Genomic DNA, 109,351 nt, shown 5'->3' on the forward strand with positions numbered 1-109,351 from the left:
GAGGATAGGACGTTGCCAGGCATTTAATTTATTCCGCAATAGCTCAGTGGTAGAGCAACCGGCTGTTAACCGGTAGGTCGTAGGTTCAAATCCTACTTGCGGAGCCAATGGCCCGTTGGTCAAGCGGTTAAGACACCGCCCTTTCACGGCGGTAACACGGGTTCGAATCCCGTACGGGTCACCATTATACTTTTTGTGCCGGTGTAGCTCAGCTGGTAGAGCAACTGACTTGTAATCAGTAGGTCGCGGGTTCGACTCCTGTTGCCGGCACTGTTTTTTCTCAATTGTATAAGTTTCCTAGACAAACTGGGGGGGTAGCGAAGTGGCTAAACGCGGCGGACTGTAAATCCGCTCCCTCGGGTTCGGCGGTTCGAATCCGCCCCCCCCCACCATGTCGAGCCATTAGCTCAGTTGGTAGAGCATCTGACTTTTAATCAGAGGGTCGCAGGTTCGAATCCTGCATGGCTCATTTCTTGCGGAAGTAGTTCAGTGGTAGAATACGACCTTGCCAAGGTCGGGGTCGCGGGTTCGAATCCCGTCTTCCGCTTTTTCTTTTGGGGCCTTAGCTCAGCTGGGAGAGCGCCTGCCTTGCACGCAGGAGGTCAGCGGTTCGATCCCGCTAGGCTCCACCAATTTTATTTAAAGATCTTAAGCGAGTTTCGTTCGTCTTAAGTTTTTTTTATATGAAATGCCAAGCATAACCAGAGTACGTACGCAAGAACACCGTGATTCCCTTCACGGTGTTTTTTTGTATATTCATGCGTTTTTTTGTTGAGTTGAACCACTTGTTTGTTACCGCTTACAATATATGTAGAAGTGACTATGACATAGGGGGAATATCGTATGAACATTGCGTATATCAGCGTACCGTACCGTTATGGACAAGGAAAGCCAGGCACTGAACACGGACCTGCTGCTGTCGAAAAAGCGGGTCTACTCGCGACACTCGAAGCACGGGGACAAGAAGCAGTACGCTACGGGGAAGCGGCTGTTTTATCCGAGGATGCGGTCCGAGAAGAAGATCCGAAGCTGAAACGTCTTGAAGGCGTCGTCCATACGACGAATGACTTGCATCTAATTGTACGTGATGCGTTATCGGAGCAACGTTTTCCGTTATTAGTCGGTGGTGATCACAGCATGGCGATCGGAACGATTGCAGGATTACGCCAGACTGTACCACGTCTTGGCGTCATCTGGTTCGATGCACACGGTGATTTGAATACACCGGAAACATCACCGTCTGGAAACATCCACGGTATGCCGCTCGCTGTAGCCCTTGGGGAAGGACATCAGCGTTTAACGGAAGTCGGAGGAACAGATGTCAAGCTGCAACCGGAACATCTCGTCTTCATCGGATTACGTGACGTTGATCCAGGCGAACAAGAGCTGATTGATCGTCTTGGTATTCGTGTCTATGATATGGAAGCGATCCGAACTCGGGGAATGGACGCGATCATGGAAGAAGCGATTGCCTATTTGAAGGAAACGACGGATGCGTTCTATCTTAGCTTTGATATGGATGGTCTCGATCCATCACTCGTCGTTGGTACAGGAACACGTGTCGCCGATGGCATTTTCTTAGACGATGCGAAGACGGTGCTCCAGCATTGCGCAACGGCAGAAGACTTCATTGCAGCTGAATTCGTTGAAGTGAATCCGTTGCTTGAAGAAGGAAACGGAACAGCAGAACTTGCGAATGAACTGATCGGAGATCTACTTTTGGCAATGGAAACACATCGCTTAGTAAAATAATGGTTGAACTACCTCCACCTGCGCTTTGCTTAGAGGTGGAGGATTCCTGGGTGATCCGACCTAACGGTCGAAACCTGATCAGGCTAACCCCGTCGTCCCGACGGTTGAAGAAGCTAAGAGGCGTTCGGCTTCTTGTTTGAGATTCAGTCCTGCATTCACATCACGGTCGTGGTGGATACCGCAACCCGGGCATGTCCATTCGCGCAAGCCAAGACGTTTCACGTCTTGGTGTTGATGACCGCAACTCGAGCACAGTTGGCTCGATGCGAAGGTCTTCCTGACCTTCACAATGGTCTTCCCGTACCAGTTTGCTTTGTACTCCAGCATGCGGAAGAACGCTGACCAGCTGACCTCGGAGATGGACTTGCTCAACCTGCGGTTCTTCTGCATGTTTTTCACCAGCAAGGTCTCGATGCCGATGACGTCGTGGTTTTTGACGATCTCGGCCGATACCTTGTGCAGGAAGTCGGTGCGTTTGTTGGCAATCTTTTCGTGGATGCGGGCGACCTTCCGCTTTTGCTTCTGATAGTTCCTCGCCTCGGACAGCTTGACTTTTTTATCCAAGGCCATGCGCTGACGTCGAGAGAGCTTGCGTTGCTCGCGCGCGAGCTTCTTCTCAAGCGTTCGGAAGTAACGGTCGTTTTGGTAGACGGTGCCGTCTGACAGGACGGCGAAGTGCTTCAACCCGACATCGACGCCGACCGATGAACCCGTCTTCGGCAGTTCGTGGATCTCCTGCTCGGCGAGCAGGGAGACGAAGTATTTGCCTGAAGCGGTACGTCGGATTGTCGCGTTCAAGATTCGTCCTGCTACCTGCCTCGAGTTCGCAAAACGTACCCACTTCAGCCTAGGCAGTTTGAGCTTGCTGCCGACGATTGACACTTCGGGAAGTTGGTTCTTTTTCTCGATATTGGTTTTGTAGGATTGGACGGGATGACGCTTCGATTTGAATCGGGGCCGTTCATTCTGCTTCTTGAAGAAGCGGTCAAACGCATCGGAAAGATGTTTGACACTCGATTGAAGCGAATGGCTATCGACTTCTCTCAGCCAGTCGAACTCTTGCTTCAGCATCGGGATTTCTTTTGAACAAGAACCGTATGACAGTCCTTTGCCTGTCGCTTTATACGTCTCCTCCCACTTCGCTAAGAAGTGGTTGAAGACGAAGCGCGAACAACCAATGGTCTTCGCAATCAGGATTTCCTGCTCTTTTGTCGGGTAGATCCTGAATTTGTAGGCCTTATGCTTCCACATATTTTTCACCTCCTAGAAAGGTTTATACCCGAAAGGGAGGGGCGATTCACCTCCCACTTTCACTTCGTTTAGAAGTGGGAGTGCTCTCGCCTAATTTAGATAGAACTTGAACTCTTTTCATCGGGGTTCAAGTTTTTTTGTTACAATTTAAAAGGAGATGAAACATTTATCGGTCGACTTCGTATAAGAGATTGACCGCATAGAGCGGGGGGTATTCAAAGTGGAAGAAACGACACTACGCTTAATTGAGCGAGTGAAACAGGGAGACCGTGATGCATTCGCGGCACTTGTTGATCTATATAAGGAAGGTGCCTTTCTTGTGGCTTTCCGCGTCTTGCGCGATCGAATGGAAGCGGAGGATGCGACACAGGAAGCCTTCATCCGTGTATTTACGAAGATTGATTCGTATAATGCACAATGGAAGTTCCGGACTTGGTTGTACCGAATCGTCACGAATGTATCGATTGACCGATTACGGAAAAAGAAACCTGACTATTCTCTTGATGCTGAGATGTCAGGTACTGAAGGACTGACATTGTATTCACAACTCGAGAGCAAGGACACCTTGCCGGAGGATCAAGTGGTCGATAACGAGCAACGAAACGAAGTCGGGGACGCGATTGCAGCTTTACCAGAAAAATACCGTGTCCCACTCGTCCTGAAATATGTAGAGGATCTTTCGCTAAAGGAAATCAGTGAAATGATCGAATTACCTGTCGCTACTGTCAAAACTAGAATTCATCGTGGACGAGAAGCGCTGAAGAAGCATTTTGCTAAACGATGAGAAGGAGGAACTCACCATGTCACGAGAGCATGTACATGAACGGATCCAGGATTATTTAGACCAAAACCAACCACCTGAGGAATTCGAGCGATTAGAAGCAGAGTTACGAGAAGTAGACGCGATGGACGAGTTCGAAGAGTATCGGCTCCTTGATGCTCGACTGCGTCAACTTCCAGCGCCTAAATTATCGGCAGATTTTACATCCCGCGTGCTGGCACAATTGCCTGAACAGGTGGAGACGCCAAGCGCTGCTTTGCTACACCAACCGCAACCGTCTCGTTTTGGAGGTAAGATGAAGCAGTACCCATTGCTCGCGGCAGCGGCTGTTTTCTTACTCTTGTCGGTCGGTAGCCTAGGTGGTTATATGGCACAAGAAGAACATGACTTATCCTATACGAATGCACCAGGCATCGTCGCTCAAAATGGCGAGGTCGTCGTCCCGAAAGGCGTCACGGTCGATCAAGATCTATATGTCGAAGGTGGGAACGTCCGAATCGAAGGGAAAGTCAATGGCGATGTCATGACCGTTGACGGGAAAGCTTACACGGCGAGTGCTGGTAGCGTGACCGGAGAAATCAAGGAAATTGATCAATTATTCGAACGCGTTTGGTACGGAATCAAGCGTCTATTTCAATAATCAGCTGGGACGAGTCGAACTCGTCCCTTTGTGCTATAATGGAAACTGTTTAAATCAGATGAGTTAGGGGGCACGGTTGGTGAATTACTTCAGCTGGCAACCACTTCAATTTCAATTGTTGAAACTGGGAGAAAACGTACATTGGTACGATTATATTAATGACGTGATTGATATTGCGGTCGTGACGTTCGTCATTTACCGTCTCATGATCATTGTCAAAGGAACAAAAGCAGTCCAGCTCATTAAAGGGATCTCGGTCATTTTGATCAGTTGGTTCTTGAGTGGCTTTTTTGGACTCAAAACATTGCAATTCTTATTGAATCAAATCATCACCTACGGGTTACTGGGGATCATCATCATCTTCCAACCTGAACTCCGACGTGGACTGGAACACTTAGGACGAACGAGTAAATTTTTCTCACGTAGTGCCATCAGTGATGAAGATGAACAAGTTCGAATCGTCGATGCACTCGTATCGTCTGCTCAGTACATGTCAAAACGGCGTATCGGAGCACTCGTGACGATTGAACGCGAGACAGGACTGAGTGAATACGTGGAGACGGGCATTCCGCTCGGTTCACAAATCACGAGTCAGTTGTTGATCAACTTGTTCATTCCGAATACACCCTTACATGATGGTGCCGTCATCGTCCAGCAAGGCAAGTTAGCAGCAGCCGCTTGTTACTTACCGCTGTCTGAGAGTGCACATATCTCAAAAGAGCTTGGAACACGTCACCGCGCTGCCATCGGTGTCAGTGAGGTGACGGATAGCGTCACGCTCGTCGTTTCGGAAGAAACGGGTGGTGTCTCACTCGCCATCAATGGACGTCTGTACCGGGAACTCGACGAAGAATCCTTACGGACGAAGTTACTTGAGACGATCGTCAAGGCTGAGCCGACGAATACTTCCTTCTTGAACTGGATGGGGGCGAAAAAATAATGTTCGAAAAGTGGTTCAATGAACGCTGGTTTTTACGCATCGTTGCCGTCGCCTTAGCCGTCATGTTGTATTTGATGGTCGCAGGTTCGAATACGACGGGAAAAAGTGATGCCGCTAGTCTATTACCGATCGCGGGACAAGGTTCGACGAAATTTGACGTGCCGGTCACGGTCCAGTATGATGAATCGCAGTGGGTCGCCTATAATATTCCAGATAGTATGGAAGTGACCGTCAAAGGTCCGTCGAGTAGCTTGACGATGCTCCGGCTCGTCCAAGATTTTGGATTATCGATTGATTTGAAAGGACTCGACCCTGGCTATCATCGTGTCCGTGTCACAGCAACTGGCTTCGGAAAAGATGTCGAGGTGACACCAAAACAGGAGACGATCGAAGTTTTCCTCGATAAGAAGATTACAAAGGAAGTACCGGTACAAGTCGCCTTACTCAATAAAAACAAAATCGCTGAAGGATATGTCGCTGGGGAAGCGCAGCCGAACCAACAAACTGTTGAAGTCACGGGAGGCGCAGAGAAGTTACAGGCGATTTCAGCGATCCAAGTACCGATCGATGTGACCGGTCGGGCAGAGACGTTCAAAGAGACGTTCAATGCTAAAGCGACTGATACGAACGGGAATACGATCAATGCATCTTATCAACCGGAACAATTAGAAATCACAGTACCGATCTATAAGGAAAGTAAGACGGTACCGATTAATGTGAAGACAAAAGACAACGTCAAAAAAGGGTATACCGTCGTCAAGATCGTTCCCGTCACGACGGAAGCTCGTCTATATGGAACAAAAGAAGAATTAGAGCGCATCGGTTCCGTCGATACGGAAGCGGTCTCGCTCAAAGGATTGACGAAGACGACGGAAAAAACCGTCAAACTCGTCGAACCGGAAAACGCGACGGCGATGGATCCGACACAGGTCACCGTCAATATCGTCGTCGAAAAAGAAAATGCCAATTCGACGACAGAAACCGTCGAGGATCGAGCGGAGAAAACGATTCCGGGTGTGACGGTCACGTTGAATGGATTCGATGAATCAAAGTATACGATTGATTATAATCAAACGATTGATGTCGTCGTCCGTGGGAAAGAATCTGATTTAGCATCGATTGATGCGACGGATATCAAAGCGGTCATCGACGTGACAGGATTAAAAGAAGGAACGCATGGATTGCCGATCTCGTATCAGACATCAAAAGCCTTTGATGTCCTGCGTCCGGATAATATGGATGTCACATTAAAAGCGATTCCCCGGACATCCATTCCGACCAATTAAAACAAATTAGTGAAATGAGGAAATAACACATGGGTAAGTATTTTGGAACTGACGGCGTACGCGGCGTCGCAAACGTAGAATTGACACCGGAACTTGCGTATCGCCTCGGTCGAACAGGTGGTTACGTGTTGACGAAACACGAAAGCACACGACCAAAAGTCTTGATTGGACGCGATACACGTGTATCTGGTCAAATGCTTGAGAATGCACTTATCGCGGGTCTGTTATCAATCGGTGCAGAAGTCATGCGTCTTGGTGTCATCTCGACACCAGGTGTCGCATACTTGACAAAAACGATGGATGCGACAGCCGGAGTCATGATCTCTGCATCGCACAATCCAGTGGAAGATAACGGGATCAAGTTCTTCGGTTCAGACGGCTTTAAGCTCGATGATGCAACAGAACTTGAAATTGAAGCATTACTCGATGAAGCAGAAGATACATTGCCACGTCCAGCCGGAAAAGAACTCGGCTTCGTTCATGATTACTATGAAGGGGCTCAGAAATATCTCCACATGCTTCGTCAGACATCGGATGAAGATTTCTCAGGCATCCATGTCGCGATCGACGGCGCACACGGGGCGACGTCAAGCCTCGCACCACGTCTATTCGGTGACTTGGAAGCAGAAGTATCGACGATCGGTACAACTCCGAACGGACTCAACATCAATGATGGTGTTGGTTCGACACACCCTGAACATCTCGCTGCCTTCGTTAAGGAAAAAGGCGCAGATGTTGGTTTATCGTTTGATGGAGACGGCGACCGCTTGATCGCAGTCGATGAGAACGGTGATATCGTCGATGGCGATAAAATCATGTTCATCTGCGGGAAATACTTGAACGAACTCGGTCGTCTGAAAGACAACACGATCGTTGCGACGGTCATGAGTAACCTCGGTTTCCATAAAACCGTCGAAGAAAACGGGATGACGGCGCTTCAAACAGCGGTCGGTGACCGTTATGTCGTCGAAGAGATGCGTAAGAACGACTATACACTCGGTGGCGAACAGTCTGGTCATATCATCTTCATGGATTACTCAACGACAGGGGACGGCATGTTGTCGGGCGTCCAGTTGTTGCAAATCATGAAAGCGACAGGGAAGAAGTTATCGGAACTCGCAGCTGAGATGCCGATCTTCCCACAACGTCTCGTAAACATCCGTGTTTCAGACAAAAATGGTGCAATGAGCGGTCCTGCCGTGCAAGCGATCATTGCTGAAGTCGAAGCAGAGATGGCGGGGAACGGACGGATCCTCGTTCGTGCGTCAGGAACAGAACCACTCGTTCGTGTCATGGCAGAAGCTCCGACACAAGAAGCATGTGATGCATACGTCGAGCGGATCGCGAACGTCGTTCGTGAGAACTACGCGTTACAAGAAAACTAAGCAGCCTGAAGCAGAGCGATTGCTCTGCTTCTTTTTTTACAATTATTTTAGAAAAACAGATTGAGATTTTTACAAAATATAGGGATTATACGTATTGATTAGAAAAATATCGGGAATAGTTACAAATACGTTACCTTTCTTGCTTTTTCAGATTAAAGTTCGTATGATGGTGAAGTCGGACAGAAACGGGGTCAGACGGAAACAAGAAGCGCCAGGGCTTTCTTCGTAGGATGAAAGCTGACGAGGTGGAGGTTTATCGAATCATTCGGCGGATGCCTCCCGGTACCAGATCCATACCGTAAATCGTTCTGAAATCGTTCAAGTGATTGGACGGACAAACAGACCGATCGGGATCCTCTCAACAAGAGCCGTTTCCTCTTTAGGGAAATACTTGTAAATGGAGAGATGTAACATGTGCGGAATCGTAGGTATGATCGGACAGGTCAACACGAAGGAAATTTTATTAAAAGGTCTCGAGAAGCTCGAGTACCGCGGCTATGACTCGGCAGGTCTTGCGTTCGTCAACGACGGCGTTCAAGTCCACAAAGAAGTAGGCCGGATTGCTGCGCTACGCGAAGTCGTTCCTGCTGAAGCAGACGGCACAGTCGGAATCGGACACACACGCTGGGCGACACACGGTGTCCCAAGCGTACCAAACGCGCACCCGCACCAAAGTGCGTCAGCACGTTTCACACTCGTTCACAACGGCGTCATCGAAAACGATGAGCAGCTAAAAGCAGAATTGAATGTCGATCTCCTCAGCGACACGGATACAGAAGTCATCGTTCAGATGATCGAAAAGAACTTCAACGAGACAGGTGACGTCGCGGAAGCATTCCGTCAAACACTCCGTGTCTTGCACGGTTCGTATGCCCTCGCATTGATCGATGCTGAAAATCCAGACGTCTTATACGTCGCAAAAAACAAATCACCACTTCTCGTTGGTCTCGGTGATGGTACGTTCAACGTCGTCGCATCAGACGCAATGGCAATGTTACAAGTAACGGATCAATTCATCGAGTTGCATGATGGCGAGATGATCATCTTGACGCGTGATAGCGTCACGATCCAAGATCTCGATGGGAACGTCCAAGAGCGTGAAGCGTACACGGCTGAAATCGATGCATCAGACATCGAAAAAGGAACGTACGCGCACTACATGCTCAAAGAGATGGATGAGCAACCAGCGGTCATCCGTAACATCGTTCAAAAATATCAAAACGAAGCAGGCGACATTACACTCGACCAATCGGTCCGTGATCTCGTACTCGGTCGTGACCGTGTCTATATCATCGGTTGTGGAACAAGCTACCATGCTGGTTTGATCGGAAAACAGTTGATCGAACAAATCGCAGGCATCCCGACAGAAGTGCACATCTCTTCTGAGTTCGGATACAACATGCCATTATTGACAGAGAAACCGCTCTTCCTCTTCCTTTCACAATCAGGTGAAACAGCGGATAGCCGTGCCGTTCTCGTCGAAGCGAAGAAACTCGGTCACCCGGCACTGACGATCACGAACGTTCCAGGATCAACATTGTCACGTGAAGCAAACGCAACATTGTTGCTCCACGCAGGTCCAGAAATCGCTGTTGCTTCAACAAAAGCGTATACAGCTCAAATCGCTGTTCTTGCTGTCCTTGCGTTTGACCTCGCTCAAGCGAAAGGGGTTGCCGTCAACTTCGATCTCATGAAGGAACTCGGTAAAATCTCAAGTGCGATGGAATCAGTCATGTCTCAAAAGGATCGTTTCCAAGAAATCGCGACAGAATACTTGTCTGAGTCACGTAACGCGTTCTTCATCGGTCGTGGACAAGATGCGTACGTCGGGATGGAAGGCGCATTGAAACTCAAAGAGATCTCGTATATCCAAGCAGAAGGATACGCGGGTGGAGAGCTCAAGCACGGTCCGATTGCTTTGATCGAAGACAACACACCAGTCATCGCGCTCGTGACACAACCACACGTTCACCTCAACAACCGTGGGAACGTCAAGGAAGTCGTCGCACGTGGGGCAAACGCGTGTGTCATCGCAGCAGAAGGTCTTGAATTGCCGACGGATGCATTCGTCATCCCAGCAGTCGAGCCACTCTTGTCACCGCTCTTGTCTGTCTTACCACTTCAATTGATCTCATACTACGCGGCACTCGGTCGCGACTGTGACGTCGATAAGCCACGTAACTTGGCGAAGTCGGTAACGGTTGAATAAGGAAACAAATCGACTCCAAATGACAGGCGTGTAAGCGTCTGCCGTTTGGAGTTTTTATATTAGGAGGAGAACGAGATGAACCGCTGGATCATCGCATTTCCTAAGAGATATGAACAGGACGTTCGGGTCGTTAAAGCATGTCTACCGTTTGGATGGACGCGTTTATCACCAGGGGCGATCGAAGTAAATGTAGAGCAGGAACAGATACAGATTCCGATGCGTGTATACGTGTCAGAAATCGACTCCGAGCGGATCAAGCAACTAACGCCGACTCAGCAGACGATGTTATTTTGTCTTTACACCCGTCACCATGATGGTCATGTTCGTGAGTATTATCTTCAGCAGTTACTTAAAAACCATTCACACGACGGATGGGTTCTCGCCTATCTCATCGAACTTGCTAGTGAATACGTCCGTGAAATCGTCGACATCATCGTACCCGCAATCGAGCAATGGGATCCGGAAGTGAAGCGGCGATTCGTTGAGGATGATCCGGCATACATGAAGCGAATTGAAGACCGGATGATCAGTTACTGGAATGCTTATTATCGGTCAAGTGGCGAACGACGATCCGAAGCGGACTACCCAGGCTTTCGGATTATAGAATCGTTACGGGAGGATGCTTCGGTAGAGGAAGTGTGAAGAGATGAAAAGGAGGGGCGCACTTGATTACGAAATCAAAGGATCTGTACTTAGAAGGACCTGGACCTGCTGTTTTGTTGTTACATAGTTTTACGGGAAGTGCGAATGAGGTGCGGGGACTCGCTCGTTTTTTACATACAGCCGGCTATACCTGTTACGCGCCCAATTACGCCGGGCACGGGGAATCGCCGGAGCGCTTGTTTGAGACGACAATCGAAGACGTCTGGCAATCCGCGCAAGCCGGACTCGCGTTTTTACGTGATCAAGGGTACAACGACATCTTTTTGATCGGACAATCACTCGGTGGAGTGATGGCACTTCGATTGGCAGAACAGTCAGGATGTGCCGGACTTGTCTTACTCTCAACGCCGATTCTTGAGCGGACGATTGCGGGACTCGAGCACCGCGTCCGTCGGTATACGGAACGGTATTTTCAATTTGACGATCGTTCGCCAGAGTGGATCTTAGATTTTGTCGACCGTCATTTTCCACGCCCGGAAAAAGACTTACGGGCACTGCAACAGTTCATTCTCGACACAGGAGTCGTCTTGCCGAAGATCACGCAGCCGATCGCTCTATTCCTTGGCGCCTTAGATGATGCCGTCTATCATGCGAGTCTCGAGCGAATCGAAACGACGGTGCCGAGCCGAGATCAGAAAAAGGTTCTTCTTCCGAACAGTAAACATTTACTGACGCTCGATCGGGATAAGCAACGTTTGTTCGAAGAAATCCTCATCTTCTTGAAGACGCATCCGGTAGAATCCTTGAAACCATCATCTGCTGTGCAGTAGGCTAGAGAAGTAAGCTAGACGTGAAAGGGGACGGGGTCATGCGAATTTTAGTAGTAGGAGCAAGCGGAACGATTGGGCAGGCAGTCGTCGAACGGCTGAGTGAGCGGCATGACATCATTCGTGCCGGACGAAGCGGAGCGGATGTACAAGTCGATATTACGTCAGAGGAAAGTATTCGGGCAATGTATGAAACAGTCGGTTCTGTTGATGCCGTCATTAGTGCGACAGGTGGCGCTCATTTTGGCCCATTGACGGACTTAACACCGGAACTTAATCAAATCGGGATTGACAGTAAACTAAAAGGTCAGGTCAATCTCATCTTGCTTGGTTTAGAGTCAGTACGAGACGGCGGAAGCTTTACGCTGACGACCGGCATCATGATGGACGATCCGATTCGACAAGGTGCATCCGCAGCGCTTGCGAACGGTGGGGTCAAAGCGTTCGTTCATGCAGCGGCGATCGAGATGCCACGAGGTATTCGGATCAACAGCGTCAGCCCGAACGTACTGATCGAGTCGCTTGAGAAGTACGGACCCTTCTTCCGTGGTTTTGAAGCTGTTCCGGCGTCACGTGTCGCGACGGCGTTCGAAAAGAGTGTCGAAGGGGCACAGACGGGGCAAAATTACGAAGTCTATTAACTAAAAAAGCAGGTAGCGAAAATCGCTATCTGCTTTTTTAGAATCCGGATATGACATAACGTTCGATTCCGAATAGTAATAGAGTGATCCCGAGACAAATGAGTAAGTTGCGTACGAACCAGCGACCTGTCATCGTCCGGTTCATGATTAGTTTCTCCAGTGTCAGATTGACGAGAAGCACACATAAGAAGATGACGCCAAACCAAATCATCCAGACACATCCTTTCCTTCTTCTTAACGAATCCAACAGCTAAAAGGTTTCGCGTCTGTCAGGAGCAGGAAATCATTCAGATGAACGGGAAGGAAACAAGCAGTCGATTTTACAAGGAGGAACATGACGATGAAACAAGCGGTGCTAGTGATTGATTTTCAACAGGAACTCGTTGACGGGAACACGGAAGAACGTCCGGTATACTTAAAAAAACAAGTCGCGCATGTCATCGAAGCAGTCGTACTTGAAGCAGACGAACGGAACATCCCGGTCGTTTTCATTCGGGATCTGGACGTCGCTGGCGGAACAGGACCTGGGTTTGCAGTCCATGACTCGATTCCCGTTCCAGCGTCGAGTGTCACGTTTGATAAAGCGGCGACGAATGCGTTTCATGGCACCCCCTTGCTTGATTATCTACGCCAAGCATCGATTGAACATCTGATCGTCTTAGGCTGTAAGACGGAACACTGCATCGATACTGCGGTGCGCAGTGCGACGGTGCATGGTTTTGATGTCACACTCGTCGCCGACGGGCATACGACGAACGGGTCCGATGTCCTGACGCCGGAGCAAATGATCGCCCACCACAATCAAGTCTTGCACGGTCATTATAACGTCGAGCACTTTGCGATTGTTCGTCCGTCGACGGAAGATGTCTTCACCCCAACCCACAATGATTACCGGACATGAAGAGGAGAATAAGATGATTGAATTACAAAAAATAACAGCGCCCGATTACGAACGCTACGCAACGCTCGTCCAAGACGAACGTGTCATGCGTTACATCACGGAACAGGCATTAACAGATGCGGAAACGAAACAGCGCTTTGACCGAATCCTTGAACAACAGCAGCACGACCGACTCGGATCGTATTTGATTTATGCCGAAGAGACATGGATTGGAATCGGACACATGACCCGGAGTCAAACGCAACCGTTCGAAGCAGAGCTCGGTTACATGCTGCTACCCGATCAGTGGGGACGCGGATACGGCACAGCGATTGCAGAGCGTCTCTTACAGTTAGCGATAGAAGAAGAGCTACAGGTCGTCACGGCAACGATTGATCCAGCGCATGAAGCATCGCGCCGTATTTTGATCGGATTAGGTTTTGAATCGACCTATGTTGGACCGATTGACGGTCTACCAGGTGAAACGCTACAGAAAATAGTGGGGACGACGGAATGACACGAGACGAATGGATTGAACATTTTCAACTCGACGTCGCAGCATGCGCGACTGTCGACGAATCGTATAGTTCTGAAGTCGATCGTCTCGTCCTAACGGATGGTCAGGTCGTTTTCTTGAAGCGCCCGTATACGGCTGAAAAGTGGTACCGGGAACGTGGCTGGATTCATGCACTAGAAGGATCTGTACCCGTGCCGCACATCTTAGCTGAAGCAGCTCCCGGGCAGACGACAGGGGCGTTCGTACTTGCTGCCTTAGCGGGACAGGCACCGATCACGATGACTAAAAAATTGGCGTACGAAATTGGTCGAACGCTCACAATGCTGCATACGTGTACAGGAGAAGCTTACGGCGAGTATACGGAGGATGGATTTTATGCCTATCCGGTTCAGGATTGGCGACGCTTCCGGAATGAAAAACTCGAGGGGTTCATGCCGTTCATCACATCCGAACTTGATCCCGTTTTTTTAGAGAACATCCAAACAGAGTTAGTCAGACGAGAACAGTCGTTACCGGAGCCTTCACGTCCCGTTGCCACACATTGTGACTTCCGCCTAGCAAATTTACTGACGGTAGGTGATCAAGTCACAGGGGTGATCGATTTCGAGACGACCCGCTACGGGGCCGTCGAGATGGACTTCACGAAGATCGTCCGTAATCTCAATACGTTCGGTTCCGCTTACGTCACGGCATTTCAAGAAGGATACGCGACGTTACACCCAGACGTGCCAATCGAGACGTATCTAGCATACTATCGTTTGTGGGAAGCACTCACGGCCGTCGGGTGGTGCATCAAACGTGGACTAGGAGAGCACCGGGTGTTCTTTGAGGAGAACATCATGCTCATCGAGCAGGAATTACAGATGACGAGCATATCGGACGGGTATTGATTCACCCATGTCTTGGAAGAAACCTCTATACTTAGGGAAATGAGGAATATGAGGGGGAAGCGAGATGACAGGGAAACGAATCGGAATCATCGGTGGTGGACTCGCCGGAATCTTTGCGGCACGTCAATTGCAGGCAGCAGGACATGCTGTTGAAATCATCGAAAAAAGCCAGAGCGTCGGGGGGCGAATGGCAACTCGTCGGATTGATCAAGGAACAGCGGATCATGGTGCCGTCTTCTTTACAGTTCGGACGGAAGAGTTGGAACGCGAAGTCGACGAATGGCTTGAGAAGGGATGGGTTCGTAAGTGGTTCGGAACGGATTTTCCACGCTATGTCGCAACGAATGGTATGAATCAACTCGTACAAGCGATTGGTCGAGGGATTCCCGTCCAGTTGAATGAACAGGTCACGCATATTACGGCAACAGAGGACGAACTCGTCACACAAGCTACGGATCATCAAGGTACGTATGATGCGTTACTCGTGACGGCGCCTGTGCCGCAAGCATATGAACTGTTGCAGTCTTCTGATCTGGCGCTTGGAGATGACGATCATGAGCAGTTGCGCCAAGTGACGTTCGAGCCGACATTCGTGGGTCTGTTTGAAATCAAAGAGCGACTGACGATCGGGGAAGTCGGCCTACAAGACGAACAACTCGTCGATGGGATGTTAAAACTCGTCAATAATGCCGAGAAGCAGATTTCGAAGACGACACTCTTGAGCGTCTATATGACAGCTCGCTTCAGTGAAGACTGGTACGAGCGTTCGGAAGAAGAGACACTCGCTGAAGTCGAGCGGCTGTTACAACAGCAACTCGGACCGGTGACGATTGTTTCGCGTCAGCTCAAACGTTGGCGTTACGCTCAGGCACGTGCGGTTTACCGGACACCGCATTTGAAACTAGCGGCACATCCGCTTTGGCTTGCCGGGGATGCGTTCCTTGAAGCCGATGATGCGTCAGGGCGGACGCGCGTCGAGAGTGCTGTCATCTCCGGATTACGCGTCGCAGAGGCGATTGATACCCACTTACGTCAGACGGTGACAGCGACGGAATGAACGACAACATGCACTTCTTTTCTGAATCGAGAAGAAGCGCATGTTTTTTTGTTACTCACGATCATCCCCCCTGGAAGTGTTGCTCACTCCAAGCTGCCATTTGGTCAAGAATCGGTAAAAAACTATGTCCGGCATCCGTCAGGGAATATTCAACTCGAGGAGGAACTTCGCCAAAGACGTGTCGTTGAATCAAACCGTCCGCCTCGAGCTCGCGAAGCTGACGCGTTAATGTTCCTTTAGAGATGCCTGTTAATTGTTGCAGTTCATGAAAACGATGCGTCCCGTGTGTCAGGTGCCAGAGCAAGATGATCTTCCATTTGCCAGCGACCATCTGTTGGACCCGAGTGACTGGACAAGCCGTCCGTTGATTAGTTGTTGAATCGAATACAGCCACGTTCATCCTCTCCCATTGGTTCGTTTTGAGGGACCTAGTTTCAGATAAGTGCCTACTTTTTTTAGTGTATCACCTGGCGTATCATGAAGAACAACATCAAACTTCAAAGGAGTGGTTTCATCATGAAATGGTTAATTACAGGAGCAACCGGAAAATTAGGTGCACGGATCGTGCAACATCTCAGTGAACAAGTCGGCATCGAACATGTAGCGGTTAGTGTCCGTGACGTTGAAAAAGCGGCAACCCTTACGACGCAAGGAATCGATGTCCGGCATGGTGATTTTGATCAGCCGGAAACACTCGGACACGCGTTTCAAGGCATCGATCGTCTGCTGATCATCTCGACGGACGGTGAAGAAGCAACACGGATCCGGCAACATCAAGCCGCTGTCACGGCAGCACAAGCGGCAGGCGTCAAGCTGATCGGCTATACGAGTATCGCCAATGCGGCACACAGTACGAACGGACTTGCGCGAACACATCGGGTCACAGAAGAAGCGATTCAAGCGACAGGTATCCCGTATGTCTTTTTCCGCAACAACTGGTATCTCGAAAATGAACTCGGAACGATTGATGCCGTTTCACAAGGCGCAGATTGGTTAACGGCTGCAGGTGAAGGAAAAGTCGGATGGGCGTTACAAGATGAGTATGCATTGGCGATTGCGACGGGGCTGACGCTTGAGCATCCAAAAGCGATCTATGAACTATCGGGACCGTTGCATACACAAGCAGAACTTGCGACTGCAGTCGGAACAGTGCTTAACCGACCGGTCGCTTTAGATGAAGTAGATGGCGCGACCTATGGCGAACGGATGCAAGCAGCTGGCTTACCTGACTTCTTGATTCCAATGTTAACTGGTATCCAGGCAGATATCGCAGCAGTGACCCTTGCAGTGGAAAGTACTGATTTTGAAGAATTACTCGGTCGTCCTGTGACGACGCTAGAAGAGGGAGTCCGTCTCCTTTTGAAAAGATAAGTTCATCTGAACGTTTTTAGGATGAACGAGTAGGGTAAACCCCTTTTAGAAGCAATTGAAGGAGGAACCCTACCATGAAACTGTCATCCTATCGTGTTAAGGAAGGCGAGCAAGTCTCGTTTTCGAATTACCCGACATCAGAAAAACATGAGATTTCGGAAGCGGAATTGCGAGAGAAGCGGATTCCCAAAAGTGTCGAGACGTTACAAGAGTTACACTGGCGTTTGCATGCTGAAGAAAAGAACGGCGTCCTCGTCATCCTGCAAGCGATTGATGCAGCGGGGAAGGATGAGGCGATCAGCTACATCTTTTCCAACTTGAACGCACAAGGACTTCGGACGATTTCCGTTAAAAAACCGTCGGATACGGAGCAAAAACATGATTATCTATGGCGGATCCACGAAGGACTACCGGAAAAAGGGGAAGTCGGCATCTTGAACCGTTCCTATTATGAGGAAGTCATTGCGCCACGAATCCATGATTTGCTCGAAGAGGAAGAAAAGCCGGATGACGGAGATGTGTGGCAGATGCGCTATCGCCAAATCAATGACTTTGAACGCTATCTCGTCGAGAACGGCTTCCGGGTCGTCAAGTTTTTATTCCATGTCTCAAAAGAGGAGCAACGGCAACGATTGTTGACTCGTCTGAAGGATCCAACGAAAAACTTCGAATTCTCGTTCAGTGATATTGAGGAGCGCAAGCACTGGGATGAATACCATGAGATTTTTGCTGAGCTTGTCTCGGCGACGTCGACATCGTATGCACCGTGGTACATCTTACCGGCAGATGACGAATGGTATTCCCGCTATATCGTCACCGAAGTCATGAATGACGTCCTGAAGGAAATTGATCCGCAATATCCGAAGTTGTCGGAAGAGGATCAGGAACAACTAGATGAAGCGATTAAACGATTGGAAGAAGAAGCATAAATCATTTACACCAAAAACGATTGCTCTCTTGCTGAGAACAATCGTTTTTTTTGATGCATTTGGCTTTGTATGAATTTTTTCAGTTATCATGAAGCATGAACTTATTCACATCTCAGGACAAATGTCCTGTTCAAATCAGAGTGACTCTCGTTAAATGAAAGTATCATGGAACAAGAGAGGAGTATGCACATGCGTGGTGTCTTATTTGCGATTGCGGGTGGCTTTTTCTTAACGCTCCAAAGTGTCGCCAATGCCCGGATCAGTCAAACGATCGGGACATGGCAAGCGGCGACGATCACCCAGATGACTGGGTTCATCGTTGCGATCCTCTTAGCGATCGTCTTACGGGATCGCAGTTTTTCAGCGATGCGACGTGTCAAACCGCTCTATCTGGCAGGGGGAGCCTTTGCGGCGATTATATTATTTAGCAACATGACAGCGGTCCACCGGATGGGCGTGACCTTGACGATTTCGCTCTTTTTATTGGCGCAATTAGCGCTGGCACTCTGGATTGACGGAAGAGGCTGGTTCGGCGTCATGAAACGTCGACTGCGGGGTCCGCAGATCATCGGCATCTTGATGATGGTCGCAGGCATCTTCATCTTAAAGAGCTAAGGAGGAGAAGAAGTGACGGACATTGTGAGCTATTTGGAGCGGTATCAGTTAACGCATGTTTTTGACGCATCGCTACGCAAGGCGATGCACATTCAGACGTTCGCACCGGGTGAGGCTTTATGCCGACAAGGTGATGTTGCGCATGAACTCTACCTGCTCGTCGAAGGGAAATTGAAGATCACGCATATGTCGGCAACGGGGAAACGTCTCGTGTTGTCCTTCAAGCATCCGTTTGATCTCGTCGGTGATATTGAGTTCGTCCGAAAGATTGATTTGATGAACACGGTCGAGGCAGTGACACCAGTGACCGTCTTACACATTGCCTATCCGGATTTGGAAGAAGCACGTGTCCATCATTCTGCCTTTTTATTATTTTTACTCGAGACGATCACGAAAAAGTTTGAATTAAAATCGCATACGCTCAGCTTCAATCTGTTGTACCCGGTTGAAGTTCGGCTCGCCAGTTATTTGTTGTCGATGACACCTAATACGGATGCTTTTGCGAGTAAGGAACTCGTCGATGCGGCAGATTTGATCGGGACGAGCTATCGTCATGTCAATCGTGTCTTACGCCAGTTCGTCGACGATGGGTTGATTCGCCGAACGCAACATACGATTGAGATCATTGATCGAGACGGATTGATGGAACGAGTCGGAGAAAGCATTTACGAATGAAGGAGGTGCGACATGGTTACGGGAATCATCCTTGCCCTTTGTGGGGGCATGCTCGTCTGTATTCAAAATACGTTTAACGCAAAAGTCAAAGAACACGTCGGCGCTTGGGCGACGACAACGCTAGTCCTTGGACTCGGGTTTCTCGCTTCATTGACGATTGGTCTGATCGTCGAAGGATCACAACTGTTTGCACTAAAAGAGGCACAAACCTGGTTTTGGTTCAGTGGAATCATTGGTGTCGGCGTCGTTCTCTGTGTGACGCAAGGCGTTCAACAACTCGGACCGAGTCGTGCGATTTCGATCGTCATGGTATCACAAATCCTGTTTGCCTTACTGTGGGATACGCTCGGTTGGTTCGGTTTACAGACCGTTCCGTTTACGTGGACGAAAGCACTCGGCGTGCTACTGATTGGTGGCGGCGTGCTGTTATTTCAACTGGGCGGGAAAACAACGACTGTACAACACGTACGAAAAGGAGCTTGAATATGTTTTACACGACGGTATTATTCGATATTGACCACACATTACTCGATTTTGAAGCGACGGAACGGACTGCCTTTCGCCGCCTGCTCGAGCAACAAGAGTTGCAGTGGACGCCGGAGCGAGAAATGCGCTATAAAACACTCAATCAAGCGCTTTGGAAAGCACTCGAACGAGGCGAGGTGACACGCGAGGAAGTCATTCACTCACGGTTCGTGACGTTCTTCGCGGAAGAAGGACGGACGGTCGACGGACGAGAAGTTGACGAAACGTATCGCGGCTATCTCGCACAAGGAACGGAATTGATTCCGGGTGCGACGGCGCTACTTGAGCAGCTAACAGGAAACGTTACGATGTATGTCGTTACGAACGGTATTTCGAAGACACAACGCGCACGGCTCGATGGCGCTGGATTAACAGATTTCTTTGAAGGGATTTTCGTTTCAGAAGAGACAAGTTTTCAAAAACCGATGGCAGGATTTTTCAATCATGTGTTTGCACGGATTCCACAATTCGACCCAGCGCGAACGATCATCGTCGGGGATTCCTTGTCAGCTGATATCGCAGGTGGAATTCAAGCTGGTATCGCAACATGTTGGTTTAATCCAGAAGGAAAATCAGCGACGGATATCAAGCCGACGTTTATGATTACTTCGTTAGCCGAACTACCTGCGGTGCTTAAAAACGCAGCAGCCCTTCAACAATGAATCAAACCAACCGATAGGAGAGAGAAGGAAAGGGGGCGATCACTGTGCAACGATGTGATCAACAGACGCTGGAGGCAACTCCCGTCTAACTAAAAGGGGAAATGAACATGATTCAACTTGTACCGGTAACAGCAGAAAACTGGGAAGCGTGTTGTGAGCTGACACTGACAGCAGAACAGCAAGACTTCATGGAAGCGAATGTCTACTCGATCGCGCAAGCGAAGTTCGAACCTAGCCTTGTCCTTCGGGCGATCATGGCAGGTGAAGCCGTCGTTGGTTTTGTGATGTACAACACGGAGCTAGAAGAACTCGACGGCTACTGGATTTACCGCATCATGATCGATCAAGCGCAGCAAGGGAACGGGATCGGACGATTAGCGATGCAAGCTGTGATTGACGAGATGCGCGCGTTACCTGCTGCAAAACGAATCGTCGTCGGCTATCGACCGGATAATCAGGCGGCACACCGTCTGTATGCGAGTCTCGGCTTCATCGACCACGGGGATCGATTCGGTCGGGAAATGGCAGTACGATTAGACATTTGAAGTATGGAGGGACTCTTGAAACGCAAGAGTCCTTTTCTTTTGGATATTTTTTGAAACTTTTCTCGGCTCATCATGCTCTAATAAGTAAAGGGAGGGAACACGATGGACTTACGAAACGAGCACACGACACTCGTCCGCCGTGCGATGAAGCACGATGAAGCGGCGTTTGAGCAATTGGTGCTCCTACATAGCGAACAACTCTACCGAACAGCATATCTTTATGTGAAGAACGAACACGATGCCTTAGACGTCGTACAAGAGACAGTTTATAAAGCGTTCATCTCCATCGAACAAGTGAAGGAACCGAAACATTTCGTGACATGGCTCACGAAAATCCTCATTCGTAATTGTTATCGTGTGTTGGAAAAACAACAACCAATAGATGACATCTTACTTCATGTTCCGGTACAGGAAGACCAATCGCGAGACGAACATCTCGATCTCGTGCATGCTTTATCGCATTTGCGAAAAGAATATCGGGATGTCTTAGTTCTTTTCTATTTTCATGATATTCCGATGAAAGAGATCGCAAGCTTCATCGGCATTACCCTCAATACGGTCAAGACGTACTTAAAGCGAGGACGCGAAGAATTGAAGATACAGTTAGGAGGAATGGATTATGGCACAGCACGATCTACGAAATGACTATGAAAAAATTCCTGTTCCAACGAACGCCTTACAAGACCGGATTCGTCAAGGCATTACGCAAGGTGTAGCGGAACGACAACACGTACGTCCTCGTCGGAAACAGTACGTAGCCATTGCGGGTCTTGCCGCCTCGCTATTCGTGACGACGTTCATCGTTCCACCGTTCGCTTCCGCGATGTCGCATGTTCCATTGATTGGTGGACTGTATCGTCCCTTTATAGAACAGGGCACAGTCGGTACGGAAATCGAGAAGAAACAACTTGCAACAGCAATTGATCAGACGGTAACGGATCAAGGCATTACGATCAAGATCGTCGACGCCTACTATGATGGTACGACGATCGGGATGAACTTGACGGCAACTGGTGTACCAGACGTCAACGAAACGAAACGAGCTGCTTTTTATGAAGTGTTCAAAGGGGATAAACGATTCGAAGGTACTGAAAATCAAGAACTGGCATATTTCAAACAGGACGGTAAGGTTTGGAAAGCACGAATCGAATATGATGTCGGCTTACAGAAATTAAGTGATTCCATGCAGGTGCCACTCGTGATTTCGGAAATGTTTGGTCTAGACGGGAACTGGCAATTCGAGGTTCCGGTCAAACGATTGCAAGCCATTGAACAGACGTTTAATACGACGGTGAAGAATCCTGATCATGCGGTCGATATCACGTTGAAACAGATGACAAAAGGACAGGCAAGTACGACGTTTGATTATACGGCAGTTTATCCGAAGGCGGATCAGTATTGGCTAGAACTGGCTCTATTTGATGATAAAGGGAAAGAAATCATCAAAAACTGGTCAGTCGGAACATCGTTAGTAAGTGGTACAGTTACCGGGTCGCAACGAACGGATGTCTCGCGGATTCGATTCGGAAATTATGTCATTCCATCCGGGTCCTATACGTTGCATCCTTCTTTGAGCCTTTCACCGAAGACACATTGGCTGTCACTAAAGAAGACATCCTTCCCTTATACGCAACAAGATGCGCATCATCCATTGAAGATGACGATTCAACAGGTAGAGACGTCCGGTTCTCACGTACAAGTCGATTTCTTGACGAACTCGGATCAAAAAAATTCAGATATCAAGTTGGATGTTAAAAACAGTATGTTCCTGATTCAAGGAAACGAACTACCGGATGGTCGCGAAATCAAACCGACTGTTGAAGTCATCGATGCGAAACAAAAGCTACTACGGGCGACGTTCACGTTATCGGCGTCACAAATAGATGCAATCGATGACTTCTATCTACAAACCGGCTATTCCAACACTGTGACGAATACACCAATCGACTTGAAGCCGATTCCGTTCACCGTCGATTAAACAGGAGACTCCTGGCATGCTGTCGAACTAGAATCAACAGTGAGCAACAAAGGAGCCTGATGAGATGGAAGTACGTCAAATGACAGCGGACGATTACCCGGAAGTCGTTCGGATCTACGAACAAGGGATAAAGACGGAGAACGCGACGTTTCGCACGGAGGCATTGCCGTACGAAGAATGGACGAAGCAACACCACGCACACAGCCGCCTCGTTGCGATGGAAGACGAGCAACTGCTCGGTTGGGTCGCGTTAAGTCCATTCTCTTCGATTCCGGCATACGCCGGTGTCGCTGAAATCAGCCTCTATATCGCGGAAGAAGTACGCGGTAAAGGGGTCGGCACACGCTTGATGGACGACGTCATTCAAGCAAGTGAAGCAGCTGGAATCTGGACGTTGCAATCGCAAGTTTTTCCGGAAAATCAAGCGAGTCTGCGCCTTCATGAACGTTTTGATTTTCGGGAAGTCGGTCGCCGGGAGCGAATTGGTCGGCTCGGAGGCAGATGGCGCGATACGGTATTGCTTGAGCGACGTAGCACATATCTCTAAAATTTGGCAAGTGGACACAATGTTCCCTTGCCTTCTTTGTGTTGAAAGCGAGGGATAACGGGAAAAGACAGACAGCAGAAGAAGGGGGAGGGATCACGATGGATGATTTTTTTGGTGAAGGACTCGAGACCAATCAACAAAAACGGAAACGCAAACTGGAGGAAATCTTTGATCAGTCGTTTGAATCGGAGCGACGGGATTTCAATCAATCGCTGGAGCAGGACGTGACGGTTGCTTTGATCGGAGACGTCAATGCGGGGAAATCCTCAACCTTGAACGCGATTCTTGGTCGCGAAGTCGCAACGGTCGGGGCGCGCCCGGGTGAAACGATTCGCATCGATCAAGTCCGGCAGCATCCGGAGGATAAAGTCATCTTCGTCGATACACCAGGATTGAATGATGCCAATACACAGAACTCGGAAGCGACGTGGACGTACTATCAAAGTGCCGATGTCATCCTTTATTTTTTAAATGCGGCAGGTACCGTTTTATCTGAGACGGAGACGAAAAACTTTCGAAAAATCTATCAACATAACCAAAATGTCTTGATCGTCGTGACGAAGATGGATGCGACGGATGATGTCGACACGATCGTTCGCCATATTGCAGAAAAACTACCAGGACCAAAAATCATTCCCGTATCAGCACGAGAAGGAACGAATATTGATCGGCTCCGCCGGGAGGTCCTCGATATCTTAAAAAAGTTCGACAAGGATAATGTGTTCGTTCGCCAGATGGATCCGACCGTTCGCGGGAAGATCGCCAACAATTGGATCGTGGGTGCCGGAACAGCTGCTGGTGCGATCGGTGCTGTCCCGTTTCCAGGAGCTGATATCATTCCGTTGACTTCAATTCAAATCGGCTTGATGCTCAAGTTATCAAATCTGTATGAACGGCAGTTATCCAAGGAGAGTGCCAAAGAGTTGCTTGTCGTGACAATCGTCGGAAACTCCGGAAAGACGGCTTTTCGACAAATAGCGAAACTGGTTCCGGGATATGGTGCCGTCATTGCCGCGGGAGTCGCTTCGACCGCCACCCTTGCACTCGGATACGGAACGAAATATGTCTATGAGAATAAGCTCGAATTAACACCGGAACAACTAATGGGGTTCGTCAAACGATTCCGAAAGAAGGCGGAGGAGTCGTCAGAAGAGACAAACGAGTAATCCCCTTGCTATTCCATACAGCAATGAAGGGGGAGAACATATGACACGACTACTCGAAGAAATCAAACAGTATCAATCGGAATTCCGACAAAAGGCACCTGCTGAGAAACAACGGTTGATGGCGGAAGCGACAGCAGAACTGGCTGCTTCTGGTATCGCAAAAGGTCTAGGTGTCGGTGATACGATTCCACACTTTACGTTACCCGATGTATCTGGCAAGCCTGTGGCGATCGAGACATTACTCGAGCAAGGTTCTGTTATCTTAACGTTCTACCGGGGTGGCTGGTGTCCGTACTGCAATCTCGAGCTTCGCGCGTACGAACGGTAAATCGACCGAATCCGCGCTCAAAGAGCGACTGTCATTGCAATTAGTCCGGAGACAGCTGATTTTGCTGAGCAAACGGCGAATAAGAATGCGTTAAGTTTCCCTGTCTTAAGTGACGTTGATTTACATGTATCCCGTCAATTTGATTTGGTGTTCGACTTGCCAGATTATTTGATTGAGATTTACAAAGCATCGGGACTTGATGTAGCGAAGCACAATGGAAATGAGGATTGGCAGTTACCGAAACCGGCGACGTTTATCATTGATACGAATGGTGTGATTCGTTTCGCAGAAGTACCATCCGATTATACAAAACGCGTTGATCCAGAACACATCCTCCAAAACCTTGAACAGAATAAAAAGTATGAAGATTGACTTAAACGGTCTGGCTTCTCTCTACTTGTTGGGAGAAGTCAGACCGTTTGAAGTTTCCCTTTATTTTGTATCAAGAAGTACTCGTCTCAGCCATTCTTGAAATTTGAGATCAGTCTGTTGCCAATCCATTGCCCGTGCAAAATGATGAGCGGAGATGCGAATGGCTTCGTACTCCTCTGGATCTCGGAAGCAAGCTCGCATTTCGGCAGCGAGTGCACCAGGTGTTTTGTTTTTAGCCATGTAGCCTGTCATGCCGTACTGAACGGCGTCTCGGACACCAGGAGCATCATATACGATGGATGGTGTTCCGACCGCCGCCGCTTCAATAATAGAAAAACCTACGCCTTCACGTATGGAAGGGAAAAGGAGAGCGGTGGCACGACTCATCATGCGGCGCGTTTCTGTTTCAGTGACTGAATCGTAATATGTGATAGCATCCTTCACTTCTTTAGGAAGGGGAAGTGTAAGGTATTGCAAAAGATGAGAGCTGTTACGGATACCAATCAGCCAGAGGCGTGTCTCAGGAAACTCACGTTGGACCATGAGGAATGCCCCAATCGCATCTTGAAGTTCTTTTTCGTTCAGACGGTTGATATATAGAAAGGTTGGAACATGTTCTTTTAACTCCCATTCCTGTTCAGACCACGGGGAAAAGGAAAGTCCTGGCGGCAACATCGTGATATGACTGTTAGTAAAACCAGCACTTTGTAGTTCGTCTACAACAGAGGGGCTGACAGTCAAGGCATGACTATCTTTATACCAGCTTAACCGTCGAGTCTCTGTCCATTCGCCAAGCTTTGAAAAAGGAAACACAAGCGTCGTCGACCAACGCTCACGAATTAATTGATAAAGAAATAAAGTTCGTTTATGACGTGGAACATAAAGTGGTGTGAAGAAATGAAACCCATTCAAATGATCCAGAACTAAATCAATCGTTTTAGCATAAGACCAGTAATAATAAAGTGCATATGGAATAAGAGAAGCTGTCGTACCATAACGGAGGTAAGTGATACCATCTCGATACTCCGTCGGTGATCCGCCCTTGAATGAGACAGACAAATGGGTAACTCGGTAGGTAGTACTGACACGCCGCAACATTTCATGAATAAAAGTTTCAGCTTCTCCGGCTTGTGGATGTCGAGCATCACGCCAAGATAAAAAAAGTAGATGAGGTTTCATGTCGTACCTCCTTTGCGTAGAAAAAATTGGATCCGAAAGATCGGTTCTGCTACTAATCTTCTCTACAGTAGAAGGATATTCCTAGAAAATGCATCAAATCAATAGACTTCTGTTTCATCCATGATGTCCTGAAGCGTTACGTATAAAAGCTTTTGGGTAAAGAACAATAACGAAACGGGTAGGAGGAAAGCGCATGAAATGGAAGGGAAGAGAACGGAGTTCGAACGTCGAGGACCGGCGGGGAATGGGTGGGAAAGGAATCGCCGGTATCGGCGGTGGTGTCGGGATCATCCTGCTGATCGTCATCACTTTGATGGGTGGTAATCCAACTGAACTACTCGGAGACTTAACCGGTGGGGATCAGCAAAATACGACGTATGAGGAAACAGCGCAGGAAAAAGAAGCAGCGGACTTCGTCTCCGTCGTCTTGGCTGATACGGAACGAGTCTGGACGAAAGAATTTAAAGAAGATGGTAAGACCTATAAAAAACCGACACTCGTCTTATATACGGATCAAGTTAGTTCGGCTTGCGGACAAGCAGGGAAGTCCGTCGGTCCCTTTTACTGTCCCGGTGATCAGAAATTATACATTGATTTAAGCTTTTATGATGAACTGCAGACGAAATACGGAGCACCGGGCGATTTTGCGATGGCGTATGTCATTGCGCATGAAGTAGGGCATCATGTCCAGACGTTACTTGGAAAATCGGATGAGATCATGCCACTTCGAAAGCAAATGAGTGAGGAGAAGTTCAATAAATACCTCGTTCGATTCGAGCTACAGGCAGATTATTATGCCGGCGTCTGGGCGCATCACGCGCAAGGAGAAAACTTGCTCGAAGAAGGCGATCTTGAAGAAGCGTTGACAGCAGCCAATGCTGTTGGGGACGATACGTTACAAGAGAAAGGACAAGGATATGTCGTACCGGAAAGTTTCACTCACGGCACATCGGCGCAACGAGAGCGTTGGTTCCAAAAAGGCTTTGATAACGGCACGATCGAAGGTGGAGACACATTCAAAGCGAAGAATCTATAAAACGAAATAAAGACATACCTTTTGAAACATTTTCCAGTCGTTTCCGTAAAGAAGAGAGAAGGATTCAAAGGGGAGTGTCGAAGTTGAAGCACATCAGTCTATTTTTTGTTGCTGTATACGGCTGTCGTCGTATTGACGTACATCGTGTCACGATTTGCGCCAAACTTGTTGGTATACATGGTCTATATCGCGATTGCGTCGTTACTCGTCATCACGGGCTACTTGCTGAAGCGACTCGTAATCAAACGTTAGAAATCAAAAAAACTGTGTTCTGCTTAAAAGCGGGACACAGTTTTTTGCTGATATGAACTTACCTTATGAACGGAACATCGTCGGATCATCTGGAACGTTCTCCAGGTAAGCGATCCGTCCGTTTTCATCGAGACGTGCGATATCTTTTCCGTCTTGCGTGAAGACACTACCGTCTGCCCGTTTTCCGCAAACTGCCCAGCGTGTTTCATACGTTCCTGGTGTTGTTTCTTCCCAGCCCGCATACATGTGCTTAATGTCTTGATTCGCTGTAAACACATGACGGACGAACTGTTTCCAGGCGTCGATGCCATGCTTTGGTTGTCCGTTCAGAACGAACGTGATGTCTGTCGTGAATAAGGAAACGAGATCCTCAAAAGCTTGTGCGTCCGTACGTGACGCGTCGAATAAGTCAAAATAACGATTCAATACCATAGTAAAAACCTCTTTCTGTTCATTAAAGTGTCATCATCCGGTCTGTGATTAACGCATGCAACCGTTCTAAATGTTTCGGTGGACAGGAGGCATCGATTGCTTGACGGATCGATCCGATCGATTCGCGCTTTAAAGTCGATTCCCACGCCTCTTCCGCCTCTGTCATCAGATTCGAGAGTAGACCGATTTCCTGTTCCTGAATTCCCATCAAATCCTCGAAGACACCGCTTGACGCATACAACGTCTGCTTGCCTTCAATTGCTTGATAAACGTCAAAGATTTGAATTTCGTCTGCCGGACGCCGTAAGCGAAAGCCCCCTTTGACGCCCGGTACGGAATACAACAGATCCGCCTGAACGAGTTTTCGTAAGAGTTTTTGAAAATAGGTTGGCGAGGCACCGAGTTGCTGGCTGATGAATTCACCGGACAACACAGCGCGATCCGGAAGGAAGGTCAAGAGCAACATCGCATAGACGGATTGCTCAACCCCAGTTTTCATTTGCATGAGAAGTCTCCTTTCGTTAAACGTGGATAATGTATATCCATAATTGTTTTATTCGAAAGGATTGTCGAGTCATATGCTCTCACAAAACCGTCACACCTTTTCGACAGCATCTGCATGGCATCCCCGTTCCGGATTCGGTATACTGAATGTACGATATGTGAAAATATTCACTAAAAGTCGTTCACACTTTGTGAAAGGACGTTTGTATATGAATCCATTAAAAGGAATCGTTAAGATTCCACGCAGTATTCTCATTCAATTCATCATGGCAGCTTTCCTGATGGGGGTTGCGGTCGTCGGTCAATCGTATGGTATCGTGTTGACGGTTGATCGGATTTTCCTGAAGGAACAACCGTTTGAAGCCGTCATTCCGTTACTACTCGTCGTCCTCGGGATGCTGTTGCTCCGGGTCGCCGTGACGTATTGGAACGGTCGTCTCGGTACGACGTTATCGGCACACATGAAGCAGGCGCTTCGGGAAGCACTCGTCGCGAAATACACGGGTCGCTCGGTCGAAATGATGCTACAAGGGCAAGCAGGACAGAAGGTCAGTGTCTTGCTCGACGCAGTAGACGAGATGGACAGCTATTACAGTCAATACTTGCCGAAAGTCGTTCAGACGACGATCGTTCCCTTGATGGTCTTGATCGCGGCATTCAGCTATGACTGGATCACCGGTCTCGTCATGATGATCACAGCACCGTTCATTCCGTTGTTCTATATCATCATCGGAATCATGACGCAAAAGCGGGCGGATGCTCAACTCGAGAAGATGACGGCATTCTCGGGAACATTCCTTGATACGTTGCAAGGACTGACGACCTTGAAGTTATTTGGTCGTGCGAAACGACAACGTGACGTCATCGAAAAAAGCAGTCTTGATTTCCGGGATGCGACGTTAACGGTCTTGAAGCTCGCCTTCTTGTCATCGTTGATGCTTGAGTTCATCTCGATGCTCAGCATGGGAATGATCGCACTTGAAGTCAGTCTACGCTTGATTCTGTTCCAAAGCATCACCTTCATCCCGGCATTCCTGATGCTCGTATTGGCACCAGAGTACTATCTTGCCTTAAAAGAGATGGGTGCTGCCTTCCATACAGGACGCGGTAGTGTCGCGGCAGCGAAACAGATTGCAGCCGAACTAACGGCAGACGATCGTCCTGTTGCCTTTGGTCAATCAGAACTTGCGATGAACCGTCCACCACGAATCGTTTTGGATGAAGTTGATTTTACGTATCAAGAAGGACGTTTTGCCTTACAAGACGTGACACTTGCGATTGAGCCGTATCAAAAGGTGGCGTTGATTGGTCGCAGTGGTGCCGGTAAGTCGACTGTCTTACAGTTGATTGCCGGACTCGCGGATCCAAAAGAAGGACGGATTCTGCTCGACGGGATTAATCGCAGTCAGGTGGAGGAAGCGAGCTGGTTCCGTCAGTTGAGCTACATCTCGCAGCATCCGTATCTGTATGCCGGAACGCTGGCAGAAAACATCGCGATCGGTGAACTCCGTCAAGCGACGCCGGAAGAGATCTTTGAGGCGGCGCAGGCAGCAGGGCTCGAGGAGCTGATTGCGACGTTACCTGAAGGGATCGACACGGTGATCGGAGAAGGTGGACGTGGTCTATCAGGTGGCGAGAAACAGCGCGTTGCGTTGGCACGCGCGTTCTTGAAACGACCGAACGTCATCGTCTTTGATGAACCGACGACAGGACTCGACGTCAAAACGGAGCGATTGCTTCAACAAGCGATCGAACAGCTTGGACAAGCAGCGACAGTCATTACTGTCGCACACCGCCTGCATACGATCGAGCGCTCAGATCAAATCGTCGTTCTCGACGGCGGACGAATCGTCGATCGTGGCACCCATGATGAATTGCTTGGTCGCGATTCGGAATATGCGCGGATGCGTAGCGTCCAGAGAGGGGAGGAAACACGATGAAGGAATTATTAGGAGTCTTTCGGTTGATGGTGCATCAAAAACGCGATATCGCCTGGTCGATCTTCTTCGGTGTCCTCGCCGGTGTGACAGCGGTCGGTTTATTCGCAGCAAGTGGATACCTGATTTCAAAGGCAGCCTTGTTGCCACCGATCCAGACGCTCGCTGTCTTGATTGCCCTGCAAAAAATCTCGAGTCTGACGCGCGCCGTCAGTCGGTATGCGGAACGTTATTATTCGCACCGGGCGACGTTTACGATCCTTAGTGATATCCGGACGTCGTTCTACCGGAGACTCGAGCCGCTCGCGCCAGGAATTTTCGGTAAATACCGGAGTGGGGACTTACTTGCTCGGATCGTCGGTGACGTCGAAAGTCTGCAAAATACGTTCTTACGTGTTCTCTATCCACCGATCGTCTTGTTGCTGGTCTTCTTCTGTACGATCTTTTTCGTCAGTTTCTTCTCGTGGACGATTGCCGGGATTCTACTACTTGGTTTGATTCTGACGGGTTTCTTGATTCCGGGTTGGTTCGCGTACCGCGAACAGCGTTTCGCACGCTCAGTTCGTGTCCGCCGTGGTGACTTGTCGACAGAAGTGACAGAGTTGTTCCAAGGCTATCGTGACTTAAAGATTTACCAGCAACTTGATCAAAAAGAACAGGACCTGAATGCCGTCGCGAAACGATATGTCGAGGAAGAAAAACGTAATGGTTTACACGCTGTTTCGAACTTGGCTTTGAATACGATGGTGACGCTCATCATCTCCTGGCTCGTTTTGGGTGTCGGTGCCTATTTCGTCGCGAGCGGACAACTCGAAGGGGTCTTCCTTGCCTTACTCGTCATGACATCACTGACGGTCTTCGAGAATGCGGCACCGATGGCGATCTTACCCGGCTTTTTTGAAGACAGCCGGCATGCTGCGAAACGACTTGATGAAGTCGTGACCGAGCAAGAAGAGCCAACTTATGACACGTTCGTTCTTGATCAGGCACTATCCTTTGAAACGAATGCATTGACGTTCACGTTCCCTGATGCACCGCGCCCGGTCTTACGTGACGTTACCGTCTCGATTCCTGCCGGCAAGAAGACGGCAATCGTCGGGGCGAGTGGTTCTGGGAAATCCACGTTACTTCAATTGATGTTACGGATGTATCCGACAGACGGATTAACGATTGCTGGTCAAGAGAGTCGGACGGTTGATCCGGAAGGGCTTTGGCAACACGCAAATGTCGTCTTGCAACAGAATCATTACTTTTATGGAACGCTTCGCGATAATCTATTGCTCGCGAACGAAGCAGCAACGGACGAGGCGATGCGTCAAGCGCTCGATGATGTCGGATTAACGACGTTCGAATTAAACGATCGTATATTTGAAAAAGGCGAGAACTTGTCTGGAGGAGAAAAGCAACGTTTAGCAATTGCTCGTGTGCTCTTGCGGGAAGCGTCGCTTTACTTGCTTGACGAACCGACGTCTTCCGTCGATGCTTTGACGGAACAGATGATTCTCAATCGATTGTTCGCACGGGCAGCGGACGCGACACTTGTCCTCGTCAGCCACCGGTTAGCGGGTCTTGAAGCGATGGATCAAATCATCGTCATGGATCAAGGTCACGTTATCGAAGTCGGAACATATACCGAATTGATGGCGCGACAAGGAGCGTTCTATGAGTTAAAACAAGTCGAACAGTCCGTGTTTGCTCCGATTGGATAAAGATATAGGATTGGCGATGACCCAATGTGGTGCATCGCCTTTTTTAGTTTATAAGGGAGAGCTGAAAAAGGCATGACAGTCTACTTTTGAAATGGTAAAGTCTAGAAAAAACGCGGAGGGATTTCATGCGCATTACACAATCATCTATCGTCGTCGATCAGACAACCGTTTCATACGATCATTTTCAAATGGGATCCAAACAGGTCTGCTTCTTGATCTCGGGAGCATCTTATTTGTACGACCATCCTTACTTTTACTATAGCCGGATGGCGTTACTAGCTCGAGACATCGATGTCATCTGTATTCACTATGTGACGGAAGATTTATTTTCGATGTCAGACACTGAATCGAATACCTGCATGACGCGCCGGGTCGACGCTGTCGTCTCTGAAGTGCTGGCGACACATACATACGAAAACGTTCAGTTCATCGCAAAGTCGTTAGGAACGATTCCGCTAGCGGCATTACTTGCTAAGCCGAGTCTACAGACAGCACGCTTTGTCTTCTTAACACCCGTCCTGACTGAAGTGGCTGAACAAATCGCCAATTCGTCGCAAGCTGGACTCCTCGTCATCGGAACAGCCGATAAGTTTTATGATGAAGCGGCACTTGAAACGTGTCGCACCTCACAACTGACGATTGATATCATGGAAGGAGCCAATCATTCCTTGGATCAAGGATTCGAGGTTGATCCATCGCTTGCGGTCCTAGGACATGTCGTTCGTCAAATCGAAGCGAGTTTGTTCGAACCACTACCTAAGTAACAAAAAATCCGTCCAGCAGAGCGCCTGCTGGACGGATTTTTTAGTATGGACGAAGTAAGGCACGGACGGGACTACCGTCGCCGTCGACGAGCGGAAGTGGAACAGCGTTGAGGTGGTAATCACCAGGCGTGATCGCATCCAGGACGAGTCCTTCAAGGATATGGACTCCATGCTGCGCCAGTGCGTGATGGGCCGCCATTTCCTTACTATCGATCGCATCGACGCTTGGTAAGTCGAGACCAATCAGCGAAATCCCGAGTTCTCCGAGACGCTCAGCAAGACTTGGCGTCAAGACGGGAATCGTTTCTGGGAACGTTGATTTGTCGATCCAACCATCCGTTTTGATGATCAAGCGCTGGACATCATTTAGCTCAAAGCCATCTAAATCAGCGGCTGTGATTTCTGTACGACCTGGTAAGTAAATGACGCGCGCATGTCCGATGTAGAGATCCGGATCAAGATCGATGATTTTTTGTCCGGCATCCTCAAAATGAAACGGCGCGTCGACATGAGTGCCAGTATGCAGACTCATCGTTACCTTTCCGACGTTAACGGAACCGGTGTCTGCCTTATTCCATGTCAATGTCGCTTCAAACGGTGTATCTCCCGGCCACGTCGTGACGTGGCGATCAAGTGGTTGTGAAACATCAATCCATCGTGTCATCGCTTCATCCTCCTCATAATGTCGTGCGGACTGACCACAGTTCCGGGAAGAATCGGTGGTCGAGCACACGTCGTAGATAACTGACACCAGAAGAACCGCCCGTTCCTGGCTTTTGTCCGATGATCCGTTCGACGGTACTCATATGGTTAAAGCGCCACATCTGTTGCTGGCTCCCGATATCCAGTAGTTTTTCACCGAGCTCATACAGATCCCAGTATTGTTCAACATCCCGATAGACGCTTGCCCAAGCTGCTTCGACACTTGCATTCGGCGTCCAGTCTTGCGTGACATCACGATCAAGGACGGATTGGTCGATCGGTAGCCCATGGCGCGCCATCGCTCGGATCGTTTCGTCGTAGATGCTTGGTGTCTTCAAGTCTTCGAGCATCATCGGATAGAGTGTTTCGTCATGCGCATACACTTTTAGCATCTGCTCATTCTTGAAGCCGAGCGTGAATTCGATTTGACGGTTTTGATACGATTGAAAACCGGATGAGTGACCAAGCGCGTTACGGAATTCTAGATATTCGGCAGGGGTCAAGGTCGACAAAACATTCCACGACTGAATCAACTGGTGCTGAATCTTTGAGATACGTGCGAGCATCTTAAACGACGATTCGAGATCATCGTTTGCGACCGCTTGCGTCGCTGCTCGCATCTCATGCAGGATCAGCTTCATCCAGAGTTCACTCGTTTGATGAATGATGATGAACAGCATCTCGTCATGATGCCCCGATAATCGATGTTGACTCGTAAGCAATGGATCTAGTTGCAAATAATCCCCGTAAGACATATCTTTCTTAAAATCCGTTTGAATCGATGCTTCAATAGACGTAGGATCTGTCTTTGTCATTCCCATTCATCCCCTTTATCATGTTAATTCAGTTTTCGTTTTTCAGCGGTCTGTGGTTGTTCCGGATGCGCCCGTTTCCAGAAGAAATAGGCAATCGATAAGAACACTAACCACGGTACACCAAACTTCAAGACGATTTGGAAATCCGTGAACCATGTCGTCAGGACGAGTGCGAATAACAACAATGCACCGAGGGCAGTCAGATAGGGATAGCCCATCATCCGAACCGGTAACGTCCGTCCACCTTCACGTTCCCAGGCTTTACGGAAGTACAGATGGGAGATGAAAATCATGAACCATGTGAAAATCGCCCCGAACATCGAAATTCCCATCATGAATGGATAAGAAACGCTCGATTGACTGCTGATGATCCCCGCGAGAAAAATCCCAAGTGTCGACAAGGCGAGTGCGAAGAGCGGTACACCTTTTCGATTCAAACGCCCAAATACTTTTGGCGCATACGTTGCCTTCGATAACGAATACATCATCCGTGTCGAAGCATACAGTTGACTGTTCATCGCAGACAGCGCCGCCGTCAGGATGATGAAGTTCATGATGCCGCCTGCATACGGAATCGATAGCATCTCCATTACTTTAACGAACGGACTTTGATCGACACCGCCTGCTTGTTGCCATGGAACGATCATCAACATCAAAGCAATCGTGATGACATAAAACGTCGAGAGACGGAATACCGTCGCTTTTAATGCTTTCGGTACGGCGACATCTGGATCCTTCGCTTCACCAGCGGTGACGGCAATCAATTCCGTTCCGAGGAAACTGAACAGGGAGATGAAGATCGCAATCCAGAGACCCGAGAAGCCGAATGGCATGAAGCCACCATCATTCGTAAAGTTTTGTGGACCGATCTCAGGGCTCGGACTACCGATGACCAAGTAAGCACCAAGCAGGATGAACAGTAAGATGGCACTAATCTTAATGACCGAGAACCAGTACTCAAAGGTTGCGAACGTATTGACTGTCGTAGCATTGATGTAAATCAACGCGGCAGCGAATACGAGAATCCAGACGACCCCGGGAACGTCCGGGAACCAGTATTTCATATAGATGGCGATCGCACTAACTTCAACGCCGATTGCGAGAACGTTTGCGATCCAGTACGAATAGCGGACGAGAAAACCCGCGTACGGACTAATGTATCGTTCGGCAATCGTACCGAACGAGCCAGATGTCGGATGGGCGACCGTCATTTCAGCCAGACAGCCCATTAAAAGTAGGACGATGAAGGCGCCGACTGCGTAACTGATCAAAACGCTCGGTCCAGCAAGCCCGATTGCAAGCCCACTTCCGAGGAAGAGACCGGTACCGATCGCGCAGCCCATTGCAATCATCGTGAGTTGACGTGTCTTGAGTTCACGCCGTAGTTCAGTAGGTTGTTCCATGGTGTACTCCTTAAGCAACGACTTCGCGTTCATTCGCGAAACGTTCGTATTCTTTATCTTTCATGATTCGTTTAAGTGTCGCGACGACGTCATAGACATCGGTAAACGTATTGTAGAGCGCGACGGGTGCTAGACGGACGATGTTTGGTGCCCGGAAATCGGGAATGATCCGATTTTCCTTGAGTGCTTTACAGATCCGTGCTGCTTCCGGGTGCTCGAGGCTGAGATGCGCCCCGCGGCGTTTATCATCGATCGGATTTCCGATGACGAAACCGTACGATGTGAGTTCCTGCTCGACAAGGTCCATCATGTACTGCGTCAGCGCGAGTGATTTTGTCCGAACGGCTTCGATACCGACTTCGTCAAACATCTCTAATGCACCGATTTGTGGAGCAAGACTTAAGACGTGTGGTGTGCCGATTTGGAAGGCACCGGCATGCGCCGCCGGTGTCATCGTATGATCCATATCGAACTGCTTATCCTTCCGCGAACCAAACCAGCCCGTCAGACCAGGCAACGTTCCGAAATGACGTTCGTGGACGAATAATCCACCAACTGTTCCAGGACCACCGTTCAAGTGTTTGTAATTACACCAGTAGGCAAAGTCGACGCCCCAGTCATGGAACGCGTGGGGAACGGCTCCGACGGAATGACAACCATCAAAACCAATCAGGATGCCACGGTCGTGTGCTGCCTTCGTCAAACGCTCCATATCGAGAATTTGTCCACTTCGGTAAAGTACCGCCGGCAAGACGATTAACGCGATATCATCCGTCATCGCGGCGATGATATCGTCTTCTTCTAAAAAGCGACCGTCCCGACTCGGTACTTGGATGAGATGTGTCTCCGGATCCAGACCACGTAAGCGAAGTTGGCTTTGGAGGGCATAGATATCCGACGGGAACGTCAGCGCATCCGCTAAAATCTTATCTCGTCCTTCTGTTGGTTGGAAGAATGTCGCGACGAGTTGATGGAGATTGACGGTCGTCGAACCAGTGACCATGACTTCTTCCGCTTGTGCGCCGACGAGCGGAGCGTTGAGAGCAGCGAGACGTTCCGATAATTCAAACCAAGGATGACGTCCTTTCATCCAGCCATCGATTCCGAGTTCTTTCCAGTCTGATAGCGACTCGAGCAACGTCTTCTCGGCACGCTTCGATAATAAGCCGAGCGAGTTTCCGTCCATATAGATACTACCCGGTTGCAGATAAAACTCATCACGATAGGCAGCGAGTGCATCTTGCTCATCCTGAGCAGCAGCATCGGTCCGTTTTGCTTGCAGTGTCATACGTCATCCTCCTCAAATGAATGCTCAATCAATTTTGACAAAAGCGTAGCAAACAAATTGACATTGTGTCAATATTATCGAATAGAGAAAACAAAAGGAGTGAAGGACATGTCATCTTCTCAACCAGAAAAAATCGATAAACGACATCTGCGCACAGTGCGGACACGCGAAAAACTGTTGAGTGCGGCACGTGACGTCTTCTTAGAACAAGGGTTTCAAACGGCAACGATTTCACAAGTGATCAAACAAGCTGGCGTCGGCTACGGAACAGCCTACGTGCATTTTGAAGGGAAAGATGAGTTGCTCGTCGTCCTGATGGAAGATGTCATGAGTCGCTTCCATGCGATTGCGGAACGAACATTTGAACCGACGACGTCGCTAGAGGCAAAGGAACGTATCGTGACGCAAGCTACGGATTTCTTACGTCTCGCGGAAGAAGAACGAGCGATGCTACGGATCGTTGAGCAAGCAATCGGCGTCTCTTACATCGTCCGTGCGAAATGGAAAGCGATTCGAGAACGCTTCATTGATCGGATCAGTCAGGATATCCAGTATGCGCAGGAGACAGGACTCGCGCGACAAGATGTCGATCCGAAGCTCGTCGCCCGTGGCTGGTTCTTCGCGAACGAGATGTATTTATTCGAAGTCGTCCGTGAAGAAGCAACAGCGACGATTGAAGAGATCGCACACGTCTTAGCGACGATTTATACGCAAGGACTCTACCGGATCGAGGATTGATGAACGGACAGGAAGGGAACGTTTCAAAGTAGAAGGGAGCGTGACCGGGATGCCATTTGATTACGATCTCGATTTCAAGACGACGGATTTTCGCAAGGAGCCGGAAAAGTACCGGGTTGGACGCGGGGAGCAAGGGGTCTTACTCGTCGAACCTTATAAAAGTGAGATTTTGCCGCATTGGCGTTTTAAGACGCCGGACATCGCGAAGGAATCGTCTGAGAAAATTTATGAGATGTATTTAGCTTATAAAGAAGACGGAGACTTCGTCGGTATGGATATGGCGCGGAAGTTCATTCAGATGGGACATACGCGCGCACGACGTTATGCGAACTATAAGGGTGGGCGCAAATATAAAGATAAAGAGACCAAAGAATTGCACACGCGCGAGATCGACGAAGAAAAAGCAAAATCTGCGGCCATCTTCCAAGAAAAATGGGATTTGATTCGGGCAGATGAAGAATACCTTGAACTTAAACGTGCGCATCAAAAGCAGTACGGATAAGTCATTTCAAAATAAAGGGAATCAATTCAAACCATGCGATACTGAAAAGAAAACGGGAGGCATGTGTATGAATCGTTGGTGGGTTCCGCTGTATCCGATTGGTCTGTTTTTACTGATTGATCACTTTTTCTATGATATTTCAGTGACGTGGCTCATCGTGCTTGGTGTCGTGAGCGTCCTTTTGAGTGTCCGTTCGAATCGACCATCCTTTTCTTCGTATCGTCCGTTAATGATTGGGACGCTTTTGATCGGCTATGGTCTGATGCCGTGGTTGACGCTGGATTTTACAGGAGTCGTCTTCGTTTTCTTGTTAACAGAAATCGTTGCAAAACTGCTCGTGTCAAGAACAGAGGAACAATCCGTATGACGGACGAATATCGCTAAACGAAAAAAGCCTCGACTGCTCTGTCCGATGGGATGGAGCAATCGAGGCTATTTTTGATTCGTTTAAGAACTCTGTTCGACCTTGGCAATCAATCGTGCTTGACGTTTCTGCCAGATGAACGATCCGATGAACGTCACGACGAGGAACATCAGACCGAGTGCAAACGGATAGAGAATATTGACGTCATATAGGACACCCGCAAGCGTCGGTCCGAGCACGTTCCCGATGCTCATGTAGGCGTTGTTCATTCCCATAGCAAAGCCTTGCTCATTACCAGCGAGTTTTGAAATCATCGTATTCAAGACAGGACGTAAAATTGACGTCGCGAGGAAGATGACGAGGGTGATCGCAAAGAATCCACCGTAACTTGATGTCAATAATGACAACAGGAAGCCGAGCGCTGCGATGAACAGGAATAGGTTCAAGACCTTTCCTTCTCCGAGACTACGTGACAGCTTATCGACGATGAAGATTTGAGCAATGACACTGATGATCCCGGTCGACGTCACCATGATCGCGATGTCTTTCGGTGAAGCACCGAATTGGTCATCGACGAATAGACCAAGTACTGATTCGTATGCCATGAGACCGAAGCTCATGACGAGTGTAATGACGAGCGGTACGAAGTACGGTTTCTTAAATGATGTCCCCAGTTTCTTGAGCATCGAACCTTCGTCTGGTGCCATCGCTGTCGCATCGTGTTTTTCGCTTTCTTGAAGTAACAGGACGCTGAACAAGACGGCTGCCCCCGAGACGATCGCTGAGACGAGTAGTGGCAATTTTAAGTCGTATTCGGCAAGGAATCCACCGATTCCAGGACCGATGACGATTCCGAGTGACATCGCAGCTGAGACGTAACTGTTTCCTTTTGCGCGTTGATCCATCGTCGTGATGTCCGCGACGTAAGCAAAGATGGCTGGAATCAGAAGGGCGGCACCGGCACCACCGATTGCGCGCGAGATGTAAAGAACCGTGACGGAATTTGAGAAGTAGAAGACGAACATCGAGAGCGTCAAGCCGATCAATCCATAGATGATCATCTTGCGACGACCGTATTGGTCCGCCCATTTTCCGGCAATCGGTGACATGACGAGCTGTGCTCCGGCAAAGATGGCGATCATTAACCCAGCTGCCGTCCCACCTTGTCCAATCGAGGCTAAGTAAGCGGGTAGAATCGGAATGATGATCCCGAAGCTCCCGACCGCAATAAACATATTGATCATGAGGACCGTTAATTTTTTTCGTTGATCCGCGTGCAAGGGGACCCCTTCTTTCGACCCGCTTTCTGTAAGCGGTTATTTGTTTCACCTTCATTATCTTAGATTCAAGCTAAAGGACCTGTCAATGTAGACGAGTCGAGGATTCGAAAAAGGGGCTGACTCAAAAAAGAATGACGCGTCTTTTCACGCCCTTTCCTCAGGCGAGACACAAGCCAGTTTTCCTGCTTCATTCAAGCAGAAAAACGGGTCTTGTTTGTCTCTGACAGCGCAAGATGCGCTTTTCCTGTAGGAGTGGCGTGTGACGCGCCATTTTTTGTGTTACGAGATAAGGGTGGCAGATTTTTATTCTGCCACCCTTATCTTTGTAGAGACTGACTTTTGAGTCAGCCCCGGTTCAGATTTATTGGTCTTTTTTTAATAACCATTTAATGTTCGGTGATAGCAACGGTCGGAAGATCGTCACGACGGGTCGACTCGAGAGCAACCAGACGAATCCGGTAGCGAGCAAGAAGGACAGTCCGATCAGTAACAGGGGCGACTCCGTAATGGCTGGTGGAACCGAATCACGGAACAAACGGACGATGAACGAGTGAATCAAGTAAATCGCAAGCGTCTGGATGCCGATCTGGTCGAATCGATCTCCGAATGACCGGTGTGGCACGAGCAACAAGACCGAGAAGATCATGATCGTACTGACGGCATAGAGGAACAATTGAATCGCTGCTCCCTTTAGAAGCGAGACTTCAAATTCCCCATAGGTGTCGCGGTAGAAGAGCCAGACCGTATCAAATCCATTTTTTGTCCAGAGAATCATGAAGACGGCAATCAAGAGCGAGACGATTAGTCCGGTCAGTCGACCGATCGGTGCTGTCATCTGCTTTCGCCAGCCAGCGTCAGTTAACCAACCACGCTCTTTGACGAGGTAACCCATCAAAAAGAACGGATAAAAACTGACGACTTTTTGTAACGACAGGAAGTTCGTGATCGAGTCTGGATTGGCATTGATCAACAAAGCAAATAAGACACTGACGATCAGCGGGAAACGCATCACCTGGAATGCCGGGGTGACGGTTTGCCAAATGATGATCCCGAGCAGATACCAAAGCGTCCAATTCGGAACGAGCGGATGGAGTAACCCATCGAGCATCTCACGTAAGGAATCATCCTGCGTGTAGGACAAATAGATTTCGTGAATCGATTGCCAGATGAAATACAGGGCAACGAATGCGAGGATGCGTTGAGGTCGAACTTGTTTGAAAAAATAGCCGCTCATGAAGATGAAGGCAGGCATGTGCAACAAGTAAATGACGTTATACGCCATCCTCACACTATCGTTTCCCGGTAAATCTCGAAACGTCTCGATCAAATGACCAAAGACGACCATGAAGATGAGTAAGACCTTATAGTTCCCAAGCCAATGATCGTACGTTGGCGTGGTCACTGGTTTGATGGGGCGATTCATTTTTTCTCACCCAGCAGGATTTGATCAACAAACCGGGCACTCGATTTTCCGTCTTGATGTTCAAAGAAATATTCTGCGAATGCTTTGACATTATGCATTTCGAAGTCTTTGTTTTTAATCCGTTCAATCAACTCTTCTGATGTCTTGACGATTGGACCCGGAACGAATTCCTCGAAGTCGTAATAGAAATCACGTTTTGAGATATAGTCCTCAAGGTCATACGCGAAGAACAACATCGGTCGATTCAATAGGGAGAACTCGAAACACGTCGATGAGTAATCCGTAATCAAGATGTCTGAGACGAACAGCAACTCATTGATTTCACGATGATCCGTCAAATCGAGGAAGAAGTCAGCGTAGACTTCTGGAATCTCCATCCGGCGGCGGATGAATGGATGCAGTTTAAGGACGAAGACGTACTCCTCATGAAGTGCTTCGTACAGCGCATCAAGATCGAGTTGATCAAAATCATAATAGGCACTCTTCGCACCATTTCCTCGGAACGTCGGCGCGAACATGATGACTTTCTTTTGTTTGAAGATGGGATATTCCTCATAGATACGTGCTTTTGCTTCCTCGATGAACGGTTGATCGAAGAACATATCCGTCCGTGGAATACCGGTCGCGATGACTTGATCTTCCCGTAACCCGAAGCCTTCAGCATAATGACGGGCGACATTATGGGAGCTGACGATGGCTTTCGTATAGTTCCGGTGACTAAGCGAGTTCGCGCTTGGACCACCTGGTTTTCCGAGACGGCTGTACCCGAATGTCTTGAAGGCGCCAACGGCATGCCAGACTTGAACCAAATCACTGCCTTTACGAATATTCAACGGATAGATCATCGGATAGAAGTCATCGACAAGAATCGTCTTTGCTGTCGCTAAGTGGTATGGCAAGGCAAATTTGTCACGCCAATCACGACGAGACTGAAGATTCGGTTTGAAGAAGGTTTTCACATCAAGATCTAAATCGCGGCGTTTGACTTCATCCAAGATATAAGCAAAGTTCCCACTGATATCACTCCGCGAATCCGAAGCGAGGATGACTTTGTTCTCTTGAATTGGTTGCGTCCATTTCGTAACGTTATAGATCGCCTTAAATGTAAAACGACGGAACTTGAACGCGCGCTTCTTCATGTTCTTCTTCCACTTCTTATAGCGATCGATGACTTGGATTAGACGTTTCGATTCGCCTTTCTTCAGGGAATGGAAACCTAAAGAGTTGCTGTATTCCGAATACTGCACGACAAGTTCATATTCGAGTAAGATCAAGGCGTTACTATGTTTTGTATCGACGCGGTAAGCGACCGGGATTAACGAACGCGTATCACCAAAAGGCGCTTCATGTAAGATCGTTTTTCCTTGGACGATGGCGAAGAACGCATCAAAATAGCCCATCGGCAGTGGACGACCTGTCGGCGTGATATGATTCAGGTTCAATTCGCCCGTAAAGGCTTCTTCCGTCCAGTCACCTTCGAACGGAAAGCGGCAAATGAACGTCCGTTTGTTTCGTTTATTACGGAAGACGATGGCACGTTCAAGCGGTACCAATGCTTCAGTAGGTTCAGACTGAATATACTCATCGTCATGTTCCTCAAGTTCAGGTTGCTGTTGCGATGTAGGATTTTCAAATAACGTTTGTTCGGCACGCAAAAAATCAGCCAATCCACTTAAACGTGCTTCGAAACGAAACGTCGTTCCAGCTAATTCCAAGTAGGTGACCTCAGCATGTAAAGTAGGGGTCAGTGTCTCTTCTATCAAAACCATCTCTCCTCGCTCGAATAATTACAATGCATTTACACAATCATGATAGATTTTTAAATTTTACGTGAACATAGTATAGTGAAACTAGAAATCACCACTCATTATATCGTGAGACATTAAAATTAATAGGGATTTCTTTATTTTTTTGTGTTTTTGTAAAATAACACTTCAACACAGACTGCACGATTACACATACCCTGAACGCTAGGGAAAGAAAACCGAAATTCGATTATTTCATAAGGGAGGGAAGCAGGTCGTCTCGTTTGAAAGAGTCAACGAGACACTGCGCCAGAAGATGATTTATGCAGCCATTTTAGCTGGAGGAAAAGGAACACGGATGGGGAATGTCGATCGACCGAAACAATTCTTATCGATCGGAGAACGTCCAATCATCGTCCATACAGTAGAGAAATTCCTATTACATGAGGATTTTGACCGCATCATCATCGTCACACCGACTGCTTGGATTAACTATACGCGCGATATTTTGGAGAAATACATCGGAAAAGATGAACGCCTCGTCATTACACCGGGTGGACAGGATCGAAATGAATCGATCATGGCAGCGGTGAACTGGATCGAAGAGAAAAACGGTCTGTCTGAGGAAGATATCATCGTCACACACGACGCCGTCCGTCCGTTCTTGACGCACCGCATTATTAAAGAAAACATTGAAGCAGCACAAGAATTCGGCTCATGCGATACGGTCATTTCAGCAATCGATACGATCGTCGCTTCAACGAACGGTAAAACGATCACGGATATTCCGGTTCGTGATCAAATGTATCAAGGACAGACACCACAAAGTTTCCAGATCACGAAGTTGAAATCGCATTATGAGTCGCTTTCGACGGAAGAACGAGCGATTTTGACGGATGCTTGTAAGATTCTTTTACTTAAAGGAGAAGATGTGGCGCTCGTCACGGGTGAACTGTTCAATATTAAAGTGACGACACCATACGACCTACGGATTGCGAATGCTATCTTGAAGGAGCGGATTCATCAATGATTAACCAAGTCTATCAACTCGTCGCCCCGCGTCAAATCGAAGTGACGTATGATGAACGGTCATTGAATACCGATCGCGTTGTCGTGCGTCCAACGTATTTATCGATTTGTCACGCGGATCAACGCTACTTCACGGGTAGCCGTAGTGCGGAAGTATTGGCGAAAAAATTACCGATGGCCATGATTCATGAAGGCATCGGAAAAGTCGTACATGATCCGAGTGGAACATTCAAGAAGGGAACACTCGTCGCGATGGTTCCGAATACACCGACGGAAGAAGATGACATCATCGGTGAAAACTATTTGCGAACGAGTCGTTTCCGTTCGAGTGGATACGATGGCTATATGCAAGACTATGTGTTCTTAAAAGCAGATCGTCTTGTCGAAGTACCGGCTGATCTTGACCCTGAAGTCGCGGCATTCACTGAACTCGTCAGTGTATCGGTCCATGCCTTGACTCGTTTCGAAAAGATTGCCCATCCGCGTCGGGAGACGTTCGGAGTGTGGGGTGACGGGAATCTTGGCTTCATCACAGCACTCTTGCTACGTAAGTTGTATCCGGAAGCGAAATTACTCGTCTTTGGCAAAACGCAGTCGAAGCTTGACTATTTCTCGTTTGCAGACGAGACGTACCACATCGATCAGATTCCAGCCGATGTCTCCTTCAACCACGGTTTCGAATGTGTTGGGGGAATTGGCAGCCAATATGCGATCAATCAGATGATCGACTATATCATTCCGGAAGGCACGATGGCGTTACTTGGCGTATCAGAAGATGCCGTCGCGATTAACACACGGATGATTCTTGAAAAAGGTCTTCGTGTCTATGGTTCAAGTCGGAGTACACCGGCTGATTTCGCACGGACGATGGAATTGTATCAAACACATCCTGATATTCCAGCTTATTTATCGAACCTTGTTTCAGGCGTCTTCCAAATTCGACAAATCGAAGATATCCATAAAGCGTTTGAAAACGATTTGACGAACCGGTTCGGAAAGACGGTCATGGAATGGTGCATGTAACGATGTGCGCTGAAAAAGAGGAGAATCGTCTATGAAACAAAAAATTCGGTTATTGCAACGACGGACGGTCCACTATCTGCTTGCTGTGACGTACTGGTTGACGAAACGGTTACCGATTCAACCGAAAAAAGTCGTCTTTGCGACGTATCGTTCCGATCGTCTTGTCGATAACTTTCGTGCCGTCTACGATGAACTCGAACGTCGCGACTTAGGGTATGAATACGTTTTTTTGTTAAAGCGATTCCCTCAATCGTTGGCGGGGCAAATCCAATACGTCTTTCATATGATGCGAGCGACGTACGAGTTAGCGACTGCTCGTTACTTCATCATTGATGATTATTATTACCCTGTCTATGTGTCGTCCTTACGGGAAGGAACAGAAGTCATTCAGCTATGGCATGCTTGTGGAGCCTTTAAAAAGTTCGGCTATAGTGTGCTTGATAAATCGTATTCGCCGGATGATGATTATTTGAAGATGGTCCAGATTCACCGGAACTATAGCAAGGTCTATGTTTCCGGTGAAGCATGTATCGCACCATATGCGGATGCTTTCGGAATGGAGCATAAACGGATCTATCCCTTAGGGGTTCCACGGACGGATCAGCTACTGAACACAGCACGCCAAGCCCGCGTTCGAGAAAAGTTGTATGACCGATATCCAGAATGGCGCAAGAAACGAATCATCTTACTCGCACCGACGTTCCGAGGAAATGGACAGACAACGGCACATTACGATCAAGAGCTCGATTTTGAGAAGTTCCGTCGTGAGCTTGGACCGGATACAGTCCTCTTGCTTCGCATGCACCCGTTTGTTCTCAATCCACCAGTCGTACCGGACGCGTATGCGGATCAAATCATTAATATGACAGACTATCCGGACATCAATGATCTAATGCAAATTGCGGATATTCTGATTACGGATTATTCGTCTGTCATCTTCGAGTTTGCTTTGTTGCAGAAGCCGATGATTTTTCTCGTCAACGATCTGCAGTCGTATAAAGCAGAACGCGATTTCTACTTCCCATATGAAACGTTCGTACCGGGACCAATCGTGTCGACGTTCGAAGACGTCATTGCTTGGATTAAACGTGGGCAATTCGATACACAGAAGATCGAGACATTCGCGAACCAGTTCTTTACGTATCAGGACGGAGAAGCGACCAAACGAATCGTCGACCATATGTTATATGACACGATTCCAGAGGCGCCTATCTATACGAAAACACCAGTGTGAATACAGAAAAACGTTCCGATTGCGTCTCCATTTGGGGAGAGAGACGTCATCGGAACGTTTTTATTTTTGAATTGGGGCTTGATTGGCGCGAGCAGGGGTAGCTCGCAGAATGCGCACCTCTTAAAAGTGCGTCAACTTGTCCTTTGCGGACGTTCTCGGTTTGACAGGTGGAACGATGGCAGGCCAGCCGATTTGAATGACGCCAAGAACACGTTCGTTTTCAGAAGCGTCAACGAGTGAGGCATACTCTGGTGTGAACCAGTGTTTCCCGCTCTTCCAGCAACACCCAAGACCTCGTTCTGTTGCTACCAACTGCAGATTTTGAATCATCGCAGCTGTTGCAAGTGTATCCTCTAGCTGTTGATCCGGCGTCCCTTGTACCTGACAAAGTACCGTTAAATAAACCGGGACTTCCCGTAATTTTTGTTCAGCCTGTTGACGTTGTTCAGACGTTTTCGTCTCGAATTGACCACGCGCTGTCAGCAATTCCATCAAGGCATCGACATACCGTGTTTGTCCGTCTTCGATTGCGAGAACAAAGCGCCAAGGCTCTCGTAATTTATGATTCGGGGCATAAATCGCCGTGTCGAGTAATGCTTCTACCAATTCGACCGGAACGGGTTGTTCCGTATAAGACCGGATCGACCGGCGTGTTTCAATCACTTGTTGGGCATGCATCCGTTTCATCTCCTCACTGAGTACTTTTTCACTATAAATGATAACGATTATCATTGTCAACGTTATTTGTCAGAAAATAAAAAAAGACGATTCCCGTGAGGAAATCATCTTTCGTTGCATTCGGATTAAGAGGCTTTTCGTTCCTCGTCTTGATCTTGAGCAACAGTCGTTAGCTTTTTTTTCATAAGACGAATCCGGTATAGGGCAAATAGATAATGGGCGAAGTAGATCGTAAAACCAAGGAAAATCGTTAATGCTACATGAATTTGAACGCCAGGAACAGCATGAAGCTGAATGAAGAGCAAGACAGCCATTGCCATCGTATAAAGCACCATTTCCACCGATTGTGGCATGACGCGTTGACGTTTTAAGAAAAAGGAACGCATGAGTGGCAGGACGACGAGACTGACGAGACGATCAACCAGTCCGATGACGAGCACGCTGATCACCATCGCTAAACCATTTTCAAAAGCGATTAACCGTGGGAAGACAAGATAGGTGACGAGTAATAGTGGTCCAACCAATAAAAAAATTGAAATCGAGGCACGTGCGAATACGAAGAGCCCGTTGACACTTGTTAAAAAGGCACGAACGATCTTTTGTGACCAAGGGGATGGTCGACCAACTTGCCAAGCAAAACAACAAGCAAAGATGAACGCATAAAATTGCAGAAAGGCAACCATAAAGCATCTCCTTTAGATATGAAACTCATTGTTCCTAGTGTATCGATTTTAAGGCTGAAGTGCAAAGAAGAACTTTTCGTAAAGTATAAGAAAAGAGGCTGACTCAAAAAAGAATGACGCGTCTTTTCACGCCCTTTCCTCAGGCGAGACACAAGCCAGTTTTCCTGCTTCATTCAAGCAGGAAAGCGGGTCTTGTTTGTCTCTGACAGCGCAAAGATGCGCTTTTTCCTGTAGGAGTTGCGTGAAACGCGTCATTCTTTTTGTTATGAGATAAGGGTGGCAGATCATCATTCTGCCACCCTTACCTTAATCAATCCAGATTCGGTTCTTTTTTTCCGTGCAAGAAGAAGGACAGAATCAGTGCAAGCGCAGATAAGACGGTCGCAATCCAGAACGCATCGGTGATCCCTTGGATCGTCGCTTGTTTCGTCAACATCGTAAACCAACTCGTTGAAGCGGCTTGTGAGCTACCCAGCTGTTGTCCAAGATCGTTTAAATGTTGTGAAAGCGTCGGGTCGAGCGTCGTAAACTGATTCGCGTCGTCTGCCAAGTGAGCCGTCGTTTGACGGGTCATAACGGTGACGAGAATTGCCGTTCCGATGGAGCCGGCGACTTGACGAAGTGTGTTTTGGGTCGCGTTTCCATGCGGGATCATCTTCATCGGTAAAGCGTTCATACCGGCAGTCATGATCGGCATCATGATGAATGCCATACCGAATGACCGAAGCATGTAGATGCCCATGATGGAATAATACGACGTATCCATGTTCAATTGCGTCAATTCCCATGTCCCGTACGTCATCAACGTCAAACCGAAGATAGCGAGCGGACGAATACCGAAGCGGTCAAATAAACGACCGGCAATCGGTCCGGTGATACCCATGATTAGTGATCCGGGTAAAAGGAGAAGACCTGAATCGACCGGTGAAAAACCGCGAATGCTTTGAAGGTAAATCGGTAAAAGTAACATCCCACCGAACAACGCCATCGTGACGATGACGTTGATGAAGAGGGTGAACGAAAATTCCGGTACTTTCAACACACGAATATTCAACATCGGATCTTCCATCGATAGCTCACGCATCGCAAAAGCAGCAATTCCGATTAAGCCGATGACGATCGTGCTGATGACGATCGGGCTATCCCAGCCGTCATTCCCGGCTTCACTGAATCCGTAAAGGAGACTCCCAAATCCGATCGTACTGAATAAGACGCCCAGTGCGTCAAAAGAAGGTTTCGAGAGTGGCTGCGTCAGGCGGAACCAAGCCGTACCGAGTAACAACGTCACTAATCCAAAGAAGGACATCGCATAAAACATGACGTGCCAGTCATAGTTTTGGATGACATATCCCGTGATCGTAGGTCCGACAGCAGGAGCCAGAATCATCGCGATTCCGAGCATTCCCATGGCAGCACCGCGCTTATGCGGTGGGAACAATGTCATGAAGACGTTTGATCCGAGTGGCATCAAGATACCAGCCCCCGCTGCCTGAACGACACGACCGATCATCATGACCGGGAAGTTCATTGCCATCGAACAGATGACCGATCCGAAGAAAAACAGTGTCATCGAAGCGAGGAACAGCTGGCGGAACGTATAGCTTCGCATCAAAAAGGCACTGATCGGAATCAAAATCCCGTTAACGAGCATGAAGCCCGTCGTCAACCACTGGGCAGTGGACGTCGACACGTTGAAGTCATTGATCAGAACTGGTAACGCGACATTAATCAACGTTTGGTTCAAAATAGCAATGAACATACCGATGAGTAAGACCGTCAGTACTTTCGGAATACTGACGTTTTCAGTCGATACCTGTTTAGAAGGTGCTGCGACTGGTGGTGTCACGGTCATCGTCGGTTCCGCCTCGAGGGATTCCTCAAGTGTCGGTCCGTCCGTCGCCAGTGCCGTGTCGGATGAGCGACTTCGACGGGCAATCCAGTTGACGCCGATGATGATCAGAATCGTGAACGCACTGTATCCGAACAAGAAGGTAGTAGACATGAACGTCCCTCCTTAATCCTTATGAATGCGGACGGTCACATTCATACCAGGTCGAATGTCGAGTGATTTTTCTTGCGAGAGTGATACTTTAACTGGAATGACTTGTGCGACTTTCGTGTAGTTCGCGTTTCCGTTTGAAGAAGGCATCATTGAGAACGTGGAAGCCGTCGTCATACCGATTTGCTCGACTTCACCAGAAAGTGTCGTGTCCGGATAGCTGTCGACGTAAACATCCACTGTTTGTCCGACTTTGATTTCATCGATTTCTGTTTCTTCGATGTTCGCCGTGACCCAAAGGTCGTTTAAGTCAAAACCATAGGCGAGAGGTGTACCTGCTGCGACGAAGCCGTTCTTTGTCGCCATCGACTGAACGATCGTTGCTTTTGAGGGCATTGAAACAGAGAGGTCCGTCGGTTTTTGTCCGGCTTGTGCCGTCATGACGTGTCCGACTGTTGCTCCACTGGCGAGTGATTCGCCTGTTTTCGCAGACCAGTCTGTTAATTTACCAGCGCTTGGGCTCGCAACCGTTATCATCTTACCGTCGATTTTCGCATTGTCTGTTTTGACATAGCTCGTTGCTTGATCGTAATAGTAGTATCCGACAACACCACCACCGATTAAAACGATGAGTGTCACGATATTGATGATCAATAATTTTTTCATACTCATGGGTGTGTTAGCATCCTTTCTTGTGTACAATCGATTCAAAAAAAGTACTCCTCTGGGGGAGGAGTAATTAATATAGTTAATTATATGGATCATTAGCTAACAAACAACCGACAATTTCCGACAAAATGTTGGAAAAATAGATGATAACGGATTCATTAATGAAAAGAGGATGGAAAAGGAGTGAAATATGGATGAATGAGAGCCGTGATCCCCGACCAAAACGGTCACGTGACCGTATTACAATGGAATTATTTCGTTTATTGAAGACGCACAGCTTCTCGAGTATTACTGTCAAAATGCTGACGGATGGAGCCGGTGTGAACCGTTCGACCTTCTACGCACACTATACGGATAAGTATGATTTGCTCGACCAAATCGTTGAGGAGCAAATGAAGGCACTTGAACAAGCAATTCGGATCACGGGTACAGGAACTGTCTTTCCGACAGTCGAGCAGGTGAGTCGCTATTTTGCTCGTTTGTTCATTCATATCGAAGAAAATGAACTATTCTATCAGACGATGCTCGTTCAAGGACCGATCAAAACGTTCATCTCTCGTTTTCTCGATACATTGAAAGAGAATTATCGAATTGTGTTTCGACCGCAAATCACAGAAGAAGCTACGTTCGTCGATCGAGACTTATTATTGAACTATGTCATTGGTGGACAGTTGGGATTGTTGATTTCTTGGTTACGAAACGGTCGACCGTATTCATCAGAATACATGGCAGAACAATTAAGTCGGATGATCGTCTTTGGAACGGTTGAGAGTATCGGTTTTCCTAAAGAGACGGAATGAAGACGTAAAAAAAGACACTTCCCTGCGGAAGTGTCCAATCAGTTTAAGCTTGTCGGAATGCAAGTTCTTTCGTATAGATCGTACTCCGATTCCGTCCGCTTTCTTTTGAATAATACAACGCTTTATCTGCCTGTTGTAATGCTTCAAGTGACGTATGCGAACCACTGGAATGGGAAATCCCAAGTGAGATCGTAATTTGCAGATCAGGTACATCTGCTGTTGGGAACAGGTTACGTGCGACCGTCAACCGAGCTAGTTCTGCTATTTTTTGCGCTTCTTTCGCCGAAGTACTTGGTAAGATGATTAAAAATTCTTCACCACCGTACCGTCCGACGAGGTCGTCTGGACGGGTCAAGGAAGCGAGAGTCATGCCGAGTTGGCGTAACACATCATCGCCCGCATCATGACCATATGTATCATTGACATGCTTGAAGAAATCGATATCGATGAGTACAAGCGAATAGCCTTGGTCGGTCGAGCCGACAAGCGAAAGCGAGTCATCCAGGCGACGACGATTGGCGAGCCCTGTCAAAGCATCCGTCATGGCGAGTTTCTGCTGATACTGGATGTTTTCGAAGTGACGGCGTAATTCCGTCAGCAATCGAAAAGCGACAAAGCCAGCAAATAAATTAAAGAAGACGTACGCAATCGAGATTTTAAAGAATGTCGACCAGCTGTGCGTCAGGACGTAGATGGCGGGTAACGAATAGAGAATACCGACCAACACCATAAGCTGAAAATGACGCATCGAGACATGGACGAATCGACGAATGATCCCGATCGTCGTGATGAACAAGACGATGATCAACGTCGATAAATAAAATCCTTCCATTTGATCAACTGGTGTTAAAAAGTAACGTGTCCCGATGATCATTGCACCAGCAACGATGGCGCTTGGGAAACCACCGAACAGCATGGCAATCGCGACGGGAACGATACGTAAATCAACACGGGCGACATCGATTTGAATCCCATTGAACATCAATAAGACCGCAATCAAACCAGAGACTGCTCCGAGTATAAGTCGAATGCACCATTTGGAGTTCAATGAAATACGCGGTTGATTCCGAAACGGTAAGAACAAGAGAGTAATCGTTGTAAACAGTAGACAAAAGTTAATGATGAATTGATTCATGATGGACAACAAATCCTCCCAGCTCCCCAACTAACAGATTTCCATATATATACTTCCAGTATACTCAACTAGATAACGGTTAGACAGGCATAAATGTTTAGATGAAAAATAAAAAACGGTAGAAAATCTACCGTTTTTAAGAAGATGAAGTAAGAGAATCCTCATCCATCGTCAGTAAAATTTTATCAAAGACACGAATCATCGTTTCCAGCTCTTCTTCCGTCAATGTACCGAAGCGATCTTGTAAATAGTTTTTCCGGACGATTTCGAGATCCCGAAATGCACGTTCTCCGTCATCCGTCAAAGCGAGGACGATTGAACGACGATCTTCCGTCGAGCGTGTCCGTGTGACATATCCTTGTTTATACAGCTTATCCGTCAAAGCAGTGACTTGACTCGTCGCGAGCTCAAATTGTTCCGCAAGAAGCGTCGGGCGCTGAGGACCATTTTCTGAAAGGCTTCGTAAGATGAAAAACTCACTCCGGGTCGCCGTTCCTTCAAATAGCCGGTTAAGTTCACGTCGCAGGGTACGAAGAATGACGCGCATTTGTTCCTCGAGTCGATAAGTTAGCAAATCACGTTCCTGTGGCATGCAAGCAGCATCCTTTCTCTCAGTGGACTTCTACCATTTAGTGTACTAAACATATCGGATTTTTACCATCGACTACCCCAGATTCGAAAAAGGCAATTGACAATTTCGTGGCGTTTTGTGTAATATGGCGTAGTAATAACTAACTTAATTCAGTTCTCACTCAACCAGTGGGATGGAGGTTGCAGTTCTTAAGAGTACGGTTACGGATGTCGTCAAGCGACAGATGAGGTGACCTGAAAGGAAGAATTGCCGAAATCAATCATCGCTTTGAAGATGATCGATTGGGATTAGATCAAATAGGTCTAATACTGTCACAAGTCGGGTATCACCTACTTGTGGAGAGCTATCTTTCACGACGGTAGAATGAGGCGCATCCATTTTATTATGTTGCGTTCTCATCTTCCATCTGGAAGATGAGGGCGCTTTTTGTTTTTTCATTCAAAAAGTGTCCTCTCAAAAATTTATTAAAGAGAGAAGCGAACGAAATGAACAATCTAGATGTGAAACAAACAACAGATTCGACAGCAGAAGGATTAAAACGTGGATTACAAGCCCGTCATATGTCAATGATCGCCATCGGTGGAGCGATCGGAACAGGACTCTTCATTGCGTCCGGTGCTTCCGTCGCAGCAGCAGGACCAGGTGGTGCGCTCCTATCGTATGCAATCGTTGGTCTGATGGTTTACTTCCTCATGACAAGTCTTGGTGAAATGGCAGCGTACATGCCGGTCGCTGGATCCTTCTCGACATATGGAACAAAATTCGTCGATCCATCATTCGGCTTTGCACTCGGCTGGAACTACTGGTACAACTGGGCAGTCACGATCGCAGTTGAACTCGTCGCAGCACAAATCGTCATGACGTACTGGTTCCCGGATGTTCCTGGATTTTATTTCAGTGCCTTATTCCTCTTACTCATGATCGGCTTGAACTACTTCTCCGTTAAAGGATTCGGGGAAGCGGAGTATTGGTTTGCGATGATTAAAGTCGTTACCGTCATCGTCTTCTTAGTCGTCGGTGTTGCGATGATTTTCGGTGTCTTTACATCGGAGCCACCGGTTGGCTTTAAAAACTTTGCTCTTGGCGATGCACCGTTCGTCGGTGGGATTCCTGCCGTCATCGGAATCATTCTTGTTGCTGGATTCAGTTTCCAAGGAACGGAGCTCGTCGGGATTGCCGCGGGTGAGTCAGAAGACCCGAAAAAGAACGTTCCTAAAGCAGTCAAACAAGTTTTCTGGCGTATCTTACTTTTCTACGTCTTCGCGATTTTCGTCATCGGAATGCTCATTCCGTATACGAGTCCGAACTTGGTTTCGAATGACATTACGGACGTAGCGGTTAGTCCGTTTACGCTCGTCTTTGAAAAAGCAGGTCTTGCGTTCTCAGCAGCACTCATGAACGCCGTCATCTTGACGTCTGTTCTATCTGCCGGAAACTCAGGTATGTATGCTTCGACTCGGATGCTTTATACGCTTGCTCGCCAAGGGGATGCACCGAAGTTGTTCGCGAAAGTATCGAAAAACGGTGTACCGCGTAACGCTTTGCTCGCAACAGGAGCAATCGGTGCACTCTGTTTCTTGACGTCGATGTTTGGTGGACAAGTCTACTTGTGGTTACTCAATGCTTCGGGGATGACAGGCTTCATCGCATGGCTCGGGATTGCAATCAGTCACTATCGTTTCCGTAAAGGATTCCTTGCACAAGGTCACTCGTTGAAAGACTTACCATATGTTGCACCAGCGTTCCCGTTTGGTCCGCTGTTCGCATTCGGTCTTTGTTTCCTCGTCATCGTTGGTCAAAACTACGCAGCATTCCTTGCGGATCAAATCGATTGGGTCGGAATTGCCGCAACGTATGTTGGTATTCCATTATTCCTTGCCTTCTGGTTAGGACATAAATTCAAAAATCGAACGTCGATCGTTCGTTATGACGAGATGGACTTCCCGGAACATCCACGTCAATCATAATGTGTGAACCACCTTCTATAAATGAAGGTGATTGAGATTGAAGACAAAGTGCAATTTTTCTCTGATGAGTCTGATGAGAAAGATTGCGCTTTTTTGTTCGTTTCGAATCGTTTTTCCAGGGACAAGCATCGCTTCGCTGCAGGGTCGCTCTTGCTTGTTATTCCCTAGGAAGCGATGTCGAGTGAACAAAACGCTTCTCTGATTCTCCTGACGGTATAAAAAAGAATGACACGTTACACGCCACTCCTACAGGAAAAAGCGCAATTTTGCGCTTTCAGAGACAAACAAGACCCGTTTTCCTGCTCGACTGGAGCGGGAAAACTGGCTTGTGTCTCGTATGAGGAAAGGGCGTGAAAAGACGTGTCATTCTTTTTTTGAGTCAGTCCATTTTCTGCAATCGGAACCACCTTCTATTGAAGGTGGTTTTTTATTCCCTTAAATGAAAACGTTCTCTAAAATATAGTTTTGAAAAAGTATAAAAAAGGAATCAATGAATAAGTATTCAAAAATAGAAATATGAATAAAGAATAGGGGGAGACGCATGACTACATCTGAATTATTTTTCACATTAGGTTCTGCAGCGTTTTTCATGTTGCTCGTTGCTTACATATCCTACCGATTGACGCGTGGGAAAACACAAGGCGTCGATGAATACTTCTTAGCGGGACGAGGGCTAAGTGGCGTTTTCATTGCCGGATCGCTACTGCTGACGAATTTGTCGGCAGAACAGTTGATTGGACTAAATGGACAATCCTTCATGGGAAACATGTCGAGTATGGCGTGGGAAGTCACGGCGGGATTTGCTGCCATCATCATGGCGATTTATCTACTCCCGAAGTTTCTCGGGCTTGGTATCTCGACGTTACCGGAATACTTAAGTCACCGATATGATGAGACGGTTCGCCGGATGACAGTCTTACTCTTTTTACTCGGATATATGTGCGTCACGATTCCTTCGATGCTTTATTCGGGTGGGATTGCTGTCTTGCAGCTATTCGATGTTCCGGAACTATTTGGTCTTAGTTATACGCAATCCCTTTGGTTAGTCGTCTGGGTCGTCGGGATCATCGGAGCAATTTATGCGATTTTTGGAGGACTACGTGCGGTGGCTGTCTCGGATACCTTGAACGGGATCGGGCTCGTCTTCGTTGGATTCCTAGTTCCGGTACTCGGCTTTATCACACTGGGTGATGGGAATTTACTTCAAGGGATGAAGACGATTGCGACTGTGCAACCGGAGAAGCTGAACGCAATCGGAAGCTCAACCGATGCCGTTCCGTTCTTCTCGATTTTCACGGGTATCCTATTTGCGAACTTATTTTATTGGTCACTCAATCAATATGTCATTCAACGTGTGCTCGGGGCAAAAGATTTGAAGGAAGGACAGAAGGGCGTCCTCATGACAGGATTCTTAAAGTTATTAGTTCCAATCTTCATGCTGATTCCTGGGATCATTGCCTATCACTTGTATGGGAACACACTAACAAGCGGTGATTTATCATATCCTCAACTCATTACGGAGTTACTGCCGGTCTCGCTGATGGGATTTTTCTTGGCTGTCTTACTCGGAGCCGTCTTCAGTTCGTTTAACTCGTTGCTAAACAGTATTGCAACACTTTTCGTCCTCGATATCTATCAGCCGGTGTTTGCGAAAGAGGCGAGTGATGAACATTTGATTCTTGTCAGTAAATGGTTCGGAACGATCGTTGCTTTAATCTCTTTCGTCATCGCACCATTCTTGATGTACGCGCCGGACGGCTTATGGAGTTTGATCCGGCAATTCACAGGTTTTTTCAACATTCCGATTCTCGTCATCGTATTAATGGGGATTTTCATGAAACGAATTCCGGCGATTGCAGCGAAAATCGTCATCGTCTTTCACGTGTTCGCGTATTACTTATTCGTCTTCGGTTTCAAACAACTGTTCGGCTGGGATCATGGCATTAGCTATATTCATGGGTACGGTATTCTACTCGTGATTGAAGTGCTGTTCATGGTATTCATGGGATATCGTTACCCGGTCGTCCAGTCAAGAAAGGTCAATCGACGACAGTCTGTCGAGCTCACTCCATGGAAATTCGCGATTCCGGTTTCGATCTTATTATGCACATCCATCATTTGGACGTACGTTCTGTTTTCAAAAATCGGACTGGCTTCGACAGCAGGCATCGTATCGATTTGGTTCTGGCCGGTTACGTTAGGACTTGTCATTGCAACGATCGTATTATGGCGTGTGTCGCTAAACGCTTGGGAAGCGAAGTACCGGACCTATCTCGAAGAAGAGTACCGTCAAGCAGAATAATCCTCTCGCAGAAGACATGACATATCGGGTAAGATGAAAGAAAAACAGGAGGCGATCTTCGTGAATTACTGGTACCACTTCAAGCGTGCCTTCTTACCGATCGCATTATTGCTTGTGACGCTTGCCTTGTACCAAATGATTTATCGTTTGAATAACATCTGGTATTCGCTCGGAGGACTTCTTCTTGTCTTTGCGGCGATTTACTTCGTCATGCGTCGTCTAAAAGCGAACCCAGAGGATTGAATGAGCAGGAAAGTCGAGTCCATTCTCTGAACGCGGTAAAATAGACACATACAGAGGAGGGGAAGATAGATGGCAAAAGCAATATTTGCAGGTGGTTGTTTCTGGTGCATGGTCAAGCCATTCCATAAATATGATGGGGTAGAGCAGGTCATTTCAGGATATACCGGTGGTCATACAGAGAACCCGACTTATAAAGAGGTCTGTTCGGAAACGACAGGTCACTTGGAGGCGGTTGAAGTCACGTACGATCCGTCCGTCATTACGTACGAAGAATTACTCGAGATCTTCTGGCGTCAAATTGACCCGACAGATGGTGGAGGTCAATTCAATGACCGTGGTGAATCGTACCAACCGGCCATCTTTTATGTCGATGAAGCACAGCGTGAAGCAGCTGAACGTTCGAAAGCAGCGCTTGACGCATCAGGACGCTTCTCGCGTCCGGTCGCGGTAGAGATTCGTCCAGAAAAGCCGTTTTGGCCAGCCGAAGAATATCACCAAGATTATTATAAAAAGAATCCGTTCCGTTATCAGATGTATAGTGTCGGCTCAGGTCGCGCGAAATTCATCAAGGAAGCGTGGAAGGACCAAGGTAAGGAAAAAGAACTGAAAGAGCGTCTGACACCAATTCAGTATAAAGTCACACAAGAGAACGGGACAGAACCCGCTTTCCGTAACGAATACTGGGATGAAGAACGTCCAGGACTGTACGTCGATATCGTCGATGGTACACCACTCTTCACATCGAAAGATAAGTTCCAGTCGAACTGTGGTTGGCCGAGTTTCGCTAAACCGATCTCAGAAGACAAGATGGAAGTCGAACTCGATACGAGTCACGGGATGACGCGGACGGAAGTGCGTTCTGCGAATGCGGATAGTCACCTCGGTCATATCTTCGATGATGGTCCGACAGAACTTGGTGGTCTTCGCTATTGTATCAACTCAGCAGCATTACGATTTATTCCGCTTGAAGAGCTTGATTCGGCAGGATATGGGGAATATAAAAAACATTTCGAGTAACACGTAAAGAGCAGTCAAACGATTTCGTTTTGACTGCTCTTTTTTCAAATGGAAGGGAGAGAATCGAATGTTTCGACCCGTATATGAAGAGATTCGACAAATGACGATTGCGATGGTGCTTGATTTCTACGATCACGAAATCCGTCAGCTCGATGAGCAAGCACGTCAGGAAAAGTACGACAAGATGAGCTTGAGTCCGTTTCGCTTTTTCCGTGGGAGTTCGCATCTGTTTTATTATGACGTGACGCGAATCCCCCTTGGTTTTGATACGCCTCGTGATAAACCGACGTGGATTCAGGGAGATCTTCATTTTGAGAATTTCGGTGTCCATGGCAATGCGAAGGGAGAGATCATCTACGACGTCAATGACTTTGATGAAGGGTACTTAGGATCTTATCTATACGATTTGATTCGCATGGCGGTCTCCGTCCGGTTGTTCGCTGAAGAGGCAGGATACGATCCGGCTCCTGCGATTCGAAATTATGTCCTGGAATACTTACACGATTTAAAAAAGTACGCTCTCGGAAAAGATCCGAGTGATGTCTGTTTTACGCGGGATAATACGAAAGGACCAATCAAGAAGTTGATCAAAAAAGCAGAAAAGAAACGTGAGGAATTAATGGGAGAGCGGACGAAACTGGTGGATGGCGTGAGACGTTTTTGTACATTACCGGATATGCAAGCGATAGATGATACGACGCGAATAGCGATTGAGTCTGCCTGGTCCTCCTATATCGAGACGATTGACGCAGAGGATCGTCGTGACGAAGCGTTCTATACAATCAAGGATATCGTCCGAAAACTAGACAGTGGAACGGCATCGATTGGTCTTGAACGCTATTACATCTTGATTGAGGGGGAGGGAGGGGAAGAAGATTTGATTCTAGAGATGAAACAAGCTCAGACTTCTGTCCCTTCGTTGTTCCTTCCCGTCTATCGTCCAGAAGCAGAAACAGTTCATCAAGGACGCCGGATCATCACGTCCCAAAAAGCGATGCAGGCACATGAGGATCCATATCTTGGCTACCTGACGATTGGGAAAAAGGAATATTATGTACGTGAGCGCTCGCCATATAAGAAAAAACTAAAAGCAAAGCATATCAAAAGTCAGGAAGACCTTGAGAACGTGTTGTGTATTCAAGGTCAAATTACCGCGAAAATCCATGCGCGGGCGGATCAGGACGCCGGGATTAAAGAAAAAATTTTGACACATCATGCGGATGTTGAAATCATCCAAGCCATTGGTGTTTCGGACACTGCTTTTTTAGAGCAAATCGAGCGTTGGTCAGAAGCCTACGTGACACGAACAAAGCTGGATTACCAAGTGTTTTTGGAGTGGGTGAAGACCCGAAAAACAAATTAAAAACCTAACAAACTGAAGCTTGTCAGATGGATGTGTAACATGTGTTACACATCCATCTTTTTTGTACGAATTTTTTTGTTTAACAAATGAAAGCGTTCAACAAAATAGAAATAGGTATAATGACCTATATCAATTTATCAGAAAACTTCGTAAATTTTTGATTAAGTTCTTACGGACGACTCGCTCCGTAGGACGAATCATACCAGGTACAGGGGGAAATACATCATGAGTTTGACGCGGAAAAAAGATGTTTCCGCTATGATTGCTGCAAGTAAACGAAACAGTGGACTTGCTCGAAATCTTGGCGCGATGGATTTAACGTTTTTAGGAATTGGCGCCATCATTGGAACCGGAATCTTCGTTTTGACAGGAACAGGAGCATTGACTGCAGGACCAGGACTTATCGTATCATTCATTCTATCTGCCATCGCCTGTGGTCTAGCTGCTCTTGCTTACGCTGAATTCGCATCAACGATTCCGGTCAGTGGATCCGTCTATACGTACACGTACGCAACGATGGGAGAGATCTTCGCTTGGATCATCGGTTGGAACTTGATCCTCGAATATGGACTCGCCTCCAGTGCCGTTGCAGCCGGTTGGTCTGGGTACTTTCAGTCCTTACTCGCAGGATTCAACATCCATGTGCCAACAGCCTTATCAGCAGCTCCTGGAGCAGTCGAAGGAGCCAAGACATACTTCAACCTTCCAGCGTTCTTAATCCTCTTTGCCATTACGGCATTGTTGTCGATGGGAATCAAGGAAACGAAACGTGTCAACAACATCATGGTCGTCATTAAACTAGCGGTCGTCGTATTGTTCATCGTCGTCGGTGTCGGTTATGTCGAACCAACGAACTGGGCACCGTTCACACCATTTGGTTGGGGAGGCGTCTTCTCGGGTGCCGCGATCGTCTTCTTCGCGTACATCGGCTTTGATGCCGTCACATCAGCAGCTGAAGAAGTCCGCGATCCGCAAAAGAACTTGCCGCGCGGTATCATCGGTTCACTTGCTGTTTGTACAGTCCTTTACGTCATCGTTGCAGCTATCATGACAGGAATCGTACCGTATCAACAGTTCGAAGGAATCGATCACCCAGTCTCACTTGCGATTCAAATGGCAGGTCAAAACTGGGTTGCTGGATTCATCGATCTTGGTGCAATTCTCGGAATCACAACAGTCATTCTCGTCATGACATACGGAATGGTGCGTCTCGCGTTCGCCATCTCGCGTGATGGAATGTTCCCGAAAGTATTTTCTGAAGTGCATCCGAAGTACCAAACACCATTCAAGGCGACTTGGATGATCGGACTCGGTAGCTCACTCGTCGCTGGATTCGTTCCACTCGATGTCATCGCGAACCTCGTCAACATGGGTACACTGGCAGCCTTCGTCTTGATTTCTGTCGCTGTCTTGATTCTTCGTAAGACACAGCCAGATCTTCCGCGTGCTTTCAAATGTCCGGGTATGCCATACGTGCCAATCGCAGCAATCGCTGCATGTCTTTTCTTGATGTTCAACTTGAAACTCGAGACATGGATTGCTTTTGGAATCTGGCTTGCTATCGGTTTAGTTCTTTACTTTACGTTTGCACGCAAGAGTTCGAATTTACACCCCGGCAACATGCCAGCAGCGGAACTCGCTGCTTCGAAAGAAGAACAGTAACACACAAGAAGACCCGGTCGCCTGAAGGCGATCGGGTCTTTTGATGTTAGGAAAGTGGAACAGGTCCTTTGACGCGGACCGCATCAAATTCACGACGAATACTTTCATTGGCTCTCGCTTCATCTTCTGCCGACCAGCCGAGTTCGCTACGCATCAAGGCGAGAACACCATCTGCGTACTGTTCAGCGTGAGGGAAATCAAAGAAGACGGCCGAAGCACGACGGTTCAAGAAGTCGCCAGGTTGCATGACGAGCTCAGCTTCTAATCCATATAGAAGGGCGCCGAACCAGTGTAACGGTAATTGATAACGAGCCGCCTCGTCACCACGTGTCCGAATCAACTCGTAGACACGTTCGACATTCGTACCGTAACGTTGGATGAGCCATGTCGCCTCATTCGGTGACAATCCGAGTGCTTCTCCTTTTGGTTGTTGTTCCTTCAAGTAGCGGGCAAATCCTTTACTTCCTTGTGGATGACCACCACCAAGCAAGATATCGTGCGTACGGGAAGCGAGGTAAATCCGATTTTCTTCTGTCTTGAATTGGTCTGCGACCATATCGATAATTCGTTCTGCCATCTTCCGGTACCCGGTCAACTTCCCACCAGCGATTGACATCAGCCCGGATTTCGAGACGAAGATTTCATCTTTTCGAGACAGTTCACTCGGATCCTTTCCATCTTCATGAATGAGTGGGCGTAGTCCAGACCATGTCGATTCGACGTGTTCAGGTCGTAACTCGACGTTGAACATTTGATTTGTCGCCTCTAGGATATAGTCCTGATCCTCAACGGTGACACCCGGTTCAAGAATATCTCCTTTATAGTTCGTGTCAGTCGTTCCGACATAGGTTTTCCCTTCGCGTGGAATCGCAAAGATCATCCGACCATCTGGAACGTCGAAATAAACAGCCTGTTGGAGTGGGAAATGCGCTTGATCGATGACGAGATGAATCCCTTTCGTCAGGTGGAGCGATTTCCCAGCTTTCGAACCATCTTTTTCACGTAGTTCGTCGACCCACGGACCGGTTGCATTGATGATTTTCTTCGCCCGAATCGTATACGTTTTGTCACTTAAGACGTCACGGACTTCGACACCGACAACTTTTCCATTGTGGTAGACGAGCGATTCAGCCTTCGTATAGTTGACGGCACGTCCACCGTAACCAACAGCTGCCTTTAAGACTTCGACTGTCAATCGGGCATCATCCGTTTTATATTCGACATAACGACCACCACCGACTAAGTGTTCCGAACGTAATAATGGCTCGTAACGTAATGTTTCTTCTTTACTGAGCATCGTCCGGCGTTCATTGCGTTTGACGCCTGCGAGCTGGTCATAGACGCGTAGGCCGATGGATGTCGAGAAGCTGCCGAACGTTCCGCCTTCGACGAGTGGAAGCATCATCCACTCCGGCGTCGTCACGTGTGGGGCGTTCTCATACACGATGGCACGTTCTTTTCCGACTTCGGCAACCAGTTTGATTTCGAACTGCTTCAGATAACGCAATCCACCATGGACGAGTTTCGTCGATCGGCTCGATGTCCCTTCGGCGAAGTCCTGCATCTCAATCAATCCTGTCCGCATGCCTCGACTTTGTGCGTCAAGCAAAATACCGGCTCCCGTGATACCGCCCCCGATGACGAGCACGTCTAAAAGTTCTTGTCCCATTTCTTCTAACCAAGCTGTCCGTTCCGTACTTGAAAACATCTTGTCTTCCCCCTGTTCGTCTGAATGGATATTTAGTCTACTTCTATCCATGTACCCGATTTTGCACTTTTTTGAGCACGATCAATGATTTTCATGACGAGTTCAGCCTGTTTCGGAGAGACAGGTGGGGTTGTTCGCTGTCGAATGGCTGGGGCGAGGTCTGTATAATAATCCCCAAATTGCCCGGAGACAAAAGAAAAGTCTTCAAGGGGACCGTTTGCTTCAGCCAATTGATACGTCGCGCGTTTCGTATCGACTTCATCGACGAAATAGCTAGCCTTTGTCCCATGTACCATTAGCGAAGGACCAACAGCCGGAACGATGGAACCGATGTGTAAAATAGCGCGTCGTGTACCGAATGCTAAAATCAGATGTGTATAGTCATCAACGATCCCACCTTGCCGTTGAATCGTTTGGTCACAAAAGACGCGATCCGGAATTTCATCGAAGGCGACGAGTGCTTGATCGATCAAGTGTGATCCAAGATCGTACAAGAGACCAGCACCGGGTACGTCCTGTTCGCGCCAACGATCCTCAACGTCTGGGCGATAGCGATCATAATGCGCTTCAAACGTTTGGAGGGTGCCGAGACGTCCGGATTCGAGTAAGGTCATCAGCGTTCGAAAGTCCTTCGTATACCGACGATTATGATAAACTGTCAGTAACCGATCGTGTACACGTGCTAGTTCTGTCAACGTTTCGGCTTCTTCGAGCGTGACAGTGAACGGTTTCTCGACGAGTACATCACAGCCCGATAGCAAAGCGAGGCGCGCAAGTGGATAATGTAGCTCATTTGCTGTCGCGATGACGACTAAATCGATCTGTTCTTTAGCGAGCAGGGCTTCAAGTGTCGAATAAACAGGTAGCGTCGCGTCATAAGCAGCGACTGCTTCCGGACGACTCGACTGAACAGCGACTAACTGATAATCAGGTGCGTGTAAATAAGGAGCATGTAAATGTTCACCGGCAATACCAAAACCAACTAAAGCGGTACGAATCATGGAAAACACATCCTTTTCAAGTTCATACCCTCAATCTACCATAAGGAGGAATACAAGATGATTACGGAACAACACATCATTGAAAAGATGCGTCAAGCGATGCAACGCATTGAGCAAACGACAGGAGCCGCGCAGAAAGAGCAGATTGCAGCAATGAAGGCGTACTGTGAACTATTACTTGAATCTGAGGCGACATCAAGTTCAACGATATCGCTACCTACGTCAACACCTCAGGCAACACCAACAGTCGATCCGATGTTAGCGCGTTTCATGGGTGTTTCGCAGGAGAAAGAAGAAAAAGGCACTTCATTGCTCGATTTTTGAATGAAATGACGCGATTCAGGGAATAACCATCACAGTTGAAACGAGAAGGGGAGATACGTCATGAAAACAGTAATCGTCATCGGAGCAGGACCAGGAAACGGATATGAAATCAGTAAACGATTCGGACAAGAAGGCTTTCAAGTCGTTTGTGCGGCGCGGACGCAAGAAACACTCGCAGCCGTCATCACGGAACTAAAAGAAGCGGGCGTGGAAGCGGTCGGAGTGGAATGTGATGCTTCACGAAAAGCTGATATCGCATCCCTCATCGAATGGACAGAGGAGCAATACGGACAAGTTGATGTCTTAGTCTACAATGCTTCGATTTTACATCAAGCGTCTGTCCTTGAAGTCTCGGCAGAACAGATTACGAAAGAGTTCGAAATCGACGTGCTCGGTGCACTGCATGCCGCACAACTCGTTGCTCCGTCGATGCAAAAACGGAAAGACGGCGCTATCCTGATTACTGGAGGCGGCGCTGCGATGCAAGCGATCAAATCGCTACCAGGACTTTCAATCGGGAAGGCAGGCGTTCGCCAAGTGACGCATATGTTACACGATACGTTGAAGGAAGACGGTGTCTACGTCGGAACCGTCACGATTGCCGGGGAAGTGAAGCGTGGAACGGCACTTGATCCGAAAAATGTAGCGGAAGCGTTCTATCAACTGTATACGAACCGAAATGAAGTCGAAACGGTTCTTTCAGCAGACTAACGAATAAACAAGATAGCGTATGCGGGTTCGGACTTTGACCGAATCCGTATTTTCATGGAAAGGAGCGAAACAGAAGTGAGACGATACACCATGATAAGTCTACTTTTTCTATTCGTTCTCATCGGTTGTGCACCAGAAGAAACTGACTTGCTTGGCATCAAGCAACCCGATGACGAAAAAATCACGAAGGCGACGGTTGAACGCGTCATCGATGGGGATACGTTAAAAGTGAAGTTGGAGGATGGGAAAACGGAGGACGTTCGTCTACTCCTTGTCGATACACCAGAAACCGTCAAACCGGATACACCGGTTCAACCGTATGGAACGGAAGCTTCAGCGTTTACGAAAGAGACCTTACCGAGCGGGACAGCGATTCGGTTGGAGCGTGATCATTCCCGGACCGATCGATACGGAAGATTACTCGCATACGTCTGGTACGGCGATAAGATGTTGAATCAGGAGTTACTTCGAAAAGGACTCGCACGTGTAGCGTTTGTCTATGAGCCGGACACACGTTATGTCGATATGTTCGAACAGATCGAACAGGAAGCCAAGCAGGCGAAGAAAAAGATTTGGGAGCACGATGGCTACGTCACAAATCGTGGCTTCGACGCTCAAGCGATTACAGAAACGAAATCCTGCGAAATCAAAGGCAACATCAATCGGTCGGGTAAAAAAATCTACCATGTACCGGGAGGTCAATCCTACGATGAAGTGAAGCCAGAGCAACAGTTCTGTACGGAAAAAGAAGCAGAAGAAGCCGGATTCGTCCGCGCTGCACGCTAATGAATGCACACAAAAAGCCATCGGAAGCGATGGCTTTTTGTCGATCATACAGGTGGCGGTGGTGGTTGATACTGTTGTACGTTATCATCTTCATCAAAGGAAATCGTGACATCGGTGACCCCTTTAAGAATTCGAATTTGTAGCTCCAGTCGATCCTTGATGTCGTCCGCTTGGGCAATCGTTAAGTTAGGATCCACTTCAATCTCTGTCTCGACATGGAAGTGATCGCCTTCCTTGATGACTTCAAGCTTTTCAATATCACGAACCGCTTCATCACGTAATAGGATTTCACCGATTTTAGCAGTCAATACTTCATCAATCTCACCGAGTGCACCGGCAGCATTTTGAATAAAAACATTATAAACGACGTAGAACATCATCAGACCAATTAAAATCGATGCAATGCCCTCTGCTTGATAAAACGATGTGTAATGCGAAATCAGAACGGCGATGATTGCGATGATACCACCAAGAGTCGCAACAAGGTCTTCCATGAAGACAAGCCGTGTCGCTGGTTTTGCTTGCGCAAGATGGGTGAAGCTTTGTCCGACAAGCGTCAATCCTCGGGATTTGAGCCCGGTTTCATGAGCAATCTCGATCATTGCTTTATAAAAGACACCGACTTCGAGGACGACACCAATTCCAAGTGCTGTCAAAATGATCCAAAGCCCAGTCGTCTCTTCGCCAGGACCGTGTGCGATATGCAAGATGCCTTCCCGAATCGTCTCATACGCAAGCAACGCAACGACGATGATTGCAGCAAGTAACACGAGGTTAACAAGGCGACCGAATCCGTTCGGGAATCGTTTCGTTGGTGCTTTTTTACTTAGAGCAGAACCGATATAGACGAAAAACTGATTCGCCGCGTCACCGATCGTATGCATCATTTCAGCAAACATTGCAACGTTCCCAGTCAAGATATAAGCGACGAACTTGATGATAGCAATGATTGTGTTGACGATTGCAGCAGCAAGTGCTGACTTATTGCCGCGACGGATCAATGAGAAAAAAGTGGTCATGAGCGGTTCTCTCCTTGTCTATTCAAAATAGGTTAACCGCGTCCTGCCTGGAACGACGGATAAAGTGTCATCCCGCCATCCGCAAAGAGTGTGATACCTGTGACATAACTTGCTTCGTCCGACGCAAGCCATGCGGCAACGGCTGAAATTTCCTCAGGTTTTCCGATATTGCCCATTGGAATCATGCTCTCGACTTCTTTTCGTTGTTCCGGATCTTCGAATTTTTCAGCGTTGATCGGTGTATTAATCGCACCAGGTCCAATCGCATTGACCCGGATGCCTTTTGGTGCATATTCCATCGCCAGGGTTTGTGTCATCAATTTGACGCCACCTTTACTTGCAGCGTAGTGAACGAACGTCGGCCATGGGATGATTTCATGAACACTTGATAGATTGATGATACTACCTTTGACATCGTGTTCGACGAAATATTTCAGTGCTTCACGCGCACCGAGGAATGCACCTGTTAAGTTGACGTCGATGACTTTTTGCCAATCTTCAAGCGACATCTCGTGTGAAGGAGATGGCATTTCTACTCCAGCATTGTTAACGAAAACGTCCAATTTACCAAAATGATCAACAGTCTCTTTAACGAGGTTGATCATATCGTCTTCTTTTGAGACATCCCCTTGAATCGTAATGGCTTCGCCGCCCTGTTCTTGAATCGATTCTGCGATTTTTTTTGCTTCTTCCGGATGACTGCGATAGTTGATGACGACACGCATACCTTCTTCTGCATAACGACGAACGATAGCCTCACCGATTCCCATTGACCCACCTGTTACGATGGCTACTTTTCCTTTTAAACTCTCATACATGATGCTTCACTCCTTCATTATTGTTTCGTAAATCCAATCATGATTCCGCCAGCAACAACTAAAATACAACCGATGATGACGAACGTCATCTCTTTCTTCGTTTTTGATTCTTTCAGTAAGAGGACACCGCCAATCGTTGAGATGACGACTCCTGTTTGAGATAAGGAGAAACTCGTTGCGACACCGACTTTTACCGTCGCAAATAATAAAGCGACGTTCCCGACAGCCCACATGAGTCCACCGATAGTATTGCCAGCTGTTTTTTTCGTGAAGAGATCTCCTTCTCGTAAAGAAAGAAGAATCGCACTCACGACCATCCCAATCGCTTGTGGTAGGACTGCTTCCCATCCATTGATATCGAACCAACGGGCAATGACGACGTAGCCGACATACCCGACAGTCGAGATGAGGAGGAGCGTCAGTCCTTTTCCGATATTCTCATCTTCTTTGCTCTTATCTTCCTTGTAAGACGTGAAAGCTGCTCCGGCAATGATCAATACAAGGGCACTGATTCCGAGAATCAACGCAGTTGTCGTTGACCATTCTCCAAAAGCAAGAACACCAAACAACGATGTTCCGACGAGTTGCATCCCTGTTGAGATGGGCATCGTCTTTGAGACACCCATTTGCCGGAATGCGGCAAATTGATTTTTTTGACCGAGCGCCCAGAAGGCACCAGAAAAGAACCCAGCGACCCAAGCAGTCGTCGACATCTCTGGGCTGACAAAAAAGAAGGTAACGATCGCGAAAAGCAACGCACCCAGAGTCGTACCGATAATTTGTTGCGCCGTTGAGCCTCCGATTTTTGAGACGACGAGCGGCAACGATCCCCACATTAATGCAGGAACGATGGCAATTAAAATATCAATCAAGTGTTTCACCTCTCCTTACTATTATCTCTCTACTTGAAGCTGTACCCCGCGAGACGCGAGGAAAAACCTCGAAGCGCGAAGAAAAATTATTCTGAAATAAAAAACGCCCATCGAAATGATATGCTCCCCAAAAAGTAGACAGTTGAAATAACAAAAACTGTCTACTTTTTGAAGGGAGCTTTTCTATGGCTACATCTAAGTTTTCGATGGATCAAAAACTACGCATCATTCAAATGTGTGAGGATGGAACAGACTCAATCAAGTCGATTGCCTCGCTCTTCGAGCTTTCAGTCAGCACCTTAAATAGATGGAGGACAAAATATCGTACGGGCGGCCCCATGGCACTTCGTAATCGAACAGAGTGGACGCGTTATCCGGAAGAACTGAAGATGAAGGCTATACGTGCAGTACTCGACCAAAAGGAATCGCTTATTAGCGCTACGGCACGGTTTGATATCTCGGATAAAGGTCTACTTGCGAAGTGGATAGAGAAGTATACTAGTCATAGTACTCAAGGGAAACCATTGAAGGAGCGATCCATTATGACTAGAGGTAGAACCACCACATTCGAAGAACGTGTCCAGGCAGTTATGGACTGTATACAAAGCGGAAAAGACTATCAACGCATCATGGAGACCCATCGGGTCTCATACCAACAAATCTATAGTTGGGTAAGAAAGTTCGAGAAGGACGGAATCGACGCACTGATGGACCGTCGCGGGCGTCAGAAGCCAGTAGAAGAACTGACGGATGAAGAACGTTTGGAGTTAGAGCTGAAACGACTCGAGCGAGAAAATGAGCGTCTACGCATGGAGAATGATTTCTTAAAAAAGTTAGAGGAGATCGAGAGGAGGTCACGTTAAGTCAAATTCGTCTTCAAGATAAATATGAAGCCATCCAATCATCGGTAGAGCAACTTGGTTACCCGATCATCGCCCTATGTCACCTCGCTGGTGTCTCGCGCGCTGCCTACTACAAGTGGTTACGCCGGATTGGCATACCGCAGACACGTGAGACGGAGAACATGAAAATCATCGAAGAGATGAACGAGATCCACCTTGCGGTGAACGGAATCTATGGCTACCGACGGATGATATTGAACCTGAAACGCCGTTTCGGAAGAAACGTCAACGCGAAGCGTGTCCGTCGTCTGATGCATATCGCCGGTATTCATTGCGTCATACGCCGGAAGCGTCCTTTGTATATTCGTAATCGCCCTCAACAGACCGCAGAGAACATTCTGAACCGTGTTTTCAACGCGGCAGGACCGAACCAAAAATGGGTGACGGATGTCACGGAACTGAAGTACAGCGCCTCTCAGAAGGCATATTTGAGCGCCATTCTAGACCTATATGATGGATCCATCCGTGCCTTCGTTCTTGGGCACTCCAATAATAATCAGCTCGTGTTCGATACTCTCGAACTCGCCCTACAGGGCGCACCCGGAAGTCGTCCCTTGCTTCATAGTGATCGAGGATTTCAATATACGTCTCATGCGTTTCGTCATATGACACGCGTGGCAGGCATTACACAAAGCATGTCTCGGGTTGGAAGATGTATTGATAACGGTCCGATGGAGTCTTTTTGGGGAGCGTTGAAGTGCGAAAGTTATTATCTACATAAGTTTGTGGAGTTCGACGAACTCCGACTCGCGATTCAGAAATATATTCACTTCTATAATGAAGAACGGTACCAACAACGATTAAACGGCTTGGCTCCATTAGAATACAGAGCGCAAGCCGTTTAAGAGATTTTTATTATTTGTCCTGTCTACTTGATAGGGAGCAGTTCAAAATGGACGTTTACTGATATTTCGTTTATCGGAACGGTTCGTCAGCAATCCGGACAATTTGTCGTCCGATCCGTCGACCATTCCATAAAGCGATGACGGCGATCGTCAAAGAAATCCCCATGACGTCATACTGCGTAAAATAATAACCGAGATAGCTAAAGGGAAGGCTGATGATTCCGACGAGTGAACTCGTCCACTGGCGAATTTTGAGTGACTCGATATTCGCGACGCGAGAAAACTTTTGTTGTTCCATGATCCGCCAACGTGTCGGTTCGCTGAGTGCATCATTGACAAGGCGCGGGAAGGCGAGCAATCGCGCACCGTAAGAGCCGGCAATCTGGAGGTAACGGTTTTGGTTTTTCCCTTCGTCGTCGAGCCAACGTCGAACCATGGGTTTGGCTAGTTCCAGCAGATTGATTTGTGGTGAAAGAATCTGGAGGATTCCAAGAATCGTCGAGGCAGCACGACCAAAGAACGCAAACTCGGCAGGGAGCTGAATCGGTTCGTTTCGGACGAGCAATTCGATATCGGATAAGACCTTCTCAATCAGTTTCGTATCGACGTTTTCCATATCACTCTCGAGATAGAATGTGACCGCTTTTTCAATCGCTTGTCGAATGTTTTGCTTATTTGCATTCGGTAATAAGAACCGTAAATCCTCGAGACCATCAACGATCGCATCGTAATCCAAGGTGACGAAGGACTGAAGAATTCGCTGAATCGCTCGCATGTCATCAGGCGTCGTCGCTCCAATCATCCCAAAATCAAGCAAGACGATTTTGCCGTCAGACTGGACGAGGACGTTGCCCGGGTGTGGGTCGGCGTGAAATTTCCCGCCGAACAGTAATTGCTCCCCAGCGTTCAAGAAGAGATTACGCGCTAGTTCGTCACGATCAATCTGATGTTCCGCTAAATAATCAAGATCGGTGATACGTGTCCCGTCAATCCATTCCATGACGAGCACCCGATTCGTACAATGTTCTTCATAATAACTCGGGATATAGATGACAGGATTCGCCTCATACATCTTTTTAAAGTAGAGACCGTTTTTTAATTCAGTTCGATAATTCAATTCATCACCGATGACAAAGACCATTTGGCGATATAAGCTTTGCAAATCAGTCGATTTGTTTAATGACGTTCGGCGCAACATGGCAATGACGATACGCATGGCACGAAAATCGGTTTTGATGATTTGTTCGATGTTCGGTCGCTGAACTTTGATCGCAACTTTTTTACCATTTGATTTTAAGGTTCCGCTGTACACCTCACCAATCGAGGCAGAAGCGACAGGACGGGAACTGATATCCGAGATGATCTCTTCGATCGGCATACCCCAATCCTCTTCGATGATCTTACGTGACTCTCCAAGTTTACTTGAAGGAACTTTATCGACGAGTTCGGTCAGTTCCATCAAGACGGATGGAGGAAATAGATCGGCTCGAATCGACAAGAACTGACCGAGCTTGATCAGTAACCCTTCTAACCGTAATGCTTTTTTCTTATAGTCACGCGCAATCCGGATCATGATGCGCTCAAACTCTTCGTTGTTCGTACCTGGCCGGTTTTTCCGGGTGAATCGATAGATCGTAAAGATGTAACGTGCGAACATCGTCACGATGACGACGATGCGATAAAGCGCCCAACGTTTCATACGGTCACCTAGCTTCCTGTACAGTTTGTTTCAGTATAGGTTACTTTACCTAAAAACGTCACTCGCAAACGGTCGAAACGGTGACAGAAAATTAATGCTTTACGGAAACTAAAAAGAGAGTATAGTAAGTATTGGAATTTCTTTGTAGAAAGGTGAAATGTGCGCATGTCCTGGGACTTATTGAATATCATCGGCACGGTCGCTTTTGCGATGAGTGGTGCGATTGTTGCGATGGAAGAAAAATATGATTTATTCGGTGTCTGGTTACTTGCTTTGATTACAGCATTCGGCGGTGGTGCTATTCGTAATTTACTGATTGGTGTACCGGTATCGGCTCTCTGGTCGCAAGGTGGTCTCTTTTTAGTCGCGATTCTCGTTGCGTTGTTGATCTTCGTGTTACCCCAGTTGTTCTTGCCGCACTGGACACGTTGGGGCGTCCTCGCGGATGCGCTCGGATTGTCTGCGTTTGCGATTCAAGGTGCTTTGATGGCGACAGCAAAAGGACTGCCATTGTCAGCAACGATTTCAGCTGCTGTGCTGACTGGTGTTGGTGGTGGAGTAATTCGCGATTTACTCGCTGGTCGGAAACCACTCGTCTTGCATAAAGAGATCTATGCGATGTGGGCCGTCATGGCAGCACTCGTGATTGATCGTTTCCAATTGACGAATCCTCTACATTTGTTCACATTGCTCGGACTCATCACCGTTTTACGTATGCTATCGTATTATTATGAATGGAATTTACCAGCACGACGGTTAGGGGGAGAATAAGCATGAAAGTTTTCATTATGATTGGCGCGATCTCGATGATGTTATCGGTCGCACTAGGTGCATTCGGTGCACACGCCTTAAAAGATATGTTGACGGAACGGATGCTCGCGAACTGGCAGACAGGCGTACTTTACCAGATGGTACACTCGCTCGGTATTCTAGCACTCGGGGGACTCTTATTAAAAGCATCGATCCCGCAATGGTCGTTGGCTGCATGGCTGATGCTTGCCGGAATCGTCTTCTTCTCCGGTAGTCTGTACGTCATGGCATTGACGAATGTAACAAAACTGGGTGCCATCACACCGATTGGTGGCGTCTTGTTCATCGCAGCATGGATCTTTGTCGCAATTGGTGCCTACAAAGGACTATGATGATTGACCGTTTTTCTTCCGTCATGGAGAAGAACGGTCTTTTTTTGTATGAAAAACGCCTACTCGCGATGGAGTAGGCGTAAGTATCAAAACGAGTTCATCGTTTTGTCGTTTGTGTTTTGTTTAGTTTCGATAATGCTTGCTCATAGCGATCCAGTACACGATCTGCAACCGGTTTCAGCTCTTTTGAAAGCACAGCGAATTGCAATTCACGCGATCGTGTCGATCGGTTCATAGCATTCCCCATGGTAATTCCTCCTTACGTAATCAACCTACTATTTTATAGCCTGTTTTGTAGCCGCAAGGAGTATATTCCCATGAGATATTTCAATCAAACGTCATTCAACACATTAAAGTGCAAAATGAGTACTTAATTGTTCACTTTCGAGACGGTTCCCGATGAAGAACTCACCAAACTCACCGTACTTCGCGCTGACTTCGTCAAAACGCATTTCATAGACGATTTTCTTGAACTGGAGAATGTCGTCTGAGAAGAGCGTGACGCCCCATTCCCAATCGTCAAATCCAGTTGATCCACCGATGATTTGCTGAATTTTCCCAGCATAACTCCGACCAATCATACCATGACGATACATGAGCTCTTTACGTTTCTCCATTGAGAGCGTGTACCAGTTGTCGCCATCGCGACGCGACTTGCTCATCGGGTAGAAGCAGATGTGCTTCGCTTGCGGCAAGATTGGATAGAGACGATCACGCACGTAAGGGTTCTCGTATGGGTTTCCTTCGCCTGAACCACGGTACGTACCGAGTTCGACGACAGAAACGTAAGAATACGTCGGGATCAAGTAATCATAGAGGTCGAGTTTTTGCATTTTGACTTCGACGTCTTGGATTTGTTCCATCGTTGGACGAAGAACCATCAAGACGAGATCGGCTTTTTGACCGATGATCGTGTAAAGTGCGTGGCTTCCGTCTTTTGTCGCTTCGACACCAGAAAGCTCTGAGAGGAAGGCTTGGAACTCTTCAATCATGCGCGCGCGGTCTGTTGCGTCGACTTGTTTTAAGCGTGACCAATCGATCCGGCGGAAATCATGTAATGTATACCAGCCGTCGAGTGTTTCAGCGGCTTGTTGCGTAGCAGTCGGTTCAGATGTTTGATGTTGCATGGGATGACCTCCTGAGTCTGAAATAAGTTGTCTTTTTCCATATCCTATCTTATCACATTCTATTGAAACGCTTCGCCCGAAAAGGTCTTTGTCCATGAGATCGTAACACATGAAAAAAGCAGAGAGTGGGTAAAAGGGGAAGTGGAGATTACGTTGCTTGGAAATAGTCTCTGTACCATTCTTGAAAATGACTGTAATAGTCGGTGAATATGGCTTCAGTGCTTTTGTTAGATAACTTTTTTGCAAATTGTTTTAACAACGATTGAGAACTGTGTATAATAAACGATGGAAAAGAAAATCGATCAAATCGACGACGTCGTGTTTACCTAAAAGGAGAGAAACTCATGCAATTATTCGATATGTTAGAACAAAAGATTAAAGCGCACCAACCGAAAATCGTCTTCCCAGAAGGAATTGACGCGCGTGTTCTTGGCGCAGCTGTCCGTTTGAAGAAAGACGGTCTCGTCACACCGATCGTCATCGGACCACGTGTACAAATTGAAGAAACAGCAGCAGCGAACGGAATCGATGTCACGGGACTCGATACGATCGATCCTGCTTCTTACACTGGAATTGATGAGCTCGTCGCATCGTTCGTTGAGCGTCGTAAAGGGAAAGCAACAGAAGAGCAAGCACGTGCTGTCATCTTAAAAGACGTGAACACGTTCGGTACGATGCTCGTTCACACAGGACAAGCAGAAGGTCTTGTATCGGGTGCGATGCACGCAACAGGCGATACAGTTCGTCCAGCACTTCAAATCATCAAAATGCAAGAAGGCTATAAAAAAACATCAGGCGTCTTCATTATGGTACGTGACGATGAGCAATACGTCTTCGCGGACTGCGCAATCAACATCGCACCAGATGCGAACGATCTAGCAGAGAATGCGATCGCATCTGCGAAAACAGCAAAAACATTCGGGATCGACCCTAAAGTAGCATTGCTCAGCTTCTCGACAAAAGGTTCAGCAAAATCACCAGAGACAGAGCGCGTCGTTGAAGCAACTCGCATTGCTAAAGAACGTGCACCAGAGCTTGCAATCGATGGCGAACTCCAATTCGATGCAGCATTCGTTCCAAGCGTCGCGAAATCAAAAGCACCAGAATCAGATGTCGCAGGTCAAGCGAACGTCTTCATCTTCCCAAGTCTTGAAGCTGGAAACATTGGCTACAAAATCGCACAACGTCTTGGTGGATTCGAAGCAATCGGTCCGATCCTTCAAGGTTTGAACAAACCGGTCAACGATCTTTCACGCGGTTGTAACGAAGAAGATGTCTACAAACTTGCGATCATCACGGCAGCGCAAGCAGTCGAAGAACGCCAAGCCTAAGCACGGTGTGAAAAAGTCTTTACTTTTTCGCTAAACCCCGTACAATGGTACACATCACGAAAATCACGAAACGTAAACGTATAGCAACGCTCGTATAATAGTGGGAATTGGCCCACGAGTCTCTACCGGATCGCCGTAACGGTCCGACTACGGGTGGTGAGTTACTGCTCTCTTTTTTGGCGTACAGTGGCTGCCCCCGGGTAGCGGCTGTACGTTTTTTCGTTTTTAAAGAGGAGAATGCATGTATGAAACGTCTACACGACATGATTAATCAAGAGGGAATCGTCTTATCGGATCAAGTATTGAAAGTGGATGCCTTTTTAAATCACCAGGTCGACCCGACCTTGATGTGGGAAATCGCCTATGAGTTCATGGATCGCTTCCAAGATGCCGGTATCACGCGGATTTTGACGATCGAAGCGGGTGGTATTGCCCCGGCAATGATGACGGCGCTCCGTTTAGGGGTACCAATGGTCTATGCTCGTAAGACGAAATCCGTCACCTTGAATGAAGGAACGATTTCAGCTGAAGTCTTCTCGTTTACGAAACAACAGACGAGTACGATTACGGTTGCAGAAAAATACCTACAACCGGGTGAACGTGTCTTGATCATCGACGATTTCCTCGCGAACGGGGAAGCGGCATTTGGTCTTGCTCGTCTTGTTGAGCAGGCAGGTGCGGAAGTTGCCGGTTTTGGAATCGTCATTGAAAAGTCATTCCAACCGGGACGTCAAAAGTTAATCGAAGCCGGGTTCCGCGTCGAGTCACTCGCTCGTGTGGAGTCGTTGAAGGACGGAAAAGCGACGTTCGTTGACTCGGTGACCGTATGAGACTATCGAACTTCAAAGCCGCTAGTCTCGGACTTCAGCATGTGCTCGCGATGTACACAGGAGCAGCTGTCGTTCCGCTGATCGTTGGTAGTGCGATCGGATTGTCGGGAGAAGAACTTGCTTATTTAGTTGCGATTGATCTCTTCATGTGTGGCGTAGCGACCTTACTACAAGTGCTCGTCACGAAATATACAGGCGTCGGTCTTCCTGTCGTCCTTGGTTGTACCTTCACCGCAGTCGGTCCGATGATTGCGATCGGTAGTCTTCAAGGGATTACGGCGATTTATGGTGCTTTAATTGCGAGTGGTTTGATCATTCTCGTCATCTCAGGCTGGTTTAGTAAGATTGCAGTCCTGTTCCCGCCAGTCGTCCTTGGTTCTGTCGTGACGATCATTGGGATTTCCTTGATTCCGGCTGCAATCAACGATATCGGGGGCGGACAAGGGGTGAAGGACTTTGGTGACGCACGTTATCTTGGACTCGCCGGACTAACGATCGTCTTGATTTTAATCTTGAATCGCTACGGCACGGTCTTTTCAAAAGCAGCAGCCGTCTTGATTGCTGTGATGATCAGTACACTGGTTGCGTTTGGCATGGGGATGATCGACTTCAGTCCGGTGGCGGAAGCGTCATGGTTCCAAATGGTGACGCCATTCTACTTCGGTGTTCCGACATTCAATGCGACGTCGATCTTGACGATGACGCTCGTTGGTCTCGTCTCAATGGTCGAATCGACAGGTGTGTTCTTGACACTTGGTGAGATCACGGATCGCCGTTTGACGGATAAAGACCTAGCACGTGGCTACCGGGCAGAGGGTGTCGCGACGATCGTTGGCGGTATCTTTAATAGTTTCCCGTATACGACCTATAGCCAAAACGTCGGTCTAGTTCAGTTGACTGGCGTGAAGACACGTAAAGTCATTTTATTTGCGGGCGGATTTTTAATCTTGCTCGGCTTCTTACCAAAAGTGGCGACGTTCACGACGTTGATTCCAAAACCTGTCCTAGGTGGGGCGATGTTGATCATGTTCGGAACGGTCGCAGCGAGCGGGATTCGTATTCTGTCGCGGGTCGATTTCTCGAAGAATGAACACGTCATCACGGTGGCACTTGCCCTCGGAATTGGTCTAGGAATCAGTATGAATCCTGAGATCGTAGCCGGTCTCCCGTCACAAATCCGTGTCTTGACGGATAGCCCGATCGTCGCAGGGTCACTAACGGCATTATTGCTAAATGGAATCTTCCGATTGACGAGTAAGTCGGAGTCACCGGATGTACCACTTGCTAAAGTTGAATAACAATTGTAACTTTCCGAAAGGAGCCATCCTGTATACTACATAGTAGCAGGTGGTTCCTTTTTTATACTGCTAACGTAATCAGAATATTCCGAGTATGTGGATTTAGTAAGAAATATACATTGAAAACGTTTACAAAATCGACACATCTTCTTTATACTGACAACGTAGCGGTACGGGGAACTGCTAAGAAACAAACAGAGACGGGAAGGACGTCGTAAAAATGAAACAACAGACAGAGTTGAATCGGGGACTGGAAGAACGTCATATTACACTGATGTCGCTGGGGGCGGCAATCGGTGTCGGACTCTTCCTAGGGTCAGCAAAAGCGATCCAATTAGCAGGACCAGGGATCTTACTTGGTTATCTGATTGGTGGTGTCATCATTTTCATTATCATGCGAGCACTTGGGGAGCTTGCAGTGCGGGAGCCGGTGGCTGGTAGTTTTGCGGAGTATGCCCGGAAGTATGTCAGTCCATTAGCTGGCTTTTTAACAGGTTGGAATTATTGGTTACTCTGGATTTTTACGTGTATGGCGGAAATCACAGCAGTCGGTATTTACATGAAAGTATGGTTCCCGGATTCTCAGGGGTGGGTATGGGCACTAGCAGCACTTGTCTTGATGACGAGCATCAACTTCATTGCTGTTAAATTTTATGGTGAATTCGAATTTTGGTTTGCGTTGATTAAAATCGTCGCGATCGTCGCCATGATCATCTTAGGGACCTTGACGATTGTCATTGGTCTTGGAAACGGCGGCACACCGGTTGGGATTTCGAACCTGTGGTCACATGGTGGATTCTTACCGAACGGATTCGGTGGAGTACTTCTTGCCATGCAGATGGTCATGTTTGCGTTCTTAGGAATTGAAGTGATTGGGGTCACAGCAGGGGAAGCGAAGAACCCGAAGAAAACGATTCGAAAGGCCGTCAATAACGTTTTCCTTCGAATTTTAGTATTCTATATCGGGGCACTCTTCGTCATTTTATCGATTTATCCGTGGGATCAAGTTGGTGCGAACAATAGTAGTCCGTTCGTATTATTATTTGATTCACTTGGTATTCCGGCAGCAGCCGGCATCATCAACTTCGTTGTCTTAACGGCAGCACTCTCGTCATGTAACTCCGGTATCTTCTCAACGGCCCGGATGATGATGAACTTATCCGAGAACAGTGAAGCACCACGTCGTTTCTCGAAAATCTCGAAAAATGGTGTACCGGCTTTAGCGACGATTCTTTCAGGTGTCGCGTTGCTCGTCGGTGTCGCTTTGAACTACTTCTTACCGGAAGATGTTTTTGCGATCGTTACGAGTATCGCGACGTTCGGAGCTGTTTGGACGTGGGCAATGATTCTGATCGCTCAGATGCGGGCACGGAAGGTACATGGTTCATCAGAATTTGCTGTCCCGTTCTTCCCGATTGCGAACTATATCGCCCTTGCGGCACTTGCTGGTGTCATCGTCTTGATGGCATTTGACGCAAGTACACGGATCGCTCTGGTCGTTGGACCATTGTGGTACGCGATTTTGATTGCCGTCTATTATGCACGGGGAATGCATAAGGAGACACGTCAATCGACGCGTCGAGCATCAGGAGAATAATGAGATGGGCGGATCCGCAAACGGGTCCGCTTTTTCATCACTTCGTATCAAACGGTTTCGTTTTGTTTTGATGATGAATTTGCTACACTTACGGCAGAACCATACAGGAGGTCATACGAGATGAAAACGATTCATGTAGATGAATTACAAGAGCGATTAGAGGCAGGTGAGGCGTTGCATGTCGTCGACGTCCGTGAGCAGGATGAATACGATGCAGGACATATTCCGAACGTCCGCCTCCTTCCGATGTCTGAGATCGGCGAACGCTATACGGAATTGCAAGAAGGCGAAACCTACTACTTGATCTGCAAAGCGGGTGCGCGGAGCGAAAACGTCGGTCGTTTCCTCGAGCAATATGGATACGACATCGTCAACGTCGAAGGCGGTATGATGAACTGGAAGGGCGATCAAGAAGCATAAGGGTAAGCATTACCAAGGAAGACGACTCGAACTGAGTCGTCTTTTTTCATGTGAACTAGTACACGTTTATCGATTTTTCTATGAATATTTTTCGTTATTCTTCCGATAGAGAAGGTAGAATAGCGAGTCCTTGCACTCGAGAATGGAGTGACACATGGAACAAAAGATCAAACGAACAATGAGCATCAAACAAAAATTAATCGTGACATCGATTCTACTTTTGATGATTCCTGCATTAGTAATCGGCTTTGTCGCATATGACCTCGCGAAACAAAAGATGACGGAACAGATTCTTCAATCTGCTCATAGTGGAGTCGACCGGATGAATGATGAGATTCAAAACATCATTGATCCAATGCGGCGCGATGTCGCCTTTTTTGCGGACCGAATTGACGGGACGCTCTATCAAAAAGGAAAACAAAATGCAGCGTTGAAGGAAAAAATGACGGAATATCTCGATATGCATCCGCAGGCGGCGAACATCTATTTCGCGACGACGGACGGGGATATGAATATTTTCCCGGAACAAGTCATGCCCGAGGATTATGACCCACGTGAGCGCTCGTGGTACCAATCGGCTGAAGCAGCCGGTGGAAAAGTCGTCATCACGGATCCATACGTCGATGCTGCCTCGAACAAGATGATGGTGACGTTGTCACAAACGACGGGCAACGGAAGAGGTGTCGTGGCGATTGATGTCGATGTCGACCGCATCGCGGAAATCGCGAAAAAGATTAAAATTGGTAAAGAGGGTTATGTGACGATTCTCGATTCGAATAAGAAGTTCGTTACGCACCCGACGCTAAAACCAGGTGAAAAGGCAACAGGGAACTGGGTTGCGCCACTCTACGATGACCCAGCCGGACAATTTTCGTATGAATTCGAAAATGAAGGTAAACAGATGGACTTCATGACGAACGATTTAACGAAGTGGAAGGTTGCCGGAACCCTGTACGATCATGAAATCACCGATGCGACGTCGAGTATTCTGTGGACAACGCTTGCTGTCATCGGCGGAATGTTACTCGTCGCAGCCGTCTTCATTTACTTCATCCTTCGCTCGATCTTACGCCCACTCGGTCATTTGACACGTGGGGCAGAACGGATTCAATCTGGTGATTTGACGGAACCCGTCATCGTTGAATCAAACGATGAGGTCGGGCAAGTTGCGCAAAGCTTTAACGTCATGGTCGATTCACTCCGCTCGATCATCATCAATCTCGACCAGTCGATCACACAAGTGGCCGGCTCGTCGCAGGAATTAATGGCGAACTCTGCCCAGACGACGTCCGCATCGGAACAGATCGCGGGATCGATTCAACAGGTCGCAGCAGGGGCGGATCAATCGAAACGTCAACTCGATGCGAATGCCGTTTCGCTCCAGTCGATTACAGCGGGCATCATGCGAATTGCTGAGAGTTCGACCGATGTGTCGGAACTATCACGTTCAACGGCAACAGAAGCTGAGAACGGAACAGTTGCTGTCCTGCAGAACGTCCAGCAGATGAAAGAAATCGATGCCTCCGTTCAAAACTTTGGTGGTGTCATCAGCTCACTCGCACATCGTTCGAATGAAATCGGGAAAATCGTCGATGTCATCAACGGCATTGCCGAACAAACGAATTTATTGGCACTGAACGCGGCGATTGAAGCAGCACGGGCAGGCGAAAACGGAAAAGGGTTCGCCGTCGTCGCAAGTGAAGTGCGTAAACTAGCAGAGCAGTCACAGGATTCAACGAAGCAGATTGCGCAACTGATTCAAAACATCAAGCAGGAGACGGATCAGTCAGTCACGATGATGAAAGAAGTATCGGGACAGACGAAAGCCGGTTTATCGACGACAGAAGCATCAGCAGAACGATTCCAGAAGATTCTCGAACGGACGCAAGAGATGACACCACGGATCGAAGACGTGACGGCGACGGTCGAAGAAATTGCAGCGAACGTCCAAGAAGTATCTGCGTCAGCGACGGAAATCGCACATATCGCGCAAGAGAATTCGTCCGCTTCGAAACAAGTCGCAGCGACGACCGAAGAACAGTTGAGTGCGATGGAAGAGATTTCGCAATCCGCCAAAGTATTATCCGATATGGCGGAAGAACTACAGGTACTCGTTGCCCGTTTCCGTGTTTAAATGATCAAATCAAAAAAAGGCAAGGAAGCCCGTCTTCCTTGCTTTTTTTGTCTGTCAACATTCGATGACAAACGGAACAAATAGCTTATAATCCTTGTGAATCCGGGCTTGAGACGGGGTTAAAACGGGAAAATAATAAGTATCTAACACTTCGAAGGAGGTGGGTACGGTGAAGCAGTTACGCAAGATACGTGAGTGGCAGGATGCGGGTCTGTTGGATGAATCAACCGTCGAACGAATCATGACCTACGAAAAGCAACATTCAACGAAACAACGCCTCCCGCTCTTGTTGATTGTTGGAGGGACCTTCGTCGTCTTGGCTGTATTCAGCTTTTTAGCTGCCAACTGGCAAGCGATGCCGATCGGCTGGAAAATTGGACTTGTCGTAGCACTCATGTGGAGCTGTTACGTCATGGCGGATCTTTCGGAACGTCGGAGTATATTGCATCCGATTGTCTTCCGAATCGGTGGAATCCTAGCGTTTGGCGCCTCGATTCTCGTCGTTGTTCAAAGTTTTCACTTGCCGATGGAAGGATCACTGCTCAGTTGGTGTATGTTTGTCGCCGCATTAGTGCATTATATGCTTTGGCGTCATGAAGCATACGGTGTCGTCGCCTTCCTTTCCGGATGGACGATATTCACGAGTCTCGATGGTTTTGGTCAAGAACAGGCGAGTTATCTCGACTGGACGTCGTTCGGTCTGATGGTCGTGTTGTCGTTCAGTTGGTTTTACTTCAGTCAACGTCTGCCATCGCTTTTGTTTAGCTGGCTGTTTCTCTTCTTCAGTGGTCTCTCCTTGTTTCTCCTCGTATCGTATGACGGATTCCTGTGGCCGGTCTGGTCGCTGTTTTTACTCGTTCCCGTTCTCTGGCTTGTTCGTGAGGAGTCCAATCGTCGGATCGTCGAAATGGTCTATCTGGTCGTCGCTGCCATCAGTTCGATCGTCTATCTGTCTGTACGTGCGGAATCAAATGCCGCATTACCATCCATGACAGAAGCGATTCTGCTAGCTATCGTATCCATCGGGTTAGGAATTTTCCTCTATCAAAAACGTCGCTCCTTATTGTTTATCGTTCCGCTTGGATTCGTTGGAGTCCTGTGGCTTGATGAACAGGCCATTCTACTCGCCATTCTCGTTGAACTATCCGCGCTACTGTATCTGTTGTATCAAGAACGTCGTCATGCCGTCATCTGGCCAGCCTTCCTCTATTTCATTCTCGTTCAAATCGCGATATACGTCATCTATGCGTGGGATCGTTTGAACATGTCTTTGTTTTTCCTCATCGGTGCGCTCCTCATCTTCCTATTGTCCGGTGTCTTATGGTGGTTACGCCGTAGAGGAGGTGTGACGTCATGAAGCGCTATCTAATGCCTGTATTGCAGACGTGCGCCGTTGGTCTGTTGATTGTCAGCTTTTTTGCGACCTCCTGGTTCGGAACATCGTACCGTTTTCGGGCAGAGCCGTTTGATCCGTTTGATCCCGTTTACGGTGAATACGTGATGCTTCAGTATCCGGATTTAAAACCAGGTCCGACGATTCAAAATGGGCGTGTTTATGTCAGCTTCAAGACAGATGCTTCTGGTTATGCTCAAATCGACCGGATTTCGAATGAACGATTCTTCGGAAGTGTTACTGGCGACTATTACGATCAATACGTGTCGATTCCACAGTTGACGCAGTATTATGTCGAACAGGGAAGCGGAAAACAATACGAGAAAGCTAAAGCACTGGAAGTCCGTGCGGATGTGTCACCATGGGGAACGATCCGGACGACGAATTTAAAAATTTCTGAATAAAAAACCTTGCGTCAGCAATGAAACGGTTGTACGATTAATTTAAATTTTCAGACAACTAAATCTGCATGCGTAGACGGGAAGAGTAAAGTGATCAGAAATCGATAGAGAGTCTCTGTTGCTGGAAATGAGACGATTTCGTCATTTGAAGATGGTCCCGGAGCAGTCGGAAGAACGTGAACCGTGTTCATCAGTAGAACCGACCGGTAGGACGGATACCGTTAGCATTCCATGGAGTCTCGTACTCCTAGAGGTGGCTGAACGTGAGTTGAGCCATGAACGAAGGTGGTACCACGTGATCAGACATCACGTCCTGAGAGATGAGGGCGTGGTGTCTTTTTTGTGGGGACGTTCGCGCAGGAGGAGGATGACGAGATGGCAGAAGCATTGGTATTGCAAACAGACTTTGGCGTGAGTGACGGGGCAGTGAGTGCGATGTATGGGGTTGCGCATAGCATCAATCCAGAGATTCGGATATTTGATTTGACGCACGACATTCCGCCTTTCCACATTTGGGAAGCGTCCTATCGGTTACTGCAGACGGTACCGTACTGGACGGAGCAAACGGTGTTCGTTTCTGTTGTTGATCCAGGAGTCGGATCAAGTCGAAAGAGTGTCGTCGCGCGGACGCATGCGAATCAATACATCATCACACCGGATAACGGGACGTTGACGCATCTTTGGCAAGCCGGATACATTGCTGAAGTGAGGCAACTCGATGATCGACGGCATCGCTTACCGCGGATGGGGGAATCGTATACGTTTCACGGACGAGATATCTTTGCCTTCACGGGAGCTCGATTATCAAGCCGTGTCATCACCTTCGAGGAAGTGGGACCTGTTTTACCTGCTTCGGACATCGTTTTGCTCGACCGGACAGTTGCCTCGTCGTCAGATACCGGTGTTACTGGTATCGTCGAGATTCTCGATGTTCGCTTCGGAAATGTCTGGACGAATATTCCGGTCGCTCTCGTCCGTCAGGCGGGTCTCGATATCGGCAGCCACGTCAAGGTAATGATTTCGTATCGGGAACGAATCGTCTATGAACAGACACTGCTCTTTGGTCATTCGTTCGCCGACGTACCAGTCGGTTCAGGCGTCGTTTACATCAATTCGCTAGATCAGATTGCTCTTGCCTTGAATCAAAGTTCGTTTGCGCATGCATTTGAGGTTGGGATCGGAAATGATTGGAGTGTTAACGTACAACAAATCAAAGGAGGAGATCGAACATGAAAGGATTTACGACAAAACAGATCGTCGCAACCGGGATCGGAGCAGCTGTATTCATCATTTTAAGTCGATTCGCTGCGATTCCGACAGGCGTACCGAACACGTCAATCGAGACAACCTATGCATTTCTCGCATTCATGGCAGTTTTGTTCGGACCGGTCACAGCCGGTTTGATTGGTTTAATCGGTCATGGATTAAAAGATGCGATTTTATATGGTTCCCCGTGGTGGAGTTGGGTCATCGTCTCCGGCTTCGTCGGGTTTGGTATCGGATTGATCGCTAACCGGATTCGCTTAGAAGAAGGTGGATTGACGACACGTAAAATCGTCTTATTCAATGCGACACAAGCCATCGTGCAAGCGATCGGTTGGATCATCATTGCACCGGTACTCGATATCTTAATTTACACGGAGCCAGCGAACAAAGTCTTCGTCCAAGGGGCTGTCGCTGCGACATCGAACATCTTGACAGTCGGTGTCATTGGAACGTTGTTGCTCGTCACCTATGCCAAAACAAGAAGTAAAGCAGGCAGCTTGAAACGCGAAGCTTGACCGAATGAGCTATGATCCTGTGCGAAGAGACGGCAGGATCATAGCTCATTTAGCTTGGGGGGGAGAAGGACATGACAAACGTAATCGAATTTCAGGATTTTTCATTTACATATCGGAGTCAGTCGGAACCGACACTTCGACAGATTCAGTTAACGATTCAAGCAGGCGAACGCATCTTAATCGTTGGACCGTCGGGTTCAGGAAAAAGTACGCTCGCCCAGTGCATCAATGGGTTGATTCCGTTCTCGTACCCTGGAACGTGGGAAGGACAGGTCCTGATCAAAGGACAAGATGCCCGGGAGTTATCGTTATTTGATCGTTCGCTGCATATTGGAACAGTGTTACAGGATCCAGATGCGCAGTTCGTTGGTTTATCGGTTGGCGAAGACATCGCCTTTGCGCTCGAAAATAAACAGACTGGGCGACCGGAAATGCAGGAGATCGTCGAACGTGTCGCACGGATGACGGATGTCGAGACGCTCTTGCAAGCACGATTGAATGATCTATCAGGAGGACAACGACAACGGGCGGCATTAGCCGGAGTCCTCGTCGAAGATGCGGACATCTTACTGTTTGATGAGCCGCTCGCGAATCTCGATCCAGTAGCGGGACAAGAGGCGATGACGCTTATGGATCGACTGCAACGTGATACGAATCGCACATTGATTGTCATCGAACATCGGATCGAGGATGTACTCGTCATTCCGTTTGACCGCATCATCGTCATGGTCGATGGCGAAATCATCGCTGATGATCATCCGGATGTCATCTTAAGTAACGGAAAACTGCAAGAAGCGATTTTGCGTGAACCTCTCTATGTCAGTGCCGCACGCTGGGCTGGGCTTGCCGTTCAACCTTCAGATCAGCCGAGCCGCATCGATCCCTTTTTAAAGCGATTCAACCAGACGAACGTGTTGGAGCGTTTAGAGGAAGCTGCTCAAAAAGAGACTGCAACCTCTACTGCATTGCTTGAACTTGAGCAGTTGGCGTTTCATTATCGCCAAGGAACGCCAGTGCTTGAGAATGTGACAGCCTCTTTTCAAAAGGGAACGCTGACGACGATCGTCGGTCAGAATGGTGCCGGGAAATCCACGCTTGCGAAAGTGTTGAGTGGTTACCAACGGACGACAGGTGGTCGGATCCTACTTGACGGAACCGACATCACGAACCAATCGATCGCAGAGCGGGCGGGGGCGATCGGATTCGTTCTGCAAAATCCGAATCATATGATTTCGAAGCACCTCGTGCAGGAGGAAATCCGCTACGGGATGCAGGCGCTCGGATTAAGTGAGGCGGAAGAAAACGAGCGTCTCGAGCAGACATTACGTCGCTGCGGATTATATCCGTTTCGTAATTGGCCGATTCAAGCACTGAGTTTTGGTCAGAAGAAACGAGTGACGATTGCTTCGATTCTCGTTCGACGACCGGATATCTTGATTCTCGATGAACCAACAGCCGGTCAAGATTATCGGCATTATTCGGATATGATGGACTTTTTAGAAGGATTGAAGCAGGACGGAATGACGTTACTCATCATCACACATGATATGCACCTCGTCTTAGAATACAGCGATCAAGTCTGCCTCGTGCAAGCTGGGCGTATCCGTTATGCTGGAACATCATTTGGACTGCTGAATCAAGAACAATTACTGCATCACGCCCATTTAAAACAAACATCACTCTTTACGATAGCGCAATATCTCGATATAGACCCGGAACGATTCGTCGAGTCCGTGATTACGGCGGAGCGAAAGGAGCGGGAACAATGGCTGTAGAAATGCTTGGTTATATTGAAAAAACGTCACCGATTCATCGATTGACGGGAACGACGAAACTGATCGGATTCTTATTATTTACGACAGCAACGATGTTCACCTATGATATACGTGTCTTACTTGTAATGGGGTTAGTCAGTATCGTGTTATTCCGATTGTCGCGTATCCAGTTTCGGGAAGTCCGATTCGTCTTGATCTTTACAGCGCTATTCGTCCTGATTAATGCGCTCGCCGTTTATCTGTTTGAACCAGAGCAAGGCGTAGCAATCTACGGATCGCGTCACGTCTTACTTGAAGGAATCGGACGATTTACGATGACCGCAGAACAATTATTTTATCTGTTCAATTTAATCTTAAAATACAGTGTGATCGTTCCGATTGCTGTGTTGTTTCTCGTCACGACCCATCCGACGGAGTTCGCTTCTTCTTTGAATCGGATTGGTGTTCCGTATAAGATTGCCTTTGCGGTCTCCTTAGCGCTCCGTTATATTCCGGACGTTCAATCTGATTTCCGGACGATCGCGAACGCTCAAGAAGCACGAGGGATTGCTGTCTCACACGGCTCCCTTTGGCAGCGGGCACGCAATAGCATCCAGATTTTACTTCCGTTGCTATTTACGAGTCTCGAGCGGATTGAGACCGTCAGCAATGCGATGGATCTCCGTGGATTCGGTGCCGGACGAAAGCGGACGTGGTACAACCAACAGACGATGACACGAATCGATTATGTCGCGATCGGCTGTGTGCTACTTTTGACGGTTTTGTCATTCGTCGTCACTTTCTATGATGGTAATCGCTTTTATAATCCGTTTTAAAAATGAGATACGAAAAAGGCAGTGGATGCGTCCACTGCCTTTTGTCATATGACCAATCCGCTTACGCAGATCGTTTTTGATTTTCCCAACGAGGTGAATTCAACAGTTCAATCCATTTCTTGACGGCTGAGATCGTGATGACGATCGCGAGCAGTCCCATCGTTACGGACAAGACCGTATTCAAGATGCTGAAACCTGGAGAATCGGGATTCGCATAGACGTTTGCGACCATCCAGATATCCGCGAACGTTACTGTGATCAGAAGATAGACGAGCGGGATGAACGTCGTCAGCGCATAGACTTTTTTATCGGCGATTTTCAAGATGATCGTCGTTCCGATGATCAAGCCGATCGACGCCATCAGCTGATTCGATACCCCGAATAATGCCCAAATCGAACCGATGTCACCCGAAAACAGGAGATAGCCCCAGAAGAACGTCCCGAGTGCCGAAGCGAAGATCGCACCTGGAATCCAGTCGACACGTTTGAGTGGTTTGTAGAACTCCCCGAAGAAATCTTGAATCAAGTAACGGGCGACACGTGTTCCTGCATCGATTGCGGTTAAGATGAAGACCGCTTCGAATAGAATGACGAATTGGAAGAAGAATCCGGCAATCTCTTTGAACCACGGGATGGCGCGGAAGATGAATGTCATACCGACGGCGAGTGAGACGGCACCACCTGTTCGACCTGCCAGATCGAGACCGATTTCACGGGATAAATCATCAAGATAGACCGTGCTCATACCAAGCGTCGCGAATACTTCTGGTGTTGAGTTGATGGCGAAGTAATCACCGACTTCAAGCGATGTCGCAGCGATCAATGCCATGACGGCAACAAGACATTCGACAAGCATAGCACCGAAGGCAACGGGTTTGATGTCGCTCCATCGATTGATCATCTTCGGTGTCGTACCAGAACCAACGAAGGCGTGGAAACCAGATATCGCACCACAGGCAATCGTGATCGAGATGAATGGCCAGACTGGACCAGCGATGATTGGACCACCACCATCAACGAATTTCGTGAATGCTGGGAATCGAATGTCTGGGTTGATGATGAAGACACCAACGATCAAGGCAAGGAAGACACCGATTTTCATGAAACTCGATAAATAATCACGAGGTGCGAGTAAGAGCCACACTGGCAGTGCAGCAGCGAAGAATGCATAAATCGGTAAAGCAATCGCGAGTTGACGGGACGAAAGATCGAACCAGTCACCGATGAATGTTTCCGTTAACTGAGGACCAAAACCAATCGCAGCTAGAATCAGTAGAAAACCAACTGTTGAAGCAAGTGCTAAATTGCCACCTTTACGTAAGTAAATCCCAACGAACATCGCGATTGGAATCGTCGAGAAGACAGCGAATGTACCCCATGGGTTATGTTCAAGGGCATGCAAGACGACCATCGATAGACCAGCCATCGTGATCGTGATGATGAAGAGCATCGCAAGTCCGGCACAAAAACCAGCGACTGGTCCCAGCTCTTTTTTAGCGACTTCAGATAGCGACTGACCATCTTGGCGCATCGAGGCAAAAAGAACAACCATATCATGGACCGCTCCACCGATGACGGCACCGATCAAAAGCCACAGTAAGCCGGGGAGATATCCGAACTGTGCAGCAAGGACAGGTCCGACGAGTGGACCGGCAGCAGCGATTGCTGCGAAGTGGTGTCCGAACGAGACCCATTTGTTCGTTGGGACGTAATCTTTTCCGTCCGCTAATTTATGAGCGGGCGTTTCGCGATCATCTTTGATTTTTAAGACTTTCGCGGCCATGAACGTGCCGTAGAGACGATACGCGATTAATAAGATACAGATGACAGCAATAACGATTGGAGTAGCGCTCATCTAAAATTCCTCCTCTTGAATGAACTATGATGGATTTAGTATACAATTAGTGGAAGCGCTTTCTTTATTTTTTAGATGAGTTGTCGTTTTTGTTCGATGAAAGGTTGAAAACGGCACCTGAATCACAAAAAAGAAGCGCTTAAATACCAAGCGCTTCTTTCAGTAGTTTGACATACGTCCGGCTGACCGGCACATCGATCCGATGAATCTTTAAGTTGTAAGCCCCGTTGAACCAAGGTTCGATCGCGTCAATTGCCGATAAGTTCACGAGATACGAACGATGAACTCGTAAAAAACGATGATCTTGAAGCTTTCGTTCGAGTTCGAGTAAGGTCTCGTTCGATGGATACGCATGATGCTCCGTGACGATCTTCGTCTTCCCGTTCTCAGCGACGATGTAATCGATATCTTGAGGAGATAATAATTTCAGTTGTTCGCCTGTCTCGACGGCTAAACGTTCAAGTCGAGGTGCTTTTTTCGGAAGCGGTCGCGCGACTTTTTCAATCGCACGGACAATCCGTGCCGGGTCATACGGTTTCAAGATGTAGTCATAAGCATTCAGCTCAAACGCTTCAAGCGCATGAGCATCGTATGCCGTCACAAACAAAAGAGCCGGAGGACGTGGCATCGACTTTAAGCGTTTGGCGACTTCAAGACCACTTCCGTCCGTCAGCTCGATATCGAGAAAGACTAAGTCAGGTTGAAGGGAGCGAACGAGTCGTTCGGCTTCCTCGACACTGCCGGTTTCCCCGACGACTTCAAGACCGGCTGCAGTGACGTGATAACGGAGCTCGTCACGTGCGAGCGGTTCATCTTCAATCAACAAGGTGCGCATGCTGGATCTCCTTTCTGACTTCAATCGGGAGACGAATCGCGATCGTCGTGCCGTTTTGACCGTCACTCGTGATCGTAAACTGTCCCTTTTCACCATATAAACTTCGAATCCGTTCTGCCGTATTGAATAATGCGGTACCGGTGCCTGAGGACGGAACGACTTCTCGACCGAGACGGGAAAGACGAGAGGCATCAATCCCGCGTCCGTTATCGACGACTTCGAGACACAGCTGGTCTGCCTCACACCATGCCGTCACCCCGACATATCCTGTCTGTTCAGAAGAAAACGCATGAAGGAACGCATTTTCGATCAACGGTTGTAAGATGAACGGTGGAACGAGTAAAGATGTCGTCTCTTCCGCTAAATCGATATCGAGAAACGGACGATTCGGAAAACGAGCGGCTTCAAGCGATGTGTACGCCTCGATGTGCTCGAGTTCTTTTTGGAGCGGAATTTTCGTCGATCGTGCGCCTTGGAGATTACTACGAAAGAACGTCGATAATTCGAGCAGCAACGTGCGTGCCTGTTCGACATCCGTCCGGCACAGTGCATAAATCGTATTGATTGCATTAAACAGAAAGTGGGGATGAATTTGTGCTTCAAGTGCCCGGATCTCGGCATCTTTCAGTAAACCAGCTTGACGTTCTGCATTCCCGAGTGCTAGTTGTGTCGAGAACAATTTCGCTAACCCTTCAATGAGTTCGACTTCGACGGCGTCGAGCAATTCGGCATGAGGATAATAGACTTTCAACGTCCCGATCGTCGTTTCCCCAACGATGAGCGGAGCGATGATGCCGGCTTGAAGCGGACAATCCGTTACGGGACAGCCGATATCGAGTCGTTCCGTCACAAGACGAACTTGTCCGTCCTGCAAGACATGCTCGGTCGGTTTCGTCGTCCAGTGACTGCCAGCTTGATGGTGGTCGCTCCCGATACCGATATGCGCCAGGATGACGGAACGATCCGTTAGTGAGACGGCTTCGGCTCGCGTTTGCTGCAACAGAATTTCCGCGACAGCTTCTGCCGTATGGATATGTAGACCACGCGTCAGATGCGGAAGCGTCAAATCGGCGATATGCAACGACCGTTCTGCTTCTCGTGCGCGAACCGTTTCCTCTTCTCGTGCAGCAAGGCGGATGATCGATAAGAACAACCAGACACCGAGGACGTTGATCAGTGTCATCGGTAAAAAGATGAATTGAACGAGTTCGACTGCCGCATCAAAGGGACGGGAAAACAGTAAAATCAGTGACATTTCAAACAGCATTAAAAAAGCAGTCAGACACACGGGCAATAAGGCTTGGCTACTGAGGCGGTCGCGCCAATAGGAGCGTAAGAGACCGCTGACACCACCGGCGATGACGGTCGAAAGCGCGCAAGCGAATGCTGTGAATCCGCCGAGGGAATACCGGTGAACCCCGACGATGAGTCCGGTCATCAAGCCACCGAGCGGACCAGCGAGCAATCCGCTGATGACGACAATCATCGTTCGTGTGTTCGCAATCGCTGATGTTCCGTCGACTTCTTCGAGCCAAGCATGGGGTAAGAATTCAGCTAAGTCGACTTTGACCCCTGTATAATTGCTTAAAATACCGTACGTCGCAAAAAACAGGACGAGGACACGAAATTGCCAGCCCGCTTCCGGTTGACGCAGCAGCCGTCGTGTCGGTCCCCACTGGGCGAGGATGAACGCTAAGATGATCATGATACCGAGTCGTTCGAGTAAAAAAGGAATCAGTTCCAACATGTGCATTCCTCCATTCGAGTTAAGTGTAAACGCTCGCAAAACGGAGAGCAATGCCGGTATACAAAAAAGCCGTACTCGCTCGGTTTAAGAGAGAGTACGGCAGACTTACTTATTGTGCGTCTTTATCGAACGTGATCCGTGCGATCGCGTCATGTTGGTGAATCGTTTCTTCGTTACGGCATTCGACGTAGAACGAAGCGATTGGGTCCATTTCGTACAGGTCAGCAGCAATCAAGCGAACCATGTCTTCTACGAAACGTGGGTTTTCGTATGCCATCTCTGTCACGCGCTTTTCATCCGGACGTTTGAGTACTGGGTGAAGTGGCGCTGAGGCATTGGATTCAGCAGCATCAAGCAATGATTGTTTCCAGTCAAAGTCTTCTGCTTCATCACGTAACGATGCTTCCATCGTGACGTAACCACGTTGGTTGTGAGCACTGTATTCGCTAATTTCTTTTGAACATGGGCAAAGTGTCGTGACGTTGATCGTCAAGCCGACAGACAATGTCGCTTCGTCTGTTTCCGTGTTGACGCTGACTGTTTGCCATACTTCAGCATTCATCAAGCCACTAAGACCTGTTGCAGGTGCTTTACGTGTGAAGAACCATGGGTAACGGATCGTCAATTGACCTTCCGTTTGTTCCATGCGGTCTGCTAAATCACGCGCGAATTGAATGAGTGACTCGTTCGTGACCGTCCAACCTTCGTTATGGTATTGATCCAGTTGCTCCGTTAAACGGCTCATGTTGATCCCTTTACGGTCTTGTACGAGTGATGTCGACAGTTCAAACGTCGCGACTGTAGCTTGTGTTTTGTCTCCGTCTTGGATGACGACAGGATGTTTGACGTTTGAGATTCCGACAGCATCTAGTGCGAACAAGAAGTTCTTCGGTGTATTTTGCAAGTCGACCATCTTATCTTTTTCAGTCGGTTTTGTTCCTTTGATTGGTGGTACCGAACCGAACAGCTTATGGCGCTCTTCTTTTGTTGGTAACGTAATCGGGTAGGTAGACATATTCATTGGCCCCTTTGTCCTTTTGTAGTGTTTCAATAGTAATAACATGACAGGAATGCTAGAGACGAGCAAGTCTGATGATTCCGCAAATGTGTTTCATCTTTTCATCGCTAGAAGTATTGTCTTGAATTTTATCACGAACGTTCGATAAACGAAACTCGCACGACTCAAAATCGACACATTCTATATCTATAGGAATAACTTACTTGCAATCGGGTATACTATCCTATAGTATATGTTCAGGTGAACGTGTAATCATTGTTTTTTCGTCATGGTCAATAATTGAAGTTTTTTTATTTTACAGGTAGTAAGAGAAAGGGATGACAGAGATGGATTGGCAGTTACTATTACAGTATGCCTGGGTCGTACTCGTCTTGATCGCGCTTGAAGGATTACTTTCAGCGGATAATGCACTCGTACTCGCGGTCATGGTCAAGCACTTACCAGGAGAACAACAAAAGAAAGCACTTTTTTATGGACTAGCTGGAGCGTTCGTCTTACGATTCGCGGCATTGTTCGCGATTTCGTTCCTCGTCGATATTTGGCAAATCCAAGCACTCGGAGCGGCGTACTTGCTCATCATGGGATTACGGCATATTTATAAGACCGTTAAGGCCAGAAAGCTCGGTGAGAACCATGGGGCTGAAAATGAACTAGATGAAGAACCGAAGTCGGAAGAGCCAGTTTCAAAAGGTGAATTCTGGCGGACAGTTGCGAAAATCGAGTTCGCAGACTTAGCGTTCGCAGTCGATTCGATTCTTGCTGCGGTTGCCCTTGCCGTTGCCCTTCCAAACTGGGGAACAGGTGAAATCGGTGGTTTGAACACAGGTCACTTCATCGTCATCTTAACAGGTGGTTTGATGGGTGTTGTCTTGATGCGTTTCGCAGCACGTGTCTTTGTTAAATTACTTGCAGATCGCCCAGGTCTTGAGACAGCAGCCTTTGCAATCGTCGCTTGGGTCGGTGTGAAGCTAGCCGTTCTGGCGCTTGAACACCCGAAATACCACGCATCAATCGAAGGAACGATCTTTGAAGCCTTGAAGCTTCCTGAAGGATTCGCCCATAGTACACCGTGGCAGGCATTCTTCTGGACAGTCATGGTCGGTCTTGCTCTTTGGGGGTGGTTCTCTTCACCAAAAACAAAACCAAATCCAGATGCTGAAAAGAAAGTCGATCAAAACTTATAAAAAATGGAACGATCCGTCGATGACGGGTCGTTTTTTTGTGTTAGGTTTTCTTAAACAATGGGAATAAAACACAAGGTTAAGTACTTGAGTCGAGCTTGCATCTTTTTCTTTCCGGACGACCGGCATATAATAAATAGACTGAACAATAAAGGGGATTCGTTAGTATGGATATTGGATTAATTACACAGTATGCGACCGTCGGGCTCGTACTGATCATTTTGCAAGGATTACTATCCGCCGACAATGCGATGGTCATGGCGGTCCTGGTCCGACCGTTACCAGACGATCAACGTAAAAAGGCGCTTTTCTATGGTCTCGTCGGAGCACTCGTCTTACGTTTCGTGGCAATCTTCTTTGCTTCGTATTTAGCGACGATTTGGGAACTTCAAGCACTCGGGGCGATTTACCTTTTCTACGTCGCGTTTAAAGGAATCGTCGAGGCACGATCGAATAAACACCAAGTACCGGACACGATTGCCTCACAAAAAGCCTCACCGAACTTTTGGTGGACGGTCGTTAAAGTCGAGTTCTCTGACTTAGCGTTCGCTGTCGACTCGACACTTGCCGCTGTCGCGATGGCGACGACACTACCGATGATTGGTGGAACGATCGGTGGTTTGAACACAGGACAATTCTGGGTCGTCTTTTTCAGTGGGATCATCGGTCTTGTCATCATGCGTTACTTCGCGAGCTGGTTCGTCGTCTTGCTCCAAAAGCGACCAGGTATCGAAGAAGCTGCCTTTTGGCTTGTTGCATGGGTTGGTGTAAAACTGGTCGTCATGACACTCGCGCATCCGTCAATCGACGTCTTGCCGCATGAGTTTCCAGAGAGTACACTATGGCAAACGATCTTCTGGGTCGTACTTGCCCTAATTTTAATCATTGGTTGGTTCCGTAGCGGAAGCAGTTCAACCAAATCAGCAAAATAATACAATGGCGGGCAGGGTACTCTCTGTCCGTCTTTCGTTAGGAGAGATTTCATGCAAAACGGTAATTTCATTCGAATGCTGACGCGGATGCAAAACGTTCCACGGTGGGATGAATATGCACCACGTTTTCCGGATAACGCAGCCAGTCACAGCTTTCGTGTTGCCTTATTCAGTTTGATGGCAAGCTATTTAGAAGAAGCAGACGGGCAAACACCAGTCGATCGCCTGACATTGCTCGGAAAAGCTCTATTCCATGACATGAACGAAGTCATCACCGGACCAATCAAACACCGGACAAAAAAAGAGCCAACGTTACATGCACACATTCAGGCAATGGAACAGCAAGCAAGTGAACAGCTCGTTGCCTTACTCTCAAAGTCGCTTCAACCAGCGTTCACGACATACCTCGTGCATGCAGAGGATGAATCGCCGGAAGGGCGGATCGTCGAAGCCATCGATACGTTCGATGCGATGTTGTACGCACGCCGAGAAGCACGGATGACGGAGTCCGTCTTTTTCGAACAAAAGGCAGCGGAATTACAGGCTGTTCTGGAACGACATCCACTCGTTTCGATCCGTCGCTTGACACAGTCGGTCATGGAAGAGGACGAGATGTCTCATTTCATTGAAAACGTCTTGATGATGGATACGATTCGGCGCTGGAAAGGACGTTTCAACACGATTGATGATAACGACGCGACACATGCGTTTCGAGCAGCCTCGCTTGGTATCTTCAATGGTCTGATTGAATCAGAGAAGTACGGCGTCACGATCGACATCGAAGAAGTCGTCTCGCGTCTCTTGTGTCATGATCTCGTTGAAGGAACGACGGGAGATGTTCTTGGACCTGTCAAACATGCGACACCGGTCACAGCAGCAGCCTTCGAAGCTTACGAACGGGCAGAAGGAGAGACGTTGATCAATAATCTACCGAAAGAAATCCGAGCACCGTTCCGTCGGTTCGTCGTTGAAGCAAAAGACGAGACATACGAAGGACAGATGGTCGATGTGATCGATAAACTCGATGCATTGATTAAAATGAACATGGAACGGAAGTTGAACGGGGTCGAGTATGAGACCGGTTACCGCGCACAACTCAAAAAGGTTCAGATGACATATGAAAATCCATCGGTCGTCTTTTTCCTCGCTTATGTCTTGCATGATTTGGATTACGTGACGTCATGACGAAAGAAACCATGACCCCACGCCGCTTAACGTTGATCTTGATCCTCGGTTCGCTTGCTGCACTCGGACCGCTCTCGATCGACATGTATCTACCTGCTTTTCCAGATATGTCACGCTCGTTTGATGCGAGTGCATCACTGATCCAATTAAGTTTGACGGCTTGTATGCTCGGAATGGCGCTCGGACAATTGATTGTTGGTCCGCTGAGTGACGTTCGCGGACGTAAACGACCGCTGATGGTTGCTCTGCTCGCATATCTGCTCGCTTCTCTCGCCTGTGCGATGGCACCGACGATCGAAGTGTTGATCGCGCTTCGATTCATCCAAGGGGCAGCTGGAGCGTCAGGAATCGTCATTTCCCGGGCAATCGTTCGTGACTTGTTTGACGGACCTGAATTGACGCGGTTTTTTGCTGCCTTGTCACTCGTCAACGGAACGGCACCGATTCTCGCACCCGTCATCGGGGGACAGTTGCTTCGGTTCGGTGACTGGCATTTCGTCTTCTACTTGCTTGCGATTTTAAGCACAATGATGTTACTTGCTGTCGCACTCCGTTTATCGGAAACGCTTCCGCTTGATAGACGTGTCGAAGGAAACCTGACGACGACGTTGAAGACGTTCGGACGCTTGTTGACGGATCGCGTCTTCATCGGCTATGCGTTCGCGCAAGCATTCGTCATGGGCGCGATGTTTGCCTACATCTCGGGTTCACCATTCGTCTTACAAAATATTTATGGCGCTTCGCCGCAACAGTTCAGTTTTTTGTTCGGTTTAAACGGAATCGGAATCATCTTAGCAGCACAGATCGCCGGTCGTCTTGCGGGTCATGTCGATTCAGAGCGGCTGATGCGAATCAGTTTGACGATCGTTGCGAGTGCGAGTATCTTATTGTTCCTCGCCTTGACGTTAACGGATCAGCTGATCTTCGTTATGATTCCACTATTCTTCGTCGTTTCAAGCGTCGGTTTGATCTCGACGCTCGGTTTTACCTTAGCGATGCAAAATTACGGAGCAACGGCAGGCAGTGCCTCGGCTCTTTTAGGGCTCTTGCCGATGCTCGTCGGTTCGCTCGTGTCACCACTCGTCGGGATCATGGGAGAACAATCGGCTGTTCCGATGGGACTGATCATCATGACATTAGATTGCCTGGCGCTCATTCTCTATTATGGTCTGATTGTTCGTCGACCGAATCGTTCATAAACGCTAATTATTCAAAAACGTTTGTCCTCTGTATGGGATGAACGTTTTTTTCTTTTAATGAAAGGAAAAGAATTGGAATTCATTTTGAAACATTTTCTAAAAAATAAGCGTAGAAGAGAAGGAAAGCCAGTACTTCAGAAAGGAGTGGAGCGATGAAACAGGAGTTGCAGCGTGAACGAGAACCGTCGATTGAGGCAAGATTAGCACGTCATTTTGCCGCACAGAAAAAATACTTACGCCGTCAAGAAGAGGCAATCGATCAACGAGACAAAGAATTGGCTCGTTTATTGTTTGAGGAAAACCGGACTGCTTATCAAAGGGCTTACCACGAACTGTATGGCTCACATCCTTACATCGAGGTGAACGAAGATGGATGTTAGTACACTTTATTTATATGCGTTAGCGGCCGCTGCTTGTGGTGTGTTTGTGTCCATCCTATTCTCAGACGTCATTCCAGGCGTCGACCAAATCTTTCATCCCACGTTGATCTTATCTTTTGTCATCATCACGTCAGCGATCGGATTCGGACTCGAACAGCTCAGTCCGCTTCGTTCGATGTTGATTTTAATCATCAGCAGTGTGATTGCGATATTAGTGACGACGCTGATGCATATCTTTTTATTCGTTCCGATGGCACAAGCCGAACAGTCGCTTGGATTTTCGGAACAGATGCTAGAAGGTCGCAGCGCAACCGTCATCGTGCCGATTCCGACTGAAGGATATGGTGAAATCTTACTTGATGACGTCTCAGGACGCGTATCAAAGTCAGCCGTTCTGTTTGAAGGACCTGCCTTACCACAAGGCACGAAGGTGCTCATCATCGAAATCAAACAAGGCGTCGCGTCTGTCGTGACGTACCCCCAACAATGGAAAAAGGAGATGTTTACATGAATCCAGTATTAATCGTATCGATCGTCGCGGTCGCGTTGATCGTTGCATTGATCGTCTTATTCATTACGAAGTACCGAACAGTTGGTCCGGAAGAAGCGTTGATCGTATCGGGTAGTTATCTCGGAGGACGCAACGTCAATACCGATGAGTCCGGCAACCGAGTGAAGATTATTCGCGGCGGCGGAACATTCGTGTTACCTGTCTTCCAACAAGCGACACCACTGAGCTTGTTATCGAGTAAACTCGAAGTCACGACACCCGAAGTCTATACGGAGCAAGGTGTACCGGTCATGGCAGACGGTACAGCGATCATCAAGATCGGTAGCTCGATTTCTGAGATTGCAACGGCAGCGGAGCAGTTCCTCGGGAAATCAAAGGAAGAGCGGGAAGGGGAAGCGCGTGAAGTTCTTGAAGGACACTTGCGTTCGATTCTCGGGTCGATGACCGTCGAAGAAATTTATAAGAACCGTGATAAGTTCTCACAAGAAGTCCAGCGGGTCGCTTCACAAGATCTTGCGAAGATGGGACTCGTCATCGTTTCGTTTACGATCAAAGACGTCCGTGACAAGAACGGATACTTAGAGTCACTCGGGAAACCGCGGATTGCACAGGTGCGCCGGGATGCGGACATCGCAACAGCGGACGCGGAAAAAGAGACACGCATCAAACGGGCGGAAGCTTCAAAAGATGCGAAAAAAGCAGAACTCGAACGTGCGACAGAAATCGCTGAAGCGGAAAAAGAAAATCAATTGAAGATGGCAGATTACCGCCGTGAACAAGATATCGCGAAGGCGAAAGCCGACCAAGCGTATGATCTTGAGAATGCACGCGCGCAACAAGAAGTCACCGAGCAACAGATGCAAATCAAAATCATCGAGCGTCAAAAACAAATCGAGCTCGAAGAACGCGAAATCCTCCGTCGTGAGAAACAATATGATGCGGAAGTCAAAAAACGCGCCGATGCCGATCGTTACTCGATTGAGCAAGCTGCCCAAGCGGACCGTGCGAAGCAATATGCGGAAGCAGATGCAACGAAATACCGGATCGAGGCATCGGCAAAAGCAGATGCAGAACGAATTCGTCTGGATGGTCTTGCGAAAGCGGACGCTGAGCGGGCGCAAGGGGAAACAGAAGCGGAGATCATTCGTTTGAAAGGTCTTGCGGAAGCAGAAGCAAAAGAAAAAATCGCGCAGGCGTTCGAACAATTCGGACAAGCAGCGATTCTCGACATGGTCATTCGGATGATGCCAGAGTACGCGAAAGAGATTGCAGCACCACTCGGCAATATCGATAAAATCACAGTCGTTGATACAGGTAGTGGTGAAGGTGGCGGTGCGAACCGGGTCACCGGTTACGCAACAGATTTGATGGCGTCACTGCAAGAGACGTTAAAAGCATCGTCAGGATTAGATGTCAAAGAGTTGATCGAGAACTTCTCCGGTAAAGGAACAGCAAAACCGTTGACGGTCAACTTGAATTCCCATGATGCGGTGGCAGCGTCGAAAACAGAAGACTGATGGCAATCCGCGTCTTATTGATTGTGTTCGCACTCCTGCTTTTTCATGTCGCTTGGCCGCTTCCATGGTATGCACTGGCGGTACTAGGTGGCGTCATTGGAATCATCAAAGGGTACACATCGGATGACGGAATCGCGAATATATTTAACATGAAGAAGGTATCTTACTCACTTTACGATCGACAAACACGTCAGGAAGCCGTTCTCGCTTTGATGTGCAGTTTGTTGACGGTCGACTTCCCGTACTGGTTCGCTGGGGTGACGACAGGAATCACGTGGCGTGATGTCGGATATGTTGGTTTCGAAGTAGTATCGACACTTCTGTTCGCTTATGTCTTATTCCGTTTCTTATGTCTGAATCTATTCCGACCATTCTTGGGGTCTGAAAGAAGGGAGCAAAGAAATGGATAGTTTATTTCTACTGCAAGAGCGTTGGATGTTGTTGCTCCCGTTCGTTGTCGTCTTCTTGATCAACGTCGGGTTATTGACTGCTCTTCTTAAGAAGCGACGTGATTTACCAAAGATGCTGGTCTTTGGAATGGGTGGGATGGCGATCGTGTTCATCGTCTCCTCGCTTGGATTAAGCATGGCACTGCTGTTCTTCGGATACAATTCATAAAAAACGGAGCTGACTCAAAAGTCAGTCTCTACAAAGATAGGGGTGGCAGAATGATGATCTGCCACCCCTATCTCGTAATAAAAAGAATGACTCGTCACACGCAACTCCTACAGGAAAAAGCGCATTTATGCGCTGTCAGAGACAAACAAGACCCGCTTTCCTTCTTGAATGAAGTAGGAAAACTGGCTTGTGTCTCGCCTGAGGAAAGGGCGTGAACAGACGAGTCATTCTTTTTTTGAGTCAGTCTCGTTTAATGAAGTAAGAATAAATGCCGTTAACGTGGAAGGTCATACCCAATGACGACAAGTCCAGGTCCGGTGTGTGAACCGATGGCTGCGCCAGCAATCGTCAAGATGACTTCGCTTGGTGAAAACTGTGCTTCAATCAATTGTTTTAACTGTTCTGCCCGTTCGATCGAATCCCCGTGACCAATCATGATCCGGTGTCCGTCAATCGCCGGACGCGCTTCTTCCATCCATTCGACGATTCGATTCATGACTTTTTTCTGTCCGCGAATTTTTTCTTTTGGAATCAACTTCCCGTCTTCGACTGTCAACAGTGGCAAGATTGATAGAAGACCACCAATGAAGGCGCTAGCTCGCGAAACGCGTCCACCGCGCATCAAATATTCGAGTGATTCGACTGTAAACAGATGACGAATCGTATTCACCTTGGCTTCAGCGTAAACCACTGTTTCTTCAAACGAATGCGTTTGTGCATACTCTGCAACGTCGAGAACGAATAGTCCTTGTCCCGTTGAAGCGGTTTTCGTATCAAGCACGAGATAAGGCACGTTCGGATATTTTTCAGCGAGTTCCTCCGCGAGCATCTTCGCGGTTTGATACGTTCCAGATAACTCACTTGAAAAGGCTAGATAGAGGAAGGGATCACCTTGTTCGAAGTGACGCGTGAACACCTCGACCATCCGGCTGACTTCTACTTGGAATGTCTTTGGTGCTGCACCGTCACGCATCTTATCGTACAGTTGTTTTGGAGATATCGATTCTCCATCGAAGAACGTGTCTTCGTCGATCAATACGCCGAATGGCATGACCGTAAAATCATAAGCATCTAACATGTCTTTTGGTGCATCGGCACCACTATCTGTGATCAATCGGATCATCACGTTCTCTCCTTTCTTAACCTAGGGCTTTTTCGTTTCGATCAAGCATCCGACTCAAGTTGACGCCGAAACGCTCATTCTCGAGTTCCGTCAAAGTTGCGGGCGTCAAATCAGCGCCGAGCGCAAGTAACGCTTCATATGCACGACGTAAGCACTCCTCGACTGTCAATGGAGTACCAAGCAGTTCCTCGAGTGACGCCATCGTTTCCGGCACGACGGTCGGATAAACGAATTTCGTCGTTTCACCTTGAAGCGCTGCCTCGTAAAAGTCACGGACTAAAGCGGCGCGTTGACTTCCACTTCCGTTGACACAAAGATAGATTTGAACGGCAACTCCGCCACGGACACGACGCTGGGAAATACCAGCGAATTTTTTACCGGCAATCGATAAGTCATAAGAACCGGGACAATACGATCCGACGACTTCACCAGCGACGATCGTGTCCGTTTCTTGTGCGAACATGCGGCGGACGAGCGCAAGCATCGCTTCGTAACCACTGTCGATATCGATGCCGCCGCGTTCCGGTAAGACGAGTGAAATATTCAAGACACCGGCGTCGAGGACGACGGCAAGACCACCTGAGTTACGGACGACGGGCGAGAAACCATGTTCATGCAGAACGGCTACACCGTCAGCAAGATGAGGAAGACGGGCATCCTGGATGCCGAGGACGACGGTTTCGTGGTGAATCCAAGAGCGGAGTGCGGCTCCTTCTGTTGCAACAGAGGCACATAATGTGTCGTCCATCGCAAACGATTGTGTCGCATGGAAAGCAGTTCCGAGTGACGTTTGATCAAAAATACGATAATGTTCTTGTTTTAAGAGTTCGATTCCCATAGGCTCGTTCCTTTATTGTAGATTTGCGACATCATTATAGCATAGGGTGTGTAAAGTTTCTGTGCGAAGCGCCGCGGGAGACAGGAATCCTTGGAAACAAAACCGAACAACAACGACATAGACACGATTTAAAGGAGAGAAACATATGTATCAATCATTAGGACAATTAAAGGAAACGAAGGTCTTCAAAGATCCTGTTCATCGCTATATCTATGTCAGTGATCAGTTAATTTGGCAACTGATCGGTACACGTGAATTTCAGCGACTACGCCGGATCAAGCAACTGGGAACATCATTTTTGACGTTTCATGGAGCAGAGCACACACGGTTCCATCATTCGCTCGGTGTCTATGAAATCACGCGCCAACTGATCGATGTCTTCAACGGTCGTGCCGATTGGGACGATCAGTACCGGGAGTTGACGCTGGCTGCGGCACTCTTACACGATGTCGGACACGGTCCGTTTTCGCACGCATTCGAGAACGTCTTCGGTGTTAACCACGAGACGTGGACAGAGCGGATCATCCTCGGGGATACGGAAATCAAGAAAGTCCTCGACCAAGTCGGAGACGGATTTGCGGAAGAAGTAGCGTCTATCATCAACAAGACGCATCCGAATCAACTGCTCGTCACGATGATCAGCTCACAACTTGACGTCGACCGGATGGATTACTTATTACGCGATGCGCACTTTGCCGGTGTCAGCTACGGAAAATTCGATCTCGAGCGGATGCTTCGGGTATTGCGTCCTGCCCATAATCAGATGGTTGTCAAACAATCAGGGATGCATTCGATCGAAGACTACATCATGCGAAGGTATCAGATGTATTGGCAAGTCTACCTGCATCCGGTGACACGTTCGAGTGATTACCTATTAAAGGCTATTCTTGAGCGGGCGCAGGAGTTGTACCTGTCCACATATCCGTTTGCGATTGCACCGATTCATTTGATGCCGCTATTTGATCAGAAGATGGAGTTGCGTGATTTCCTTGGGCTCGATGAGACGATCGTCTACTTTTACTTTCAGCAGTGGGCGAACGAGCAGGATCCAATCCTTGCTGATCTCTCGAGGCGATTCGTTGACCGAAAGTTGTTCAAGTATGTCGATTATCCGGCTGAAAAGCGTGAACTCGTCCACGATAAGTTGTGTGAGTTGTTTGAAGCAATCGGCTTGAATCCGACGTATTATCTGCTTGAAGATAAACTCAGTCGTCTTCCTTACGATTTATATGGAGATAACGGTGAAATTAGTAAGCAACCGATCATGTTACAGATGAAGAATGGACAGATGAAAGAGATTTCGCAAGTCTCACCACTCGTTCAAGCCATTGCGACGTCACGCCAGACTGATGAGAAGCTGTTCTTCCCGCAAGAAATTTTGCACGACTTGCGCGAACATGCGAATGAGAAGATGCAGATCGACCAGTTATTGATTGGTAGTGTGACATCATGATATCGTCCGCTGTCCTTACGAAAATCTTGCAACAGCTTGGACAGGAGGGAGGAGAGGTCGAAGTCTTAAAAGGCGCGACATCCTCCCTTGTTTTTCCGGTCGGTGAGGGAATTCTTCGCGTCCATACGAATCAAGACTGGCTACATGAGGAGCCGGATCTTGTCTTACACGAGGTGTTTGCGTTACAAGCAGCAGGTGACTTAGCACCAGATGTACTGGACTATCAAACAGGCGTTAAGGACGAAGTACCACCATGGTTATATATGACGCGTTCACCGGGAGAGATCCGGCTTGATCAGGTAGACGAGCAATATGTCGAACGATTGGCACAAATGCTTGCGGCGATCCATGCGCTACCGGTACCAGAATCTCGTTATGTCTATCAGCCGTATGCGACGGAGCGTCACGTTCCGACGTGGACGCAGCATCCGGAGAGATGGCGTCAGCTACTGGCGGTCGAACCGGACGAAAGTCAAACGATCCGGTTCATTCATCGGGATTTTCACCCGGTCAATGTGTTATACGAAATGAATGGAACGTGTCATACGATTGATTGGATTAATGCGTGTGTAGGACCTATTGAAGTCGACCTTGCGCATTGTCGTTTGAATCTTGCCTTGCTCGAATCCGTCGAGATGGCGGATCATTTTTTAAAAAGTTACCTTAAACAGACGAAACGTTCTTACGATCACGCGTGGGATATTCGGGCTATTTTTGATTTTGGACCTGAAACGATCGACGTCTATCCGGGGTGGAAAGCATATGGAAGGCAAAACCTTAGTCAGGACAATGTTCGGGAACGCTTGGAAAAGTTTGTCTTGAAAGTCTATGAAAATAACGAAAGCGGTTACTAAATGAACTTTTCCTCTTGTAGTTCTTCGAAATATTGATTATTCTATTACTTGGAAAGAGATTAAACGTCAGACATCGTACGAATGTACAACTGATAAACAACTAATAGATAGAGGGGTACTTCATGAAATATCTTATCGCACTACTCGGACTGGCTATCGTTTTTGGCTTGGCACTCCTTGTCAGCAGCAATCGTAAAGGCATCAAATTGAAACCGCTTGCGGTCATGCTAGTTCTTCAGCTCGTACTTGGGTTCATTTTACTCAATACATCGTTCGGATATATCGTCATTCGTGGCGTCGCGAAAGTCTTTGAAAAACTGCTTAGTTATGCGGCAATCGGAATCGATTTCGTCTTCGGTGGTTTAGCGAACGAAGGCGCACAACCATTCTTCATCAATGTCTTGTTACCGATCGTCTTCATCTCCGCTTTGATCGGGATTCTTCAGTTCACGAAGATTCTGCCGCTCTTGATGCGCGGTATCGGTTTCGTCCTATCGAAAGTCAATGGTATGGGACGTCTTGAGTCTTACAATGCGGTTGCTTCAGCTGCGATCGGACAATCAGAAGTATTCATCACAGTCAAAAAACAAATCGGTCAATTACCAGCAAACCGCCTCTACACATTGTGTGCGTCAGCGATGTCGACGGTTTCGATGTCAATCGTCGGTGCATACATGACGATGGTCGAACCGAAATATGTCGTTACAGCAATCGTCTTGAACTTGTTCGGTGGTTTCATGATCGTCTCGATCATCAATCCGTACACGGTTGACCCGGAAGAAGATATTCTTGAAATCGTCGAAGAAAAGCAAACGTTCTTCGAGATGCTCGGCGAATACATCATGGATGGATTCAAAGTCGCAATCATCGTCGGTGCGATGTTGATTGGTTATAACGCCTTGATCGGAATGGTCAACGATATCTTCTTGATGGTTCTAAACATCTCGTTCCAAGAAATCCTCGGATACATCTTTGCACCGTTCGCTTTCATCATGGGTATTCCATGGGCGGAAGCTGTCAGTGCCGGTAGTGTCATGGCAACGAAATTGATCACGAACGAATTCGTTGCGATGTTGAGCCTTCCAGAGTACTCAAAAGAATTCTCGGAACGCACACTCGGAATCGTGTCTGTCTTCTTGATCTCGTTTGCGAACTTCTCGTCAATCGGAATCATCGCTGGAGCGGTTAAAGGATTGAACGACCGCCAAGGAAGCGTTGCGGCTAGTTTTGGTCTGAAGTTACTCTACGGCGCAACACTCGTCAGTGTCTTGACGGCAATCGTCGTCAGCGTCTTGCTGTAATCGTTACACATATGAAAGAGCAATGGATCAGCGATCCATTGCTCTTTTTGTTTTTCACTCAGTTGATCCATGCGAAGCAATCCCGACACGGACGCGATGATGGGTTCCGTCACGATAAACTTCAAAGGCGAACTGGGCGACGTTTTCCCGAGGAATCGGTCCTGTCGGTGCAGTGAAGCGTGTTGTCTCGATCAATAGGTCGTCAGCAGCAAGTGCGTTGTCTTCGGTCAGTTGTGTTGGGCAGATGACGGTGAAGTCGACGTCTGCATCCTTTAAGGTTAAATAAGCTTTCAAGTGATCCTCTGCTGCAATCGTCGAGCGTCGACGGGACTCACTCGATTGGAAACGATACTTTCCTGGTTCTTCTGATGCATCGAGAATGCCTGCTGTACCGATGAAGACGATCCGTTCGATGCCTGCTTCCTTCATCTTCGTGACGAGATGTGGAATCGCTGTCGAAAGGACCTGCTGTTGATCGGTACCGAGACAACTGAAGACAGCGGTGCTTCCTGCGAGTGCTTGTTCGAGATTGTCCGGGTTTGTCGCATCTCCTGTCAGGACGTGGAGTCGGTCATGGACGGGTAAGTCCGGTGACGTGGAACGCACGAGTGCTTGGACATCATAGCCGTCTTCTAATAACCGATCAATCAAAGGTCGACCCGTTCGACCGGTCGCACCAAGTACAGTAACAATAGTCATAAGTTTTCCTCCTTAGAGATCAAGTAGATGGGAAAAAGAGACGTACGGTAACGACCGGACGTCTCTTGTTGTTTATTTATCCGCGAACATGACGCCAGCTTGACCGTAATCTGTTTTTTCCATCTCTTCGATGAAGACCGTGATGTTTTCTTTAGGAGCATTCGTCGTTTCCGACACCGCTTCCGTGACTTTTTCAATCAAAGCGCGTTTTTGTTCGACTGTACGACCCGATAACATTTTAACCGTAACATATGGCATGACTTCATTTCCCCCTCTAACATGATGACGATACGCCATCAGTATAGCGCATTCGATAGGGGATTCGTCAATTCGAACATCGTTTTCGAAAAAGAAGGGTATAAGGTAGGAGCTATTCTTGTCGGAAGCGAAGGTAGTCATACACATACGGCAGAAAAGGAGAGACATATGGACGCAATCATACGGAAGAAGATTCATACGTTACTGATTTTTGATCGGGCGTTACCGGAAGATACGAATTATCCGTTGTCTGGTGCGAAAGGACTCGAAGTCGCAGATATCGTTTTTGAACAGAACATTCCATTCGGACGACTCGTAACGGATAAAGAACTCGCTCAACTGCTGAATCAAAAAGAAGCAAAGCGATACGGGATGTTGACGTTGCTTGAAGACGATGTACGTTTCAAACCGTTGTTTCAAAATCGAAAACCGACAGCTGACATGGAAGAAGAGGTCGAGGCGAAGGTACGAGAACTCGCGCATCAGTTACGTGCGATTCGGTCGCGGTGTTCCTCGCTGGAACGTCTCTTCTTGTTCGGTCGTGCGGCGCAAACCCTGTTTGACCGCGCTTTGCTTCATCTTGAAGAGGTCAATCCCCCGGCACATGAGGAAATTGCGTCCATGACGTGTTATCGTCTCCCAACGATTCGCCGAGCGACAGAGGAACAATTACAGCTTCTCCGTTACGAGTGACGGGTTGCAGACACCTCGGAATACGGTATGATAGAAGCAACAGGATTAAAAGGGGACAAAACACGATGGAAAAAAAGATTAACTTCAATATCATTTCAGATAACTCTACAGACGGTCACGGAGGATTTGGTGTCGGAACACTCAGTTTAAATAGTATGTCACCAGTCATCATTTCTCCGGAAGACGGTGAAGCTTACATCGATATGGGCGCGATGCACGCGAAAGCAGCCATCGAGAAACGCGTCAAATTCACGACGGATAAAGCCGATACGCCAAACGGTAAATTATACTGGATCGTTTGGGTGACGGTCGGTCGTAAGCCAGAAGGATTCTATTATGGTGGTGTCGCTGCCTGCGATCTGTTAGTCGATGCGGAAGCACGTCGCGGATTTAAGATTCTCGCTGATCACGTCAATAAGATGGATAAATCCCTTAAAGGACGGATCGTCGTCGATCATATGGATGAGCGTTCAAAGGAATTGTTACGTGATTTCTTGCAGACACATAAACCGGAGATGTGGGAAAATGCTGACGCTGCTTTACATGAAGCGTTAGTCTAAACAAAAAGAACGTGTGCCGCGGCA

Annotated in this window: 110 protein-coding genes, 7 tRNA genes, 1 pseudogene and 2 riboswitches; of the genes and pseudogenes, 83 read left to right on the plus strand and 35 right to left on the minus strand. The window is 47.9% G+C overall.

What is annotated here, in order from left to right; translation table 11 throughout:
* The first annotated feature begins 32 nt into the window (after positions 1-32).
* The 8 genes from B3G15_RS00395 to rocF all read left to right on the plus strand — a co-directional run bounded on the left by B3G15_RS00395 (position 33) and on the right by rocF (position 1,752).
* Positions 33-107: transfer RNA gene (locus tag B3G15_RS00395), tRNA-Asn, on the plus strand.
* A gap of 2 nt (positions 108-109) precedes the next feature.
* A tRNA-Glu gene (locus tag B3G15_RS00400) sits at positions 110-184 on the plus strand.
* Positions 185-197: 13 nt separating this feature from the next.
* Positions 198-270: transfer RNA gene (locus B3G15_RS00405), tRNA-Thr, on the plus strand.
* A gap of 38 nt (positions 271-308) precedes the next feature.
* Positions 309-392, plus strand: a tRNA-Tyr gene (locus tag B3G15_RS00410).
* A 4-nt stretch (positions 393-396) separates the two neighbouring features.
* Positions 397-469 (plus strand) — tRNA-Lys (locus B3G15_RS00415).
* 6 nt (positions 470-475) lie between these two features.
* Positions 476-547: transfer RNA gene (locus B3G15_RS00420), tRNA-Gly, on the plus strand.
* A 9-nt stretch (positions 548-556) separates the two neighbouring features.
* A tRNA-Ala gene (locus tag B3G15_RS00425) sits at positions 557-632 on the plus strand.
* A gap of 211 nt (positions 633-843) precedes the next feature.
* Positions 844-1,752 carry an arginase gene (gene rocF, locus B3G15_RS00430; RefSeq protein WP_023466659.1) on the plus strand — a complete coding sequence of 303 codons (909 nt, stop codon included), beginning with the start codon at positions 844-846 and terminating at the stop codon, positions 1,750-1,752.
* 78 nt (positions 1,753-1,830) lie between these two features.
* On the opposite strand, the gene tnpB is transcribed toward rocF, so the two are convergent.
* The gene (gene tnpB / locus B3G15_RS00435; RefSeq protein ID WP_290714339.1) at positions 1,831-3,003 is read right to left on the minus strand and encodes an IS200/IS605 family element RNA-guided endonuclease TnpB; all 1,173 of its coding nucleotides are present in this window, start codon (positions 3,001-3,003) and stop codon (positions 1,831-1,833) included.
* 220 nt (positions 3,004-3,223) lie between these two features.
* On the opposite strand from tnpB, the gene sigW reads away from it, so the two are divergent.
* The 9 genes from sigW (at position 3,224) to B3G15_RS00480 (ending at position 12,315) form a co-directional block, all read left to right on the plus strand.
* Positions 3,224-3,787 carry an RNA polymerase sigma factor SigW gene (gene sigW / locus B3G15_RS00440; RefSeq protein WP_023466660.1) on the plus strand — a complete coding sequence of 188 codons (564 nt, stop codon included), beginning with the start codon at positions 3,224-3,226 and terminating at the stop codon, positions 3,785-3,787.
* Positions 3,788-3,803: 16 nt separating this feature from the next.
* Positions 3,804-4,424 (plus strand): anti-sigma factor, encoded by a 621-nt coding sequence (locus B3G15_RS00445; RefSeq protein ID WP_023466661.1) that lies wholly within the window; start codon positions 3,804-3,806, stop codon positions 4,422-4,424.
* Positions 4,425-4,503: 79 nt separating this feature from the next.
* The gene (cdaA, locus tag B3G15_RS00450) at positions 4,504-5,364 is read left to right on the plus strand and encodes a diadenylate cyclase CdaA (protein ID WP_050676886.1); all 861 of its coding nucleotides are present in this window, start codon (positions 4,504-4,506) and stop codon (positions 5,362-5,364) included.
* Positions 5,364-6,650, plus strand: coding sequence for a CdaR family protein (locus B3G15_RS00455; RefSeq protein WP_035411620.1), 1,287 nt, complete (start codon positions 5,364-5,366; stop codon positions 6,648-6,650). The genes cdaA and B3G15_RS00455 overlap by 1 nt, the downstream gene beginning before the upstream one ends.
* Positions 6,651-6,679: 29 nt before the next feature.
* Entirely contained in the window at positions 6,680-8,035 is a 1,356-nt protein-coding gene (gene glmM / locus B3G15_RS00460) for a phosphoglucosamine mutase (RefSeq protein ID WP_029343107.1), read from the plus strand.
* Between the two features lie 412 nt (positions 8,036-8,447).
* Positions 8,448-10,244, plus strand: coding sequence for a glutamine--fructose-6-phosphate transaminase (isomerizing) (glmS, locus tag B3G15_RS00465; RefSeq protein WP_050676887.1), 1,797 nt, complete (start codon positions 8,448-8,450; stop codon positions 10,242-10,244).
* A 75-nt stretch (positions 10,245-10,319) separates the two neighbouring features.
* A complete protein-coding gene (locus B3G15_RS00470; protein ID WP_290714340.1) occupies positions 10,320-10,886 on the plus strand; it encodes a hypothetical protein in 567 nt (188 codons plus the stop codon).
* Between the two features lie 23 nt (positions 10,887-10,909).
* Positions 10,910-11,677, plus strand: coding sequence for an alpha/beta hydrolase (locus B3G15_RS00475; RefSeq protein WP_290714341.1), 768 nt, complete (start codon positions 10,910-10,912; stop codon positions 11,675-11,677).
* A 38-nt stretch (positions 11,678-11,715) separates the two neighbouring features.
* Positions 11,716-12,315, plus strand: coding sequence for a short chain dehydrogenase (locus tag B3G15_RS00480; protein ID WP_290714342.1), 600 nt, complete (start codon positions 11,716-11,718; stop codon positions 12,313-12,315).
* A 37-nt stretch (positions 12,316-12,352) separates the two neighbouring features.
* On the opposite strand, the gene B3G15_RS00485 is transcribed toward B3G15_RS00480, so the two are convergent.
* The gene (locus B3G15_RS00485) at positions 12,353-12,526 is read right to left on the minus strand and encodes a hypothetical protein (RefSeq protein ID WP_156357224.1); all 174 of its coding nucleotides are present in this window, start codon (positions 12,524-12,526) and stop codon (positions 12,353-12,355) included.
* 129 nt (positions 12,527-12,655) lie between these two features.
* Between B3G15_RS00485 and B3G15_RS00490 the strand changes: the two genes are divergently transcribed.
* The 4 genes from B3G15_RS00490 to B3G15_RS00505 all read left to right on the plus strand — a co-directional run bounded on the left by B3G15_RS00490 (position 12,656) and on the right by B3G15_RS00505 (position 15,659).
* Positions 12,656-13,216: an isochorismatase family protein gene (locus B3G15_RS00490; RefSeq protein ID WP_290714343.1), complete on the plus strand. Its 561-nt coding sequence runs from the start codon at positions 12,656-12,658 to the stop codon at positions 13,214-13,216.
* Positions 13,217-13,229: 13 nt separating this feature from the next.
* Positions 13,230-13,712 (plus strand): GNAT family N-acetyltransferase, encoded by a 483-nt coding sequence (locus B3G15_RS00495; RefSeq protein WP_290714344.1) that lies wholly within the window; start codon positions 13,230-13,232, stop codon positions 13,710-13,712.
* On the plus strand, positions 13,709-14,602 hold the full coding sequence (locus B3G15_RS00500; protein ID WP_290714345.1) for a phosphotransferase family protein: 894 nt from the start codon (positions 13,709-13,711) through the stop codon (positions 14,600-14,602). The genes B3G15_RS00495 and B3G15_RS00500 overlap by 4 nt, the downstream gene beginning before the upstream one ends.
* A 64-nt stretch (positions 14,603-14,666) precedes the next feature.
* Positions 14,667-15,659 carry an NAD(P)/FAD-dependent oxidoreductase gene (locus tag B3G15_RS00505; protein WP_290714346.1) on the plus strand — a complete coding sequence of 331 codons (993 nt, stop codon included), beginning with the start codon at positions 14,667-14,669 and terminating at the stop codon, positions 15,657-15,659.
* A 61-nt stretch (positions 15,660-15,720) separates the two neighbouring features.
* Here the strand turns inward: B3G15_RS00505 and B3G15_RS00510 are convergent, their stop codons facing one another.
* A complete protein-coding gene (locus B3G15_RS00510) occupies positions 15,721-16,053 on the minus strand; it encodes a winged helix-turn-helix transcriptional regulator (RefSeq protein WP_290714347.1) in 333 nt (110 codons plus the stop codon).
* Positions 16,054-16,175: 122 nt separating this feature from the next.
* Here B3G15_RS00510 and B3G15_RS00515 point away from each other — a divergent pair, with 122 nt between their 5' ends.
* The 12 genes and pseudogenes from B3G15_RS00515 (at position 16,176) to B3G15_RS00570 (ending at position 25,372) form a co-directional block, all read left to right on the plus strand.
* Positions 16,176-17,030 (plus strand): NAD(P)H-binding protein, encoded by an 855-nt coding sequence (locus B3G15_RS00515; protein ID WP_290714348.1) that lies wholly within the window; start codon positions 16,176-16,178, stop codon positions 17,028-17,030.
* Positions 17,031-17,104: 74 nt separating this feature from the next.
* Positions 17,105-17,959, plus strand: coding sequence for a PPK2 family polyphosphate kinase (locus B3G15_RS00520; RefSeq protein ID WP_050676896.1), 855 nt, complete (start codon positions 17,105-17,107; stop codon positions 17,957-17,959).
* A 189-nt stretch (positions 17,960-18,148) separates the two neighbouring features.
* The gene (locus B3G15_RS00525) at positions 18,149-18,574 is read left to right on the plus strand and encodes a DMT family transporter (protein WP_023466686.1); all 426 of its coding nucleotides are present in this window, start codon (positions 18,149-18,151) and stop codon (positions 18,572-18,574) included.
* 12 nt (positions 18,575-18,586) lie between these two features.
* On the plus strand, positions 18,587-19,249 hold the full coding sequence (locus tag B3G15_RS00530) for a Crp/Fnr family transcriptional regulator (RefSeq protein WP_290714351.1): 663 nt from the start codon (positions 18,587-18,589) through the stop codon (positions 19,247-19,249).
* A gap of 12 nt (positions 19,250-19,261) precedes the next feature.
* Positions 19,262-19,732 carry a DMT family transporter gene (locus B3G15_RS00535; RefSeq protein ID WP_023466690.1) on the plus strand — a complete coding sequence of 157 codons (471 nt, stop codon included), beginning with the start codon at positions 19,262-19,264 and terminating at the stop codon, positions 19,730-19,732.
* Between the two features lie 2 nt (positions 19,733-19,734).
* Positions 19,735-20,436: a YjjG family noncanonical pyrimidine nucleotidase gene (locus B3G15_RS00540; protein ID WP_290714354.1), complete on the plus strand. Its 702-nt coding sequence runs from the start codon at positions 19,735-19,737 to the stop codon at positions 20,434-20,436.
* A 107-nt stretch (positions 20,437-20,543) separates the two neighbouring features.
* Positions 20,544-20,981, plus strand: a complete 438-nt coding sequence (locus B3G15_RS00545) for a GNAT family N-acetyltransferase (protein ID WP_133208220.1) — start codon at positions 20,544-20,546, stop codon at positions 20,979-20,981.
* Positions 20,982-21,083: 102 nt separating this feature from the next.
* Entirely contained in the window at positions 21,084-21,626 is a 543-nt protein-coding gene (locus B3G15_RS00550) for a sigma-70 family RNA polymerase sigma factor (protein WP_050676900.1), read from the plus strand.
* Positions 21,601-22,959: a DUF4179 domain-containing protein gene (locus tag B3G15_RS00555; protein WP_290714358.1), complete on the plus strand. Its 1,359-nt coding sequence runs from the start codon at positions 21,601-21,603 to the stop codon at positions 22,957-22,959. The genes B3G15_RS00550 and B3G15_RS00555 overlap by 26 nt, the downstream gene beginning before the upstream one ends.
* Before the next feature lie 64 nt (positions 22,960-23,023).
* Positions 23,024-23,506 carry a GNAT family N-acetyltransferase gene (locus B3G15_RS00560; protein WP_290714360.1) on the plus strand — a complete coding sequence of 161 codons (483 nt, stop codon included), beginning with the start codon at positions 23,024-23,026 and terminating at the stop codon, positions 23,504-23,506.
* 98 nt (positions 23,507-23,604) lie between these two features.
* Positions 23,605-24,672, plus strand: a complete 1,068-nt coding sequence (locus B3G15_RS00565; protein ID WP_290714362.1) for a YcjF family protein — start codon at positions 23,605-23,607, stop codon at positions 24,670-24,672.
* A gap of 118 nt (positions 24,673-24,790) precedes the next feature.
* Positions 24,791-25,372 (plus strand): annotated as a pseudogene (locus tag B3G15_RS00570) (peroxiredoxin-like family protein).
* 60 nt (positions 25,373-25,432) lie between these two features.
* Here the strand turns inward: B3G15_RS00570 and B3G15_RS00575 are convergent.
* The gene (locus B3G15_RS00575) at positions 25,433-26,551 is read right to left on the minus strand and encodes a glycosyltransferase family 4 protein (protein WP_214861602.1); all 1,119 of its coding nucleotides are present in this window, start codon (positions 26,549-26,551) and stop codon (positions 25,433-25,435) included.
* A gap of 193 nt (positions 26,552-26,744) precedes the next feature.
* On the opposite strand from B3G15_RS00575, the gene B3G15_RS00580 reads away from it, so the two are divergent.
* Entirely contained in the window at positions 26,745-27,587 is an 843-nt protein-coding gene (locus tag B3G15_RS00580; protein ID WP_056064528.1) for a KPN_02809 family neutral zinc metallopeptidase, read from the plus strand.
* Positions 27,588-27,692: 105 nt separating this feature from the next.
* Entirely contained in the window at positions 27,693-27,839 is a 147-nt protein-coding gene (locus B3G15_RS00585) for a hypothetical protein (RefSeq protein ID WP_290714368.1), read from the plus strand.
* Positions 27,840-27,902: 63 nt separating this feature from the next.
* Here B3G15_RS00585 and B3G15_RS00590 read toward each other — a convergent pair whose 3' ends face one another.
* Together B3G15_RS00590 and B3G15_RS00595 are read right to left on the minus strand one after the other, a co-directional pair.
* Positions 27,903-28,271, minus strand: coding sequence for a nuclear transport factor 2 family protein (locus tag B3G15_RS00590; RefSeq protein WP_029343141.1), 369 nt, complete (start codon positions 28,269-28,271; stop codon positions 27,903-27,905).
* 22 nt (positions 28,272-28,293) lie between these two features.
* A complete protein-coding gene (locus tag B3G15_RS00595) occupies positions 28,294-28,776 on the minus strand; it encodes an Rrf2 family transcriptional regulator (protein ID WP_290714371.1) in 483 nt (160 codons plus the stop codon).
* Positions 28,777-28,984: 208 nt separating this feature from the next.
* Between B3G15_RS00595 and cydD the strand changes: the two genes are divergently transcribed.
* The 3 genes from cydD to B3G15_RS00610 all read left to right on the plus strand — a co-directional run bounded on the left by cydD (position 28,985) and on the right by B3G15_RS00610 (position 33,185).
* Entirely contained in the window at positions 28,985-30,715 is a 1,731-nt protein-coding gene (gene cydD, locus B3G15_RS00600) for a thiol reductant ABC exporter subunit CydD (RefSeq protein WP_290714373.1), read from the plus strand.
* Complete coding sequence (gene cydC / locus B3G15_RS00605) at positions 30,712-32,421, plus strand: thiol reductant ABC exporter subunit CydC (RefSeq protein ID WP_290714375.1); 1,710 nt, start codon at positions 30,712-30,714, stop codon at positions 32,419-32,421. Before cydD ends, cydC begins: the two co-directional genes overlap by 4 nt.
* Before the next feature lie 125 nt (positions 32,422-32,546).
* A complete protein-coding gene (locus B3G15_RS00610; RefSeq protein WP_215148519.1) occupies positions 32,547-33,185 on the plus strand; it encodes a cyclase in 639 nt (212 codons plus the stop codon).
* A 40-nt stretch (positions 33,186-33,225) separates the two neighbouring features.
* Here B3G15_RS00610 and kynB read toward each other — a convergent pair whose 3' ends face one another.
* From kynB to kynU, 4 genes are read right to left on the minus strand one after another with little or no spacing between them, the layout of a single operon-like run.
* Positions 33,226-33,849 (minus strand): arylformamidase, encoded by a 624-nt coding sequence (gene kynB / locus B3G15_RS00615; protein WP_290714379.1) that lies wholly within the window; start codon positions 33,847-33,849, stop codon positions 33,226-33,228.
* A gap of 13 nt (positions 33,850-33,862) precedes the next feature.
* Positions 33,863-34,702: a tryptophan 2,3-dioxygenase gene (kynA, locus tag B3G15_RS00620; RefSeq protein ID WP_290714381.1), complete on the minus strand. Its 840-nt coding sequence runs from the start codon at positions 34,700-34,702 to the stop codon at positions 33,863-33,865.
* A 23-nt stretch (positions 34,703-34,725) separates the two neighbouring features.
* Positions 34,726-36,105 carry an amino acid permease gene (locus tag B3G15_RS00625; protein ID WP_251133565.1) on the minus strand — a complete coding sequence of 460 codons (1,380 nt, stop codon included), beginning with the start codon at positions 36,103-36,105 and terminating at the stop codon, positions 34,726-34,728.
* A gap of 10 nt (positions 36,106-36,115) precedes the next feature.
* Positions 36,116-37,393: a kynureninase gene (kynU, locus tag B3G15_RS00630; protein WP_290714385.1), complete on the minus strand. Its 1,278-nt coding sequence runs from the start codon at positions 37,391-37,393 to the stop codon at positions 36,116-36,118.
* A 108-nt stretch (positions 37,394-37,501) separates the two neighbouring features.
* Here kynU and B3G15_RS00635 point away from each other — a divergent pair, with 108 nt between their 5' ends.
* The 3 genes from B3G15_RS00635 to B3G15_RS00645 all read left to right on the plus strand — a co-directional run bounded on the left by B3G15_RS00635 (position 37,502) and on the right by B3G15_RS00645 (position 39,000).
* Complete coding sequence (locus B3G15_RS00635) at positions 37,502-38,131, plus strand: TetR/AcrR family transcriptional regulator (RefSeq protein WP_290714387.1); 630 nt, start codon at positions 37,502-37,504, stop codon at positions 38,129-38,131.
* 49 nt (positions 38,132-38,180) lie between these two features.
* Positions 38,181-38,633, plus strand: a complete 453-nt coding sequence (locus tag B3G15_RS00640; protein WP_075642788.1) for a DUF4385 domain-containing protein — start codon at positions 38,181-38,183, stop codon at positions 38,631-38,633.
* 67 nt (positions 38,634-38,700) lie between these two features.
* A complete protein-coding gene (locus tag B3G15_RS00645; protein WP_290714391.1) occupies positions 38,701-39,000 on the plus strand; it encodes a hypothetical protein in 300 nt (99 codons plus the stop codon).
* A gap of 80 nt (positions 39,001-39,080) precedes the next feature.
* Here B3G15_RS00645 and B3G15_RS00650 read toward each other — a convergent pair whose 3' ends face one another.
* From B3G15_RS00650 to B3G15_RS00660, 3 genes are all read right to left on the minus strand, one after another.
* The gene (locus B3G15_RS00650; protein WP_290714393.1) at positions 39,081-40,277 is read right to left on the minus strand and encodes an MFS transporter; all 1,197 of its coding nucleotides are present in this window, start codon (positions 40,275-40,277) and stop codon (positions 39,081-39,083) included.
* 361 nt (positions 40,278-40,638) lie between these two features.
* Complete coding sequence (locus B3G15_RS00655) at positions 40,639-41,700, minus strand: acyltransferase family protein (RefSeq protein ID WP_149426641.1); 1,062 nt, start codon at positions 41,698-41,700, stop codon at positions 40,639-40,641.
* Positions 41,697-43,463, minus strand: a complete 1,767-nt coding sequence (locus B3G15_RS00660) for a CDP-glycerol glycerophosphotransferase family protein (RefSeq protein ID WP_290714398.1) — start codon at positions 43,461-43,463, stop codon at positions 41,697-41,699. The genes B3G15_RS00655 and B3G15_RS00660 overlap by 4 nt, the downstream gene beginning before the upstream one ends.
* A 298-nt stretch (positions 43,464-43,761) precedes the next feature.
* Here B3G15_RS00660 and B3G15_RS00665 point away from each other — a divergent pair, with 298 nt between their 5' ends.
* Genes B3G15_RS00665 through B3G15_RS00675 form a run of 3 tightly spaced genes read left to right on the plus strand, consistent with a single transcriptional unit; the run spans position 43,762 to position 46,731 of the window.
* The gene (locus tag B3G15_RS00665; protein WP_056064491.1) at positions 43,762-44,475 is read left to right on the plus strand and encodes an IspD/TarI family cytidylyltransferase; all 714 of its coding nucleotides are present in this window, start codon (positions 43,762-43,764) and stop codon (positions 44,473-44,475) included.
* Complete coding sequence (locus B3G15_RS00670; RefSeq protein WP_029343156.1) at positions 44,472-45,497, plus strand: ribitol-5-phosphate dehydrogenase; 1,026 nt, start codon at positions 44,472-44,474, stop codon at positions 45,495-45,497. Before B3G15_RS00665 ends, B3G15_RS00670 begins: the two co-directional genes overlap by 4 nt.
* A gap of 31 nt (positions 45,498-45,528) precedes the next feature.
* Complete coding sequence (locus B3G15_RS00675) at positions 45,529-46,731, plus strand: CDP-glycerol glycerophosphotransferase family protein (RefSeq protein WP_290714402.1); 1,203 nt, start codon at positions 45,529-45,531, stop codon at positions 46,729-46,731.
* Positions 46,732-46,851: 120 nt separating this feature from the next.
* Here the strand turns inward: B3G15_RS00675 and B3G15_RS00680 are convergent, their stop codons facing one another.
* The 4 genes from B3G15_RS00680 to B3G15_RS00695 all read right to left on the minus strand — a co-directional run bounded on the left by B3G15_RS00680 (position 46,852) and on the right by B3G15_RS00695 (position 50,763).
* A complete protein-coding gene (locus B3G15_RS00680) occupies positions 46,852-47,409 on the minus strand; it encodes a nitroreductase family protein (protein WP_023466727.1) in 558 nt (185 codons plus the stop codon).
* A gap of 125 nt (positions 47,410-47,534) precedes the next feature.
* Positions 47,535-48,092 (minus strand): hypothetical protein, encoded by a 558-nt coding sequence (locus tag B3G15_RS00685; protein WP_023466728.1) that lies wholly within the window; start codon positions 48,090-48,092, stop codon positions 47,535-47,537.
* A gap of 310 nt (positions 48,093-48,402) precedes the next feature.
* The gene (locus B3G15_RS00690; RefSeq protein WP_058265449.1) at positions 48,403-50,094 is read right to left on the minus strand and encodes a DHA2 family efflux MFS transporter permease subunit; all 1,692 of its coding nucleotides are present in this window, start codon (positions 50,092-50,094) and stop codon (positions 48,403-48,405) included.
* A 12-nt stretch (positions 50,095-50,106) separates the two neighbouring features.
* Positions 50,107-50,763, minus strand: coding sequence for an HlyD family secretion protein (locus B3G15_RS00695; protein ID WP_035399222.1), 657 nt, complete (start codon positions 50,761-50,763; stop codon positions 50,107-50,109).
* Positions 50,764-50,954: 191 nt separating this feature from the next.
* Here B3G15_RS00695 and B3G15_RS00700 point away from each other — a divergent pair, with 191 nt between their 5' ends.
* Complete coding sequence (locus tag B3G15_RS00700) at positions 50,955-51,560, plus strand: TetR/AcrR family transcriptional regulator (RefSeq protein ID WP_023466731.1); 606 nt, start codon at positions 50,955-50,957, stop codon at positions 51,558-51,560.
* A 43-nt stretch (positions 51,561-51,603) separates the two neighbouring features.
* Here the strand turns inward: B3G15_RS00700 and B3G15_RS00705 are convergent, their stop codons facing one another.
* Together B3G15_RS00705 and B3G15_RS00710 are read right to left on the minus strand one after the other, a co-directional pair.
* The gene (locus B3G15_RS00705; protein ID WP_290714411.1) at positions 51,604-52,695 is read right to left on the minus strand and encodes a diguanylate cyclase; all 1,092 of its coding nucleotides are present in this window, start codon (positions 52,693-52,695) and stop codon (positions 51,604-51,606) included.
* Positions 52,696-52,831: 136 nt separating this feature from the next.
* On the minus strand, positions 52,832-53,287 hold the full coding sequence (locus B3G15_RS00710; RefSeq protein WP_050677326.1) for a MarR family winged helix-turn-helix transcriptional regulator: 456 nt from the start codon (positions 53,285-53,287) through the stop codon (positions 52,832-52,834).
* A gap of 165 nt (positions 53,288-53,452) precedes the next feature.
* Positions 53,453-53,641: riboswitch (Lysine riboswitch) on the plus strand.
* 131 nt (positions 53,642-53,772) lie between these two features.
* On the opposite strand from B3G15_RS00710, the gene B3G15_RS00715 reads away from it, so the two are divergent.
* From B3G15_RS00715 to B3G15_RS00740, 6 genes are all read left to right on the plus strand, one after another.
* Positions 53,773-55,254: an amino acid permease gene (locus B3G15_RS00715; RefSeq protein ID WP_055969897.1), complete on the plus strand. Its 1,482-nt coding sequence runs from the start codon at positions 53,773-53,775 to the stop codon at positions 55,252-55,254.
* Positions 55,255-55,795: 541 nt separating this feature from the next.
* Positions 55,796-57,556 carry a solute:sodium symporter family transporter gene (locus tag B3G15_RS00720; protein ID WP_290714415.1) on the plus strand — a complete coding sequence of 587 codons (1,761 nt, stop codon included), beginning with the start codon at positions 55,796-55,798 and terminating at the stop codon, positions 57,554-57,556.
* A 60-nt stretch (positions 57,557-57,616) separates the two neighbouring features.
* Complete coding sequence (locus B3G15_RS00725) at positions 57,617-57,799, plus strand: hypothetical protein (RefSeq protein WP_035399267.1); 183 nt, start codon at positions 57,617-57,619, stop codon at positions 57,797-57,799.
* 69 nt (positions 57,800-57,868) lie between these two features.
* A complete protein-coding gene (msrA, locus tag B3G15_RS00730; RefSeq protein WP_064300483.1) occupies positions 57,869-58,816 on the plus strand; it encodes a peptide-methionine (S)-S-oxide reductase MsrA in 948 nt (315 codons plus the stop codon).
* Between the two features lie 67 nt (positions 58,817-58,883).
* Positions 58,884-60,179 carry a DUF2252 domain-containing protein gene (locus tag B3G15_RS00735; protein ID WP_290714420.1) on the plus strand — a complete coding sequence of 432 codons (1,296 nt, stop codon included), beginning with the start codon at positions 58,884-58,886 and terminating at the stop codon, positions 60,177-60,179.
* 225 nt (positions 60,180-60,404) lie between these two features.
* A complete protein-coding gene (locus B3G15_RS00740; protein ID WP_195866209.1) occupies positions 60,405-61,841 on the plus strand; it encodes an amino acid permease in 1,437 nt (478 codons plus the stop codon).
* A 46-nt stretch (positions 61,842-61,887) separates the two neighbouring features.
* Here B3G15_RS00740 and B3G15_RS00745 read toward each other — a convergent pair whose 3' ends face one another.
* Together B3G15_RS00745 and B3G15_RS00750 are read right to left on the minus strand one after the other, a co-directional pair.
* Positions 61,888-63,549, minus strand: a complete 1,662-nt coding sequence (locus B3G15_RS00745) for a glycerol-3-phosphate dehydrogenase/oxidase (protein WP_058265456.1) — start codon at positions 63,547-63,549, stop codon at positions 61,888-61,890.
* A gap of 32 nt (positions 63,550-63,581) precedes the next feature.
* Positions 63,582-64,550 carry a Gfo/Idh/MocA family oxidoreductase gene (locus B3G15_RS00750; RefSeq protein ID WP_214861572.1) on the minus strand — a complete coding sequence of 323 codons (969 nt, stop codon included), beginning with the start codon at positions 64,548-64,550 and terminating at the stop codon, positions 63,582-63,584.
* A 57-nt stretch (positions 64,551-64,607) separates the two neighbouring features.
* Here B3G15_RS00750 and B3G15_RS00755 point away from each other — a divergent pair, with 57 nt between their 5' ends.
* From B3G15_RS00755 to B3G15_RS00765, 3 genes are all read left to right on the plus strand, one after another.
* On the plus strand, positions 64,608-64,874 hold the full coding sequence (locus B3G15_RS00755) for a DUF5327 family protein (RefSeq protein WP_058265458.1): 267 nt from the start codon (positions 64,608-64,610) through the stop codon (positions 64,872-64,874).
* A gap of 60 nt (positions 64,875-64,934) precedes the next feature.
* Entirely contained in the window at positions 64,935-65,585 is a 651-nt protein-coding gene (locus B3G15_RS00760) for an SDR family NAD(P)-dependent oxidoreductase (protein ID WP_214858671.1), read from the plus strand.
* A gap of 90 nt (positions 65,586-65,675) precedes the next feature.
* Positions 65,676-66,371 (plus strand): thermonuclease family protein, encoded by a 696-nt coding sequence (locus B3G15_RS00765; protein WP_251138192.1) that lies wholly within the window; start codon positions 65,676-65,678, stop codon positions 66,369-66,371.
* Between the two features lie 44 nt (positions 66,372-66,415).
* Here B3G15_RS00765 and B3G15_RS00770 read toward each other — a convergent pair whose 3' ends face one another.
* The 3 genes from B3G15_RS00770 to B3G15_RS00780 are packed head-to-tail and all read right to left on the minus strand — an operon-like array spanning position 66,416 to position 69,077.
* Positions 66,416-67,390 carry a cation diffusion facilitator family transporter gene (locus B3G15_RS00770; RefSeq protein WP_290714430.1) on the minus strand — a complete coding sequence of 325 codons (975 nt, stop codon included), beginning with the start codon at positions 67,388-67,390 and terminating at the stop codon, positions 66,416-66,418.
* Positions 67,391-67,422: 32 nt separating this feature from the next.
* Complete coding sequence (locus tag B3G15_RS00775) at positions 67,423-68,208, minus strand: SDR family oxidoreductase (RefSeq protein ID WP_214858674.1); 786 nt, start codon at positions 68,206-68,208, stop codon at positions 67,423-67,425.
* Positions 68,209-68,225: 17 nt separating this feature from the next.
* Positions 68,226-69,077: a GRP family sugar transporter gene (locus B3G15_RS00780; RefSeq protein WP_290714526.1), complete on the minus strand. Its 852-nt coding sequence runs from the start codon at positions 69,075-69,077 to the stop codon at positions 68,226-68,228.
* A 188-nt stretch (positions 69,078-69,265) separates the two neighbouring features.
* Between B3G15_RS00780 and B3G15_RS00785 the strand changes: the two genes are divergently transcribed.
* Positions 69,266-70,827 (plus strand): IS3 family transposase gene (locus B3G15_RS00785; protein WP_290714432.1). Its coding sequence is split into 2 segments (ribosomal slippage): positions 69,266-69,899 and positions 69,899-70,827, totalling 1,563 coding nucleotides; the frame shifts between segments, so codons are not numbered across the junction.
* Positions 70,828-70,897: 70 nt separating this feature from the next.
* Here the strand turns inward: B3G15_RS00785 and B3G15_RS00790 are convergent.
* Positions 70,898-72,526: an ABC1 kinase family protein gene (locus tag B3G15_RS00790; RefSeq protein WP_290714434.1), complete on the minus strand. Its 1,629-nt coding sequence runs from the start codon at positions 72,524-72,526 to the stop codon at positions 70,898-70,900.
* Positions 72,527-72,691: 165 nt separating this feature from the next.
* On the opposite strand from B3G15_RS00790, the gene B3G15_RS00795 reads away from it, so the two are divergent.
* Positions 72,692-73,297, plus strand: a complete 606-nt coding sequence (locus B3G15_RS00795; RefSeq protein ID WP_214861566.1) for a trimeric intracellular cation channel family protein — start codon at positions 72,692-72,694, stop codon at positions 73,295-73,297.
* A 2-nt stretch (positions 73,298-73,299) separates the two neighbouring features.
* Positions 73,300-73,668 carry a DUF423 domain-containing protein gene (locus tag B3G15_RS00800; RefSeq protein WP_023466753.1) on the plus strand — a complete coding sequence of 123 codons (369 nt, stop codon included), beginning with the start codon at positions 73,300-73,302 and terminating at the stop codon, positions 73,666-73,668.
* Between the two features lie 97 nt (positions 73,669-73,765).
* On the opposite strand, the gene B3G15_RS00805 is transcribed toward B3G15_RS00800, so the two are convergent.
* Positions 73,766-73,915, minus strand: coding sequence for a hypothetical protein (locus B3G15_RS00805; RefSeq protein WP_023466754.1), 150 nt, complete (start codon positions 73,913-73,915; stop codon positions 73,766-73,768).
* A gap of 103 nt (positions 73,916-74,018) precedes the next feature.
* Positions 74,019-74,795, minus strand: coding sequence for a hydrogen peroxide-dependent heme synthase (hemQ, locus tag B3G15_RS00810; protein ID WP_214858675.1), 777 nt, complete (start codon positions 74,793-74,795; stop codon positions 74,019-74,021).
* Positions 74,796-75,139: 344 nt separating this feature from the next.
* Here hemQ and pta point away from each other — a divergent pair, with 344 nt between their 5' ends.
* The 12 genes from pta (at position 75,140) to B3G15_RS00870 (ending at position 88,570) form a co-directional block, all read left to right on the plus strand.
* Positions 75,140-76,126, plus strand: a complete 987-nt coding sequence (gene pta / locus B3G15_RS00815; protein WP_290714439.1) for a phosphate acetyltransferase — start codon at positions 75,140-75,142, stop codon at positions 76,124-76,126.
* A gap of 70 nt (positions 76,127-76,196) precedes the next feature.
* Positions 76,197-76,296, plus strand: a riboswitch (purine riboswitch).
* A 75-nt stretch (positions 76,297-76,371) separates the two neighbouring features.
* On the plus strand, positions 76,372-76,956 hold the full coding sequence (locus B3G15_RS00820) for a xanthine phosphoribosyltransferase (RefSeq protein ID WP_023466757.1): 585 nt from the start codon (positions 76,372-76,374) through the stop codon (positions 76,954-76,956).
* On the plus strand, positions 76,953-78,254 hold the full coding sequence (locus B3G15_RS00825; RefSeq protein WP_290714442.1) for a nucleobase:cation symporter-2 family protein: 1,302 nt from the start codon (positions 76,953-76,955) through the stop codon (positions 78,252-78,254). Before B3G15_RS00820 ends, B3G15_RS00825 begins: the two co-directional genes overlap by 4 nt.
* 220 nt (positions 78,255-78,474) lie before the next feature.
* Positions 78,475-79,851: an amino acid permease gene (locus B3G15_RS00830; protein ID WP_290714445.1), complete on the plus strand. Its 1,377-nt coding sequence runs from the start codon at positions 78,475-78,477 to the stop codon at positions 79,849-79,851.
* Positions 79,852-79,971: 120 nt separating this feature from the next.
* Complete coding sequence (locus tag B3G15_RS00835; protein ID WP_035411426.1) at positions 79,972-80,271, plus strand: rhodanese-like domain-containing protein; 300 nt, start codon at positions 79,972-79,974, stop codon at positions 80,269-80,271.
* Between the two features lie 154 nt (positions 80,272-80,425).
* Positions 80,426-82,405, plus strand: coding sequence for a methyl-accepting chemotaxis protein (locus B3G15_RS00840; RefSeq protein WP_290714451.1), 1,980 nt, complete (start codon positions 80,426-80,428; stop codon positions 82,403-82,405).
* 169 nt (positions 82,406-82,574) lie between these two features.
* Positions 82,575-83,762 carry a DUF2157 domain-containing protein gene (locus tag B3G15_RS00845; protein WP_290714454.1) on the plus strand — a complete coding sequence of 396 codons (1,188 nt, stop codon included), beginning with the start codon at positions 82,575-82,577 and terminating at the stop codon, positions 83,760-83,762.
* Entirely contained in the window at positions 83,759-84,202 is a 444-nt protein-coding gene (locus B3G15_RS00850; protein WP_290714457.1) for a GDYXXLXY domain-containing protein, read from the plus strand. Before B3G15_RS00845 ends, B3G15_RS00850 begins: the two co-directional genes overlap by 4 nt.
* A 372-nt stretch (positions 84,203-84,574) precedes the next feature.
* Positions 84,575-85,432: an SAM hydrolase/SAM-dependent halogenase family protein gene (locus B3G15_RS00855; protein WP_290714460.1), complete on the plus strand. Its 858-nt coding sequence runs from the start codon at positions 84,575-84,577 to the stop codon at positions 85,430-85,432.
* On the plus strand, positions 85,429-85,980 hold the full coding sequence (locus B3G15_RS00860; RefSeq protein WP_290714463.1) for an ECF-type riboflavin transporter substrate-binding protein: 552 nt from the start codon (positions 85,429-85,431) through the stop codon (positions 85,978-85,980). Before B3G15_RS00855 ends, B3G15_RS00860 begins: the two co-directional genes overlap by 4 nt.
* A gap of 71 nt (positions 85,981-86,051) precedes the next feature.
* Positions 86,052-87,755, plus strand: coding sequence for a DUF3744 domain-containing protein (locus tag B3G15_RS00865; protein WP_290714466.1), 1,704 nt, complete (start codon positions 86,052-86,054; stop codon positions 87,753-87,755).
* Positions 87,746-88,570, plus strand: a complete 825-nt coding sequence (locus tag B3G15_RS00870; protein ID WP_290714469.1) for an energy-coupling factor transporter transmembrane component T family protein — start codon at positions 87,746-87,748, stop codon at positions 88,568-88,570. Before B3G15_RS00865 ends, B3G15_RS00870 begins: the two co-directional genes overlap by 10 nt.
* A 61-nt stretch (positions 88,571-88,631) precedes the next feature.
* Here B3G15_RS00870 and B3G15_RS00875 read toward each other — a convergent pair whose 3' ends face one another.
* The 4 genes from B3G15_RS00875 to folE2 form a co-directional block, all read right to left on the minus strand.
* Positions 88,632-90,425: a carbon starvation CstA family protein gene (locus B3G15_RS00875; RefSeq protein WP_023466771.1), complete on the minus strand. Its 1,794-nt coding sequence runs from the start codon at positions 90,423-90,425 to the stop codon at positions 88,632-88,634.
* Between the two features lie 139 nt (positions 90,426-90,564).
* Entirely contained in the window at positions 90,565-91,260 is a 696-nt protein-coding gene (locus tag B3G15_RS00880; RefSeq protein WP_290714473.1) for a LytR/AlgR family response regulator transcription factor, read from the minus strand.
* Entirely contained in the window at positions 91,241-93,007 is a 1,767-nt protein-coding gene (locus B3G15_RS00885) for a LytS/YhcK type 5TM receptor domain-containing protein (RefSeq protein ID WP_290714476.1), read from the minus strand. Before B3G15_RS00885 ends, B3G15_RS00880 begins: the two co-directional genes overlap by 20 nt.
* A 109-nt stretch (positions 93,008-93,116) precedes the next feature.
* On the minus strand, positions 93,117-94,022 hold the full coding sequence (folE2, locus tag B3G15_RS00890) for a GTP cyclohydrolase FolE2 (RefSeq protein ID WP_023466774.1): 906 nt from the start codon (positions 94,020-94,022) through the stop codon (positions 93,117-93,119).
* Between the two features lie 329 nt (positions 94,023-94,351).
* Here folE2 and B3G15_RS00895 point away from each other — a divergent pair, with 329 nt between their 5' ends.
* From B3G15_RS00895 to B3G15_RS00935, 9 genes are all read left to right on the plus strand, one after another.
* Entirely contained in the window at positions 94,352-95,209 is an 858-nt protein-coding gene (locus B3G15_RS00895; protein WP_290714480.1) for a TerC family protein, read from the plus strand.
* A gap of 164 nt (positions 95,210-95,373) precedes the next feature.
* On the plus strand, positions 95,374-96,138 hold the full coding sequence (locus B3G15_RS00900) for a TerC family protein (protein ID WP_029343196.1): 765 nt from the start codon (positions 95,374-95,376) through the stop codon (positions 96,136-96,138).
* A gap of 51 nt (positions 96,139-96,189) precedes the next feature.
* A complete protein-coding gene (locus tag B3G15_RS00905; protein ID WP_023466777.1) occupies positions 96,190-97,323 on the plus strand; it encodes a YfbR-like 5'-deoxynucleotidase in 1,134 nt (377 codons plus the stop codon).
* An 11-nt stretch (positions 97,324-97,334) separates the two neighbouring features.
* The gene (locus B3G15_RS00910; protein ID WP_290714486.1) at positions 97,335-98,522 is read left to right on the plus strand and encodes a multidrug effflux MFS transporter; all 1,188 of its coding nucleotides are present in this window, start codon (positions 97,335-97,337) and stop codon (positions 98,520-98,522) included.
* A 152-nt stretch (positions 98,523-98,674) separates the two neighbouring features.
* Entirely contained in the window at positions 98,675-98,902 is a 228-nt protein-coding gene (locus B3G15_RS00915; RefSeq protein WP_290714489.1) for a hypothetical protein, read from the plus strand.
* Positions 98,892-99,413: a hypothetical protein gene (locus B3G15_RS00920; protein ID WP_133208251.1), complete on the plus strand. Its 522-nt coding sequence runs from the start codon at positions 98,892-98,894 to the stop codon at positions 99,411-99,413. The genes B3G15_RS00915 and B3G15_RS00920 overlap by 11 nt, the downstream gene beginning before the upstream one ends.
* Positions 99,410-100,930: a flotillin family protein gene (locus tag B3G15_RS00925; RefSeq protein ID WP_023466783.1), complete on the plus strand. Its 1,521-nt coding sequence runs from the start codon at positions 99,410-99,412 to the stop codon at positions 100,928-100,930. The genes B3G15_RS00920 and B3G15_RS00925 overlap by 4 nt, the downstream gene beginning before the upstream one ends.
* Entirely contained in the window at positions 100,930-101,340 is a 411-nt protein-coding gene (locus B3G15_RS00930) for a hypothetical protein (RefSeq protein WP_064300504.1), read from the plus strand. The genes B3G15_RS00925 and B3G15_RS00930 overlap by 1 nt, the downstream gene beginning before the upstream one ends.
* Positions 101,333-101,548, plus strand: coding sequence for a hypothetical protein (locus B3G15_RS00935; RefSeq protein WP_290714496.1), 216 nt, complete (start codon positions 101,333-101,335; stop codon positions 101,546-101,548). The genes B3G15_RS00930 and B3G15_RS00935 overlap by 8 nt, the downstream gene beginning before the upstream one ends.
* Before the next feature lie 274 nt (positions 101,549-101,822).
* On the opposite strand, the gene B3G15_RS00940 is transcribed toward B3G15_RS00935, so the two are convergent.
* Entirely contained in the window at positions 101,823-102,671 is an 849-nt protein-coding gene (locus tag B3G15_RS00940; protein ID WP_290714499.1) for a DegV family protein, read from the minus strand.
* A gap of 16 nt (positions 102,672-102,687) precedes the next feature.
* On the minus strand, positions 102,688-103,509 hold the full coding sequence (locus B3G15_RS00945) for a lipoate--protein ligase family protein (RefSeq protein WP_290714503.1): 822 nt from the start codon (positions 103,507-103,509) through the stop codon (positions 102,688-102,690).
* Positions 103,510-103,654: 145 nt separating this feature from the next.
* Here B3G15_RS00945 and B3G15_RS00950 point away from each other — a divergent pair, with 145 nt between their 5' ends.
* The 3 genes from B3G15_RS00950 to B3G15_RS00960 all read left to right on the plus strand — a co-directional run bounded on the left by B3G15_RS00950 (position 103,655) and on the right by B3G15_RS00960 (position 107,117).
* A complete protein-coding gene (locus tag B3G15_RS00950; protein ID WP_290714505.1) occupies positions 103,655-104,962 on the plus strand; it encodes an HD domain-containing protein in 1,308 nt (435 codons plus the stop codon).
* Positions 104,959-105,816 (plus strand): phosphotransferase family protein, encoded by an 858-nt coding sequence (locus B3G15_RS00955; protein ID WP_290714508.1) that lies wholly within the window; start codon positions 104,959-104,961, stop codon positions 105,814-105,816. Before B3G15_RS00950 ends, B3G15_RS00955 begins: the two co-directional genes overlap by 4 nt.
* 122 nt (positions 105,817-105,938) lie before the next feature.
* On the plus strand, positions 105,939-107,117 hold the full coding sequence (locus B3G15_RS00960; RefSeq protein WP_023466789.1) for a NupC/NupG family nucleoside CNT transporter: 1,179 nt from the start codon (positions 105,939-105,941) through the stop codon (positions 107,115-107,117).
* 54 nt (positions 107,118-107,171) lie between these two features.
* On the opposite strand, the gene B3G15_RS00965 is transcribed toward B3G15_RS00960, so the two are convergent.
* Together B3G15_RS00965 and B3G15_RS00970 are read right to left on the minus strand one after the other, a co-directional pair.
* A complete protein-coding gene (locus B3G15_RS00965; protein WP_290714513.1) occupies positions 107,172-107,816 on the minus strand; it encodes an NAD(P)-dependent oxidoreductase in 645 nt (214 codons plus the stop codon).
* Positions 107,817-107,888: 72 nt separating this feature from the next.
* Positions 107,889-108,074 (minus strand): 2-hydroxymuconate tautomerase, encoded by a 186-nt coding sequence (locus tag B3G15_RS00970; protein ID WP_023466792.1) that lies wholly within the window; start codon positions 108,072-108,074, stop codon positions 107,889-107,891.
* A 168-nt stretch (positions 108,075-108,242) separates the two neighbouring features.
* On the opposite strand from B3G15_RS00970, the gene B3G15_RS00975 reads away from it, so the two are divergent.
* The gene (locus tag B3G15_RS00975; RefSeq protein WP_064300510.1) at positions 108,243-108,767 is read left to right on the plus strand and encodes a hypothetical protein; all 525 of its coding nucleotides are present in this window, start codon (positions 108,243-108,245) and stop codon (positions 108,765-108,767) included.
* A gap of 65 nt (positions 108,768-108,832) precedes the next feature.
* A complete protein-coding gene (locus tag B3G15_RS00980) occupies positions 108,833-109,327 on the plus strand; it encodes a YwhD family protein (protein ID WP_023466794.1) in 495 nt (164 codons plus the stop codon).
* Positions 109,328-109,351: the final 24 nt, after the last annotated feature.

Source organism: Exiguobacterium sp. UBA1053 (assembly GCF_002316465.1).
In the GTDB taxonomy this organism is placed as follows: domain Bacteria; phylum Bacillota; class Bacilli; order Exiguobacteriales; family Exiguobacteriaceae; genus Exiguobacterium_A; species Exiguobacterium_A abrahamii.

Bases quoted from the DNA above. Each gene is read 5' to 3' on its own strand.
- B3G15_RS00915 (WP_290714489.1), top strand. From the start codon at position 98,675: ATGAAACAGGAGTTGCAGCGTGAACGAGAACCGTCGATTGAGGCAAGA.
- B3G15_RS00940 (WP_290714499.1), bottom strand. From the start codon at position 102,671: ATGATCCGATTGATCACAGATAGTGGTGCCGATGCACCAAAAGACATG.
- B3G15_RS00835 (WP_035411426.1), top strand. From the start codon at position 79,972: ATGAAAACGATTCATGTAGATGAATTACAAGAGCGATTAGAGGCAGGT.
- B3G15_RS00935 (WP_290714496.1), top strand. From the start codon at position 101,333: ATGGATAGTTTATTTCTACTGCAAGAGCGTTGGATGTTGTTGCTCCCG.
- B3G15_RS00685 (WP_023466728.1), bottom strand. From the start codon at position 48,092: ATGGTTGCCTTTCTGCAATTTTATGCGTTCATCTTTGCTTGTTGTTTT.
- B3G15_RS00560 (WP_290714360.1), top strand. From the start codon at position 23,024: ATGGAAGTACGTCAAATGACAGCGGACGATTACCCGGAAGTCGTTCGG.
- B3G15_RS00710 (WP_050677326.1), bottom strand. From the start codon at position 53,287: ATGCCACAGGAACGTGATTTGCTAACTTATCGACTCGAGGAACAAATG.
- kynU (WP_290714385.1), bottom strand. From the start codon at position 37,393: ATGACACTGCAAGCAAAACGGACCGATGCTGCTGCTCAGGATGAGCAA.
- B3G15_RS00635 (WP_290714387.1), top strand. From the start codon at position 37,502: ATGTCATCTTCTCAACCAGAAAAAATCGATAAACGACATCTGCGCACA.
- B3G15_RS00760 (WP_214858671.1), top strand. From the start codon at position 64,935: ATGAAAACAGTAATCGTCATCGGAGCAGGACCAGGAAACGGATATGAA.
- B3G15_RS00555 (WP_290714358.1), top strand. From the start codon at position 21,601: ATGGCACAGCACGATCTACGAAATGACTATGAAAAAATTCCTGTTCCA.
- B3G15_RS00720 (WP_290714415.1), top strand. From the start codon at position 55,796: ATGACTACATCTGAATTATTTTTCACATTAGGTTCTGCAGCGTTTTTC.
- B3G15_RS00645 (WP_290714391.1), top strand. From the start codon at position 38,701: ATGAATCGTTGGTGGGTTCCGCTGTATCCGATTGGTCTGTTTTTACTG.
- B3G15_RS00680 (WP_023466727.1), bottom strand. From the start codon at position 47,409: ATGCATGCCCAACAAGTGATTGAAACACGCCGGTCGATCCGGTCTTAT.
- rocF (WP_023466659.1), top strand. From the start codon at position 844: ATGAACATTGCGTATATCAGCGTACCGTACCGTTATGGACAAGGAAAG.
- B3G15_RS00525 (WP_023466686.1), top strand. From the start codon at position 18,149: ATGCGTGGTGTCTTATTTGCGATTGCGGGTGGCTTTTTCTTAACGCTC.
- B3G15_RS00610 (WP_215148519.1), top strand. From the start codon at position 32,547: ATGCGCATTACACAATCATCTATCGTCGTCGATCAGACAACCGTTTCA.
- B3G15_RS00880 (WP_290714473.1), bottom strand. From the start codon at position 91,260: ATGCGCACCTTGTTGATTGAAGATGAACCGCTCGCACGTGACGAGCTC.
- B3G15_RS00965 (WP_290714513.1), bottom strand. From the start codon at position 107,816: ATGACTATTGTTACTGTACTTGGTGCGACCGGTCGAACGGGTCGACCT.
- B3G15_RS00595 (WP_290714371.1), bottom strand. From the start codon at position 28,776: ATGCAAATGAAAACTGGGGTTGAGCAATCCGTCTATGCGATGTTGCTC.
- B3G15_RS00855 (WP_290714460.1), top strand. From the start codon at position 84,575: ATGGCAGAAGCATTGGTATTGCAAACAGACTTTGGCGTGAGTGACGGG.
- cydC (WP_290714375.1), top strand. From the start codon at position 30,712: ATGAAGGAATTATTAGGAGTCTTTCGGTTGATGGTGCATCAAAAACGC.
- B3G15_RS00455 (WP_035411620.1), top strand. From the start codon at position 5,364: ATGTTCGAAAAGTGGTTCAATGAACGCTGGTTTTTACGCATCGTTGCC.
- B3G15_RS00975 (WP_064300510.1), top strand. From the start codon at position 108,243: ATGGACGCAATCATACGGAAGAAGATTCATACGTTACTGATTTTTGAT.
- msrA (WP_064300483.1), top strand. From the start codon at position 57,869: ATGGCAAAAGCAATATTTGCAGGTGGTTGTTTCTGGTGCATGGTCAAG.
- B3G15_RS00745 (WP_058265456.1), bottom strand. From the start codon at position 63,549: ATGTTTTCAAGTACGGAACGGACAGCTTGGTTAGAAGAAATGGGACAA.
- B3G15_RS00805 (WP_023466754.1), bottom strand. From the start codon at position 73,915: ATGGGGAATGCTATGAACCGATCGACACGATCGCGTGAATTGCAATTC.
- B3G15_RS00950 (WP_290714505.1), top strand. From the start codon at position 103,655: ATGTATCAATCATTAGGACAATTAAAGGAAACGAAGGTCTTCAAAGAT.
- B3G15_RS00925 (WP_023466783.1), top strand. From the start codon at position 99,410: ATGAATCCAGTATTAATCGTATCGATCGTCGCGGTCGCGTTGATCGTT.
- glmS (WP_050676887.1), top strand. From the start codon at position 8,448: ATGTGCGGAATCGTAGGTATGATCGGACAGGTCAACACGAAGGAAATT.
- B3G15_RS00830 (WP_290714445.1), top strand. From the start codon at position 78,475: ATGAAACAACAGACAGAGTTGAATCGGGGACTGGAAGAACGTCATATT.
- B3G15_RS00930 (WP_064300504.1), top strand. From the start codon at position 100,930: ATGGCAATCCGCGTCTTATTGATTGTGTTCGCACTCCTGCTTTTTCAT.
- B3G15_RS00550 (WP_050676900.1), top strand. From the start codon at position 21,084: ATGGACTTACGAAACGAGCACACGACACTCGTCCGCCGTGCGATGAAG.
- B3G15_RS00445 (WP_023466661.1), top strand. From the start codon at position 3,804: ATGTCACGAGAGCATGTACATGAACGGATCCAGGATTATTTAGACCAA.
- B3G15_RS00715 (WP_055969897.1), top strand. From the start codon at position 53,773: ATGAACAATCTAGATGTGAAACAAACAACAGATTCGACAGCAGAAGGA.
- B3G15_RS00860 (WP_290714463.1), top strand. From the start codon at position 85,429: ATGAAAGGATTTACGACAAAACAGATCGTCGCAACCGGGATCGGAGCA.
- B3G15_RS00790 (WP_290714434.1), bottom strand. From the start codon at position 72,526: ATGAAACGTTGGGCGCTTTATCGCATCGTCGTCATCGTGACGATGTTC.
- kynA (WP_290714381.1), bottom strand. From the start codon at position 34,702: ATGACAAAGACAGATCCTACGTCTATTGAAGCATCGATTCAAACGGAT.
- B3G15_RS00870 (WP_290714469.1), top strand. From the start codon at position 87,746: ATGGCTGTAGAAATGCTTGGTTATATTGAAAAAACGTCACCGATTCAT.
- B3G15_RS00690 (WP_058265449.1), bottom strand. From the start codon at position 50,094: ATGTCTACTACCTTCTTGTTCGGATACAGTGCGTTCACGATTCTGATC.
- cydD (WP_290714373.1), top strand. From the start codon at position 28,985: ATGAATCCATTAAAAGGAATCGTTAAGATTCCACGCAGTATTCTCATT.
- B3G15_RS00700 (WP_023466731.1), top strand. From the start codon at position 50,955: ATGAATGAGAGCCGTGATCCCCGACCAAAACGGTCACGTGACCGTATT.
- B3G15_RS00945 (WP_290714503.1), bottom strand. From the start codon at position 103,509: ATGGGAATCGAACTCTTAAAACAAGAACATTATCGTATTTTTGATCAA.
- B3G15_RS00800 (WP_023466753.1), top strand. From the start codon at position 73,300: ATGAAAGTTTTCATTATGATTGGCGCGATCTCGATGATGTTATCGGTC.
- B3G15_RS00575 (WP_214861602.1), bottom strand. From the start codon at position 26,551: ATGAAACCTCATCTACTTTTTTTATCTTGGCGTGATGCTCGACATCCA.
- B3G15_RS00545 (WP_133208220.1), top strand. From the start codon at position 20,544: ATGATTCAACTTGTACCGGTAACAGCAGAAAACTGGGAAGCGTGTTGT.
- B3G15_RS00735 (WP_290714420.1), top strand. From the start codon at position 58,884: ATGTTTCGACCCGTATATGAAGAGATTCGACAAATGACGATTGCGATG.
- B3G15_RS00750 (WP_214861572.1), bottom strand. From the start codon at position 64,550: ATGATTCGTACCGCTTTAGTTGGTTTTGGTATTGCCGGTGAACATTTA.
- B3G15_RS00520 (WP_050676896.1), top strand. From the start codon at position 17,105: ATGAAACTGTCATCCTATCGTGTTAAGGAAGGCGAGCAAGTCTCGTTT.
- B3G15_RS00865 (WP_290714466.1), top strand. From the start codon at position 86,052: ATGACAAACGTAATCGAATTTCAGGATTTTTCATTTACATATCGGAGT.
- B3G15_RS00640 (WP_075642788.1), top strand. From the start codon at position 38,181: ATGCCATTTGATTACGATCTCGATTTCAAGACGACGGATTTTCGCAAG.
- B3G15_RS00755 (WP_058265458.1), top strand. From the start codon at position 64,608: ATGATTACGGAACAACACATCATTGAAAAGATGCGTCAAGCGATGCAA.
- B3G15_RS00670 (WP_029343156.1), top strand. From the start codon at position 44,472: ATGATTAACCAAGTCTATCAACTCGTCGCCCCGCGTCAAATCGAAGTG.
- B3G15_RS00820 (WP_023466757.1), top strand. From the start codon at position 76,372: ATGAAACGTCTACACGACATGATTAATCAAGAGGGAATCGTCTTATCG.
- B3G15_RS00920 (WP_133208251.1), top strand. From the start codon at position 98,892: ATGGATGTTAGTACACTTTATTTATATGCGTTAGCGGCCGCTGCTTGT.
- B3G15_RS00970 (WP_023466792.1), bottom strand. From the start codon at position 108,074: ATGCCATATGTTACGGTTAAAATGTTATCGGGTCGTACAGTCGAACAA.
- B3G15_RS00895 (WP_290714480.1), top strand. From the start codon at position 94,352: ATGGATTGGCAGTTACTATTACAGTATGCCTGGGTCGTACTCGTCTTG.
- folE2 (WP_023466774.1), bottom strand. From the start codon at position 94,022: ATGTCTACCTACCCGATTACGTTACCAACAAAAGAAGAGCGCCATAAG.
- B3G15_RS00840 (WP_290714451.1), top strand. From the start codon at position 80,426: ATGGAACAAAAGATCAAACGAACAATGAGCATCAAACAAAAATTAATC.
- B3G15_RS00665 (WP_056064491.1), top strand. From the start codon at position 43,762: ATGATTTATGCAGCCATTTTAGCTGGAGGAAAAGGAACACGGATGGGG.
- B3G15_RS00505 (WP_290714346.1), top strand. From the start codon at position 14,667: ATGACAGGGAAACGAATCGGAATCATCGGTGGTGGACTCGCCGGAATC.
- B3G15_RS00470 (WP_290714340.1), top strand. From the start codon at position 10,320: ATGAACCGCTGGATCATCGCATTTCCTAAGAGATATGAACAGGACGTT.
- B3G15_RS00590 (WP_029343141.1), bottom strand. From the start codon at position 28,271: ATGGTATTGAATCGTTATTTTGACTTATTCGACGCGTCACGTACGGAC.
- B3G15_RS00655 (WP_149426641.1), bottom strand. From the start codon at position 41,700: ATGAATCGCCCCATCAAACCAGTGACCACGCCAACGTACGATCATTGG.
- pta (WP_290714439.1), top strand. From the start codon at position 75,140: ATGCAATTATTCGATATGTTAGAACAAAAGATTAAAGCGCACCAACCG.
- B3G15_RS00775 (WP_214858674.1), bottom strand. From the start codon at position 68,208: ATGTATGAGAGTTTAAAAGGAAAAGTAGCCATCGTAACAGGTGGGTCA.
- B3G15_RS00580 (WP_056064528.1), top strand. From the start codon at position 26,745: ATGAAATGGAAGGGAAGAGAACGGAGTTCGAACGTCGAGGACCGGCGG.
- B3G15_RS00540 (WP_290714354.1), top strand. From the start codon at position 19,735: ATGTTTTACACGACGGTATTATTCGATATTGACCACACATTACTCGAT.
- B3G15_RS00740 (WP_195866209.1), top strand. From the start codon at position 60,405: ATGAGTTTGACGCGGAAAAAAGATGTTTCCGCTATGATTGCTGCAAGT.
- B3G15_RS00900 (WP_029343196.1), top strand. From the start codon at position 95,374: ATGGATATTGGATTAATTACACAGTATGCGACCGTCGGGCTCGTACTG.
- B3G15_RS00705 (WP_290714411.1), bottom strand. From the start codon at position 52,695: ATGAATCAATTCATCATTAACTTTTGTCTACTGTTTACAACGATTACT.
- B3G15_RS00960 (WP_023466789.1), top strand. From the start codon at position 105,939: ATGAAATATCTTATCGCACTACTCGGACTGGCTATCGTTTTTGGCTTG.
- B3G15_RS00490 (WP_290714343.1), top strand. From the start codon at position 12,656: ATGAAACAAGCGGTGCTAGTGATTGATTTTCAACAGGAACTCGTTGAC.
- B3G15_RS00770 (WP_290714430.1), bottom strand. From the start codon at position 67,390: ATGACCACTTTTTTCTCATTGATCCGTCGCGGCAATAAGTCAGCACTT.
- B3G15_RS00535 (WP_023466690.1), top strand. From the start codon at position 19,262: ATGGTTACGGGAATCATCCTTGCCCTTTGTGGGGGCATGCTCGTCTGT.
- B3G15_RS00515 (WP_290714348.1), top strand. From the start codon at position 16,176: ATGAAATGGTTAATTACAGGAGCAACCGGAAAATTAGGTGCACGGATC.
- B3G15_RS00905 (WP_023466777.1), top strand. From the start codon at position 96,190: ATGCAAAACGGTAATTTCATTCGAATGCTGACGCGGATGCAAAACGTT.
- B3G15_RS00825 (WP_290714442.1), top strand. From the start codon at position 76,953: ATGAGACTATCGAACTTCAAAGCCGCTAGTCTCGGACTTCAGCATGTG.
- glmM (WP_029343107.1), top strand. From the start codon at position 6,680: ATGGGTAAGTATTTTGGAACTGACGGCGTACGCGGCGTCGCAAACGTA.
- hemQ (WP_214858675.1), bottom strand. From the start codon at position 74,795: ATGCAACATCAAACATCTGAACCGACTGCTACGCAACAAGCCGCTGAA.
- B3G15_RS00565 (WP_290714362.1), top strand. From the start codon at position 23,605: ATGGATGATTTTTTTGGTGAAGGACTCGAGACCAATCAACAAAAACGG.
- B3G15_RS00955 (WP_290714508.1), top strand. From the start codon at position 104,959: ATGATATCGTCCGCTGTCCTTACGAAAATCTTGCAACAGCTTGGACAG.
- B3G15_RS00480 (WP_290714342.1), top strand. From the start codon at position 11,716: ATGCGAATTTTAGTAGTAGGAGCAAGCGGAACGATTGGGCAGGCAGTC.
- B3G15_RS00795 (WP_214861566.1), top strand. From the start codon at position 72,692: ATGTCCTGGGACTTATTGAATATCATCGGCACGGTCGCTTTTGCGATG.
- B3G15_RS00875 (WP_023466771.1), bottom strand. From the start codon at position 90,425: ATGAGCGCTACTCCAATCGTTATTGCTGTCATCTGTATCTTATTAATC.
- B3G15_RS00500 (WP_290714345.1), top strand. From the start codon at position 13,709: ATGACACGAGACGAATGGATTGAACATTTTCAACTCGACGTCGCAGCA.
- B3G15_RS00485 (WP_156357224.1), bottom strand. From the start codon at position 12,526: ATGATTTGGTTTGGCGTCATCTTCTTATGTGTGCTTCTCGTCAATCTG.
- B3G15_RS00980 (WP_023466794.1), top strand. From the start codon at position 108,833: ATGGAAAAAAAGATTAACTTCAATATCATTTCAGATAACTCTACAGAC.
- B3G15_RS00910 (WP_290714486.1), top strand. From the start codon at position 97,335: ATGACCCCACGCCGCTTAACGTTGATCTTGATCCTCGGTTCGCTTGCT.
- B3G15_RS00765 (WP_251138192.1), top strand. From the start codon at position 65,676: ATGATAAGTCTACTTTTTCTATTCGTTCTCATCGGTTGTGCACCAGAA.
- B3G15_RS00695 (WP_035399222.1), bottom strand. From the start codon at position 50,763: ATGAGTATGAAAAAATTATTGATCATCAATATCGTGACACTCATCGTT.
- B3G15_RS00885 (WP_290714476.1), bottom strand. From the start codon at position 93,007: ATGTTGGAACTGATTCCTTTTTTACTCGAACGACTCGGTATCATGATC.
- B3G15_RS00625 (WP_251133565.1), bottom strand. From the start codon at position 36,105: ATGGAACAACCTACTGAACTACGGCGTGAACTCAAGACACGTCAACTC.
- kynB (WP_290714379.1), bottom strand. From the start codon at position 33,849: ATGACACGATGGATTGATGTTTCACAACCACTTGATCGCCACGTCACG.
- B3G15_RS00850 (WP_290714457.1), top strand. From the start codon at position 83,759: ATGAAGCGCTATCTAATGCCTGTATTGCAGACGTGCGCCGTTGGTCTG.
- B3G15_RS00675 (WP_290714402.1), top strand. From the start codon at position 45,529: ATGAAACAAAAAATTCGGTTATTGCAACGACGGACGGTCCACTATCTG.
- tnpB (WP_290714339.1), bottom strand. From the start codon at position 3,003: ATGTGGAAGCATAAGGCCTACAAATTCAGGATCTACCCGACAAAAGAG.
- B3G15_RS00495 (WP_290714344.1), top strand. From the start codon at position 13,230: ATGATTGAATTACAAAAAATAACAGCGCCCGATTACGAACGCTACGCA.